This is a genomic window from Acinetobacter seifertii (genome assembly GCF_016064815.1).
Classification (GTDB): Bacteria; Pseudomonadota; Gammaproteobacteria; order Pseudomonadales; family Moraxellaceae; genus Acinetobacter; species Acinetobacter seifertii.
This window is the reverse complement of record NZ_CP065820.1, coordinates 3,056,585-3,171,927: the sequence shown is the minus strand read 5'-3', so window position 1 is coordinate 3,171,927 and position 115,343 is coordinate 3,056,585. Positions and strand designations below refer to the sequence as shown.

94 protein-coding genes and 1 other RNA gene (2 of these 95 running past the window's edge) are annotated in these 115,343 nt (G+C 39.2%); 58 read left to right on the top strand and 37 right to left on the bottom strand.

What is annotated here, in order from left to right; translation table 11 throughout:
- Positions 1-825, top strand: the 3' portion of a protein-coding gene (locus I8T81_RS14540) for an undecaprenyl-diphosphate phosphatase (RefSeq protein WP_068933939.1). Its footprint begins 18 nt before the window's first position; 825 of the gene's 843 nt are visible here — the last part of the coding sequence; its start codon lies beyond the left edge, outside the window; it ends in the stop codon at positions 823-825.
- 118 nt (positions 826-943) lie between these two features.
- On the opposite strand, the gene I8T81_RS14535 is transcribed toward I8T81_RS14540, so the two are convergent.
- Both I8T81_RS14535 and I8T81_RS14530 read right to left on the bottom strand, forming a co-directional pair.
- Positions 944-4,540, bottom strand: a complete 3,597-nt coding sequence (locus I8T81_RS14535) for an AAA family ATPase (protein ID WP_198071541.1) — start codon at positions 4,538-4,540, stop codon at positions 944-946.
- Positions 4,541-4,549: 9 nt separating this feature from the next.
- A complete protein-coding gene (locus I8T81_RS14530) occupies positions 4,550-5,818 on the bottom strand; it encodes an exonuclease SbcCD subunit D (RefSeq protein ID WP_198071540.1) in 1,269 nt (422 codons plus the stop codon).
- Positions 5,819-5,982: 164 nt separating this feature from the next.
- Here I8T81_RS14530 and I8T81_RS14525 point away from each other — a divergent pair, with 164 nt between their 5' ends.
- The gene (locus I8T81_RS14525; RefSeq protein ID WP_198071539.1) at positions 5,983-6,456 is read left to right on the top strand and encodes an OsmC family protein; all 474 of its coding nucleotides are present in this window, start codon (positions 5,983-5,985) and stop codon (positions 6,454-6,456) included.
- A gap of 74 nt (positions 6,457-6,530) precedes the next feature.
- On the opposite strand, the gene I8T81_RS14520 is transcribed toward I8T81_RS14525, so the two are convergent.
- Positions 6,531-6,908, bottom strand: coding sequence for a VOC family protein (locus I8T81_RS14520; RefSeq protein ID WP_198071538.1), 378 nt, complete (start codon positions 6,906-6,908; stop codon positions 6,531-6,533).
- 374 nt (positions 6,909-7,282) lie between these two features.
- On the opposite strand from I8T81_RS14520, the gene I8T81_RS14515 reads away from it, so the two are divergent.
- Both I8T81_RS14515 and I8T81_RS14510 read left to right on the top strand, forming a co-directional pair.
- Positions 7,283-7,735 (top strand): ABZJ_00895 family protein, encoded by a 453-nt coding sequence (locus tag I8T81_RS14515; protein WP_004703268.1) that lies wholly within the window; start codon positions 7,283-7,285, stop codon positions 7,733-7,735.
- Positions 7,736-7,818: 83 nt separating this feature from the next.
- A complete protein-coding gene (locus I8T81_RS14510) occupies positions 7,819-8,724 on the top strand; it encodes a TIGR01777 family oxidoreductase (protein ID WP_198071537.1) in 906 nt (301 codons plus the stop codon).
- Here I8T81_RS14510 and I8T81_RS14505 read toward each other — a convergent pair.
- Together I8T81_RS14505 and hemB are read right to left on the bottom strand one after the other, a co-directional pair.
- On the bottom strand, positions 8,716-9,831 hold the full coding sequence (locus I8T81_RS14505; protein ID WP_198071536.1) for an NAD(P)/FAD-dependent oxidoreductase: 1,116 nt from the start codon (positions 9,829-9,831) through the stop codon (positions 8,716-8,718). The two genes, I8T81_RS14510 and I8T81_RS14505, sit on opposite strands and share 9 nt — an antisense overlap.
- 25 nt (positions 9,832-9,856) lie before the next feature.
- Positions 9,857-10,870, bottom strand: coding sequence for a porphobilinogen synthase (hemB, locus tag I8T81_RS14500; protein ID WP_151792548.1), 1,014 nt, complete (start codon positions 10,868-10,870; stop codon positions 9,857-9,859).
- Between the two features lie 142 nt (positions 10,871-11,012).
- On the opposite strand from hemB, the gene I8T81_RS14495 reads away from it, so the two are divergent.
- The 7 genes from I8T81_RS14495 (at position 11,013) to I8T81_RS14465 (ending at position 20,555) form a co-directional block, all read left to right on the top strand.
- Positions 11,013-11,510 carry a thioesterase family protein gene (locus I8T81_RS14495; protein WP_004703260.1) on the top strand — a complete coding sequence of 166 codons (498 nt, stop codon included), beginning with the start codon at positions 11,013-11,015 and terminating at the stop codon, positions 11,508-11,510.
- Between the two features lie 267 nt (positions 11,511-11,777).
- Positions 11,778-12,929, top strand: a complete 1,152-nt coding sequence (locus tag I8T81_RS14490) for an EmrA/EmrK family multidrug efflux transporter periplasmic adaptor subunit (RefSeq protein WP_019456813.1) — start codon at positions 11,778-11,780, stop codon at positions 12,927-12,929.
- Between the two features lie 6 nt (positions 12,930-12,935).
- On the top strand, positions 12,936-14,459 hold the full coding sequence (locus I8T81_RS14485; protein ID WP_077163484.1) for a DHA2 family efflux MFS transporter permease subunit: 1,524 nt from the start codon (positions 12,936-12,938) through the stop codon (positions 14,457-14,459).
- 304 nt (positions 14,460-14,763) lie between these two features.
- Complete coding sequence (gene ggt / locus I8T81_RS14480) at positions 14,764-16,749, top strand: gamma-glutamyltransferase (protein WP_198071535.1); 1,986 nt, start codon at positions 14,764-14,766, stop codon at positions 16,747-16,749.
- A gap of 159 nt (positions 16,750-16,908) precedes the next feature.
- Positions 16,909-17,267, top strand: a transfer-messenger RNA (tmRNA) gene (ssrA, locus tag I8T81_RS14475).
- Between the two features lie 135 nt (positions 17,268-17,402).
- A complete protein-coding gene (locus I8T81_RS14470; RefSeq protein WP_198071534.1) occupies positions 17,403-20,240 on the top strand; it encodes an SNF2-related protein in 2,838 nt (945 codons plus the stop codon).
- Between the two features lie 42 nt (positions 20,241-20,282).
- Positions 20,283-20,555 (top strand): hypothetical protein, encoded by a 273-nt coding sequence (locus I8T81_RS14465; RefSeq protein ID WP_198071533.1) that lies wholly within the window; start codon positions 20,283-20,285, stop codon positions 20,553-20,555.
- Positions 20,556-20,614: 59 nt separating this feature from the next.
- Here the strand turns inward: I8T81_RS14465 and I8T81_RS14460 are convergent, their stop codons facing one another.
- Positions 20,615-22,114, bottom strand: coding sequence for an AAA family ATPase (locus I8T81_RS14460; protein ID WP_227602139.1), 1,500 nt, complete (start codon positions 22,112-22,114; stop codon positions 20,615-20,617).
- Between the two features lie 279 nt (positions 22,115-22,393).
- A complete protein-coding gene (locus tag I8T81_RS18965; RefSeq protein WP_227602138.1) occupies positions 22,394-22,732 on the bottom strand; it encodes a nuclease-related domain-containing protein in 339 nt (112 codons plus the stop codon).
- Between the two features lie 190 nt (positions 22,733-22,922).
- On the opposite strand from I8T81_RS18965, the gene I8T81_RS14455 reads away from it, so the two are divergent.
- Genes I8T81_RS14455 through I8T81_RS14445 form a run of 3 tightly spaced genes read left to right on the top strand, consistent with a single transcriptional unit; the run spans position 22,923 to position 31,256 of the window.
- Positions 22,923-25,880, top strand: a complete 2,958-nt coding sequence (locus tag I8T81_RS14455; protein ID WP_198071532.1) for a site-specific DNA-methyltransferase — start codon at positions 22,923-22,925, stop codon at positions 25,878-25,880.
- Between the two features lie 6 nt (positions 25,881-25,886).
- A complete protein-coding gene (locus I8T81_RS14450; RefSeq protein ID WP_198071531.1) occupies positions 25,887-29,312 on the top strand; it encodes a DEAD/DEAH box helicase family protein in 3,426 nt (1,141 codons plus the stop codon).
- Positions 29,313-29,366: 54 nt separating this feature from the next.
- Positions 29,367-31,256 (top strand): GmrSD restriction endonuclease domain-containing protein, encoded by a 1,890-nt coding sequence (locus tag I8T81_RS14445; RefSeq protein ID WP_198071530.1) that lies wholly within the window; start codon positions 29,367-29,369, stop codon positions 31,254-31,256.
- Positions 31,257-31,452: 196 nt separating this feature from the next.
- On the opposite strand, the gene I8T81_RS14440 is transcribed toward I8T81_RS14445, so the two are convergent.
- Positions 31,453-31,737 carry a hypothetical protein gene (locus I8T81_RS14440; protein WP_198071529.1) on the bottom strand — a complete coding sequence of 95 codons (285 nt, stop codon included), beginning with the start codon at positions 31,735-31,737 and terminating at the stop codon, positions 31,453-31,455.
- Between the two features lie 767 nt (positions 31,738-32,504).
- Between I8T81_RS14440 and I8T81_RS14435 the strand changes: the two genes are divergently transcribed.
- Positions 32,505-33,002 carry a regulator of G-protein signaling domain-containing protein gene (locus tag I8T81_RS14435; protein ID WP_198071528.1) on the top strand — a complete coding sequence of 166 codons (498 nt, stop codon included), beginning with the start codon at positions 32,505-32,507 and terminating at the stop codon, positions 33,000-33,002.
- A gap of 45 nt (positions 33,003-33,047) precedes the next feature.
- Here the strand turns inward: I8T81_RS14435 and I8T81_RS14430 are convergent, their stop codons facing one another.
- From I8T81_RS14430 to I8T81_RS14420, 3 genes are all read right to left on the bottom strand, one after another.
- A complete protein-coding gene (locus I8T81_RS14430) occupies positions 33,048-34,394 on the bottom strand; it encodes an OprD family outer membrane porin (RefSeq protein WP_198071527.1) in 1,347 nt (448 codons plus the stop codon).
- A 77-nt stretch (positions 34,395-34,471) separates the two neighbouring features.
- Complete coding sequence (locus I8T81_RS14425) at positions 34,472-35,857, bottom strand: MFS transporter (RefSeq protein WP_198071526.1); 1,386 nt, start codon at positions 35,855-35,857, stop codon at positions 34,472-34,474.
- Positions 35,858-36,029: 172 nt separating this feature from the next.
- On the bottom strand, positions 36,030-36,974 hold the full coding sequence (locus I8T81_RS14420) for a dihydrodipicolinate synthase family protein (protein ID WP_077170070.1): 945 nt from the start codon (positions 36,972-36,974) through the stop codon (positions 36,030-36,032).
- Between the two features lie 186 nt (positions 36,975-37,160).
- Between I8T81_RS14420 and I8T81_RS14415 the strand changes: the two genes are divergently transcribed.
- The 3 genes from I8T81_RS14415 to I8T81_RS14405 all read left to right on the top strand — a co-directional run bounded on the left by I8T81_RS14415 (position 37,161) and on the right by I8T81_RS14405 (position 41,024).
- Positions 37,161-38,051: a LysR family transcriptional regulator gene (locus I8T81_RS14415; RefSeq protein WP_130127857.1), complete on the top strand. Its 891-nt coding sequence runs from the start codon at positions 37,161-37,163 to the stop codon at positions 38,049-38,051.
- A 203-nt stretch (positions 38,052-38,254) separates the two neighbouring features.
- On the top strand, positions 38,255-38,962 hold the full coding sequence (locus I8T81_RS14410) for a YoaK family protein (RefSeq protein WP_198071525.1): 708 nt from the start codon (positions 38,255-38,257) through the stop codon (positions 38,960-38,962).
- Positions 38,963-39,110: 148 nt separating this feature from the next.
- Entirely contained in the window at positions 39,111-41,024 is a 1,914-nt protein-coding gene (locus tag I8T81_RS14405; RefSeq protein ID WP_198071524.1) for an alpha/beta fold hydrolase, read from the top strand.
- Between the two features lie 53 nt (positions 41,025-41,077).
- Here the strand turns inward: I8T81_RS14405 and I8T81_RS14400 are convergent, their stop codons facing one another.
- From I8T81_RS14400 to betI, 7 genes are all read right to left on the bottom strand, one after another.
- A complete protein-coding gene (locus I8T81_RS14400) occupies positions 41,078-42,412 on the bottom strand; it encodes a basic amino acid/polyamine antiporter (RefSeq protein WP_151792980.1) in 1,335 nt (444 codons plus the stop codon).
- A 5-nt stretch (positions 42,413-42,417) separates the two neighbouring features.
- Positions 42,418-43,296, bottom strand: a complete 879-nt coding sequence (locus I8T81_RS14395; protein WP_198071523.1) for a homocysteine S-methyltransferase family protein — start codon at positions 43,294-43,296, stop codon at positions 42,418-42,420.
- Between the two features lie 215 nt (positions 43,297-43,511).
- The gene (locus I8T81_RS14390) at positions 43,512-43,982 is read right to left on the bottom strand and encodes a hypothetical protein (RefSeq protein WP_198071522.1); all 471 of its coding nucleotides are present in this window, start codon (positions 43,980-43,982) and stop codon (positions 43,512-43,514) included.
- Between the two features lie 90 nt (positions 43,983-44,072).
- Positions 44,073-45,713 carry a malate dehydrogenase (quinone) gene (gene mqo, locus I8T81_RS14385; RefSeq protein WP_019456938.1) on the bottom strand — a complete coding sequence of 547 codons (1,641 nt, stop codon included), beginning with the start codon at positions 45,711-45,713 and terminating at the stop codon, positions 44,073-44,075.
- A 510-nt stretch (positions 45,714-46,223) separates the two neighbouring features.
- A complete protein-coding gene (gene betA, locus I8T81_RS14380) occupies positions 46,224-47,882 on the bottom strand; it encodes a choline dehydrogenase (protein ID WP_198071521.1) in 1,659 nt (552 codons plus the stop codon).
- Positions 47,883-47,977: 95 nt separating this feature from the next.
- On the bottom strand, positions 47,978-49,450 hold the full coding sequence (gene betB / locus I8T81_RS14375; RefSeq protein ID WP_198071520.1) for a betaine-aldehyde dehydrogenase: 1,473 nt from the start codon (positions 49,448-49,450) through the stop codon (positions 47,978-47,980).
- Positions 49,443-50,066 carry a transcriptional regulator BetI gene (gene betI / locus I8T81_RS14370; protein WP_000166965.1) on the bottom strand — a complete coding sequence of 208 codons (624 nt, stop codon included), beginning with the start codon at positions 50,064-50,066 and terminating at the stop codon, positions 49,443-49,445. Before betI ends, betB begins: the two co-directional genes overlap by 8 nt.
- A gap of 264 nt (positions 50,067-50,330) precedes the next feature.
- On the opposite strand from betI, the gene I8T81_RS14365 reads away from it, so the two are divergent.
- From I8T81_RS14365 to I8T81_RS14350, 4 genes are all read left to right on the top strand, one after another.
- Positions 50,331-51,953 (top strand): BCCT family transporter, encoded by a 1,623-nt coding sequence (locus I8T81_RS14365; RefSeq protein WP_198071519.1) that lies wholly within the window; start codon positions 50,331-50,333, stop codon positions 51,951-51,953.
- 117 nt (positions 51,954-52,070) lie between these two features.
- Positions 52,071-54,137: a choline transporter gene (locus tag I8T81_RS14360; RefSeq protein ID WP_191028575.1), complete on the top strand. Its 2,067-nt coding sequence runs from the start codon at positions 52,071-52,073 to the stop codon at positions 54,135-54,137.
- A gap of 11 nt (positions 54,138-54,148) precedes the next feature.
- The gene (locus I8T81_RS14355) at positions 54,149-54,763 is read left to right on the top strand and encodes a MarC family protein (RefSeq protein WP_004703201.1); all 615 of its coding nucleotides are present in this window, start codon (positions 54,149-54,151) and stop codon (positions 54,761-54,763) included.
- A gap of 259 nt (positions 54,764-55,022) precedes the next feature.
- A complete protein-coding gene (locus I8T81_RS14350) occupies positions 55,023-55,538 on the top strand; it encodes an acyl-CoA thioesterase (RefSeq protein ID WP_004703199.1) in 516 nt (171 codons plus the stop codon).
- Positions 55,539-55,667: 129 nt separating this feature from the next.
- Here I8T81_RS14350 and I8T81_RS14345 read toward each other — a convergent pair whose 3' ends face one another.
- Positions 55,668-55,862, bottom strand: a complete 195-nt coding sequence (locus I8T81_RS14345) for a hypothetical protein (protein WP_004703197.1) — start codon at positions 55,860-55,862, stop codon at positions 55,668-55,670.
- 500 nt (positions 55,863-56,362) lie between these two features.
- On the opposite strand from I8T81_RS14345, the gene I8T81_RS14340 reads away from it, so the two are divergent.
- Positions 56,363-57,361: a CobW family GTP-binding protein gene (locus I8T81_RS14340; protein ID WP_198071518.1), complete on the top strand. Its 999-nt coding sequence runs from the start codon at positions 56,363-56,365 to the stop codon at positions 57,359-57,361.
- A 42-nt stretch (positions 57,362-57,403) separates the two neighbouring features.
- On the opposite strand, the gene dctA is transcribed toward I8T81_RS14340, so the two are convergent.
- Positions 57,404-58,666, bottom strand: coding sequence for a C4-dicarboxylate transporter DctA (gene dctA, locus I8T81_RS14335; RefSeq protein WP_198071517.1), 1,263 nt, complete (start codon positions 58,664-58,666; stop codon positions 57,404-57,406).
- A gap of 190 nt (positions 58,667-58,856) precedes the next feature.
- Here dctA and I8T81_RS14330 point away from each other — a divergent pair, with 190 nt between their 5' ends.
- From I8T81_RS14330 to pgaD, 5 genes are all read left to right on the top strand, one after another.
- Entirely contained in the window at positions 58,857-59,387 is a 531-nt protein-coding gene (locus I8T81_RS14330; protein ID WP_004703190.1) for a YaeQ family protein, read from the top strand.
- Positions 59,388-59,474: 87 nt separating this feature from the next.
- A complete protein-coding gene (locus I8T81_RS14325; RefSeq protein ID WP_004703189.1) occupies positions 59,475-59,816 on the top strand; it encodes an FKBP-type peptidyl-prolyl cis-trans isomerase in 342 nt (113 codons plus the stop codon).
- A gap of 236 nt (positions 59,817-60,052) precedes the next feature.
- On the top strand, positions 60,053-62,047 hold the full coding sequence (gene pgaB, locus I8T81_RS14320; protein WP_198071516.1) for a poly-beta-1,6-N-acetyl-D-glucosamine N-deacetylase PgaB: 1,995 nt from the start codon (positions 60,053-60,055) through the stop codon (positions 62,045-62,047).
- Positions 62,048-62,060: 13 nt separating this feature from the next.
- Positions 62,061-63,317 (top strand): poly-beta-1,6-N-acetyl-D-glucosamine synthase, encoded by a 1,257-nt coding sequence (pgaC, locus tag I8T81_RS14315; RefSeq protein ID WP_004703185.1) that lies wholly within the window; start codon positions 62,061-62,063, stop codon positions 63,315-63,317.
- Between the two features lie 86 nt (positions 63,318-63,403).
- Positions 63,404-63,823 carry a poly-beta-1,6-N-acetyl-D-glucosamine biosynthesis protein PgaD gene (gene pgaD / locus I8T81_RS14310; protein ID WP_004703183.1) on the top strand — a complete coding sequence of 140 codons (420 nt, stop codon included), beginning with the start codon at positions 63,404-63,406 and terminating at the stop codon, positions 63,821-63,823.
- Positions 63,824-63,928: 105 nt separating this feature from the next.
- Here pgaD and I8T81_RS14305 read toward each other — a convergent pair whose 3' ends face one another.
- Together I8T81_RS14305 and I8T81_RS14300 are read right to left on the bottom strand one after the other, a co-directional pair.
- Positions 63,929-64,717, bottom strand: a complete 789-nt coding sequence (locus I8T81_RS14305; RefSeq protein WP_198071515.1) for a crotonase/enoyl-CoA hydratase family protein — start codon at positions 64,715-64,717, stop codon at positions 63,929-63,931.
- A gap of 158 nt (positions 64,718-64,875) precedes the next feature.
- Positions 64,876-65,820, bottom strand: a complete 945-nt coding sequence (locus I8T81_RS14300) for a DMT family transporter (RefSeq protein WP_198071514.1) — start codon at positions 65,818-65,820, stop codon at positions 64,876-64,878.
- Between the two features lie 407 nt (positions 65,821-66,227).
- On the opposite strand from I8T81_RS14300, the gene pnuC reads away from it, so the two are divergent.
- Genes pnuC through I8T81_RS14280 form a run of 4 tightly spaced genes read left to right on the top strand, consistent with a single transcriptional unit; the run spans position 66,228 to position 68,275 of the window.
- On the top strand, positions 66,228-66,818 hold the full coding sequence (gene pnuC / locus I8T81_RS14295) for a nicotinamide riboside transporter PnuC (RefSeq protein WP_077163511.1): 591 nt from the start codon (positions 66,228-66,230) through the stop codon (positions 66,816-66,818).
- A gap of 46 nt (positions 66,819-66,864) precedes the next feature.
- A complete protein-coding gene (locus tag I8T81_RS14290; RefSeq protein ID WP_198071513.1) occupies positions 66,865-67,464 on the top strand; it encodes a hypothetical protein in 600 nt (199 codons plus the stop codon).
- Positions 67,465-67,485: 21 nt separating this feature from the next.
- Entirely contained in the window at positions 67,486-67,953 is a 468-nt protein-coding gene (locus I8T81_RS14285; RefSeq protein WP_151740870.1) for a hypothetical protein, read from the top strand.
- Positions 67,954-67,975: 22 nt separating this feature from the next.
- Complete coding sequence (locus I8T81_RS14280) at positions 67,976-68,275, top strand: hypothetical protein (protein ID WP_198071512.1); 300 nt, start codon at positions 67,976-67,978, stop codon at positions 68,273-68,275.
- A 42-nt stretch (positions 68,276-68,317) separates the two neighbouring features.
- On the opposite strand, the gene I8T81_RS14275 is transcribed toward I8T81_RS14280, so the two are convergent.
- Entirely contained in the window at positions 68,318-69,130 is an 813-nt protein-coding gene (locus tag I8T81_RS14275) for an IclR family transcriptional regulator (RefSeq protein WP_198071511.1), read from the bottom strand.
- A 273-nt stretch (positions 69,131-69,403) separates the two neighbouring features.
- Between I8T81_RS14275 and I8T81_RS14270 the strand changes: the two genes are divergently transcribed.
- From I8T81_RS14270 to I8T81_RS14205, 14 genes are all read left to right on the top strand, one after another.
- Positions 69,404-69,709: a non-heme iron oxygenase ferredoxin subunit gene (locus I8T81_RS14270; RefSeq protein WP_000118513.1), complete on the top strand. Its 306-nt coding sequence runs from the start codon at positions 69,404-69,406 to the stop codon at positions 69,707-69,709.
- A 27-nt stretch (positions 69,710-69,736) separates the two neighbouring features.
- A complete protein-coding gene (locus I8T81_RS14265; RefSeq protein ID WP_019456951.1) occupies positions 69,737-70,036 on the top strand; it encodes a recombinase-like helix-turn-helix domain-containing protein in 300 nt (99 codons plus the stop codon).
- Positions 70,037-70,052: 16 nt separating this feature from the next.
- Complete coding sequence (locus I8T81_RS14260) at positions 70,053-71,120, top strand: aromatic ring-hydroxylating oxygenase subunit alpha (protein ID WP_004703167.1); 1,068 nt, start codon at positions 70,053-70,055, stop codon at positions 71,118-71,120.
- On the top strand, positions 71,113-71,877 hold the full coding sequence (locus tag I8T81_RS14255) for an SDR family oxidoreductase (protein ID WP_049065225.1): 765 nt from the start codon (positions 71,113-71,115) through the stop codon (positions 71,875-71,877). The genes I8T81_RS14260 and I8T81_RS14255 overlap by 8 nt, the downstream gene beginning before the upstream one ends.
- 11 nt (positions 71,878-71,888) lie before the next feature.
- Positions 71,889-72,818 (top strand): VOC family protein, encoded by a 930-nt coding sequence (locus I8T81_RS14250; RefSeq protein ID WP_198071510.1) that lies wholly within the window; start codon positions 71,889-71,891, stop codon positions 72,816-72,818.
- A gap of 28 nt (positions 72,819-72,846) precedes the next feature.
- Complete coding sequence (locus tag I8T81_RS14245; RefSeq protein ID WP_198071509.1) at positions 72,847-74,058, top strand: NAD(P)/FAD-dependent oxidoreductase; 1,212 nt, start codon at positions 72,847-72,849, stop codon at positions 74,056-74,058.
- A gap of 42 nt (positions 74,059-74,100) precedes the next feature.
- Positions 74,101-75,324 carry an MFS transporter gene (locus I8T81_RS14240; RefSeq protein ID WP_198071508.1) on the top strand — a complete coding sequence of 408 codons (1,224 nt, stop codon included), beginning with the start codon at positions 74,101-74,103 and terminating at the stop codon, positions 75,322-75,324.
- Between the two features lie 23 nt (positions 75,325-75,347).
- On the top strand, positions 75,348-75,869 hold the full coding sequence (locus I8T81_RS14235; protein WP_019456955.1) for a cupin domain-containing protein: 522 nt from the start codon (positions 75,348-75,350) through the stop codon (positions 75,867-75,869).
- Positions 75,870-75,905: 36 nt separating this feature from the next.
- Positions 75,906-76,730, top strand: coding sequence for an alpha/beta fold hydrolase (locus tag I8T81_RS14230; RefSeq protein WP_198071507.1), 825 nt, complete (start codon positions 75,906-75,908; stop codon positions 76,728-76,730).
- Between the two features lie 15 nt (positions 76,731-76,745).
- Positions 76,746-77,540 carry an SDR family oxidoreductase gene (locus I8T81_RS14225; RefSeq protein ID WP_005803011.1) on the top strand — a complete coding sequence of 265 codons (795 nt, stop codon included), beginning with the start codon at positions 76,746-76,748 and terminating at the stop codon, positions 77,538-77,540.
- Positions 77,541-77,555: 15 nt separating this feature from the next.
- On the top strand, positions 77,556-78,347 hold the full coding sequence (locus I8T81_RS14220; protein ID WP_077170094.1) for an aspartate dehydrogenase: 792 nt from the start codon (positions 77,556-77,558) through the stop codon (positions 78,345-78,347).
- 13 nt (positions 78,348-78,360) lie between these two features.
- Positions 78,361-79,827 carry an aldehyde dehydrogenase gene (locus I8T81_RS14215; protein ID WP_198071506.1) on the top strand — a complete coding sequence of 489 codons (1,467 nt, stop codon included), beginning with the start codon at positions 78,361-78,363 and terminating at the stop codon, positions 79,825-79,827.
- A gap of 38 nt (positions 79,828-79,865) precedes the next feature.
- Positions 79,866-81,506: a thiamine pyrophosphate-binding protein gene (locus I8T81_RS14210; protein WP_198071505.1), complete on the top strand. Its 1,641-nt coding sequence runs from the start codon at positions 79,866-79,868 to the stop codon at positions 81,504-81,506.
- Positions 81,507-81,661: 155 nt separating this feature from the next.
- A complete protein-coding gene (locus I8T81_RS14205; RefSeq protein ID WP_198071504.1) occupies positions 81,662-82,858 on the top strand; it encodes a hypothetical protein in 1,197 nt (398 codons plus the stop codon).
- 62 nt (positions 82,859-82,920) lie between these two features.
- Here I8T81_RS14205 and I8T81_RS14200 read toward each other — a convergent pair whose 3' ends face one another.
- Positions 82,921-84,219, bottom strand: a complete 1,299-nt coding sequence (locus tag I8T81_RS14200; RefSeq protein WP_198071503.1) for an MFS transporter — start codon at positions 84,217-84,219, stop codon at positions 82,921-82,923.
- 233 nt (positions 84,220-84,452) lie between these two features.
- Between I8T81_RS14200 and def the strand changes: the two genes are divergently transcribed.
- Both def and I8T81_RS14190 read left to right on the top strand, forming a co-directional pair.
- Positions 84,453-84,935 (top strand): peptide deformylase, encoded by a 483-nt coding sequence (gene def, locus I8T81_RS14195; protein WP_068936590.1) that lies wholly within the window; start codon positions 84,453-84,455, stop codon positions 84,933-84,935.
- A gap of 178 nt (positions 84,936-85,113) precedes the next feature.
- A complete protein-coding gene (locus tag I8T81_RS14190) occupies positions 85,114-86,436 on the top strand; it encodes a glutaminase (RefSeq protein WP_068936588.1) in 1,323 nt (440 codons plus the stop codon).
- Here the strand turns inward: I8T81_RS14190 and I8T81_RS14185 are convergent.
- Positions 86,403-87,191, bottom strand: coding sequence for an AraC family transcriptional regulator (locus I8T81_RS14185; RefSeq protein ID WP_198071502.1), 789 nt, complete (start codon positions 87,189-87,191; stop codon positions 86,403-86,405). The two genes, I8T81_RS14190 and I8T81_RS14185, sit on opposite strands and share 34 nt — an antisense overlap.
- Positions 87,192-87,297: 106 nt before the next feature.
- Between I8T81_RS14185 and I8T81_RS14180 the strand changes: the two genes are divergently transcribed.
- On the top strand, positions 87,298-88,518 hold the full coding sequence (locus I8T81_RS14180; RefSeq protein ID WP_198071501.1) for an MFS transporter: 1,221 nt from the start codon (positions 87,298-87,300) through the stop codon (positions 88,516-88,518).
- Between the two features lie 67 nt (positions 88,519-88,585).
- On the opposite strand, the gene I8T81_RS14175 is transcribed toward I8T81_RS14180, so the two are convergent.
- Positions 88,586-89,731, bottom strand: coding sequence for an aldose epimerase family protein (locus tag I8T81_RS14175; protein WP_198071500.1), 1,146 nt, complete (start codon positions 89,729-89,731; stop codon positions 88,586-88,588).
- Positions 89,732-89,903: 172 nt separating this feature from the next.
- On the opposite strand from I8T81_RS14175, the gene I8T81_RS14170 reads away from it, so the two are divergent.
- A complete protein-coding gene (locus tag I8T81_RS14170; RefSeq protein WP_198071499.1) occupies positions 89,904-90,350 on the top strand; it encodes a hypothetical protein in 447 nt (148 codons plus the stop codon).
- Positions 90,351-90,359: 9 nt separating this feature from the next.
- Here the strand turns inward: I8T81_RS14170 and I8T81_RS14165 are convergent, their stop codons facing one another.
- Both I8T81_RS14165 and metH read right to left on the bottom strand, forming a co-directional pair.
- Complete coding sequence (locus I8T81_RS14165; RefSeq protein ID WP_198071498.1) at positions 90,360-90,563, bottom strand: amino acid transport protein; 204 nt, start codon at positions 90,561-90,563, stop codon at positions 90,360-90,362.
- A 67-nt stretch (positions 90,564-90,630) separates the two neighbouring features.
- Positions 90,631-94,317, bottom strand: coding sequence for a methionine synthase (gene metH / locus I8T81_RS14160; protein WP_198071497.1), 3,687 nt, complete (start codon positions 94,315-94,317; stop codon positions 90,631-90,633).
- Between the two features lie 464 nt (positions 94,318-94,781).
- Here metH and I8T81_RS14155 point away from each other — a divergent pair, with 464 nt between their 5' ends.
- Complete coding sequence (locus I8T81_RS14155; RefSeq protein WP_198071496.1) at positions 94,782-96,413, top strand: inorganic phosphate transporter; 1,632 nt, start codon at positions 94,782-94,784, stop codon at positions 96,411-96,413.
- Positions 96,414-96,576: 163 nt separating this feature from the next.
- Positions 96,577-97,911 carry a D-serine ammonia-lyase gene (locus I8T81_RS14150; RefSeq protein ID WP_198071495.1) on the top strand — a complete coding sequence of 445 codons (1,335 nt, stop codon included), beginning with the start codon at positions 96,577-96,579 and terminating at the stop codon, positions 97,909-97,911.
- Between the two features lie 45 nt (positions 97,912-97,956).
- Here I8T81_RS14150 and I8T81_RS14145 read toward each other — a convergent pair whose 3' ends face one another.
- From I8T81_RS14145 to I8T81_RS14125, 5 genes are all read right to left on the bottom strand, one after another.
- A complete protein-coding gene (locus I8T81_RS14145; protein WP_198071494.1) occupies positions 97,957-99,504 on the bottom strand; it encodes a hypothetical protein in 1,548 nt (515 codons plus the stop codon).
- Between the two features lie 540 nt (positions 99,505-100,044).
- Positions 100,045-100,209 carry a hypothetical protein gene (locus I8T81_RS14140; RefSeq protein WP_004703129.1) on the bottom strand — a complete coding sequence of 55 codons (165 nt, stop codon included), beginning with the start codon at positions 100,207-100,209 and terminating at the stop codon, positions 100,045-100,047.
- Positions 100,210-100,324: 115 nt separating this feature from the next.
- The gene (locus I8T81_RS14135) at positions 100,325-101,332 is read right to left on the bottom strand and encodes a formylglycine-generating enzyme family protein (RefSeq protein ID WP_198071493.1); all 1,008 of its coding nucleotides are present in this window, start codon (positions 101,330-101,332) and stop codon (positions 100,325-100,327) included.
- Complete coding sequence (locus tag I8T81_RS14130; protein WP_198071492.1) at positions 101,329-103,005, bottom strand: arylsulfatase; 1,677 nt, start codon at positions 103,003-103,005, stop codon at positions 101,329-101,331. Before I8T81_RS14130 ends, I8T81_RS14135 begins: the two co-directional genes overlap by 4 nt.
- Before the next feature lie 169 nt (positions 103,006-103,174).
- Positions 103,175-103,792, bottom strand: a complete 618-nt coding sequence (locus tag I8T81_RS14125) for a rhomboid family intramembrane serine protease (RefSeq protein ID WP_019456839.1) — start codon at positions 103,790-103,792, stop codon at positions 103,175-103,177.
- 158 nt (positions 103,793-103,950) lie between these two features.
- Here I8T81_RS14125 and nfuA point away from each other — a divergent pair, with 158 nt between their 5' ends.
- On the top strand, positions 103,951-104,589 hold the full coding sequence (gene nfuA / locus I8T81_RS14120; RefSeq protein ID WP_004703125.1) for a Fe-S biogenesis protein NfuA: 639 nt from the start codon (positions 103,951-103,953) through the stop codon (positions 104,587-104,589).
- A 166-nt stretch (positions 104,590-104,755) separates the two neighbouring features.
- Positions 104,756-107,011 carry a TonB-dependent siderophore receptor gene (locus tag I8T81_RS14115; protein ID WP_198071491.1) on the top strand — a complete coding sequence of 752 codons (2,256 nt, stop codon included), beginning with the start codon at positions 104,756-104,758 and terminating at the stop codon, positions 107,009-107,011.
- Between the two features lie 23 nt (positions 107,012-107,034).
- On the opposite strand, the gene I8T81_RS14110 is transcribed toward I8T81_RS14115, so the two are convergent.
- The gene (locus I8T81_RS14110; protein ID WP_198071490.1) at positions 107,035-108,042 is read right to left on the bottom strand and encodes a hypothetical protein; all 1,008 of its coding nucleotides are present in this window, start codon (positions 108,040-108,042) and stop codon (positions 107,035-107,037) included.
- Positions 108,043-108,068: 26 nt separating this feature from the next.
- On the bottom strand, positions 108,069-109,094 hold the full coding sequence (locus tag I8T81_RS14105; protein WP_198071489.1) for an alpha/beta fold hydrolase: 1,026 nt from the start codon (positions 109,092-109,094) through the stop codon (positions 108,069-108,071).
- A gap of 285 nt (positions 109,095-109,379) precedes the next feature.
- Between I8T81_RS14105 and I8T81_RS14100 the strand changes: the two genes are divergently transcribed.
- The gene (locus I8T81_RS14100) at positions 109,380-109,994 is read left to right on the top strand and encodes a carbonic anhydrase (RefSeq protein ID WP_001141692.1); all 615 of its coding nucleotides are present in this window, start codon (positions 109,380-109,382) and stop codon (positions 109,992-109,994) included.
- A gap of 32 nt (positions 109,995-110,026) precedes the next feature.
- On the opposite strand, the gene I8T81_RS14095 is transcribed toward I8T81_RS14100, so the two are convergent.
- A complete protein-coding gene (locus I8T81_RS14095) occupies positions 110,027-110,650 on the bottom strand; it encodes an arylesterase (protein ID WP_002017670.1) in 624 nt (207 codons plus the stop codon).
- A gap of 44 nt (positions 110,651-110,694) precedes the next feature.
- On the opposite strand from I8T81_RS14095, the gene I8T81_RS14090 reads away from it, so the two are divergent.
- Entirely contained in the window at positions 110,695-111,387 is a 693-nt protein-coding gene (locus I8T81_RS14090) for an ABC transporter ATP-binding protein (RefSeq protein ID WP_198071488.1), read from the top strand.
- 3 nt (positions 111,388-111,390) lie between these two features.
- A complete protein-coding gene (locus I8T81_RS14085; RefSeq protein ID WP_198071487.1) occupies positions 111,391-113,850 on the top strand; it encodes an ABC transporter permease in 2,460 nt (819 codons plus the stop codon).
- A 1-nt stretch (position 113,851) separates the two neighbouring features.
- On the opposite strand, the gene I8T81_RS14080 is transcribed toward I8T81_RS14085, so the two are convergent.
- The gene (locus I8T81_RS14080) at positions 113,852-114,661 is read right to left on the bottom strand and encodes a rhomboid family intramembrane serine protease (protein WP_198071486.1); all 810 of its coding nucleotides are present in this window, start codon (positions 114,659-114,661) and stop codon (positions 113,852-113,854) included.
- A 76-nt stretch (positions 114,662-114,737) separates the two neighbouring features.
- Between I8T81_RS14080 and mtgA the strand changes: the two genes are divergently transcribed.
- Positions 114,738-115,343 carry the 5' portion of a monofunctional biosynthetic peptidoglycan transglycosylase gene (gene mtgA, locus I8T81_RS14075; protein WP_004703111.1) on the top strand. It continues 72 nt past the right edge of the window, so 606 of the gene's 678 nt are visible here — the first part of the coding sequence; the start codon lies at positions 114,738-114,740; its stop codon lies off the right edge, out of view.

Sequence of the window (115,343 nt, the reverse complement as noted above, 5' to 3'; positions counted from 1 at the left end):
TTCATTCTGGCAATTATTCAGGGCTTTGCTGAATTATTGCCAGTTTCTAGTTCCGCACACGTTATTTTAGCTGAAAAGCTCATGGGGTATGATCCATCTGCACCTGACATGACTTTCTTACTTGTAATGTTACATACAGGTACGATGTTTGCAGTGATCGTCTACTTTTGGAAATCTTGGAAAAAAACCTATTTTTCTTCTTGGGAAAGTTTTAAAAAACAAGCGTTCTATATTATTTTGGCAACGCTCATTACAGGCGTACTCGGTTTAGCGCTCCAATCTATGATTAAGCATGTGTTTTTCGGTGGCGCGAGCAGTTTCGAAATTGAGCATTTGTTTAGTAACTCAAAACTCATGGCAGCTGCGCTGATTTCGGCAGGTGTACTTATTATTTTATCTTCGCGTTTAGATCGCGGCCAGCAAGGTGAAATTAGTTTGCGTAGTGCTTCTATTATTGGGGCAGTGCAGGCGTTATGTTTACCTTTCCGTGGCTTTTCACGTTCTGGTGCAACCATCTCTACAGGTTTATTTTTAGGTGTATCTCGCCAAAAGGCTGAAGAGTTCAGTTTTGCGTTGGCTGTGGTATTAACACCAGCAGTGATTTTAAAAGAATTATATCGTTTAGTTCATGCCCAAGGCTTACAAACTGTAGCTCATGGACAAGTGTTCCATTCGATGGTTCCAAGCTTGTTGGGTATGTGCTTTAGCTTTGGTGCTGGTCTCTTGGCATTGAAATGGTTGTCTTCATGGTTAGAACATGGCCGTTGGCATTTATTTGGTTTGTACTGTATTGGTTTTGCAATTGTCGTACTCTGCGTGAATTAATTTTTTGATGTTTTAAAATAAAAAATTAGTAAAAGACCATACAAGAAAAAGGGGAGTAAATGAAACGCCCCTTTGTTCTATAAGATTCATTAAATTCCAGATAGGAAATCTTGGTAAGTTAACCCACGACTTCAATGGTGCTCGCACCAGCACCAAGTGGTTTCACTTGAATTTGTACAGGAATACGCTCATGCATTTCTTGAATGTGTGAAATAAGAATGACCTGACGACCCTGATTTTGCAATTGGTCTAAAGCATTCATAACCATGTGCAAAGATGATGCATCCAAAGTACCAAAACCTTCATCAATAAACAGCGATTCAATTTTCATTGAACCTGATGCCATGTTGGCGATTGCCAAAGACAAGGCCAGTGCAGTTAGGAACGACTCCCCACCAGATAAAGATGCAACTGAGCGGGTTTCTCCATCCATATCGTGGTCAATAATGGCAAGGCTTAAAGACTGATCTAGGCGTTTTAGCGTATAACGTTGTGACAGCATCGCCAATTGCTGGTTGGCATGTTCAACTAAAATATCTAGGTGATATTGCTGGGCATAGTCACGGAACTCTTTACCTTTAGCGTCGCCAATGAGACCTGAAATTTTGCTCCAGCGATGTTCTTCTTGCTGAATATTCTGAATTTGCTCGGCGTATTGTTGCTGTTTAGCAAGGTTTTGTTGGTGCACTTCAAATTTCAACTTTAGCCCGTCACGTGCTTCAAGCTGTGCTTTGAGCTTTGCAATATTGTCTTGAATGAGTATAACGAGTTTTTCATATTCAATATCTGGCTGAGTTTGTAAGTGCTCGCTTAATTGCTCTTGCATCGTTTTAAGGGCAGAAGAGGCTTCACTTAATAAACGTTCGGCATGATTAAGACGGTTACGAATGTCTTGCTCTTGTGCAGAATTAATCTGTATGAGCGCCGTAAGATCAGATGCCTGAAAATCAGTATGGGCTTTTAACCAGTTTTGAATTTGCTCATCAACCTGATATTGATGTTGTTCTGTGTGTTTATACTGATGTTTAAGTTGATCGAGCGATTGTTTTTGCTGTTCAAAGTGTTGTCTGGTTTGTTCGAAACGCTGTTTAGCCTCATGATACGCCGTTTGTTGTTGCTGACGTTTAGCGTCATGCTCAATTAACCATTCATGCGGCTTAATATCCGAACGGCCCGTCATTTGCTGAATGAGCGATACCGCTTTTTCGTTATTTTGTTGACCTTTAAGCGTAATCTCTTGGAGATTTTGATCGATCTCATCAATTTGCTTGGTCATTTGTTCAAGGCTAGCAGTCAACATTTTAAGTTCTTGCTGCTGTTGTTCAAAACGCTGTGAAAGCTGTTCTTGTTGTTCAAGTTGCTTAGCACGTACATCCAGAATAGCCCAAGTTTGCTTAGCTGTTTGGCTACTTGCTTGCTGCCATGCCTGCTGTTCGGTTTCCGATAAACACTCAACAATATGTTGAACTTGTTGTTGCCATTGCTGTGCTGTATTAAGCAAACTTTCATTACGCTGAATCGTTTGAACAAGCTGATTATGCTGTTTAATGGCTTGGGTTAAACGTACGTTTTCTGAGTCAAATGAACTTATGGTAGTTTGTGCTGCTTGTCTGAGTTCGTTAAGCGTTTGCAAGATTTTTTCAGGTGCTTGATTAAGCTCAATGTGTAATTGATTGAGGTTAAACCCTTGCTTAAGTTCTTGCTGTAAGTGCGTTTGTTTTACTTGCAGTTGAGCTAGGTATTTCTGAACTTGTTCAAGCTCGGCACGGCACTGAGTAAGTGCATGTTGCTGGGTTTGCCATGCATTAAACTTAGTTTGCTCGAGTGCAATAGCTTGTTGCTCTTGCTGTTGCTGCAAATCGAACAAGGCTTTGGAGACCGCACTGTCATCAACACGGTAGGGGTGATGGGTACTTCCACAGACTAAACACGCTTCACCTTCTTTAAGATTGGCCCGTAACTGCTCAATATTTTCGGTGTGTAGTAAACGCTGCTGTTGTAGGATGTGTTGTAGTTTTTCACGTTCAGTTTTTGCTGTTTGGTAGTCTTGTTCAGCTAACTGGCAAACGGTTTTAAGCTGCTGCTCTTGCGCGGAGGCTTGAGTATGTTTTTCAGTGAATTGCTGAAGCTCAGCATATATCTCATGATAAATTTTTATTTTCTGTTGAATCAGATCTAACTGCGTGACTTGAGCAAGTTTCTGATCTTTGTATTTACGCTGTTGTTCAAGCTTTAACTCAATCTGTTCAACGGTGCCTAGTGAAGCTGTGAGTTGTTCGAGTTCACTTTTAGCTTCCGATAGCTTTTGGCGAGCAAGGGTAGGGTTTCCAATCTGTTGTTCAATCGTTTTGTAATTTTGAATAAATTGCCCAAGCTGATGTAGATGCGCTGAGAGGCCTTTATCCAACACAGCATATTGCTGAGTCTGAATAAGCTGCTGTTGTAGATGAATTTTGTTCTGCTCAAGCTGTGTAACCTGCTGTTGTACAGCGTTTTGCTGTTGTTGCAGTGGGCTTAGTTTGTGCTCAAGTACCTGTTTTTTTTCTTTGCACTTTTTATATTCATCAGCAATAAAAGCACGTTCTTGAATGGACTGTCGAACTTGATTTAAAGCATGTTGATGCTGTTGCTCAAAATCGAGGGTTTGTTTGAGCTGTTGTTCTGCAAGTTGATATTGTTTTTGTTCCGTTTCAAAAACTTGTACCAACTCATTAAACTTGGTTTGTGCTTGCTGAATTTGCGGCTCAAGCTGTTGTAGGGTTTGTAAATTTTGAGCTTGCTGAAAAACTTGTGGGCGTATTTCAGAGAAAACTTCGAGCCGTTTTAATTGCTCACGTTCACCAGCCATTTGTTGATGATGATTTTGTTGAGTTTGAAACTGTTGCTGTTTAGCTTGAACTTCTTGCTCAAGTTTTGCTTTGCGTTCAAACCATTGTTGCTGTTTGTCTAAGACATGTTTTTGTTGTTCTAACTGTTGATAGTTTTGTTCAGCTTGCTGGTATTGTGCGGTAAATGCAGCAATTTCTTCATCAGACAAAATTTCAATGTGGCCTAAGAACTCTTCAAGCTGTTTACGCTGCTTTGCAATATCTGCTGTTTTACGAAAAGCCAGCTCACCAATTTTGGCGAAGATACTGGAGTTGGTTAGGTATTCAAGTAACTCACCGCGTTCGCTGTCTCGTGCTTTTAAAAATGCGGTCACTTCTGACTGCGCAAGTAATACGGCCCGCGTAAACTGTTCAAATGAAAGCTGGGTAATTTGTTTAACTTTTTCATCAACCGCTTTGGCTTTGTCGGCAAGCACCACACCATCGGTTAGGCATTTTAAGTGACGCTGTACACTTTGTAATTTACCATTTGGGTTTTCACGGGCACGTTTAATTTCCCAGCGCGCCAAATAGCGTTTTTGATCTTGTGCAATAAAGCAAAGTTCAGCAAAACCATGTCCTGTACCACGGCGTAAGACAGTTAAAGGAGAGTTAGTGAGTAACTCTGAACCATCAACATCTTTTAATTTGCCATCACTGTCTTTCAAGCGAGGTACCCGATTAAACAAGGCCAGACACATGGCATCTAAAATGGTCGACTTACCAGCCCCCGTTTTTCCCACAATCGCAATGAGACCTGCATGGGCGAGGGGTGCGCTTTCAAAATCAATAAAGTGTTCATCAGAAAGAGATGCCAGATTTTTTATTCGAATGGATAAAATTTTCATGACATATCCTTAAGGGTTTGCATCATTTACAAGATTTTTTTGTGCTTCTTGTACCAGACTCAGAAAATCTTTTAAGACCGCATCATCGGCGCTGTAACCTTGTTTTTCCCAAATACTCTGAAATAACTTTTCTGGTGTTGGTGGTTCAAGAACAATTTGCTGAGTGGCATTTGAATCAGTGGTGTCTTTGTTTATATATTGACGTGAAATACGTACTAAACGATAGCGATCAGGCGGTAGGGCCGCTTCAAACTGCTGACGTAAATTAGGCTGCGGCGGCGTTAAACTATAGTATTCAATATCGACATATTCACGGTGGTCAATATTTTCAATCACGCCGTGAGGTAAGGCTTTGAGTTGTTGCAGCACTTCGTTTAGTTCACCACGAATGCGGTGCAATTGTATGCAACGTGGAATTTCGACAGCTTCAAATTGCAAACGGCTGTCTGTGTCTTGAGTCGGGTCAATTTTGACTTCAACCACTTGGTGTTTATAGTTAATTTCACTAAAAGAAAGTGGAATGGGTGAGCCGCTATAACGAATGTGCGGCTGACCTACTTTTTGTGGTTTATGTAAGTGTCCTAAAGCGACATAATCGACAGCATCTTCAAATAATGTCGTTGAAAGCGCTTCTTCATTACCAATAATAATCGGGCGTTCAGAGTCGGATGTTTCCCCACCTTGCATATGGGCATGCGACATCAAAATCAGGGCTTGGTCTGGTGTCTTACGACGTTTGGCTTCGGCAATGAGTTGCTGATGCAAATAGGCAATCGCATTTTTGCTGTTGGTGGTATGTTCGTTAAAACCCGTAATTTCGGCCGAGCGTAAAAAAGGCAGGGCTAGGCACCATGCCACAATATCTTGATTTTGATTATAAATGGGTAAAAGTAGTCGATCGAGATCTAGGGTTTTATCTTCATTCCAGCGAACCACGCCCACGGTTTTTGCATTGTATTTTTCTAAAAGTGGTTCGACCTGTTCAATACGGTAGCCTGAGTCATGGTTACCCGCAATCATGAGCGTTTGCATGTGCGGTGCAATACGATGTGCATCTGCTAAAAATTGGTAGAGTTGTTTTTGTGCTTGTGAACCTGGGTTAATGACATCAAAAATATCACCAGCAATGAGCAGGGCATGCGGTTGTTTTTCTTGAATTTGAGTGAGTAACCAGCTTAAAAATTGTTGGTGTTCGTAGTGGCGTGAATGATTATAAAAAAACTGTCCCAAATGCCAGTCAGAAGTATGTAGAAAATGTACGGACATAGAAACAGACATCAAGCCAAAATAAACACAGATACGTTAGCATAAATTGGCAGGAGATTTTATCAAGACATTTTAAAGTGCTCGTTATTTAAGCCTGCCGTAAAACCCGAATTAAATTGTTCCTTTTAAACCCTGCTTTGTTACTATCAGGTCAAACCATGAACTTTGAGAACAAAATGACTATTCATGAATACGAAGTAAAAATACAGTGGGAAGGCAATACGGGCACAGGCACTTCATCTTATCGTTCATATAAACGAGACTTTAGTATTCAGCATCCGCAAAAGGTTACCATTCAAGGTTCATCAGACCCAGCCTATTTAGGTGATATGACCAGATGGAACCCAGAAGATTTGTTGGTTGCATCAGCTTCTGCTTGTCATAAGCTTTGGTATTTACACCTATGTGCAGTCAATCATATTCACGTTGTGAGTTATGTCGACAAAGCACTGGGGTTTATGGAGGATGCAGATCCAGTTAAACGTGGTCACTTTACCCAAATTATTTTAAGACCAGAGATTGTTTTGGAAAAAGGTGCTGACCAAGCGCTTGCAGCAAAATTGCATGAAGAAGCGCATCATGAATGCATGATTGCCAATTCGGTGAATTTCCCAATTACATGTGAAGCCAGTTTTAGCTTTGCTGAATAATCAATATGAAATAGCCACCGATAAAAAGGCGGTGGCTATAAATTAAAAATAAATAGAGTCGTTAAATAAGATCTTTAAGCTGCATTTTCATCGACTTGAAAAATACCAAAAACGTTGTGATCTAAATCGACAAAATAGCCATGCCAAGCGCGACCGGGAATAGCGAATTTATCCATCGCCACAATACCACCTTGCGCTAAAATTTTTGCAGCCACTTCATCGAAGTTTTCGACCTGAACCGAGCAGGTAAATGCATTGGTGCCATATTCCATTGGCGGCGTTTGTGCAGGGCGTTTTAATAGACCACCCATAATTGAAGGTGTCTCTATACGGTAATATTCAATCGGTAAGTTTTTATCGAGTTTAAATTGCCAGCCGAATACAGCTTGATAAAACTGCGCATCGCGGGCAGGGTTTGAGGACTGGATTTCAAAATAGGCAATATTGTTCATATTATTTAAAACATATTTTTATGGTGTAAAAAGTATACGCATGGCTTTCATGGCTATGAAATAACGATTGTGTACGTTGAGCGTAAAATGAACGTGCTAGAAAATAAAAACCGACGATTCGAGTGATGAGAGAATCGTCGGTCAAAGACTTCATCAAGGGTTTGGCTGCTAACAAAACCTAATCTGAAGGAAGAAAGAGTCGTAATGAAAGGTCACCGAAACAATTTTGCGGATGCCGTGCAAAGGAAGTATTCGGTTGCTGCGACCTTGTTACTCTATATAACGTCAAGAGATTCGGATTGGTTGACAGAAAAATGAAAAAAAAATGAAAAAAATTTATAATTATTTTTTGAACCCATAAATTAGGCAAAAATATGACCAAATTACGTTCTTACTTTCTCTGGTTTTTTGCTATATGCATCATACTTACCTTAATTGTAGGCGTTGTTGCAGCACTATTGCCAGCGAGTGTAGGTGGTATTTTAACAGCCGTTCCATATTTAGGTGCAATGATTTTTGTCTTATTCAGATTTTTAAAGAAAGAACGCCGTGCTCCGACTGTACCAGAAAAAAAGAAATTTACTTTAGGGTTTACCCTCATATTCTGGGGCTATAACTTATGCGGTGTTTTATTTGGTTTGTTTTTATTTTCAAGACAAGACCCTGAAATTTTGCAAAACTTTATGCTTTACCTCAAGCAGCCTCAGTTCTTAAGTATTATGGTCATTATGATTTTAATGCTGGCTATTCCGCTTTATTTAATTACCTACTGGTTTTATGGCAAACAGGCACAACGCATGGCTGACAAAATGTTGAATGTACAATAGATCACTACAAAAACAGCTACGATTAAATATAAATGAGTTTTATATAATGAAATAAAACAATTGTCCTCAGCTTAGGAGGAAATATGAATAAGAATGTATTAATCACGGGTGCTAGTGGTTTTATCGGAACGCACTTAATTAAGTTCCTATTACAAAAAAATTATAATGTGATTGCTGTTACACGGCAGGCTGGAAAGGAATCTGACCATCCTGCCTTGCAGTGGGTACAAAAGTTTGAAGATATTACGACCCGTCAAATTGACTATGTGGTGAATTTGGCTGGTGCAAATATTGGTGAGAAACGCTGGACCGAGTCACGTAAAAAACAACTCATCGAAAGCCGTGTAAATACGACCCGAAAATTGTATGCGTGGCTCAAACAATCTGAAATTTTTCCAGAAGTGATTGTTTCTGGCTCGGCCATTGGCTATTACGGGATTGATGTTCAAGAAAAGTGGGTAGAGGAGTGCACTGAACAAAGCTCGCCACAGCCTATTTTTATGTCTCGACTTTGCCAAGAGTGGGAACAAGCAGCGTTAGCAGACGCTCAGCAAAACACTAAAATTATTCGCTTAGGTGTAGTGTTTGGGCAGGGCGGTGGCATTTTGCCTAAAATGTTATTTCCTATTCGACTCAATTTAGTGGGTCAAATTGGTCATGGTCGTCAGCCTGTGGTGTGGATACACATTGAAGATGTGTTAAATGCGATCGAGTTTATATTTAAACATCCTCAATCTGCTCAAACTCATAATGTGGTGGCACCAGAAAACGTGACTCAAAAGGTATTTATTGAACAAGCAGCAGAGGTTTTAAATAAGAAACCAATATTATCAGCACCAAGCACGGTTTTTCGCTATTTGTTAGGAGAACAGTCGCAATTGATTTTGAATGGTCAATACGTTAAACCCACAGCCTTACAAGCAGAAGGATTTGAGTTTACTTATCCTCAATTGAAAATGGCTTTAGAAAATATACTCGCGTCAGGCTAAGATTTTATTTTGCAAACGCTCTGGCGAATATGCTTTGGCATCAACTAAAGTTGGTTGCCTTAGCATAAGCTGACGGAGCAATTGCGCAGAGCCTGCACCCATACAGAGACCGTTTCTAAAATGACCAAAGTTTGCCCAGAGGTTATCCATCTCAGGCATTTTGCCAATATAGGGAACGCCATTTGGTGAACTTGGTCTTAGGCCTGCCCAGCGCTGTACGATCGGGAAATTGGCCAGTTCAGGCACCATTTCTAAACACGCTTCTAAAATATTGTGCTGAGTCGTTTCGTCGGTAGAAGTGTCAAAGCCACGATGTGCCATGCTAGACCCACACACAATATGCCCGTCCATACGTGGAATCAAATACATGACTCGATTCATACACATGGTCGGTAGCCAGTGAGCAGGGGTTTTAAATAGCAGCATTTGACCTTGAACAGGTTCGACTGGAATGTCGAGTTGCAATTGAGAGTTCCAGTAATGGCTCCAAGCGCCCGAAGTTATTACAAAATGGTCTGCTGTATGTTTGCGACCATCTTCGGTTTGGAGCACCTGTATCACATCACCTTGTTGAATTAGTTTTTTAACAGCAGCGTGTTCAAAAAACTCAACATTTGGATGTTGTTTTAAATAACTAATGAGAGACTGTAATACGCGAGGGTTACGAATATTAGATAGTTCAGGGAAATAAATCGCTTCTTGAAACTGATCGGAAATATGCGGATTGACTTGTTCTAAGGCATCGCGCTGTAAATATTCACAGCGCTGCATCGGTTCTTGATGTTGCTCGGCGTAGGAAAGCCCGATGTCAAAATCTTCTTCATCAAAAATCAGCATGCCTGTGTCATGTATTTCAAAATCAATTCCTGTAACAGGGTAGAGCTTTTGGTTCCATGCTTGATAAGAGGCTTTGCCAAATTGAGCAAGTTGGTTCACTGCATGCACATAACGCCACGGGTACATCGGAGAAAGAATACCTCCGCCAGCCCAAGAGGCTGCTTGTCCCGCTTGTTGTTGATCAAAAATGCTGACTTTACAGCCTTGTTCAACCAACTCCAGCGCAGACATTAATCCACTTATGCCCGCGCCAATGATTGCAATATGCATGCAGTGTTATCCTTTCTCTGCGAACTTAGTTCATTTCCTTGAGTTTTTCAGCAGCGGTTTCTGCAAAGTAAGTCCAGATTCCGTCTGCACCAGCGCGGCGGCAGCACATGAGTGATTCTAAAATCACTGAATCTGATAACCAGCCATTTTGAATTGCACCAGCTAACATTGCGTATTCGCCACTCACTTGATAAATGAATGTCGGAACACCAAACGTATCTTTCACTTCACGTACCACATCCAGATATGGCATGCCCGGTTTTACAATCACCATGTCGGCGCCTTCTTGAATATCAAGCGCGATTTCATGTAATGCTTCGGCACGGTTGGCAAAGTCCATCTGGTAGTTATATTTATTACCACCTTTTAGGTTGGATGCAGAGCCAACAGCATCACGGAACGGACCATAGAAGCTAGATGCATATTTCGCAGAGTAGGCCATGATGTTGGTATAGATGTGACCATTGGCTTCTAAAGCTTGACGAATTGCGCCAATACGGCCATCCATCATGTCACTTGGTGCAACGACATCAGCACCTGCTTCTGCGTGACTCAATGCTTGTTTAATCAAGCATTCTACAGTCTCGTCATTGAGCACATAGCCAGTGTCATCAATAATGCCGTCTTGACCATGAGTCGTATATGGGTCGAGGGCACCATCAGTAATTAACACCATTTCTGGTAATTCTTTTTTAAGCAAACGGCAGGTGGTTTGTACTAGACCATCTTCACGCCATGCAGCTTCTGCGGTAAGGCTTTTATCTTCTTGCGGGGTAACTGGAAAAAGAGCCAGTTTTGATACGCCTAATTCCAGAAGTCTTTCAGCTTTTTTCAGTAATAAATCTGCCGACAAACGCTGAATGTTTGGCATACTTGGAATATCTTGGGTCTGATTTTGTCCCGGTAATACAAATACTGGATAAATCAAGTGATTGGTAGTGAGCTGTGTTTCGCTGACCATCGCACGCAACTGGTCATTTTTACGGATACGGCGCATGCGAGTGGCTGGAAATGCAGGACGATTGAACGTATAAGTCATAACAATCTCGATGTTCGGTATTACACTAGGATAGGTTGGCGGATATTCCATTACTGTCAACCGACTGCTGTATTGTAGCCCCATAATGCTGGATTTGTACAAAATTATGGGTGTTTATCATGCTTTTAAATTTAGGCAATGTATGAGTGATGAAAAGAAAAATTGGACTGGGAACATCCATTTAGGTGCAAAAACTGATCTGACTGTGGTGCTCAACCAATTATGTAAGGCGTTTAATAGCTCTCCTTTTTTTAAGCATAGTGGAATGATTATGCGTGTGGTAGATGGCCACATTGAAGGCTATATCGAGATGCAACCCAACCTGATTGGTAATCTGGCATTTCAGATTTTGCATGGCGGCGTTGCTGCAACTTTGCTTGATAGTATTGGTGGAATTGTGGCAATGGAACACCTCTATCGCCGTTCGACTCCTGAAACTTTAACCGAAACCATTAAGCAAGTATCACGCTTGGCAACTGTCGATATGCGGGTAGATTATTTGGCTCCGGGACGCGGTAAGTATTTTATTGCACGTGCGGAAGTGTTACGTTTAGGTCGTAAGGGCTGCACTATGCGCATGACGATGGTCAATGATGAAGATAAAGCCATCGCAGCAGGGATTGCTTCATATGCCTATTAGGCGATGAATTGAACCATTTTAAAGCGCCATGTGCGCTTTTTTTAGTGCTTAAAAAGCTGGAATTTTCATAAAAACTTTGAGATAAACATTAATTTAATTAGAACGAACGCATGAGTTATATTTTTTTATTCTCATATTGTGAGGTTTTAGCGTTAAAATTGACTGCTTTGACAATGCGATATGTCTTGTTTATAGAAAAATAAAAACTCTATAACAAGGTGTAGTGCGAGATTGATGGCAAAGCCAACTCATCTTTAGGAACATACCATGACTGATGCACAAAGCAATGTACAAGAAACAGTGCCAACAACATCTGCCTCGGATGACAACAACCAAAACAAGCGCAAAAAATTTCTTGGTTTTTTTGCGCTGATTTTATTGATCGCCGCTATTTTGTATGCAATTTGGGCATTATTTTTAAATCACTCTGTAAGTACAGATAATGCCTATGTCGGTGCAGAAACCGCGCAAATTACCTCAATGGTGAGCGGTCAGGTCGCTCAGGTTTTGGTAAATGATACTCAAACAGTACATCGGGGTGATGTGCTGGTTCGTATTGATGAACGTGATGCCAAAATTGCATTGGCTCAAGCTGAGGCAGAACTTGCTAAAGCAAAACGCCAATACAAACAGACTGCGGCAAACAGTAGCTCTTTAAACTCCCAAGTTGTGGTTCGTGCTGACGAAATTAACAGTGCCAAAGCACAAGTTGCACAGGCACAGGCCGACTACGATAAAGCCGCTTTAGAACTCAACCGTCGTACGCAGCTTGCTGCCTCTGGTGCGGTATCTAAAGAAGAACTCACCAAGGCACAAAGTGCAGTGGAAACAGCTAAAGCAGGGCTAGAGCTTGCTAAAGCTGGTTTAGCACAAGCGTCTTCAAGCCGTAAAGCTGCTGAAAGTACTTTAGCTGCTAACGAAGCCTTAATTCAGGGTGTAAGCGAAACATCGACTCCGGATGTACAAGTTGCGCAGGCCCATGTTGAACAAGCACAGCTTGATTTAGAGCGTACCGTGATTCGTGCGCCAGTTGATGGTGTTATTACGCGCCGCAATATTCAAGTTGGTCAACGCGTTGCACCGGGTACGAGCATGATGATGATTGTGCCGCTGAACGAGTTATATGTAGATGCGAACTTTAAAGAAAGTCAGTTGAAAAAAGTCCGTCCGGGTCAACCCGTGACACTGACTTCAGATTTATATGGTGATGACGTTGAATACCACGGCAAAGTGGTAGGCTTCTCTGGTGGTACAGGCTCTGCCTTTGCCTTAATTCCGGCTCAAAATGCAACAGGTAACTGGATTAAAGTGGTTCAACGCTTACCGGTTCGTATTGCACTTGACCCGAAAGAACTTGCTGAACACCCACTGCGTGTTGGCTTGTCGATGGAAGCAAAAGTCGACTTATCTGCGAAGTAAACGCTTATGAAAACGCAAACACCTTTTGCCGAGTTAAGCGGTGGCCGTTTACTACTGGCAGCGTTTGTTATTGCCTTGTCGAACTTTATGGTCGTACTTGATACAACCATTGCCAATGTCTCTGTACCGCATATTACCGGTAACCTTGCCGTCTCAAGTACACAAGGGACATGGGTTGTTACGTCCTATGCAGTTGCAGAAGCGATTTGTGTACCTTTAACAGGCTGGCTTGCGGGCCGCTTTGGAACGGTGCGGGTCTTTATCTTTGGTTTAATTGGCTTTACGGTCTTTTCTTTCCTATGCGGTTTGGCAACATCGTTAGAAATGTTGGTGTTTTTCCGTATTGGACAGGGGCTTTGTGGTGGTCCACTTATGCCACTCAGCCAAACTTTGCTTATGCGTATTTTCCCTCAGGAAAAACATGCACAGGCCATGGGGCTATGGGCAATGACTACCGTCGTGGGGCCAATTTTAGGACCAATTTTAGGCGGTCTGATTAGTGACAACTTGTCTTGGCACTGGATCTTCTTTATTAACTTACCTGTCGGTATTGTCTGTGTATTAGCAGCAATGCGCTTGTTAAGAGTGGCTGAAACAGAAACCATTTCTTTAAAAATTGATACGGTTGGTTTAGGACTGTTGGTACTTTGGATTGGTGCGCTACAACTCATGCTCGACTTAGGGCACGAACGCGACTGGTTTAATAGTACCAGCATTGTGGTGTTAGGCTTAACTGCCGCCATTGGCTTTGTGGTGTTCCTGATATGGGAACTCACCGACAAGCACCCCGTCGTGGATGTGAAAGTCTTTAGGCATAGGGGCTTTGCCATATCGGTACTGGCCTTGTCGCTTGGCTTTGGCGCGTTCTTCGGCAGTATTGTATTGATACCGCAGTGGCTGCAAATGAACCTTTCTTACACCGCCACGTGGGCCGGATATTTAACCGCCACCATGGGCTTTGGTAGTTTGACCATGTCACCGATTGTGGCAAAACTTTCGACCAAACATGACCCACGTGCACTGGCAAGTTTCGGTTTAATTTTGCTGGGTATAGTGACCTTAATGCGGGCATTCTGGACCACAGATGCTGACTTTATGGCTTTGGCTTGGCCACAAATCCTGCAAGGTTTTGCTGTACCGTTCTTCTTTATTCCACTGTCGAACATTGCACTGGGTTCAGTGTTGCAGCAAGAAATTGCATCTGCTGCGGGCCTCATGAACTTTTTAAGAACCATGGCAGGGGCGATTGGTGCTTCAATTGCAGTGACAGTCTGGGACGACCACGCTAAAGTTGCCCGTAGTGAAATGGTATCAAACCTGAACCCAACTGAAGTACAAAACAACCTTCTGCAAAATGGTTTTACGACTGATTCGACCTTAGGAATTATTTCTAACCTTGTCGATAAAGAAGCCATTACCATGTCGGCAAACCATGTATTTTTGCTGTTTGCGATCGTGTTTGTCTTTGCGGGATTAGTGATTTGGCTGTGTCCAAAACCCAAACAGGTCAGCGGTATGCCTTCTCACTAAACATAAAAAAGCATCTCTTCGGAGGTGCTTTTTTTAGGCTTACTAAAAAATGAGTGAATTTATAAATAGCAGATTTAGCCTGTATTTAAAGAAATAAAGCATGCCAGAATTTGGCAAATCAGTTATAAAAGAATGTGATATCAAGCAAGGAGGCACAACACAGGGCACAGCGTAAATAGCCTTAATCATTTAATATTATTAAAATCTTATTTTTATCAAAGATTAAAAAAACGTAATACCTTAAAACAAAGAAGCTTGCATGGCAATTGCATGGATAGGCAGGCGTATATATTGGAGTTATCACGTGAATAAAAGATATTCATTTTTGTTCAGTAGTTTATTAGCAGTCGGTTTATTACAAGGTTGTGGAGATGACTCCTCGTCAGATCAGCTCAAGGATGATTCAAATACAACCCCACCCAATTTAATTGTTGATAATGACCCGACCAGTTGTAGCAAACTGGCACAAGACGGTTCAAGCGTGGTGGTTGGTTCAAACCAAAATGGTGACCCAGCAGCGCCAGAGGGTGCATCGGGTTATAGACTCGGTAACACGATTAAATACGCAGATAAATATATGGTGGTGGCAAACACACCACTTGCGGTAAAAGCGGGCTGTGATGTTTTAAGAGCAGGCGGTAGCGCAGTCGATGCAGCCGTTGCAGTACAAGCGGTGCTAGGTTTAGTCGAGCCACAATCGAGCACGATTGCGGGTAGTGGTTTTATGATGTATTACGATGCCAAAACCAAAAAAGTCACTGCTTATGATGGCCGTGAAACCGCACCAGCCGCAGCCAATGAATATTATTTAATTCGCCAAGATATATATGACCCAAATTCACCAGCACCTGTGCCAAGTGCGCGCCGTAGCGGTCGCTCGATTGGTGTGCCGGGTGTGATGCGTTTGCTTGAACAAGCACAAAAAGAACATGGCAAACTCAAGTGGAACCAGCTTTTTGGTGAAGCGATTGGTTTGGCTGACAACGGATTCCGCATTCCGGAGCGTTTGGCAGATGCTATTGCAAGCAATGCGAGCAATTTAGCGCTTGATGCAAATGCAATGGCGACCTATTTCTACCCAGATGGTTCACCTCGTAAAGTGGGTGAGACCATGACCAATAAAGCCTATGCAAAAACGCTTGAAGTACTTGCCACGCAAGGCGCAAATGCACTGCACACTGGCCCGATTGCGCAAGCTATTGTGGCAAAAGCAGGGCAAACCGTAGGGGATGACCCAGCAAAAACTCCAATTACTCCAAGTTTGATGACCTTGCAGGATTTATCGAACTATCAGGTTAAAAAACGCGACCCGATTTGTACGACGTATCGTGACCGTTACTATGTTTGTACCATGCCGCCTCCATCTTCGGGAGGGATTGCGGTTGCGCAGACGCTGGGTATTTTAGAAAACTTTGATATGTCGCTTTATCCACCTAAAAACCCTGAAAATGAAGGTGGTGTGCCAGATGTGATGGGGGTGCATTTAGTGTCTGAGGCAGAACGTTTGGCCTATGCTGACCGTGATAAATATGTGGCAGACACTGACTTTGTCGCTTTACCAGCGCAGGGTATTGCAAGCTTTATTGATAAAAATTACTTAAAACAACGTGCTGCACTGATTAACCCGAACCAAAGTATGGGTGTTGCACCAGCGGGTAATTTCAATACAGCAGCAGGTGTCGACACCACTGTTGAACACGGTACAACTCAGTTCACGATTGTAGATGCCTATGGCAATGTGGTTTCAATGACATCGACTGTTGAATCGAGTATGGGTTCATTCCACATGGTGGATGGTTTCTTGCTATCGAATCAGTTAACTGACTTTAGCGCGAACCCTTATGACAGCACGGGAGCACTGGTTGCCAACCGTGTAGAAGGTGGCAAACGCCCACGCAGTACCATGGCGCCAACTTTAGTGTTTAAAGGCACCACGCCAGATGAATTTTATATGGCAACAGGTTCACCAGGTGGCGGCACGATCATTCAATATGTGGTTAAAACTTTGGTAGGTGCGCTGGACTGGAACTTAAACGCTCAGCAGGCGACTTCGCTTGTAAACTTTGGCGCAACCAATAGCAAAAACACCAATGTGGATAGTTCAAATGTACAGCTTTCTTTGCTTGATTTGATTGAAGGCTTAAAAGCAAAAGGGCATGGCATATCGAACTCTGCGCAAACCAGCGGTATTTCAACGATTATGAAAGTAAATATTAATAATCAAAGTAAATACGCAGGTGGGGTAGACCCACGCCGTGAAGGTATTGTGTTAGGCAATGGTGCTTTATAGACAAAATTTTAAAAAAGCTGTCATTTTTGCCAGCTTTTTTATGTGGCCCTTGAAAAAAACAAAAGGGACTCAATTATGTAAATATGTTCATCAGTAGCAGACTGTTGATAAATTGCACAGCATTTTATTTTAGTTATGCTATGATGTTCAGACATTCATGGGGATGTTATTGGCTTCGACGCTGGTGATGAAACTCATAGATGCATGCCGAGAGCGCATTTTCTCTCGTAAATCAAATTTGCATATTTTAGTCGCAAACGACGAAACTTACGCTCTAGCTGCCTAAGGGCAGTTTGTCCGCTTCCTAGAATACTTGTGGTTTAGGAACCCGACCGTAGCGCACGCACACAAGTCCGTATAGAGTCAAGCCTCGGGGCTTTATACCAAACTTAGAGGATCGCACCTTGTACCCTGTTCGTCGGGTCACTTGGTGTTAAAACAATAGACGATATCTAAGCATGTAGTATTCTCGAGCGTAGTGCTGGCGGACGCGGGTTCAACTCCCGCCATCTCCACCAAAATTCGTGAAAAGCCCTGAAACGTAAGTTTCGGGGTTTTTTATTGGAAATTAATAAGTAAAAATTAAAATCTAACTTTAAAATAAAATATATTCAGTTTATTTTAAAGTTAACTATATAAATCATTTAGATAAAATGAAATATTGCAATCATCAAATAAAATATTTTGCTTGGGAAATAACAAAGAAACGTTCAGCAGCTGATGTTGATCGTTTGTCACAGTCATTATTTGATGCTCAAGTAGATGTAAATCCTCATCAAATTGAGGCTGCACTTTTCGCTTTAAATAATCCTTTAAGTAAAGGTGTTATTCTTGCTGATGAAGTTGGTTTGGGAAAAACAATCGAAGCCGCTTTGGTACTTTGTCAATATTGGGCAGAAAGACGTCGAAATTTATTAATTATTTGTCCTGCATCTTTACGAAAACAATGGGCGCAAGAATTACAGGATAAGTTTAATTTACCTACCCAAGTTTTAGACTTAAAAACTTGGAACATGGCACGTAAAGATGGCATTTATGATCCATTTAAAAATGGAAAAATTTCAATTATTTCTTATCCTTTTGCAAATCGAATGGAACACGCTTTAGCACAAATTCCATGGGATCTAGTTGTGATTGATGAGGCGCATAAGTTACGTAATGCACATCGTTCAACTAATAAAATTGGAAATAGTTTAAAACGTTCTTTAAGGGGTAAGAAAAAACTATTACTTACAGCAACGCCATTACAAAATACGTTAATGGAATTGTACGGACTCAGCACAATTATTGATGAACATTTGTTCGGAGATGAGAAAGCATTCCGGAGTCGATATGTGGTTGATGGCGATATTCAATCACTGAAAAAAAGAATCCAGCAATTTATGCAAAGGACATTGCGAAAAGATGTTTTGGAATATGTACCTTATACCAATCGCCACGCTCTAACTGTTCCTTTTAAGCCTACTGATGATGAGCAAACCTTATATGATTCAATCAGTGAGTACTTACAAAGAGATGTAAGTTATGCATTCCCTCAGCAACAAAAGCATTTAATTTCAATTGTTTTAAGAAAGCTTTTAGCTTCATCAACTCCTGCTGTAATCGCAACATTAGAGGCAATTCAAGCACGTCTTCAAAAATTGTTGGAACAACAGACTTTAGATGACGATTGGTTAAGTAATTTTATTCTTGATGAGGATATGGATGAAGAGTTATTGGATGACATGGATGATGAAATAGGTCATGAACAAATAGATACCAAATTAATTAAATCTGAAATTGCAGAAATTGAACGTTATATACAGCAAGCTTATAAAATTAAAGATGACAGTAAAACTTTTGCTTTACTTTCAGCTATTGAGCAAGGTTTTGCTCGAATGTTTGAAATGGGGGCTAAACGAAAAGCTGTTATTTTTACTGAGTCTAAACGCACGCAAGAGTATTTAATCACATTTCTAGAAGCTCGTGGTTATAACGGGAAAGTTATAGGATTTAATGGCAGTAATACATCTGCAATAAACACAGGTATTTACCAAAAATGGCTAGGTAAATATATGGGAAGTCATCATGTTACAGGTTCTCCTGCAATTGATCGGCGCACGGCTTTAATCGATTTTTTTAAAAATGATGCAGAAATATTGATTGCAACTGAAGCAGCAGCTGAAGGTGTAAATTTACAGTTTTGTTCATTGGTTATTAACTATGATTTGCCTTGGAATCCACAACGTGTAGAGCAGCGAATTGGGCGGTGCCATCGTTATGGACAAGAGTTTGATGTTGTTGTTGTAAATTTTTTAAATGAAAGAAATGAAGCAGATCAACGAGTTCTAGAGTTGCTTAAGGATAAGTTTCAATTGTTTGATGGTGTATTTGGTGCATCAAATGATATCTTAGGAACGGTTGAAAGTGGTATTAATTTTGAAAAGCGGATTTCTGAGATTTATGATCAGTGTCGCAGTCCAGAAGAGATAGAACAAAGCTTTAAGCAATTAAGAGATGAACTTGAAGAACAAATCAATGAAAAAATGAAACGGACTCAAGCATTATTACTTGAGCATTTTGATGCAGATATTCATGATTTGTTAAAGATTCAAAAAGAACGAGCCGAACTTCAGCTAGATAAAATTAGTCGATTATTTTGGCAATCTACAAAGTATATTCTTGAAAGATTTGCTAAATTTCACGACCACAATTTAAGTTTTGATTTAACTAAATCTCCAGTTTTGAATGCACCTTCAGGGAAGTATCAACTTATACGTAAAGGTGAGCGGATTCCTGAAAATACCTTTATTTATCGTTTAACTCACCCTTTGGGTGAATTTGTACTTGATAATGCTAAAGGACTGTTAACACCTAAACAACTGATCCAATTTGATTATAGTCGGTATGGTCAAAAGGTAGCTTTACTGGAAGAGTTAAAAGGGCAAAAGGGCTGGTTATCTATTACGGTATTAAGCTTAGACTCCTTTCAGGAAGAAGAACATCTTGTGATTACTGCAATGACAGATGCTGGCAAAGTTTTAGACCACGATCTATGTGAGCGTTTACTTCAAGTTAATGCCACAGTTACTTGTGATATATCAGATAACGTCCCTGACATATTTCAAGCAAATATAGATAAACAATACCAAGTTGCTTTAAATCATGCTTTAGAACTCAATGATGATTTTTTCAAAAAAGAGCGAGATAAGTTGGAACAGTGGGCAGAAGATAGCTTACTTTCGGTAGAAAAAATGCTTGAAGATATAAAGTTAAAAATATCTAGTCTTAAACGCGAGTCTCGAAAAGCACCTGATATTGAAACTGAAAAACGACTACAGGAAGAAATACAAAAAGCTGAAAAAGAAAAACGACGGATGAGACAACAAGTTTTTGATGTTGAAGATGAAATAGCGGATAAGCGTGATGCAATGATTGATGCACTAGAACAAAGGTTACATCGTTCCAGCAAAGCTGAAAACTTATTTATAGTTCAATGGAAAGTTGTTTAAAATAAAAATGGATTATTAAAACTTTTGAGATTGAGAGTAAAAATGGGTATCTTAGATAAATTAAATAACTTCGCAACTAAGTGTGCTGAAGGTGCTTCTAAACTTGAAGAAAAAACAGCAAAGCTGGCTGAAAATGCTAAGAACTATGCTGAGGAAGAAAGAGTTAAGGATTTTTATAAAATTAAAGCTGAATTAATTGAGATAAATAAAAAGCAGAAAGATGCAGGTATTGAAGAAACAACAATTTTTGATTTCTTTAAAGACCGTTCTGAATATGCAGATTTATTAGAGTTGGAACGAAATAAACAGAATTAAAGTTTTAGTTCAACTAAGAATGAATAGAATTCAATGAATTTCTATTCGGTCTATGAGTTTTAAGAAAGTTGCTTCTCAAAGAAATTTTTATATACGTTGCTCGTATCTAAATTAATAATATATAAGTTATTTGCTGCTCTTGTCAGTCCAGCATAAACAATTTCTGGACTATCATTAGGTTGAATGATCAGAAAAGTGGTATCAGCTTCAAAACCTTTAAAGCTATGAGTCGTTGCAATCTTCATTAAACCTGAATTGGCGTTAAAATGTCTTTTTTTGAGTTTGCGAAACTCATCTAGTGCTTTTAATTTCTGTTTTGCTGCATTTTTCATATAGCTCGTTAATTTTTGGATTTCAGAGCGAATGTGATTAATATCAGATGGATGACAAGACTGTATTTTTTCTTCTAATTGAGCTTTCTTTTTTAGAAAAGTTTCAACTTTTCCATCAAAGTTTTTTTGAATCATTTCATATTCAGTAGGTGTTTCAAAAGTACTATCTGTTCTCTGAAACTTAAAATTATTTTGTAAATTTCTTAAAAATTCAATTTTTGAAGAAAGGATAGCAATATCGTTTGGACTAAGACTTAACATTTTTAATGTCTGAAAGATAAATTCATAGATTACTTGAATACTATTTGCCGGAGGGATTTGTAAATACTTTTTATCTGAAAATGAAAAAGCTAGGTTTTCGATAATGTCATGCTCTAATTGGTCTGGATATTCCTTTAGAAAAGTATCTTTATATGCATTACAGAGATCAGCAAAAGCTTTATCATCTTGCCTATGTGAGATTTTTAAATTTTTCCAATGACCAAATCCGCGTGTAACAGGATAGTCCTGCTTGTTAATTAATCTATTATAAATATTCTGATTTTGATCACCGAATAATACCATTTCGCCATCTTCTGCTAAGAAATTGGAAATTATGATTTCTAACCACTCTACTTCAAAATCTTGAACTTCATCAATAAAAATAGTTTGGTACTTTATTGGCTTTTCATTAGCTTCTTTACAAAGATAAGATTTAAATACTATTTCAAAAAAATTTTCTAAAACTAGTTTTTCATCTCGGACATTTTTTTCAATTTCATATAAGTCTTTACTTGATATGCCAATAATCTCAGTATTTGATTTTTCTTGAAAGTCTAAGTCAAGAATTTCATTATTTTCAAAGTTTTCTAGATCCTCATCTTGATCGCTTGATGTTGGAAAAGGAATGCCTAAATTATTGAGTTGGGATTTAAAAAAATAATGATAGTTGCTTATTTCAATTGATTTATTGTCAAACTCTAAATTATTAAAGCGAAATGCTTTTTTAATTTTATCACGTATTAGGTTTCGAAGAGCTAAGTTATATGTCAACACTAGCACAGTACTATTGTGTCGCTTAAATGCACGAGCAGTTTTTTCGGCTAGTAATGTTGTTTTTCCGCTACCAGCAACACCGCGAATTTTCATTTTTGTATTTGGAATACTATCAAGTAATTTATTTTGATATTTATCGAATGTGTAGTAATGGCCTTGTTCTTCAAAATACTTTGGTGGAATTAAAATCATCGTAAATATAATTTTGAAATATTGGATTTTTTTAAGGCTATTTATTTTTTTAATTAAACTAGAGATATTGTCTTGAGCAAATGTATTAAATCTGTCCCGTTCTAGTTGGTATTTTTTTGAACTGTATCTTTGCTCATTTGCTGAATTTATAAGTTGTTTTACTTCATTGATAGGACGGTTGTATAGTGCAGATAATCTATCTTTTGTTGTAGTATGTAAATATACAAGGCATTGAATTGTTTTATAAAAGTTAGAATTTAATATATTTGCAAAACCTAATTAGGGTATATGGAGTTCAAATAAATGTGACTTATATTTGAATGCTTGTTGCATTGGTGCGCTTGTTCTTATTTTTGGATTGTGAGTTGTGCGCCAATGATTATTTTTATCAATAAAATAATTTGACATATCCCAGTCTTTGACTTCAATAATAATTGCACCATGCCCTTTTTTTAAAATCAAGAATTCGGGACGATCTCCATCAAGATAAGGATTGAAATAAACATCAAATGTGTCATCTAATTCTTGTGCCAGTTTATTTAAAAGAAATGATTCACCTTCAGTTGGTTTGACTATGAGTTGATCAATAATTTCTAAACTTGGGAAAAAGTTAGCCATTCGAATATTTATTTGGTTTAAAATATTGATATATAAAATTTATTTATGTTTTTATCAATTGTTGAGCTAGTTTAAAAATGTGGTCGTGCATCTAAAAATACTATAAAATACTACCCAATTTGCTTTTGCAATTTTAATTCGTTTCACCAGAACCTATTTATCATAAGGTTTTGAAAAATAGGAAATATTCATGAGTACCCAGTTTTCTGCACTTGTTTCTAAACTCAAAGAAATTTTTCAGATCAATCGACCTGATTTGGATTTTGGTGTTTACCGTATATTAAATGCACGTAGTGATGAAATTGCTGAATTTCTGGATAAGCGTTTAAAAACTAAAGTAGAGCAATACCTTGGCGAAGCAAAGTCGAGTTTTGATGAAAATGCAATAAAAGAATTAGAAGCTGAGCTCAAAGCGGAATTTGGCAAACGTGCGTTTAACGATCAAGGACAACTCATTGATGCTGAAGCAATTGAAAGTGCCTTAGGACAAAAATATATTGCGTTAACCCAAGTTGATGCCGATGAAATGACAGATCAATCGCAAGTGTATAGCCATTTGCTGACTTTTTTTAGTCGTTATTATGATGATGGTGACTTTATTAGCCAACGTCGTTATAAGGGTGATACGTATGCTATTCCTTACTCAGGTGAGGAAGTTATGTTGCATTGGGCAAATAAAGACCAGTATTACACCAAGTCTGGTGAGATGTTTAGCAACTATCGTTTTAAGCTGAATGGTGAGCGTTCAGTTTTATTTCGTTTGGTGAGTGCAGACACAGCTCGTGAAAACCGTAAAGACAATGATAAAGTCCGTCGTTTTATTATTGTGACAGAACCAAAGACCTTTACTCGTGTAGACCAAGACGGTGAAGAGTTTGATGAAACTATTATTCCATTCTCTATTCAAAATAATGAACTGACCATCCTTTTTGAATATGCAACTTTGCCTAAAGGCTCAAAGCAAGAAGCGCTAAATACTGAATCATATAATAAAATTGTGAATGCGGAAGTTGTAACTGCTGATTGGCTAAATGATTTAGTACAACTTGCACCGACTGAAAAAGAACCAAAGCGTACAGTGTTGCAAAAGCATTTGAGTACTTATACGCAGAAGAACACAGCAGATTATTTTATTCATAAAGACTTGGGTAAATTCTTGTGTCATGAACTTGATTTTTATATTAAAAATGAAGTGATGCGCTTAGATGATGTGGTGAGTACTGATCAGTTTATTCAAATTGAACGTCAGCTCAGCATTATCAAGTGCTTACGTCAAATTGGTTTAGAAATCATTAGTTTCCTAGCATCACTTGAAGACTTTCAGAAAAAGTTGTGGCTAAAGAAAAAGTTTGTGGTGAGTGCTGAGTACTGTATTACTTTAGATCGAGTGGATGATTCTTTGTATGCAGACATTGCTATAAATACAGCGCAGTGGCAACAATGGGAAGATCTAGGCTTTAAAGGAACAGATGCAGGTTGGGGAACAGTTGATTATTTAAAACAACACCAAGCTTTGATGGTGGATACTTCATTATTTAGCTTAGAGTTTAAAGCAAAGCTTTTACAGAAAATTGATGATTTAGATACCCAGACAGATGGCTTGATTATTCATAGTGATAATTTCCAAGCATTAGATTTTTTAGATAAGAAATATAATCAATCTATAGACTGTATATATATTGATCCTCCTTACAATACAGGTTCAGATGATGATTTCTTTTATAAAGACTCATACCAACATTCATCTTGGTGTAGTTTGATTTATGATCGCTTAAATGCATCAAAGAATTTGCTTAAACAAACGGGGAGTCTATTCGCTCAAATCGATGATTATGAAGAGCAAAATATGCGTATTTTATTAGATATGATTTTTACTCCTAATAATCGCATTAATAAAATTAATTGGGTAAGAACTTTCAATTCAGGTTCATCAAAAGGATTATCTAACAAATTACCATCTAATTTGGATACTATTTTTTGGTATGTAAATAATACGAGTTCGTATGTTCATATTAAGCAAAAAAGACCATATTCTGAAGGGGCTTTAAAAAGATATGACAAAGTAGATGAGCAAGGTCGACGTTTTAAATGGAATCCGATGAAAACTTATTCACAGGAAAAACTAGAACGTTTAATGGCTATAGGAGAGGCTCAAATTACGGAAACATCTAAGTATCCTATATATAAAAAATACCTGGATGAGAATGCTGGATCACCTCTTGATAATAATTGGTATGACATATCTCCAATTGGAACATTGTCTTCCGAGCGAACTGGTTTTACGACACAAAAGCCAATTCAGCTAATTAATAGAATTTTGAAATTAACAGATAGTAAACTTTCTTTGGATTATTTTGCAGGTTCAGGGACAACAGCACATGCTACTATTGCATTAAATCGTGAAGATAGTGGAAAACGTAAATATATCCTTGTTGAACAAGGTGATTATTTTGATACTGTTATCAAACCGCGTATTCAAAAAGTAGTGTATTCAGCAGAATGGAAAGAGGGAAAACCAACCAATCCTGAGTCTGGTATCAGCCACTGTTTAAAGGTTGTTAAACTCGAAAGTTATGAAGATACTTTAAATAACCTAGAGTTAGTTCGTAAAGGTACACAGCAAAATCTGCTCGCAGAGCAACAAGCTTCAACCAAACCTGAAGATCTAAAGGCTTATAGTGATTATCTGATGCACTATATGCTTGAACTGGAAAGCAAGGATTCCTTACTCAATGTTAAAGACTTCCTAAAACCATTTAGCTATCAAATGAACATCACGATTGATAGCGCAGGAGCATTTGAGCTTAAAAATATTGATTTAGTTGAAACTTTTAACTATCTCATTGGACTGAATGTTCAAGAAGTAGATTACCAGTTAGACAAAGGCTATGTGCAAATTACAGGTAAATTGCGCACAGGGGAATATACAACTGTTCTCTGGCGTGACTGTGAAAAGATTGGCTATGCAGAACTTGATCAATTACTTGAAAAACTTAAAATTAATCCAAACGATGGCGAGTATCAATTGATTTATATCAATGGTGATCACAACGTAGCAAGCAAATACACCACTAAAGAAGGTGAAGAAAAACAGCTCAAAGTCCGTTCAATTGAACAAACCTTCTTAAAAAATATGTTTGAGGAGTAATGCACTGTGGCAAAAGCTCCTAAAGCAAAAACTAAAGCAGTTAAAGTCAATTTCCATGAGCAATTGATTTTAAGTAAATGGTTGTGGTCAAAGTTTAATCCAAATCGTTTGGAAGGCATGAAACAACAGCTGGATTATCCTCAGTTTGAGGGAATCGAGCATGAAGGTGATAATGCCGGTCAAACTAAATTCTTTGGTGTGATCTGCAATACCTTGTTTAACAAACAGGTTGTTGATATCAATGTTCTACGTCGTTATGACTTAAACATTGTGAAACATTGGCAAAAAATCACTGAAAAACGTAATGAAATAGAAGGGCATGTTTTAAATCTCAAATATTTCCAATACCTTTCATTGCTATTTACAGAACTGTATTTAGATCAATATTTTAATCATCAAGCAGACATGCTAAATGAGCTGAATATTGAACTTGAACAATATAATGATGATCAGAAAACTGATGCAGATAAATTTCAGCAGTATTTACCTGAAGATCTCAATAAAATCGGTTATTGGAATGCGACAGGTAGTGGTAAAACACTGCTTATGCATGTCAATATTTTGCAATATTTGGACTATTTCCAATATCAAAATGGTGATAGTACTTTTCCAGACCAAATCATTTTACTTACACCGAATGAAGGCTTGAGTGAACAGCATTTACAAGAGCTGACGGATTCTGGTTTTCAAGCAACTTTGTTTGATAAGCAAAAAAGTCGTAATAGCTTGTATCGAGATGAAATTCAAATCATCGATATGAATAAGCTGAGTGATAGTGATGGTGATAAAACTGTTGCGACGATGAGCTTGGAAGGTAAAAACCTTGTACTGATTGATGAAGGACACCGTGGTACAAGTAGTAGTGCTGGTGCTTGGATGGAACGACGTGATATTCTTACCAAAGATGGCTTTAGCTTTGAATATTCGGCTACCTTTGGTCAAGCTGTGAGTAAGGCAGACAACGTCTATAAACGCTTTGAAGATGCCAAAAAACAAAAAGCCAAAATGCTGTATGGATCGACAGCGATAGGTAAGCTAACTGAAGAACAGCAAAAAAATATTCAGTTGGATGATTTAGAGCAGCAGAAGTACCGTCGTGAAGCACTTAGAGAAGTGTACGCTAAAAGTATTTTGTTCGATTATTCGTACAAATATTTCTATGCGGATGGTTACGGTAAAGAAGTCAATATTCTGAACATGAAAGAATATCATGAAGATGATGAGCGTAATCTTTATCTTACGGCTTGCCTACTTTCTTTTTACCAACAACAGTATCTGTTTAAAAAGAATCAGGTAAAACTAGCGAAGTTTAATATTGAAAAACCACTGTGGGTCTTTGTTGGTAACAAAGTTAATGATGATGACTCTGACATTTTAGCCATTGTTAAATTCTTGGCAGACTTTTTGGATTCATCACGTAAACCTAAGGTAATCGGTTGGTTGAATGATTTGATTACCAATACTTCTCGTTTGGTTGATACAAATGGTATCAATATTTTTGCTAATCGATTTGTACCATTACATGGTCAAGATGCAACTGAGCTTTACCAAGCTATTTTAAAAAGCTTCTTTAACTCCACAACCAATCAACGATTGAATGTGGTACGTGTCACGGCAAACAAAGGTGAACTACGTTTACAGGTTGGTGAAAATACACCTTTTGCGGTGATTAATGTCGGTGATGAAAAGGGCTTATATGATAACTGTGAAGAATCAAGCCAGACACATTATCTAAATGCACGTACCGATGATTTTGCTGAGTCATTATTTCCTACATTAAATAATGATGATAGTGAAACACATCTTCTGATTGGTTCTCGTAAATTTACTGAAGGCTGGAGTAGTTGGCGCGTATCGACCATGGGCTTATTGAACATGGGTACAGGAGAAGGTGCGCAGATTATTCAGCTCTTTGGTCGTGGTGTACGTTTAAAAGGTGAGAATTTTTCTTTAAAAAGAACACCAAGAGAGATTTATAGTAAGGCTGAATATAAAGGTCTGCATTTAGATTTAATGCAAACGATTAATGTTTTTGGTTTACGTGCTGACTATATGGAGAAATTCCGTGATTATTTGAATGATGAAGGCATTATCCTGAATCAGGATTTGGTCACATTGGATTTTCCAACCAATAAAATTAAAACACCTCACTTAAAAACACTTACTTTAAAAGATGGTTATAAAGATAATCAGGCTAATGGGTTTAAGGCTCAGTCAAAACTTTCAATGTTTAAAATTCCAAAACACTATGAAGGTAAAATTAAAAAACCTTTTGTTGTGTTGGACTTGTACCCACGTTTGCAAGCCTTTCATACAGATAAATCTAAGCGTCAAACGGATGTAAAAGATAAGCGTCAAGAACATGAGATTTCGCCAAAAATCATGTGTATGTTTGATTTTGATGAAATTTACTTGCAACTTCAGCAATATAAGTTCCAGCGTGGATATAGCAATTTACAGTTGGATGTTGATGAGTTACAGGAGTTTTGCCTAAGAGATATCAAGTCCTCTATGGAAGATTGGTACAAGCTTTTGATTGATTCGTCAGAATTAACCAATGACGTGAGTGGAATCAAAAAACAGCAAGCGATACTAATTGAGCTGTTACAGTCCTATATGGATAAGTTCTATCATGCAATTAAAAATGCCTATGAAGGGCAGTTCTATGAAGTGACAGAATTTAGTCTCGATGATAAAGAGTTACCTATACAAATCTGTGAGCAATATACACTTACAGCAAAAGAAGGCAAAAATAACGAAGCACAAGAAGTATTTGACCGATTAGAAACTTTGAAAGAATTGGTTAGTAAAGGCGATGTTGAAAAGTTAGTGCCTTGGAAAGAAGATGGGAGCTTTAGGGCAATTACATTTGATCGTCATCTTTTCTACCCTTTACTGGATAAAAAGGATGAAAGTCTTCCATTTACATGGTCGCCAATGCTATTCGATTACACCAGTCATACGCAAAGTAGTGAAGTGAAGTTTGTTATAGATTTACAGGATTATATTAATACAGCTGCTGCTGCTGAATTGCTTAAGGATTATGAACTTTACTTATTACGAAATGCAGATAATAAATATCGTGGATTAGGTTTTGCTTTGGCAGGTAACTTTTATCCAGACTTTTTATTATGGTTAGTGAATAAGGAGACAGGACAACAATATTTAACTTTGGTGGATCCAAAAGGCATTCGAAACATGAATCATGACGATGCTAAAATTGAGTTCTACAAAGAGATTAAAAATATTGAGGCTAAGCTTGAGCATCCTGACTTAATATTAAACAGCTTTATTTTGTCTATTACACCAATGAAAGATATTTTGAATAACTCTCTTTCTGAAGAAGAGTTTGCTAAAAAGAATGTCTTATTTATGGTGGGTAATGGTACAGCTTATCTTGAAAAAATGATCAAGAAAATACTTCAATCATAGGTTGGAGTATTTTAACTTTTTAAAATTTCATAATATTAATTCTAAGGGAAAGTTATGTCTGGACAATATGAAAAACCATTAACGATAAAAGAAGCTATAAATGCTATTCAATCTAATGACTTCTTATTACCAGCGATTCAGAGAAAATTTGTTTGGACGAGTAATCAAATTTGTCAGCTATTTGACTCCATATTGAGAGGATATCCTATAAATTCATTCATGATGTGGGAGATTACTGACTCTGAAATTAAAAAGAATTATAAATTTTATGAATTTTTAACAAAATATTGTCAGAGATTTAATGAGGAGAATCCCCATATTGAAATTAATGCTAGTAGTAAAAATTTTAAGGCAATTATTGATGGTCAACAAAGATTAACATCGTTATATATCGGTTTATGTAGTACCTATGCTTATAAACAACCAAGAGTATGGTGGCCATCAGCTTATGATGAAAATATTCTACCACCGCGTAAATTGTATTTAGACTTATCTCAACCCTTAGATAATGATGAGTCAATGATGCATTATAACTTTAAATTTCTAACAGATTCTCAATTTAAGCAATTGAATAGCATGGATATTAAAAATTGGTTATGTCTACATGATGTACTAAATATGCCAAATGTAGATTTGGCGGATGCTATATTAAAAGTTGTTTTTCCAGAGTTGACACGCAGAAATTTATCTACAAATAGTTTTGCTTCAGAAACTCTTTTGAAATTATATATGGCTGTTCATAAAGAGCAATTGATTCATTATTTCAATGAAAAAAGTCAAGAGGTTGATCATGTCTTAGATGTATTTATTAGGACGAATAGTGGTGGTACAAAATTAGCTTTCTCAGATTTGCTTATGTCTATTGCAGTAGCAAATTGGAATGGTGACTTTAGAAAAGAGATTGAAAATTTAACAAATTGGATTTATCAGTCACAGGATTTGGGCTTTTATATTGAGAGAGATTGGGTTTTAAAAACAGCATTAATGCTAATAGATGAAGATGTCCGCTTTAAAGTAAAAAATTTTACTACTGAAAGAGTACAGCAAATTCAAAATCAATGGGATCAAATCAAAGAGTGTATAAAAGAAACTTTTAAATTGATTAGAAAGTTTGGTATTAATGCTCATTCCTTGACATCTAAAAATGCTGTAATACCAATCTGCTATTATTTGTATAAAAAATATGATGATTTTGGTAAACCATTGTATTTAACAATAAATGATTTATCTAAACAAAATAAGCAAAGAGATAAGATTAGCCAATGGTTCTATATGGTACTTTTAAAGGGGGTATTTGGTGGTCAGGCTGATTCAATTATTTCAAGTATGCGACGTGTTATAAAAGCTAACATATTAGAGCCGTTGTTTCCATTGGAAAAAATTATTAAAAATTATGAGGCTACAAATAAAGATTTACGTTTTGATGATGCATATATTGAAAATATGCTAAATATCCAATATGGTGAAGCTCGTTGTAGACCAGTTTTGCACCTACTATTTCCAGAATTAAAAGCAACAGAGACTTTTCATATAGATCATTTACATCCTCAAAAATTTTTTTCAAAGAAGAATATAATGAAGATAGAAAATTTCACTGATGAGCAAAAATTATTTTATATGAATGCTAATCATTGGAATTCTATTTCCAATTTACACTTATTAAATGATTCATTAAATCTTTCAAAAAGTGATCGATCTTTAGAGGATTGGGTTAAAAACAATAATTGTGGTTTTAAAAATAAAGATTTACTTATTGATGATTCTATTTCACTAAGTTTTACATATTTTGAAGACTTTTATAAAGCTAGAAGAAAGGCCCTAAAGCAAAGGTTTATTGAAAGAGTCTACTTCCAGGAAGATCAACTGGAAAATAAGTTAATTGATTTAAATTTGGATAGTTTTGATGATCAAGAAATAGATCAAGATGATTTATTAGTTAGTTAATTTTAGATTAAATTATTAATATATCTAGCTTTGCAGGAAAAAGTTTCTGGCTAATTTTATTTGATGGAGAATTAATTAAATCAAAAGCTTATATAGTACCCTAAGGCCCCCGTGCCACAACAGAACTTTAATTTTTTGCGCTGATTTAAAGTTATCCACCATTGCGACACAGAGATAAGGGGGCTAAGCCAAACGCTTAGCCCATGTCGTTTTTATCGCACCGCCGCATTACACTAAAAAAAGTAGGGGCAAAGTCCTGTGGGAGAGCAGGACTTTGCAAACTGACATGTTCTAGACGTTGCATAAGCTTAGGCGAATACACTTGTTCAAGCCGTTGATATATACAGTCGCAACTGGCTTGGGTGTGTCCACCCGACAGGCAAATTTTTTCAAACTCCTGCTGCGTGCGGAGGTCACAACCCGAAACGCTGTAATCGCCGATCATAAGGCCTAAAACCAAAATAGTTTTATAAAATTTCATATTATTCTCGTAATGATTGGGGATATATCAGTGAGAAAAAATAAATCGTTATATTTAAAGTTTTAAAATCATTTTTTTAGGATGTAATTAATCCGCCTATAAAATAAGGAAAATAAAATGATTTAAATTTTAAAATAAAAATAATTTATAAATTAAAAACTTTAGATAATAAAAATCCTAAGTTTTAAATAAATAAAAAGTTTATAAGGGAGAGGGGATAAGTTTATATAGTGGCATGGTCAACTCCTTAGAATGTATGGAGTCCTACCACCGAAAATCACCGTCAATTGATTAGGGTGGTAGAACGAAAGAGGGTTGACAGACCGGACATACAGAACCAGCACACCCGAAGGTGTCCCCCTTCCGCCCTACCGTAACATTAGAGGGACGGTGGTTTTCACACAGATTTCTCCCTCAGAAGGATAAATCTGATGTGCTGTATGTAAAAACGGTCTGTCAAAACCGACTGGCAATGTAGGCCAGCGAGACCATAATAATCATAAGTTTTTAATAGGTCAATTCAATTTAAATAAAATATTATAAAAATTTTAAATATAAATTTATATTTTAATTAAACTCAAAAGTTAGTCCTTTAAAATGGGTAAATTAATAGTGATAATAAAGTTAAACTAAACCATTATATAAAGTTTAAAATGCATGAAAGTAACTCATAAATATAAAGTTCAGGTCTTTTTCTTTATAAAGTTAATTATTTATTTTCTCTATAAAAATGAGTATCCTATTTCGAAATTAAAGAACTTGATGATATGAAAAAATTACTTTTATGTGGGGTTATTGCGGTTTGCAGTACATTACATGCTGAAAATTTAACTTCGGTTAATGATATCTATAAATTAAGTGATCCAAGTGATCCCGCTTATAGTCGTATTAACCAGAATTCTAATAGATCTGTTAGAGAACTTGGACAAAATACTGCAGCTCCAAATCAAGAAGCTTTGTTTCAACTGCAGCACAAGAAGCGCGAGATCGAAAGAAAAGATGCATTGTGTAAAGCTGCTTTCGAGATGGCTGCTAATATTATGAATGAGCGTCAAGCCGGAGTGAGTAAAGCAATCCAGCTACAATCAAATTTGCAGACTGCTTATAGATCTCCTGAGTACACAAAATATCAGGTGTATTTAATAAATAAAGCCTACAATGAGCCTGTTTATGCAAAAACAGTGGCAACATATTATGTGAGTCAGGAATTTGCCTATAAATCATTTTTTGAATGCAAAAAAAGTGTATATAGCTTAATTCCATAAGCTGAAGGCGGTTTTTAAAAGCTAAGCGTTGAGCTTAGCTTGAACTTAAAACGTATAACGATAATTAATTAATACACGGTGCTGGTCCCAATCTTTACGGGTCATGCCATTTATTTTTTCACCTAGGTTTGCATTTTCAAACTTTGACTCATAATGCAAAAATGAATAACGCACATCTAAGTTTTTCACCCACGGCAAGGCATAACTCACCGTAAAGTCAAAGTAACGCTCTTTACCTTCAATATCACTACTGATGTTACTTTGGTGCGCGCCAAAACCATAAATATACTTCGCTTCGGTTTTTAAACCTTTCACATAGTCTTTCCAGTTATATTTCAAGCGAAGGGCAACGGCGGTTTCATCGTTATTGGTAAAATCTGGGCCAATGGTCGCAGAGGTTGGAAACGGGTTGGTGCCGTGGTCTTGCGTTAAAACCGAGTTGCGGTCAGAGTGCACGGCAAAGTTATCTTCAATCCAAAAACCATCAAACTTTGAAACGGCAAGACCACCTTCTAGATTATTCTTGGCCACATTTACATCGACAAAATAACCATTCCCACGGTTGTTAATGTCTTGGCCTTTGACACAGTCCAGCTCGGTTTCGGCACCGCATTTAAACAGCTTGCCATCGTCACGCGAGAAAAAAGCCCCTGTGTTAAATGCCCACACCAAGCCATGAAAGGGCAGTTTATATTGAGCAATCGCCCCATACTTTTTCAAATAATCTTTGCTATTTAAATATTCGGCATTCACGCTCCAGTTTTTGTACTGATACTTGGCACCAAGCAAACCAACATAATCAATTCGCTCGTCATTCTCAGTGACAAACTTTTCAAAACTATCCGTGCTGCGCGGTTTCCAGCGGTCATAGTAAGCGATGTAAGTCTGTAGCTGATCATTCAGTTGAAACTGACCACTCGCACCCGAAAAAGTATCGGGTACTGCGCGGTTATTGGTGCTTTTAAGTAAAAGCGAGTCTTGCAATTGGCGGCCTAATTTAATTTCGCCTTTATCACCGAGTTTTGCTTTGATGTAGAGTTGCCCTAAAGTTGCAAAGTTCTGATCAAGCTTGCCGTTATTTTCGACTTCTAAAAGCTGAGCGCTCGGCTTGCCAGAATCAAATAACTTGGTGACTGCATAGAGTGAGCCATCTATCCCCAACCAGTCCCACAAGTAAGGTGACTGATAGTTTAACTCAAGCCCTAAAGCACTTTGTTCATATTCACTTGACGAAGGCGAAGGGTTGGCAAGTGTGGGGTGGGCAGTGCCTTCATCGTTCCAGTAACGGGTGTTAAGTTTTAATTCTAACTTGCCAAATTGTTGAGGAAGCTCTGCATACGCATTGCTCACACTGCCTAAACCAATACAGCCCCATAGCAAATATTTATTCATTTTAAATTCCTTTTTTAAGCATGAATAAGCCCTTTGCCTAACGCTGGGTTAGGCAAGCTTTTTATGAAATGGATGAATTAAGGAGAGAGTTTTTCGAGCACTTGGCCTTTGGTTTCAATGGCAAACAAGAAGGTCACTAAGCCACCAATGAGCGCCACAACGGCAAGCACACTAAACACATATTGAATGCCGTAACCACCAACCACTAGACCCACCATAACAGGCCCAATTGCAGAGCCAGCACGTAACCAAGCGGTACTAAAACCAATGCCCATCGCACGTAGGCGAGTAGGGTAAAGTTCGGCAGCGTAAAGGTATAAAGAGAATGAAATGGTCTGCAAAATCGCATAGCTAATCGTTGCTAAAATTACAACTTCCATCGCCGATTTTGCGCCTAAAACCGAGAGACTCATGAGTGGAATAATCGCCAAGAAAAACGCTGCACTGTACCAAGGACGGCGGCCGACTTTATCAATCATTAAGGCACAGATAATAGAGGCAATCACACCTACGCCCGAGGTAATCCAGCCATAACCTAAACTGGTTTGCAGCGACAAGCCAAAGTGTTGTTTGTAGAGAGATGGCAGCCAAGTCACCATGGCATTGTTCACCATATACACGCAAAACCACATGCCCCATAGGGTAAAGGTCCGTTTGCGGTAAATACCACGAAACAGCTCACGCCAGTCGGTTTTTGCCATGCCTTGCGGGTTAATTTCTTTAACTACAGGTTCAGCCAAAGTTTTACCGCTTTTGATGGCACCATCTTCAAAGCTTTTGACGACTTGATCGGCTTCTTTAAAACGGCCTTTTGAAGCTAACCAACGTGGTGACTCAGGCAAGAAAAACCGTAAAGGAATGACCAGTAAAGATGGAATTAGGCCCACAATAAACATGACTTTCCAGCCGTAAATTGGCATCAGGAAAAATGCTGCCATGCCTGCAAACATAAGACCGAGTGGGAATAAAACCTCATAGAGCAAGAAAAACTTACCACGCTTTTCTGCACCAATAAACTCATTAATATAGGCACTCGCAACAGGCACTTCGCCACCTGTTCCCACACCTTGTAAGAAACGCAAAATTAACAGCGACATTCCGCTCCACGCAAACAGACAGGAAATGTCCATTGCCACAAACAGTAAAATAGTAAAAGACAGCACTTTTAAACGACCGACTTTTTCGGCAAGAGAACCAAAAAAGATTGCACCGACCAGTTGCCCAACATAGCCCGCAGCAATGATCGCACCGACATATGCAGGCGTCAGGTGCCATTCGGTAATGAGTTGGGGTAAAGCAAAGGCAATTGCTAGAACAGTATAAGCGTCAAAAAAGGTCGCTATACCAATGGTAATACGCATAAATTGCAATCGACCAGTGACGGGTAGCCGTTCAAGTCGTGCAATAATTTCCGCATTTTTTTGATGATGACTAATTTGTTCTACATCCGCTAGATTTGTCATCTTCTATCTCCTTATTACTACATTCCTCGTAGTTTTGTTGTTCTATTTCGCACTACCTGTTCACCACAGTTTGCATGCTTTTTATTATTGTTTTTAAGAGACATGCCCGATGTTTGGCCTCAGGCAGCGTACAGGAAAAAAAGGCTAGCGTACATGCTAGCCCGAATAGAATTTAAGCAACGGCTTGGGTTAAATCGACCTTGCCAATTCCAGCTTGACGCATCGCATCATGAATTTCTTGCTCAGCACCATCTGCCAGTGGAAGCAGAGGCGAACGCACAGTGGCATGGTCCAAAATTCCGCGAGCAACCAATGCATGTTTAAGCGCGACTGTGCCTTCCATGTGTGAACCACGGTGATAAACATTGCGAGTCACTGGTAATAATTGGTCGTGAAGTGCACGAGCTTTAGCGTAATCTTTAGCTTTACCTGCCTTAATCATTTCAATTAACAGTTCAGGGGCAATGTTGCCATAGCCAACCAAAGCGCCGTCTACATCAAACATGGTGTGAAGCAAATATTCATCGTGGCAAGTCAACACCTGTAAGTCTGGGCGTTCACGGCGAATAATCGGAATTTCCACATCCCAGCGGCGCATATTACGGACACCATTTTTCATGGCAAACACGCCTGGCTGTGCAGAAATATCGAGTAGAGTTTCTAGGTCGTAAGTGGCCTTCGTTGCATCTGGATATTGGAATAGAATAGATGGCAAACCACTTTCTTCATAAATCGCTTTATAGCGGTCTTGTGGTGCACCTTTTTGATAGCCAAAACGCAGCCAGCCATGTGAAGGATAAATCAAACCTGCCGAAGCGCCTGCGCTGACTGCACGTTTTGCTTCTTCTGCTGCAACCGAAGTACCTTCGAGTGTAATCCCTGCGATTACCGGAATTTTGTCATCTACCGATTTAACAAAGCTTTCGATGACCTGCATTTGTTCTTTTTGCGACAAGAATGTTCCTTCACCTGCATGCCCAAGAACAACCAAGCCTTTCACACCATCAATACTGCCTAACCATGAACCTAAACGTTGAATTGCATTATGGTCTACTTGTCCGTCACGGGTAAAAGGAGTCACAGGTGCTGGGGTTAATCCACGTAAATCTAAACTCATAATCGTACTTCCTATACTGTGTAATTAAATATTCTCTGGTTCTTAATCTGACTTAAATCGTGTGGTAGAGAACATGATTGGAGTATAGAAATAGGTGAGCTATGTAGGAATTACCAATTCTTGAATTTCAGTTATACTGAAAATGTATGGCTCAAAATACTGCCTATGACGATTTAGGAAGAATCGATGAATTATGAATTATGGAAAATATTTTTAGATGCGGTGGAACTCGGTAGCTTAAGCAAAGTCGCCATGCTGCATAACACCAACCAACCGCAAATCAGTCGGCAAATGAACGAGCTTGAGGCCCAATGTGGTGGTCGTTTGTTTAACCGAACTGGACGTGGCGTCGAACTCACCGATTTAGGTCAGCATTTACTTCCTAAGATTCGTTCATGGCTAAACGTAACCGATCAACTGAATAATGAGATTTTGCATTCGACCGATACACCGATTGGTACGGTTCGTATAGCCAGTTTGCCGTCTACTGCACATCCGTTGTTGTCGACCCTCTATAAAGTGCTTCAAGAGAAATATCCCCTAATTAAACTGTCGGTGCGTGAAGGGCAAGGGGTGCATTTAGAAAAATGGCTGGAAGATGGCAGTGTTGATTTAGCCATACTTTATCGGTTCAACCCAACGCCTAAACAGGGCGATGTTTACCTTACCGAAGCAGATACTTACTTGGTGGGCTGTGAAGGAGACGCGCTCACTCAGGCAAATGAAGTCGACTTTAAAGAGGTAAGTCAGTTACCTCTGGTCACCTTTTGCAGGCCAAGTAACTGGCGCAATTTTTTAGACCACATGGCTTATGAAAATGGGGTAGAGCTAAATATTGTGTTTGAAGCTGACTCGATTAGTTTACAAACCCATTTGGTTTCCGAGTCTCGCATGTATACCATGCTGGGGCCGCAAGCGTTAAAGAAGGCCAGCCAATACACCTCAATTCAAGCCGCAAAAATTATTAACCCTGCGCTAAAGCGCTATATTTCTTTGTCTATTTCTAAGCACGGCTATTTAACGCCTGCGTGTAAGGCGGTGATGGAAGAAATTAGGAATTTAGCCGATTTGCTTTAATCAAACCGTAACTTTATGACTGATACTGTTGCATAGTGCGCATCATAATTGTTGCTATTTTGAAGACAGTGTTGCGACATTAAACAGTCTATGTTTTTACATGCTTTTTTGTTTTTATAAATGCTTTAGCTTTGATTTGTTTTTAAATATTTAAAACATCTTTGTAGTGAATTTAATGACTTTAAAAGAACAGGATGCTGTTTATGCCAGAGACCTCAATTCAACAAGAGACACAAAGTACATGGGCACTATGTCGCGATCCTGTTTTACTGACTATGGTTGGTGGAGCAATTGATACCATTGGTTTTATTGCGTTATTTGGTTTTTTTACCGCGCATGTGACGGGCAACTTGGTGCTTGCAGGAGCGGCTTTAGTGAAGGGTGGTACAGGTGTCTGGATTAAACTTGCGGCTATTCCATTGTTTATTTTGACGGTGGTGATTACCAAACTGTTAATTGACCGTAGTCAGGTTAAACACAAAACACTGTCTTATTTATTTTTATTTGAAGCTATTTTTCTCTTTGCTTTTATGGCTGCTGGGCTTTACTTTGAGCCATTTAAAAATGCCGATGCGATTACCGTTGCTATCACGGGTGGCCTAGGTTTAATTGCCTTAGCTATTCGTAATACTTCAAGTAAAACCCTCATTAAAAATATTAGCCCAAGTACCATGATGACAGGCAACACCACCCAGCTTGGTATTGATATTGCCAACTTGCTTAAAAACAATAACGCAGCCAATCGGGCAAGTCTGCTTAAAAGTGCCAGTATTGTCATTGGCTTTGTGATTGGTGCTTTTATGGGGGCTGTGCTTTATGTCTATTTTGACTTTTGGAGTGTAGCGCCGTTTATTTTACCTATCCTTTATTTTTCTTATTTGGCTTCACAGCAGAAGTTTAAACAAGCTTAAACAGAGCTGTTGAAAGAGCCTGAATTTAAAAAAAATCGGGCTTTTATTTTTTTAATAAAGCACCATTGAAGTTGAGCTGAAATTGTTCGTTCACAGCTTTACAGGCATAATGACGAATGGGGAAATACATTCGATAAAGGAATGCACAATGACAAAGTTTGGCCATTATTTAGTGCTTGCAATAATGGGACTGCTTAGCGGTTGTCAGGTCATTCATTTAAAAGAAAGTAACTTAAGCAGCGCTTTGAAAAGTAAAAATGAAAGCATTTTGACTGACAATACTTTAAGTCATCAAACCCAAAACTTACTGTATTTGGTCAAAGAAAATGAAAAGTCTTGTCTGCAAAATTTTGATGATTGTTTAAAGAAAATTCAGGGGCTGTCTGAAAATAGTAGCAGAGAAGAACGTTATGCTGCACTCAGTGAAATTTATTTGGCAAAAGCTTTAGATGTGGGACGTAGTAGTCAGTGTAATGTAGGTAGTAAAAATAATCGTTGTGTCGAGCAAGAGTTAGCACTGTTTGATAAAAGCTTGCGTTATAGCTATGTCTATTTGTTTGACTCTGAAGAGTCGCCGTTCGATCGAGTGTTTGACCATCGCCAAAATCAGGTGCGTATTTTTTATAACGTGGCTTTGTCAAAGCTTATGACCACGTATTTTAATCATTTAAATACGCTTCATTTCCCACCGTTACTAAAAGCAGATGGGCATGAGTACCACGTCAACTTTGATCATGCAGTAGATGTACAAAACATTGAAGTCGATACCTTTCGCTCTAGCTATAACATGAACTTTTCAGGGTTTAATACCGTAAACCGTAAGGATGGTTTAGGTGCCGAGTTTATCGTGGGGCGTAAGGAGCATGATGTAAATCATGGTTTCATTTTAGACCCCGATGCTTTTTACGCTCACCAGAGTAATCCGAACATACATTTACCACGCTTCTTTCCAGTGACTGCCATTGCCTACCCAAAAGAAAAGGCCACAGCCGATCAAGTCATTGCTGGGGCAGATTTGGAAATTTCCATGTTCGACCCATACCGACAGGACCGTGTAAAAGTTGAAGGTGTGGACTATCCACTCACGGCAAACTATTCGGCACCTTATGGGCTTTGGCTGTCAAAATATAATTTAGGTGCAGCAGGTTATTGGTCTTTAATTAATAAAGAAGCCAATTTGATTATGCCGCATTTATATATGCTGGAACCCTTTAACCCGAATAAGAAGATTATTGTGTTTGTGCATGGTTTGGCCAGTAGCCCAGAAGCATGGGTAAGTCTAACCAATGACATTATGGGCGATGCTGAATTAAGGAAAAACTACCAAGTTTGGCAGGTTTTTTATTCAACCAATATGCCGATTTTTGAAAGTCGATTTCAGATTTATTCATTGCTGAATCAGGCTTTTCAAAACGTCGCCAAAGACAGTTACGCTGCGCACGATGCAGTGTTGGTTGGGCATAGTATGGGCGGAGTGATTAGCCGCCTATTGGTAAGCGATGCTGATGTTTCAGAGCAAGCCATGCAAAAAATGAATGAAGCTCAGCTCAATCGTTTAAAAGAAAATCCTGTAATTCGAGAGCGCTTTCAGTTCAAAGATTTGCCCTATTTTAAGCGGGTTGTTTTTGTTTCGGCGCCGCATCATGGTACCGACTATGCTGATCGATGGTTTACTCAAATTGCTCGCCGTGTTATTCGTTTGCCTGCTGACTTTTTTATTGCGGTTGAAATGAGAGATGAGAAAAACACAAAACTCAAAAAAGGTTTAATTGAAAATGGAGCGAGTAATTTGAGTCGCTCTTCTAGCTTTATGCAACTTACGCAAGCCATTCAGCCATCGTCCAACGTGGTCTATCACTCGATTATGGGTAATATAAATGGCACCACAGATAAGTCAAAAATGAGTGATGGGATTGTACCGTATCAAAGTTCACATTTGGGTGGGGAGCAGTCGGAGCTGATTATTAAAGGTGGGCATTCAATACAAACCTCACCAGAGGCAATTTTAGAATTACGTCGTATTTTAAGGTTGCATTTAAAGCAGTCGCAGCTTTCAAAATAGAATTTTTGTTTTTAGAAAACCACTGCTGACAGGCTCAACAGTGGTTGAAGTGATTAATTAAGCTGGTTTTGTTTGAGCGATTTTTTATGCTCAAAGTAGCTGATTGAAAAAATAACCAAGCCAACCAAATACAACACGCCAGACAACAGCAGCAAGTCTAAGCCTGCCGCGTAGAGCAACCAAAGTGCATAGATTGAAGCAACACTTGCAATCGCAATATGCGGCGTGCGTTTATGGCGAATCGATTCTTTAAGATAAAAAGCCGACACCAGAAAATAAGGCAGCAAAATCATGACCGATGAAATCAGTAAAAGCTGAGTGTAGTTTTTATTGAAAAAATACACGGCAATCAGAGAGCCTTGTACCACAATAGTAGTGAGCCAAAGTGATGAAATCGGTACATTGTTCTGATTATTCTTTAAAAATAGTTTCGGGAATGCACCATTTTTTGCGGCTAGATATGGAATTTCGGTCGCAAATAACGTCCAGCTTAAATAAGAAGATGAAACTGAAATAATCAGCCCGATGGTAATAATGATGGTACCCGGTAAGCCGATCAATTGCTGTAAAATGGTCGCCATAGATGGGTTATGCATGCCTGCAAGGGCTTCACGACTTGCTACACCATAAGCCAGTACTGTCACCATGACGTAAAAACTTAACGCCAGTAACACACCTAAAATGGTCGCTTTACCAATGTCATGACGGTTCTTTGCACGCGATGATAAAACCACAGCACCTTCAATACCCGTAAATACCCAAAGGGTAATCAGCATCAGGTCTTTGACTTGCTGCCAAAGAGGAACTTTTAAAGAGAAGTCATTTAAGTTGAGTTTGAATAAATCAAACTTAAAGGCAATAAAAGTAAAGAAGATGAAAACCACCATTGGAATAATTTTGGCAATGGTCGCCAGCAAATTTACAACAGCGGCTTCTTTAATGCCTCGGCTCACTAACCAATGCACCAGCCATACAAAAATGCTTGAGCCAATCAGAGAGTAGAGCGTGTTACCTTCACCAAAAATAATATGGTCTTTGCTGTCGGTAAACATGCCAACGCCTGAAAAGGCAATGACCACATAGCCGACAATACCAATGGTGGTACATAACCAATAACCCCACGCCGAGCAAAACCCGATGAGATCTCCAAATCCTTCCCGTGCATAGTTATAAATACCGCCGTCTAGATCTGGTCGTTGACGGGTTAAATGCAACAATGACAGGGCTAAGAAAATAATGCCGACCCCAGTAATGAGCCATGCAACAAGAAGGGCAGAGCCGTTGGCAACTTGAGCCATATTTTGGGGAAGGCTAAATACACCAGACCCCACCATAGAGCTAAATACCAGCGCTGTAAGAGACAACAATCCGATTTTGGCAGCAGACATGGTATTTATTCTTTAAAAAATTGAGAAAGTTCAGCAATGTGTTCTGGTCCAATACCACAGCAACCACCAACCAGACTTGCACCTGCTTGCTGCCACTGTTTAGCAAAACCAAGATAAGCTGGAGCATCTAAGTCTTTACGAATTTCATCTAAGCCATCATTGGCTGTAGCGCTGTCATCTTGCGGTGGGAAAGCGTTGGCATAGGCGCCAATTTGTACAGACTCTGGAATAAGTCCTTTAATCTCATTAATCGCTTGCAAGATCACTTCAGGTTGGCAGCAGTTAAACAACACCGCTTTGGCATTAGATTGTTTGATGAAATCAGCCACTTGCTGCATGTTTTCACCTGAACGAAGTAACGCTTGCTCTTGTTTAATTTCATCTTGCAGCGTAAATGACACCCAATAGTCCTTACCATCTTGTGGCAATAATGCGTGTACTGTTTCAACTTCTTTTAAGCAAGACTGGGTTTCAGCGAGCCAGAAATCTACTTCTGGTGCCAATGTGTTGATGATAGGCTCAGCTAGGTTTTTAGCTTGTTCTGGTTGGAACAAATCTGCACGGTAAGAACCAAATAACGGTGGTAAGCAGCCTGCGATTTTGACATTTTTACCGCTTTCTTTAACTGCATTTTTCGCTTGTTCGATGGCAACTTTAATTAAATGTACGCCGTCAGTTTCAAAGCGTTCCTGACCAATGTGAAATGGTACAACAGCGTAGTTGTTAGTCGTAATGACTTCTGCACCAGCATTGATAAAGTCGAGGTGAACTTCTTTTACTGTTTCAGGTGCTTCAATAAGTGCTAAAGCAGACCATTCTGGTTGACGAAATGGAGCGCCACGACGGGCCAATTCACGGCCTAAACCGCCATCTAAAATTTTCATAAATTACAACATAAAGGGAGAAAAATAATTCAGGTAATCTAACGCGTAGGTGAATTCTATTCAATCACTAATATGCTCGATATATTTCAAAAAAAATGAGATGGTTATGAAAAATTTTTCTTAAAAGGAATTCTGTAAATGCTGTTCAGTTTTACTGATGAACTTCACGTGAAAATGAGCGTGTATTGGTTGGCAAACATAGAATGAAAACGATCTTACAAAGCGCCATATTGTTGCCAGCTTTCACCGGTATGCTGTGTTTTATAATAGGCTTGAAGTTGTTTAAGCTGTGTAAAATGTACACCCGACCAAATTAATAAACTAATGAATAATAAAACTTTAGATAAGCTACGAACTTTATTGAAGCGAGCAAAAGCTAACATAACAAAGAACAATGCAGGTAAAAATATAAAGAACTGGAGAGGTGAGAAAAATAAATGAGTACTACTGAAATATAACACGACTGCACTTAGCAGCACATTTAAAACTGAACAGATTTTCTGGTACTTGCCGAGCTTAAATGCATAGGCAGTTATAATAAATAATACGGCTGAGCTGACGTAAATAGCTGCACCACCAATCATCCACATATAAAACCCGCTTAACAAAAGATAAGCCAGTAGCAAAACAAGTACGAGCTTAAAACAAAATGACAAGAGGCGAGGTGATGCGTTTAAAGGCGTCATAGCGAATCTATATCTCAACTAAGGTCTTAAAAAAACAAAAGGACGAATCGAAATTCATCCTTTTGATATTTTACTTATACATCGTCAAACTTAGTTTGCTTTTGCAACAGGGGCAGCAGCAGATTCATCGTTTGCAGCTTTGAATGGAGATGTATAGTTCAAGCCAAGCGTAGAACTTGTGTACTGACGAACTTTGTCGAGTAACACAGGGTCTTTGCTCAAGTCTTGTTTATAAGAAACTACAATTTCATGAAGCTTCTGGTTCCACTTACCTTCAGTTTGCTGAGGGAAAGCTTTTTCAAGCAAGTTAAGCATGATGTATGGAGAAGTCGAAGCACCCGGAGACGCACCTAACAATGCAGTTACAGCGCCGTCTTTAGAAGCAAAGATTTCTGTACCGAATTGAAGTGTCGCAGGTTTACCCGGTTCTTTCTTGATGATCTGAACACGTTGACCACCTTGGCTTAAACGCCAGTCTTCAGCTTTCGCATCTGGGTAGTATTTACGAAGTTCATTTAGACGGTCTTGGTCTGACATCATCACTTGGCTCACCAAGTATTTAACAAGATCAAGGTTTTCTAAGCCAACAGTCGTCATTGGTAAAATGTTGTTTTTGTTGGTTGATGCAAGCAAATCAAGCTGTGAACCATTTTTCAGGAACTTGTTTGAATACGTTGCAAATGGTCCAAACAATACATATTTTTTACCGTCGATATAACGTGTATCAATATGCGGTACAGACATTGGAGGCGCACCAAGTTCAGCACGACCATATACTTTTGCAGTATGTTGAGCAGTAATTGCTGGGTTATCAGTAATTAAGAACTCACCACCTACAGGGAAGCCAGCATATTGTTTCGCTTCTGGTAAACCAGTAAGTTGCAATAATTTAACCGCTGCACCACCTGCACCGATAAACACAAAACGTGTTTTAACGTGATCTGTTTTACCAGTTTTCAAATCTTTGAAAGTTACAGTCCAAGTTTTGTCATCATTTTGGCTGATGCCAGAAACTTCAGTTGAAGTCTGTAATTTGAAATTTGGGTTTTGGCTTAAGTGTTTCACTAACTGATTCGTGATTGAACCGTAGTTAACGTCTGAACCAACTTCCATACGCGTCGCTGCAACTTTTTGAGTTGGGTCACGATCGTTCATCACTAAAGGTGCCCATTGCTTAATCACAGCTGGGTCTTCAGTAAATTTCATACCTTTGAACAACGGGCTTTGAATCATGGCAGCATAACGTTTTTCTAAGAACTGAACGTTATCACCCCAAACGAAAGCAATGTGCGGAACAGGGTTAATGAATGATTTTGGTTCAGCTAAAACGCCTTGTTTTACCTGATATGACCAGAACTGTTTTGCTACTTCAAACTGAGAAGCAACTTTTTCAGCTTTGGCAATTTCCATCTTACCGTTTTTCTCTTCGGTATAGTTCATTTCCATAAAGCCAGAGTGGCCTGTTCCGGCATTGTTAAAGCCGTTTGAACTTTCTTGAGCAACTTGGTCAAGACGCTCATACATACGAATTTGCCAATTCGGTTCAAGCTCAGTGAAGTAAGTACCGAGAGTGGCACTCATGATGCCGCCGCCAACAAGAACGGCATCAACAACTGGCTCATCTTTTGCAGTTTGCACTTGTTTTGACGCAATCGGTCTAAACAAGAAAACAATACCTGCAATTAAAATAATAATGATTAATACCAGAAGGTATTTCAAAAACTTTTTCATGCAAGGGGAACCTTAAAATAAGTTATTTGAGTCACTTAAGGTGTGAGGAAACCTAGACAGCGTATCCAGACAAAACGGATATAAATGCGAAAGTAAAATTCTCCAAAACAGAGAACTTTAAAAAAAGAAAAATTACTTGGGATTATCGCAAACACTCTATATTTTAGACTAATTTTGCATTGACAAGACAATTTTTATAATAAATGGGTTCTATCAAAATCATAAATATGATTTATATTTAATCAAATTAAGCTTTTATAAGATTATTTTTTGCTGATATTTTTGTATAAGAATTTGAAAATTATTAATTAAAATAATTATGGTTAAAACTAAACCACTTGATGGTAATTTGCCTATAAAAATAGATTAATTTTTATTTCATGCCATATTTGTGTAAATGTTTAGCTTATAGCCGCTTATTTTTTGTCATACATAGTTCTTATTAATGTTTATGCAGTACCTATTAAATTCAGGGCATATTTCTGTATAAGAAATATGCCCTTAACGGTTTTATGACGCGACATAGAACGGTGCAGTTGAACGTGGTAATGCTTCACGTCCACGAATTTGGTCTGCAATTTTCTCGGCAATCATAATAGTGGTTGCATTTAAGTTACCCGTAATAATGAGCGGCATAATTGAGGCATCAACTACACGTAAACCATTCATACCGTGTACACGGCCTTGACCATCTACAACAGCCATCTCATCTTCGCCCATCTTACAGCTACAAGAAGGATGGTAAGCTGTTTCCGCATGGTTACGAACAAAGTCATCAAGCTCTGCATCACTTTGCAAATGTTTACCCGGACTAATTTCTTCACCACGATATGGATCAAGCGCAGGTTGCTGCATGATTTCACGTGTAATACGAATTGCATCACGGAACTCACGCCAGTCTTGTTCAGTCGACATGTAGTTAAACAAGATACTTGGGTGCGCAAACGGATCTTTCGATTTAAGTTTGATACGACCGCGTGAAGGCGAGCGCATTGAACCGACGTGTGCTTGGAAGCCATGTTCTTTTACTGCATTACTACCGTTGTAGTTAATGGCAACTGGCAAGAAATGATACTGGATGTTTGGCCATTTGAACTCGTCCGAACTACGGATAAATCCGCCTGCTTCAAACTGGTTACTTGCGCCAATACCTGTACCATTGAATAACCACTCGGCACCAATCGCAGGTTGGTTATACCATTTTAAAGCAGGGTATAAAGAAACGGGTTGCTTACATTTATACTGTAAGTACATTTCCAAGTGGTCCTGCAAGTTTTCACCTACGCCCGGCAAATCATGAACCACATCAATGTCCATTGATTTTAAGAAGGTACTTTGACCTACGCCTGAGCGCTGTAAAATTTGCGGTGACGCAATTGCACCTGCACATAGTAATACTTCGCGTTTAACCAAGGCACGTTGTAAGTTGTTTTGGTCAGCGCCAATAATGTATTCAACACCAATTGCTTGCTTTTGGTTAAACAAGATTTTATTGGTTGTCGCGTGAGTCAAAATAGTCAGGTTTGGACGACCTTTTGCCATATCCAAATAACCACGAGCGGTACTTGAACGACGACCTTTAGGCGTAACTGTACGGTCCATTGGACCAAAACCTTCTTGCTGGTAACCATTTAAGTCATCAGTACGTGGGTAACCTGCTTGTACACCAGCTTCAACCATGGCATGGAACAATACATTGTTGCCATTTTTAGGCGTAGCAACGGATACAGGGCCGCTATCACCATGATAGTCATTGCCACCAATGTCACGAGTTTCGGCTTTTTTGTAGTAAGGCAAACAGTCGGCATAAGACCAGTTTTCAAGGCCTTTATGAGTTGCCCATTGTTCTAAATCCATCGCGTTACCGCGGATATAGCACATACCATTAATTAAAGATGAGCCACCTAAACCTTTACCACGACCACATTCCATACGGCGGTTGTTCATGTGTGGTTCAGGGTCAGTTAAATAAGCCCAGTTATAGCGACGGCCTTGAAGAGGGTAGGCCAAAGCTGCCGGCATTTGTGTACGGAAATCCAAGCGATAATCTGGTCCACCTGCTTCTAGCAGTAAAACGGTGGTATCTTTGTCTTCGGTAAGACGCGCAGCGAGTACATTTCCGGCAGATCCTGCGCCAATAATAATGTAATCATATTCTTTAATATTCATAACTATCCTTTTTTTACTAACAGTTTGCCTGAGCAATCTATAAAGACTGCTCGGCATATGTGATTTAGGTTGAAGGTTTTAGTGCGATTGAGGCATTAAAAAATGCTTTGATAATCGCCAAGTTCAACTTGAATAGATTTGATACGGGTATAGTGCCCAAGCGTGGTTAAGCCATTTTCGCGGCCCACACCAGATTGCTTGTAGCCACCGACTGGCATTTCGGCAGGTGATTCGCCCCAGGTGTTAATCCAGCAAATACCAGCTTCAATTTGGTGAATAATGCGATGAGCACGGCTAATATCTTGAGTAACCACACCAGCAGCTAAACCAAAGGTCGTGTCGTTGGCACGTTGAATCACTTCTTCTTCGCTTTCATAGCTTAAGATGCTCATAACCGGTCCAAAAATTTCTTCTTGAACAATCGCCATCTGGTTAGTGCAGTCGCTAAATACCGTTGGTAGTACATAAGCGCCTTTGGCAAGTTCGCCTTCTGTCGCACGACCACCACCGATTAATACTTTAGCGCCTTGTTGTTTGCCTGACTCAATGAAAGACAACACTTTTTCCATATGAGGGAAGCTAGTGAGCGGACCGAAGTTTGTGTCTTCAGCCATTGGGTCACCTATGCGAATACGTTTTACACGCTCTACAACGGCTTTTTCAAAATCGGCTAAACGTGATTTTGGAACAAATACACGGGTACCGTTGGTACATACTTGACCTGAGCTAAAGAAGTTCGCCATAACCGCAATATCTGCTGCACGGTTAAGGTCAGCATCTTCACAAATAATGAGTGGTGACTTACCACCAAGCTCCATAGTCACTTCTTTAAGGGTAGAGCCAGCAGCGCTTGCCATCACTTTTTTGCCAGTTTCTACGCCACCCGTGAATGAGATTTTTTCAATCACAGGATGTTCAGTGAGCCATTGACCAATTTCACGACCAGCACCTTGTACTACGTTAAATACGCCGTCTGGTAAGCCAGCTTCTGTATAGATTTCTGCAAGTTTTAATGCAGTAAGTGGCGTTGTTTCGCTTGGCTTGAAAATCATGGCATTGCCAGCAGCAAGGGCAGGGGCAGATTTCCATAAAGCGATTTGGATTGGATAGTTCCACGCACCAATACCTGCAACCACGCCTAAAGGTTCACGGCGTGTATAAAAGAAACTTGATTCGCGAAGTGGAACTTGTTCGCCCTGAATAGCTGTTGCAAGTCCTGCGTAGTATTCGAGTACATCTGCACCAGTCACAATATCGACGGTAGATGTTTCGCTATAGGCTTTACCGGTGTCGAGTGTTTCAAGACGGGCAAGCTCATCATTACGTTCACGGAGAATATCGACAGCACGACGTAAAATACGTGAACGCTCCATAGCGGTCATGGCTGCCCAGATTTTTTGTCCTTGTTGGGCACTTTTTACAGCAGCTTCAATGTCTTGTTCAGATGCCTGTTGAAGAGTCGCGATTGTCTCGCCGTTGGCAGGGTTAATACTATTAAATGTTTTACCACTGGTTGCTTCAACGTAGCGTCCATGGATATACAATTGATGAACTTGTACATCACTCATTTTGTCTCTCCTGCAAAGGCTTGTTCGCAAATTGCAATTGCGTTTTTACATAATCGTAAGCAATGGAACGGGCCAGTTCGCTGTCAAATTCGTTGTGACGGCTTAAACTGCCACGTAGCCATAATCCATCAATCAATGCTGCCAGACCTCTTGCGGCAACACTGGCCTGTTGTTCATCCATTAACTTGAGAAAATAAAACTTCAAGTTGGAATACAGGCGTTGATCATTAATCTTTTGCAAACGGCTCAGGTCCGGTACATGCATACTTGCAGACCAAAAGTCTAACCAGACCCGCATTGCTTTTTCATTTACCTGACTAATGTCAAAGTTAGAGTCAATAATTGCCTTAATTTGGCTTTCCGGATGCGAATCTGCTTCTGCTCTGTATTGTTCGGTTTTCCGACGCAAAACATTTAGCATTTCTTGCATACACGTATTTATTAACCCTTGTTTGTCGCCAAAATAGTGGCTAACAATGCCGGTCGACAGCTCGGCTTTTTTTGCAATTTGTGCAATGGTGGTATTGGATAACCCCACTTCATAAATTACGTCGAGTGCAGCGTTCATAATCTCTTCACGGCGCACATGCTCTGGTTTTACTCTGCGTTTTGTCATGATTTTCCACATCAGCACTTTTATGGGTGCTTTAAATTCAGCATGTTAACTTGCAGAGCATCATAGCACTTTTTTTATCATACTTGTTATTGATTGAACGTTCAATCAATAACAAGTATGATGTGTAAAAATCAATGAATTTTTGAATCTGACTTCGGGGAAGAAGAGATAGAATCGAAAGTTCTTAGGGATAGGATGATGCGCATAAGTCCAGTACTTATCACGTTATTTTAGAAAAATACACCGATTGCAAGGAGCAATAAGATGGTGTTGAAAAGTGATAAATATTCTTCAGACCATATTCGGTTAAATCGTTTCGTATTTTGGAGTTCGGCAGTCAGTATCGGTATTTTTGGCCTGTTATTTGTGCTGTTTCCGCAAAAAAGTCAGTTTTGGCTGACGTATGTACAAGAGCAAGTAAACCACTTTTTCGGGTGGTATTACATGTTGGTGATTGTGCTGTGTTTAGGCTTTGTGGCTTGGCTTGCCTTTTCAAAAGTAGGGCAGATTCCTTTAGGAAAAGACCACGACAAACCTGAGTTCGGCTATTTGGCTTGGACCTCAATGCTGTTTTCGGCAGGTATTGGTATCGCGCTACTTTATTATGGTGTTGCTGAACCTGTTGACCATTTTCTAAGACCACCGGAAGGTGAGGCAGGAACAATTCAAGCTGCTCGAAACGCCATGACCTATAGCTTTTTGCACTGGGGTATTCATGGTTGGGTGCTTTATGCTCTGCTCGGCGTGACCTTAGGTTACTTTGCTTTTAGACAAAATTTACCCCTAGCTTTGCGTTCAGCGCTTTACCCAATTTTTGGCGAGCGAGTCCATGGCTTGGTGGGTGATTTTGTCGATGGCTTTGGTATTTTAGCAACCGTCATTTCGCTCGTGACTAATTTAGGTATAGGCGCTTTAGTATTAGTTTCAGGCATTTGTTATTTAATTCCTGAAATACCGCATAGCTCTGCAACCTTAATTACAGCTGTTCTCGTCATGATGAGTGTTGCGACCATTACAACAGTGGTCGGCATTGAAAAAGGCTTGGCATGGTTATCGCGTATTAATTTGCGTTTGCTCTATGCTTTACTTTTATTTGTATTTTTAACAGGGCCAACTAACCATTTGTTAAATGGCCTTGTGCAAAATGTCGGTGATTATCTCAACAATTTTATGGGTAAAAGTTTTGATATGTATTTATACAATCAAAAAGCCAGTAGATGGTTGGGTTCATGGACTGTGTTTTATTGGGCATGGTGGATTGCTTGGGCACCTTTTGTAGGAATGTTTATTGCCCGAATCTCCAAAGGTCGAACCATTCGTGAAGTGGTGTTGGGTGTATGTCTCATTCCACTCAGCTTTACACTGGCTTGGATTTCAGTTTTTGGAAACACTGCAATTTACTTAATTCTCAATCAAAAACATAAAGTTTTAGGAGATATGGTTTTAAGTGATCCAGCGTTGTCATTATTTAAATTACTCGAATATCTCCCGTTTAATCCGTACATTGCGGGGATTGTTGTTGTAATTTGTTTCGTTTTATTTTTGACCCCTGTTGGCTCTGGTACACTAATGATCGCCAATTTGTCCTCGAAAGGGGGCACCAGTGATAGTGATTCACCGATCTGGTTACGCATCTTTTGGTCTGTGGTCATCACCATTGTCAGTATCGGTTTACTCTTAGCCGGTAGTTTCAACTCCATGCAAAGTGCAGTGGTGTTATGTGGTTTACCATTTTCTGTAATTATTTTGCTTTATATGTTTGGTTTAGCCAAAGCCTTAAAGCAAGATGAGTTTGACCCGAATGTTGCGAAAAAGCAGTTAGCTATTTCAAAAGACATTTCTATTCCATCGAATTGTGACCAGAACAAAGTAACCGAGGTTTCATAATCTTGGTTCATCACATTTATTTATATTTTTTTGCGTTCAAAGCAGTCTTTTCATTATGGTTAAATAGTGAAAAGACTAAATTGAATATTTTATTTTCTTCTATTCCTTGAGGATTGTATGGCAACAGATAATCCAAGAGCAGTTGATGATTTAACATTATCTAAATCTAAAAAAGACCCGCTTAATCGTGTGGTTTTTTATATTTCAGCTCTAATTATTTTAATCTTTTCTCTCGTTACTTTTTTGTTTAACGATTTTGCAAATCGAACAATTAACACCGTACTTGCGTGGGTAACGTCAACTTTCGGCTGGTATTACTTACTGGCTGCAACACTGTATATGGTGTTTGTTATTTTCATTGCCTGTTCCAGATATGGTGAAATTAAACTTGGGCCTAAACACTCAAAGCCTGAGTTTAGTCTACTGAGTTGGTCTGCCATGCTGTTTTCAGCAGGTATTGGTATCGATTTAATGTTCTTCTCGGTGGCCGAGCCATTATCTCATTATATGCAGCCGCCTGTTGGCGTAGGCCAGACCTATGAAGCTGCACGCCAAAGTATGGTGTGGACGCTATTTCACTATGGTTTGACCGGATGGTGTATGTATGCCTTGATTGGTATGGCACTTGGCTATTTCAGTTATCGCTATAACTTACCGCTGACCATTCGTTCTGCGCTTTACCCAATTTTCGGGAACAGAATTAATGGGGCAATTGGCCATAGTGTGGATACTGCCGCAGTCATCGGGACAATTTTTGGTATTGCGACCACCTGTGGGATTGGCGTGGTACAGCTGAACTATGGTTTACATGTTTTATTAGGACTGCCAGAGAATATCTGGATGCAGTTTGCGCTGATTGCCATTGCAGTCGGTATTAGTATTATTTCAGTGACATCTGGGGTGAATAAAGGCCTTCGGATTTTGTCTGAAATCAATATTTATGTATCAATTGGTCTTTTGCTATTTATTTTGTTCTTAGGTAATACCGAGTTTTTACTTAATGCTTTGGTACAAAATATTGGCGACTATTTAACTCGATTCCCGACCTTAGCACTTCAAAGTTTTGCTTTTGAGCAACCTAAAGATTGGATGAGCAGTTGGACCTTGTTCTTCTGGGCATGGTGGATTGCTTGGTCTCCATTTGTAGGACTCTTTTTGGCACGTATCTCAAGAGGACGTACTATCCGTGAGTTCGTGTGCGGGACTTTAATTATTCCTTTGTTATTTACCTTAACGTGGTTATCCATTTTTGGTAATAGCGCATTGCACAGCGTGATTTTTGAAGGTAACCAGACTTTAGCTGCAACGGTACTATCAAATCCTGCACATGGTTTCTATGATCTGTTAGCACAGTATCCGGGTTTTACCTTTATTGCTTCAATCGCAACGGTGACGGGGCTTTTATTCTATGTGACTTCTGCTGACTCGGGTGCATTGGTTTTAGGTAACTTCACGACCAAGCTCACCCATATTGATAATGATGCACCACGTTGGTTAAGCGTGTTCTGGGCAATTGCCATTGGCTTATTAACTCTTGCTATGTTGATGACCAACGGGATTACCGCTTTGCAGAATGCAACCATCATTATGGGACTGCCGTTTAGTTTCGTGATGTTCCTAGTCATGGCGGGGCTTTATAAGTCGCTCAGACTTGAAGACTATAGGCATGCCAGCCGAAGTATGAACGCGGCACCTGTGGTGGGTAACGTAGACATTTTGAATTGGAAGCAGCGTTTGACTCGGGTTATGCATCATCCGGGAACGACTGAAACCAGACGAATGCTCGATACCGTTTGCAAACCTGCCGTTCAAGCTGTTGCCGATGAACTCATTAAGCAAGGTATGAACGTAGACGTGCAACAAACACCACTTGAAGATGAAGAGGCGCTATATCACCTCGATATCACTATTCATTTGGAAGAAGAGCAAAACTTTGTTTATCAGATTTGGCCTGTCCGTTATAGCGCGCCAAACTTTAGTCAGCGCGTAAAACGAGGCAAACAGTTCTATTACCGTCTCGAAACTTATCTTTATGAAGGTTCTCAAGACAACGACCTTGTTGGTTACAGTAAAGAACAGGTCATTAATGACATTTTAGATAAATATGAAAGACATATGACCTTCTTACATATCAATCGTATTAGCCCTGGAAACCGACCATTGTTCCCAGATCCACAAGCTTAAGAGGAAAATGTATGGCTTCTCCTTATCTACATTCTTTTGCTTTATTTTTCTCATTGCTCAATCCATTTTTAATGAGCATTTATATGATTGGCCTAATCCGCCATTCAGAAGCTAAGGTGTTTAATAAAGCACTGATTCAGGGAAGTTTGATTGCTTTTATTGTATTCATGCTGTTTGCATGGGGCGGTGAAACAATTTTTAGTAAATATCTGAATGTACGTTTTGAAGCCTTTCAGATTTTTGGCGGCCTGATCTTTTTGGTGATTGGCTATCGTTATGTGTTTCAGGGTGCCGATACCATTGGTGAAATGCGCGGTGCTCCTGAGCATTTAGCTGGAACCATCGCTATGCCATTTATGATTGGGCCAGGTACTATTAGTGCCGCTGTAGTCACAGGCATAGAAATGTCAATTGGTGAAGCAGCCCTAGTGATTGCCTTTACGTTATTTTTAACCTGTAGTATTTTGATTTTGATGAAATTTTCACATGATCATTTACGCTATAAACATGCCAAACATATCGACCGCTATTTTGATATTGTCGGGCGTTTATCAGCGTTACTAATCGGTACGATCGCTATTGATATGATTATCAATGGTGTGACAGGTGTGATTAATAAAGTTTAGCAAGTATCGATCAACATCTTGCTATGTCATTTAATATCGAAAAATGGCATAGCACTTTTTTTATTATTTTTAATTTCTCAATCAATTTTTATTTAAGAAAAACTAAAAAATAATTAAAAATAATAGATTAAAAAAGCTTCGTTCAAAAAAAGAATAAACAATATTAAAAAATACGATGCTATGTTATGGATTTAAGCATGTTTTTTTTGTGAATTATCAACCATAATGTTTCTGAGCTTGTTTGAGACAGAGTTGAGTCATGCCTACATTAGATGAAATGACAACCGTAACTGATGATCAGTCAGAATTAACCATGTCAGTTTTAATGACCCCTGATATGGCAAATTTTTCAGGTAATGTTCATGGTGGAACAATTCTTAAGCTGTTAGACCAAGTCGCCTATGCTTGTGCAAGCCGTTATTCGGGCAGCTATGTGGTCACTTTGTCTGTAGATAAAGTGAATTTTAAAGAACCGATTTATGTAGGTGAGTTAGTTACCTTCTTGGCAAGTGTGAACCATGTAGGCCGTACTTCAATGGAAGTTGGTATTCGTGTTGAAGCACAAAATATTCAAAAGCGCACCGTTCGCCATACCAATAGCTGTTATTTCACAATGGTTTCTGTTGATGAGCATGGTAAACCACGCGAAGTTCCTCAATTGAAGCTAGATACAGAGTGGAAACGCTGTCGATTTGAAGCGGCAGAGCATCGTAAGGTGTTGCGCCTACAAGAAAATCATAATCCTTCTTGTAGCATGTATAAGAAAACGTCTTAATCAGATCGAATTAAAAAAAGATCGAACCGCAGCATGGTTCGATCTTTTTTTTTCATCACTGAAATTTAACGTCCTGTTTCATTTCAGCAAAATTATCTCTGAGCTTGGAGGAGAGTACAGAGATAATAATTATTGAGCAGCAGGAGCGGCTTCAGAAGCTGAACCTACAGCGTCAGATGCAGCATTTGCAGTGTTGGCTTGTTCTTGAGTTGAAACTACAACTTTGTCTTCTGGAGCATGAACCTTATCATGTTTAGAAGCAGCGAAAGTTGAAGCAGCAGTTAAAGCTAGAGTAGTAGCAAGTAAAGTTTTAGCTAATTTCATTTTATGGCATCCTTAAAATTCATTAAACAATAAATTAAACCTAATCGTTCTTACCAACATGAAACCTGTATGGCTGAATGATTAAGCTAGGACACATGCTAAGCTGAGCTTTGGATTGCATCAATTAACTTAACAATCTATTACGCCTATCTTAACAATATGAAATATACGGGCCGTTTATGTGCGTCTACTGTAAAATTACCACGCTGGTTGAACGTTTAAAATGTGAAAAAATATTTCATGTTGAATAAAAAAAAGTCAGGTTGGTTACGTAAACAAAACACTCTGGTATGAATTGTGAATGCCTTAAAATAGAATATTCCGTTTGACAATAAATTGTTTAAAGTAAATTTAGATAAGTAATGAGACTTTATTCTCATATTTAATATTTTTACCCACTTTTTAAAAATATGACGTCAAAAAGAAAAATCATTTTCATGCCACTTAAACAGTGATATATCTTTCCTAGTTTTTTTGAACCTTGTTGATTTGAGTTGCTTGTGAAACTGATTCCCCAAAAAACTGTTCCTACCCATATTATTTCAGGATTTTTAGGGGCAGGGAAAACCACATTATTACAGCATTTATTAAGTCAGAAACCCAAAGATGAAGTGTGGGCGGTCTTAATGAATGAGTTTGGTCAAATTGGGGTAGATCAACAACTTTTACCACAAGAACAAGGCTATGCCGTAAAAGAATTATTAGGTGGGTGTTTATGTTGTAGTAGCCAACTCCCCATGCATATTGCTTTGGCTCGTTTGCTAAGTGAACAAAAAACAGACCGACTCTTTATTGAACCTACAGGGCTTGGGCATCCTTCACAACTGTTTGATCAGTTAACTGAACCTCATTGGCAAAACAGCTTGGCTATGCGTGCATTAGTCACGGTTGTCGATGGTAGCCGTTTGCATGATACCAATTGGGTTAAGCAAAATCTTTATGAGGATCAGTTGAAAGCTGCCCAGATTGTTGTGGTTTCTCATGCTGATACGATGTCTTTTGAAGATGAACAAGCATTAGACCAATTGAAACAAGAGTATCAACCTTATCAACAACAATGGTTAACGACAGAGCATGGTCAACTCGAACTAGCACAAATTGATGTGGCTGCTCGTTTAACCGCACGCTCTATACAACCTTTACTTAAGCTTCAAAAGCAGATGAGTGAAGCTGAAGTAGCAAAAGAAATTCGTCAATTGCCTTATCACTATGTTGAGTCAGCGCAGGGATATACTGTTGCAGGCTGGAAATTACCTAAGCGTTGGAAATTCGAATTTTATGCTTTGCTCGATTTACTCTGCGCACAGCAAGACTGGCTGCGTATTAAGGGAATTTTTCATACAGATCAGGGGTGGAAGACCTTTAACTTTAATCCTGAACAGTTTAGTTATAAGTCTGGTGAAGAAGGTATTGATAACCGTATTGAAATCATTAGCCAACATGAACATGACTGGCTGGCATTTGAAACTGAGTTATTAACTTGTAGAATTGATGAATAGAGAACATTGAAAAGATAGCTCAATGTTCTCAAAAATCTTCATTTATTTTTTAATGTCGAGTACAGCTTTAGCTTGGGCATGATCAATATCTTTTTCCCAATGGGCAATGACTACGGTCGCAACACAGTTACCAATTAAGTTGGTACAGGCACGAATAATCCCAATAAACCAATCTACAGACAGTAAAAGTACTAGGCCAATTGCAGGTAAGCTTGGAATAACTGAAAGTGTAGCCGCAAGAATAACTAAAGCTGACCCTGGAATACCATGCGCACCTTTAGAGGTAATCAGTGAAACCAGTAAAATAGCTAACAAGTCATGCATGGAGAGATCGATATTGCAGGCCTGCGCAATAAAAATCACTCCTAATGTTAAATAAATGGAAAAACCATCTAAGTTAAAAGAATAACCGGTTGGAATGACTAGACCGACTGTTGAGTCTTTTATGCCTAGGTTCTTAAGCTTCTTCATGACTTGAGGAAGAACTGAGTCGGAAGAGGCAGTACCTAAAACAATGGCAAGTTCATCTTTAAAATAGCCTACAAATTTGAAAATGTTCAGGCCAGCAAGCTTTAGAATTAAACCTAGAACAATGACAACAAATAAAATGCAGGTTGCATAAAAGAGTAAAACTAAATAACCGAGTTGCAGGAGTGAGTCTGATCCAAATTTTGCAGTGGTATAGGCAACTGAACCGAATACCCCAATTGGAGCTAAGCAAATGATTAGCCCCATAATTTTAAAGAATACTTCAGAGAAAGCTTCAAGTGCCTGACGTACTAGCTCTGCTAAATGTTTAGGAATTAAAAGTAGCGATACGCCAAATAAAATCGCGATGAGTAAAACTTGTAAAATATCGCCGTTGGCAAAAGCGCTAGTAAATGTTTTTGGAATAATATTAAGAAGAAAATCTGAACCTGTATGCATGTCGTGAGCACGTTCGGTATAAGTACTTAAATCTTTAGCATCTAAATGGCTAATATCAATATTCATACCGACGCCCGGTTTAAAGACATAAGCAACAATAATTCCCAAAATTAAAGCAATACTTGTGACTACTTCAAAATAGAGAATCGTTTTTGCACCGACTTTGCCCATTTTTTTAATATCGTTTGCACCATAAATTCCCAGTACTACGACACAAAATACAATTGGTGCAATCAACATTTTAATCAGTGAAATAAAACCATCACCAAGGGGTTTTAAAGCTAGAGAGAAGTCATGAAAAGCAAGTCCTACTGCAATACCGAGGAAGAGAGCGCAGAGAACTTGTAGGAATAAACTACGTTTAAGTTTTTGCCACATAAGTCATCAAATCAAAAGAGAGGAATACAAACCCTTCAAAGCAAAAAGCCCGCCAACTTGGAAAGCGCTTGGATGTTTTGGAAGAAGATGCAAATTTAGAGTGAAAGAAGTTTTGTGTTACTGCGTTTTTTCTATAATTTTTTAATTGAAATCGAGTATTCTTAGCGCCAAATTTTTGGACATATTAACCATGGCGCTTAAAGCAACAATTTATAAGGCAGACTTGAATATTGCCAATATGGATGACCATATCTATGGCGATTATCAATTGACGCTTGCATTGCATCCTTCAGAAACTTTAGAACGGTTAATGGTTCGTGTTATGGCATTTGCACGTTTTGCAAGTGACAGTCTTGAATTTACTAAAGACCTTTTTGAAACTGATGAGCCTGCACTTTGGCAAAAAGACTTAACAGGTCAGTTAGAAAATTGGATTGAAGTCGGTTTACCTTCTGAAGATAAAGTGAAAAAAGCCAGTGCTCGTTGTAAAGCTGTAGCAATTGTTGCGTATGGTTCACAGGTCGAAGACTGGTGGAAGAGAAACAGTAAAATTAAAACATTAAGTAATGTCCAAGTTTGGCAAATTGCACCTGAAAGTACAGCAGAGTTAGAACAGCTTTGTGAACGTACGATGCAGTTACAGTTAAACGTTATGGACAATGAGTGGACTTTACTGGGTGAGAATGGCCAAGCAAATGTAGTGTGGACTCAATTACAGTAAAATTGGAAAGCGCAACAAAATTTACAAAACTAGTTGCTAGACTAAAGATTGAGTCTGGGCTGTGAATTTAAATGAAACGGAAATGTTATGATCACTGAATTAGAAATTATCGATTTAAAAGTAGGCGAAGGTAAGGAAGCGGTTAAAGGTGCCTTAATTACCACTCACTATACAGGTTGGTTAGAGGACGGTACCAAATTCGACTCTTCAATTGACCGCGGAAATTATTTCGAATGTGTCATTGGTACAGGCCGTGTGATTAAAGGTTGGGACCAAGGCATCATGGGAATGAAAGTTGGCGGAAAACGTAAACTTATTGTTCCTGCGCATTTAGCTTATGGGGAACGCAAAATGGGCAAAGTTATTCCGGCGAACTCAAATTTGATTTTTGAAATTGAGTTATTTGACGTAAAAACTCGCGATGAATGAAATCAAAATTTTACCGTTTGATTTTTTTATATAAGCTTTAAATATGAATATATTCGTTATTTATATTTTAGCTTTTTGAATATTTAAGATTATTTTCAGTTTATTTGATTATAAAGGTGAACTGAAAAACTGTTCATTTTGGGCAGTTTAAACTTAAGGGCTAAATAGACGTCGGTTTTAGTTCTTAAGTTTAAATTTCACATAAATAATCTATATTGCTATTGAGACGCTATTTCATGATTACCCGCTTTGCATCTCCTTTGTTGAATCTAACGCTTGGCTTGGCTTTAGCAGGCTTGTCAGGTATGGCATTAGCTGCTCCTCCTAAAATAGATGCTTCAGAACTTACTGTTATTGGCTATCATGAAATTACCGATACTAAGAATGCCTTAATTCCTCAATATGCGGTGACTACGAAACAATTTAGTGAGCATATCGATTGGCTGCAAAAAAACGGTTTCCATTTTATTACTGTAGATCAGTTAATTCGCGCTCATCAGGGTAAAGTTGCACTGCCAAGCAAACCAGTTTTATTAACTGTAGATGATGGTTATCAGACTTTTTATCAAAATGCTTATCCAGTGATTAAGGCTAAGAAAATACCAGTAGTACTTGCTGTTGTTGGTTCATGGTTAGAGCCAAAAGAAAATCAGAAAGTCGATTTTTCTGGTGAAGAAATTTCACGTGATAAAATCTTAAGCTGGCCTGAACTTAAAGAGATGCAAGATAGCGGTTTTGTTGAAATTGCAAGCCATAGCTATCACTTACACCGTGGTATTAATGGTAATCCACAAGGAAACTCTGAACCTGCGGCAACTACACGTTTTTATGATGATAAAACTAAAACATATGAAAACGACAGCCAGTATCAGGCTCGAATCTATAATGATTTGAAAAAGAATAATCAGTTGCTCAAACAACATGGTATACGTTCGCCACGTATTATGGTTTGGCCATACGGTCGCTACAATATGCAAACGGTCCAGATTGCTAAAAAGCTTGGTATGCCAATTACCATCACACTTGATGATGGAGCAGATCATGCTAAACAATCTCTACAGAATATGAGCCGTATTTTGGTAGAAGGCGGAATGAGTACCAATGATTTGGCTCAAGAGATTAAAAACCGTGAATTAAACTTAACGGATAACAATCGCCCGCAAAAAATTATGCATGTTGATCTGGACTATATTTATGATCCAGATCCGAAACAACAAGAGCGTAATTTAGGTAATCTACTCGACCGTATTAATGCGATGGGCGTAAACACGGTTTATTTACAAGCTTTCTCTGATGCAGACGCTAATGGTTCTGCCGATATGGTATACTTCCCAAATCGACATATTCCTATGCGTGCTGATTTATTCAACCGTGTTGCATGGCAAATTCAAACACGTACGCCTGTAAGCCGTATTTATGCGTGGATGCCTTTATTGGCATGGGAACTACCAAAAACTGATCCTGTATCAAAAGATTTGGTTGTAACCCAGCAGGATAAAACGAGTGAGCATCTCAATATGGGATACATTCGTTTAAGCCCTTTTTCACCTGAAGCGCGTCAAACTATCCGTGAAATATATGAAGATTTAGCGAAGTCATCGTCTTTCAATGGAATTTTATTCCATGACGATGTGACTCTGTCTGATTATGAAGATGCAAGCCCAGATGCCTTAAAAGCTTATGCGAAACAAGGTTTATCAACAGACTTGGCAAAAATTCGTGCAAATGACGAAGATTTGCAGAAGTGGACTGCATATAAAACAAGATATTTAGATGATTTTGCGATGGAGCTTGTTGGTGAGGTTCGTCAGTATGAGCCATTCCTGCTTACAGCACGTAATTTATATGCACAAGTGGCTTTAAAACCATATGCGGAAAATTGGTACTCTCAGTCACTTGAAGAGTCATTAAACCGTTATGATTTTACTGCTATTATGGCGATGCCTTATATGGAGCAAGTGAAGAACCAAGATCAATTCTATAAAGATATGGTTGATCGTGTGAAACAGTATCCAAATGGCATTAAGAAAACAGTTTTTGAGCTACAAGCAACGAACTGGCGTAATAACGAAAAGGTACCTTCAACTGAAATGGCTGCGACAATTCACTCTCTCTATGAACAAGGTGCAATGCATGTTGCATATTACCCAGATGACCCAATTAAAGATCATCCGGACGTGAACGTGATGCATAAAGCATTTGCTGAAAAGTCATCTCGTCTTGTGCCGTAGACGAGGCTGAAACATGACAATCTTTGCTGCAATATGGTCGCAGGCTCTAAAGTTCGTTTTTTATTATCCATTGTTTATGTCATATCTATGGATGATTGGTGCGATCATTTTCTATTGGAAAGAACGTAAGGCTCCACCTTACGATCAACCGGCTCCATTAGAAAGCTATCCGAAAGTTGCTGTACTTATTCCTTGCTTTAACGAAGGCGATAATGCAGAGGAAACCATTAGTCACGCTTTAAAATTGGATTACCCTAATTTTGAAGTCATTGCGATTAACGATGGTAGTTCGGATAATACGGGTGAAGTCCTAGATCGTTTAGCTGAACAATACGAAAAACTTCGTGTTGTTCACCTTGCACAAAACCAAGGTAAAGCAATGGGCCTACAGGCTGGTAGCCTCATGACCGATGCCGAGTTTTTAATTGGTATCGATGGGGATGCTTTGCTTGATCCGCATGCAGCAAAATGGATGATTCGTCATTTTCTTCAGAATCCAACAGTTGCAGCCGTAACTGGTAACCCACGTATTCGTACGCGTTCAACTTTGTTAGGACGTATTCAAGTCGGTGAGTTTTCTTCGATTGTGGGAATGATTAAACGTGCGCAGCGTACATTTGGTCGTTTGTTCACGGTGTCTGGTGTAATTACGGCTTTCCGTAAAAGTGCTGTTCACCAAGTCGATTATTGGTCACCAAATATGTTGACCGAAGACATCGATATTACTTGGAAATTGCAACGTGCAGGCTGGGACATTCGTTTTGAACCGAATGCCTTGGTCTGGATTTTAATGCCTGAAACATTAAACGGATTGTGGAAACAGCGTTTACGTTGGGCAATGGGTGGGGCACAGGTATTAATTAAAAATATTGATGTGTTCACCAAACCAAAATTGAATTTTTTATGGCCTTTAATGTTTGAGCTTTGCTTAACTTTAGTCTGGTCATATTTAATGCTGGCAATGGCTTTATTGTGGTTGGTACATTTTATTTTCCCAGTCCCTGCATTAGCCGTTGTGAGTTCCCCATTTTTACCGTATGGTACAGGTATTTTATTGGGGGCAACCTGTCTAATTCAGTTTGCTTTAAGCAAATGGATGGATAGTCGTTATGAACCGAATCTAGGAAAAAACTATTTCTGGATGATTTGGTATCCATTGGTCTTTTGGCTAATCACCATTTCGGCAACCATTGTGGCATTTCCAAAAGTCTTACGACGTGGAGATGAGAAACGAGCACGTTGGGTGAGCCCGGATCGGGGCATTCGTTAGATGAAATGCAAGAGTCATGAGATTTTAAAGATCGTGCTGTATTGATGTCTGGGGAAAACCGCAGCACTTCGTTAGGTAAAAGAGAAATGAAGACAAATTCGTTGATTATTGATTTACGTCGTCAATTACCGTGGCACAAGCGCTATGTTTCTACAACAAGCACAGCCATGATGTGGGGCGGTTGGTTGTTGTTGTGGCGTCCGTTCGTGTTTGTATGGCTATTGGTTGAACTACAAAAAACACATTTGGTACACCGTTTATTTAGTGCCTTTGGTGTGGGAATTGAGCATGGCTTTACAGCACTCATTGCTTGTGCAATTGGTTTGTTGCTATGGAGTCATATTTTGCCTGAACGCCGTGTGGGTGGTGATGAACTTGACATGAAGCAGACAGATGATTATGCACGCTACTTTGATTTACCTGAGCAAGAAATTGAGCAGGGACGTAGCCAAAAAATTACGATAGTTCACCACGATGAATTTGGTAAAATTGTTAGAGTTGAATAAGCCAAATTAATTCAAGAAAGCCCACATCATGTGGGCTTTCTTTTTACATATATGTTTTTAGAGAGTAATAAGTTTTAAATCTTGAAGGGTGTGTCTGAGTAGTCTTTATTTACCTTTGAAAACAGGTGGACGCTTTTGTAACATGGCAAAAACACCTTCTTGAACATCTTCTGTGGTCAGCAAAGGCTGTAAATGAGTTTGCAATTGATCAAAAGCAACCTCATAGCCTTCATTAATAGCTTCGCGTGCAGAGGCAAGAGTGGCTTTTACAGCAAGTGGCGCAGCTTGGGAAATATGTTCCGCAAGTTCTATAGCACGATTAAGCTCCGTCCCTTCATGGCATATTTCTGTAATCAGATTCATATCAAATGCTGCTTTTGCATCAAAAGGGTCACCTGTAAGCAAATAGCGCATCGCTTTGGCCCAGCCAGCAGCTTGAGTAAAGCGAGCAGTCGCGCCGCCAAAAGGTAAGATGCCACGTTGGACTTCCATTTGCGCAAATTGAGTATTTTCACTTGCAATTGTAAGATCTGCATTAAGAAATAGTTCGATACCCGCGGTATAACAGTAGCCCTGTACAGCTACAATTAATGGTTTACTCAGTTTTCGGCCAACTGTACCCCATGGGTTAATTTCTTCATCATTAAAATCGAACACGCCTGTAGCAAGCTTAGGTTGTAACTCAACCAAATCTAAACCCGCCGTAAAATGGTCACCATGAGCAAAAATAATCGCACAGCGCAGAGCATCATTATTTTCATATTCTGTAAGCGCTAGAGATAAATCTTTAATGAGGTGGCTATCAAAGGCATTGCGTTTTGCTGCCCGATCTAAACCAATTAAAAAAATATGTCCTCGAGTTTCACGGCTGACTTTTCCTTCTTGATTTGACATATTGTCGCGCTCTTTATTTGTGTTTCATTATCTTTTAAACAATCATTTAAAAACGATCAAATACAATTTGTTGATGACTTGGTAAGTGAAAACAAAAGCATGCTGTCAATACTCGTCAAAAGTCAACCTGACGCATAGATGTATCAGGTTGGGCAAGTTTATGCAGAGCGCCGTGAATACATTAATAGCCCTAGACATAACAGGGTTAAACCTAAAACAAGATGTGAGCTAAGTTGTTCATGGTTGAACCATGTTCCCCAAAAGGTGGCTAAAACAGGGGTGATAATTGTAATAAGTAGTACCGTCGTCGGTTGGAGTACCTTAATGAGTTGATAATAAAAAATCATGGCAAGTACAGAAGAAAAGACAGCACTATAGAAGACCGCGAGTGAAATTTTCAGACTTGGAAGTTCAGTTGGAAGATGTGACCAAAAGAAAGGCAATAAGCATACATAACCCACCCACGAGACAAGGCTAGAACCCGTCATTTGTATAATGGGATGAATATGCGCTCCGACAGATTTTACGGCAAAAGTCGACAATACATAAAACAGCATAGCGATTAGCTCTAGCATAATACCAATACTGTTGAGCTGAAAACCTGATGAAGATAGTCCTAATGTAAAACTCATCCCGACAAGCGCAATACCGAGACCAAGCCACTGCCATGATGAAAAACGCTCGTGCCCCAATACAAAGGAGCTAATGAGCCCAGATACTAAAGGAGAGGCGCCGTAAATAATTGAAATAATGGCCGAAGGAACTTTATCTGCACCCATATAGCAAAAAGCCATGGAACCAAATAAACCAATGGCTCCTGCACAGTAGCTTAAAATTGCTTTTTTACTAAAGATCAGTTTTAAACGGAAAAATTTTAGACACAGTAAAGCAATTGGAATAGCGATACTAAAGCGAAGGAATAATCCCCATGCCCAGTGAAGTTCTTGTACTGTCCAGACGGCGGCGAGTGGTGTAAGCGACCAAATAACAATGACCGCAATAAATTGGCCGGCTGTAGCGAGTCGAGTCGGAGATGAAGGTAATGCTACAGCCGGCTGAATCTGCGGGCTGGACGTACTCTGTTGTTCAAATAAAGGCTTCATATAAAGCTCCATAAATTGATGTTTTGTAGGATGAACGGACATAAAAAAAGCCGCTTTTTATGGCGGCTTTTTAAGAAAAATCAGAGAAAATATTATGTAAGTAACTTCTTGATTTTTTTATTCAAAGCGCCAAATTGTCCTAAACAAGGACGTCGCCAAATGACCACACAGAACTTAATCTCTGGGTCGTGGAATTGACGCGCTAGACAATAATGGGCTTTAGATAAAAACATGATAAATATATTAAAAATATAGATGATATTTTTATAACATATAAATAGAAAAGTACAAATGAGATTCAAGCGTGGAATATAGATTTTGTTGAATACGTTAAATTAGTTGTTTGCTTAGGCCCATATTTTTCTCATAATACCTCGTCAAATTGATCTCAATAAGTAGTTGTTCTTATGTCACCTTTAGAAATCTTTGCGGTCTTCATTAGTCTCATTGGAGTCGGATTAACTGTAATTCGCAATATGTGGTGCTGGCTGTTTAATTTCTTTGCCTTTGTTCTATACGCCTATTTGTTTTATGAATTTAAGCTTTATGGTGAAACGATTTTGCAGTTCTTTTTTATGGCTGTAAATTTTTATGGTTTTTACTATTGGCTCAAAGGAAAGCAGCAAGATCACGACATTCGAATTGAACCTATCGCAGTTCAAACCGCGATTATCCAAATGATCATTGCTGCGATAGGCGGCTTACTGTTTGGTTTGATACTTAAAAACTTTACTGATGCAGCAGTGCCTATGCTCGACTCGCAGCTTGCCGCATTTAGTTTGCTTGCAACTTATTGGACGAGTCGAAAACATATTGCGACTTGGATACTTTGGGTATTTGTCGACATTATTTATGTGGGTATGTTTATTTATAAAGATCTATTTTTAACTTCAGCCTTATATGCGGCTTTTGTATTAATGGCAGCTTATGGTTGGTATCAATGGGAAAAGGTTAAAAGAAAGCAGGTTGATCATATAGATCTTAAAAAAACTATTTAATCTATGAGAAAATATTAAAACAATAATCCTGTTTGGAAACTATTTGATGACTCATACTTTAAAAAAACTTTTATTTTGTTTATTTCTTTGTTCTGGTTATGCAAATGCTCAGATTAACGCTGTTCCTTTAAAGCAGCTTAGTAAATTACCGGATTCATGTCAGAAAGATGAAGCTACTGAAAATAATAAATTAGCTATACAGACGGCACAGATAAAAATACAAAGCTATTCTTGCTTTAACCCTGATATAGCTGATGCGCTAGGCTATAATGTATTTGCTATTCATTTAGATAAAAATAAAACCTATTATTTTAAATCGCAAACTCAGGATATATCCTCAATAGCTGGTCAGAACATACATAAAATTGATTCTGAAACCTTTGCAATAGACAACTATCAAGAGCGTGGCGGAAATTTCATTATTTTTTGGGTAGCGGATTGGTCAAATATTTATACACAAGATATTTCTTATTATATGGATGATGAAACTTCCATAGATAGCTTTATTAAAGACAGACAGATTTATTTACAGAAGAAAAAATATTTGAATAATACCAAAACTGCAAAAGTTGGATCTCCCTTAATCATTATGAAAGACAAACAAAAAGGTTTGATTATTAATAAGACTAAGGCACAAAACTTTTAAATCATTAATTTCTGGACTTTTATGAAAAATTTAACTCATATATTTTTATTTTGTATTGGCTTTTTAGTAGCAACGACCTCTTATGCACAAGTAAATATTAAACCTTTATGGCATGGTAAAGTATTAAACAGTTTTAATATTCCATTAAATAACCTGAAAAAGCCAAAGCAAGTTATTAAAGGTGGAGCTGATGAATGCAATGGTGGTTATTTCCCAGATCAATGGGTATATGAAGATGGAGTGGTACTCTCTACGGGTTCTTTAGATAAGGTATATGTAAGTCAGCAGAACGGTCTAAAGTATGGTTCTCGATTATTTAATCATTTAACTACCGAGAATGAGTTCAAAAAATTTTTTGGTGAACAGATCTATATGACTAAAAAACATGTTTATTCTTTACAACCTTGGGAAGGTAGTAATGATAGTCTAGACTTTCACTTCCGTAATGGAAAATTGCACTACTATACGCACTCTATTGATGACTGCTAATAATTAACTTTTAAGAATAACCATGATCCTGAATTTAGTCATATATAAGCAGCAACAGTTTGATGCAGTGACCCAAAAAATTATGGCTGAGCCTGCAAAATATATAGATTTTAATTCAGTGTCAGATTTCTATAAGGCTGCATGGCTCAAAGATTTTCCACAAGGCACTCAGGTCTCTGCGACAGGTTTAGATGATGGAGCCCAAGAGTTTTATGCAGTAGTACAGTTTAAACAGCAGTATTTAAAATTTGATATTAAAGAAAATCATTCAACACTGTGTTTTCAGGATATGAATGGTGAGATTTTTAAGCGTAATTTTTAATTGAAGAAATAAGAGTAAAAAAGCGACTTAACGTCGCTTTTTTTAATAAATAAATTTTGAAATTTTATCTGCCGTTGCGATGACTAAGCTTGCGATATCTTCTTTAAAGGTTTTTTCATCATAAGTGGTAATTGGACAGCTCACCGAAAGGACAGCCACCATTTTTCCATTAGATTGTTTGAAAATAGGAGCACCACAAGCAGCCATATCATGATTGTAATGACCCCAGCTCACCATCGATTTTTGGGTTTTTACATAATTTAGTTTTTGTAAGAGTGCTTTCAAGTTAGTTGGGGTAAGTTCTGAGAAACTATCCCACTCATTGAAGTTACGATAGCGTTGTCGTACTTCTGCCTCTGGTAAATCCGACAATAACATTTGACCAATAACGGTAGCATGGGCCGGCCAGCGAGTACCCAAACTAATATTGCTGGTAAAAGTACCCATTGATTGAACATTATTTACAAAAACAATATGTGTACCTTCCAAAACAGTCAGATGTACTGCCAGTTTGGTCTGATCACGTAGTTCTTTCATTAAAGGAGTGGATAAATCGAGTAATGAAAGCTTCGATAAACTGTTAAAACCAAGCTCCATAACTTTTGAGTCAAGCGCATAAGTTTTTTGGGATGCTTTCCTTAAATAGCCACAAGCTTCGAGTGTATAAATAAGACGAAATGCACTAGAACGGTTCACTTCCAAAATTTCGGCAATTTCTGTAATCGTCATTTCTTGTGCTTGTTGATTAAATGCTTGCAAGATGGCTAAACCACGCACAAGCCCTGGTACTAAATATCGATCATCATTTTTTGTCGTTTCTGATTCTTGCAAATCTTCTTCAATCTCTAGGCTCATTTGTGTTGTTTTCCTATAAATAAAAAAGGGTTCGAATTGGGGCATTATGCTTTATTTTAGAACTATTGTAATTATAAAGATCGCATAAAACATTTTTTATATTTAAAACAAAGTTTTCTTTTTGAAACGTAACAAATTATTTAAAATAAATTAATACAATGATTTTTATAATTATTTTTACTTTGACAAAAATTAACCAAGAGTATTATTCTTTGCTTGTGTTTTGAAAATGAAATTAAGTTTTGTATATAAAACAAAATGAGGACGCAAAGTATGAGTTGGATCTCAGTTTGTCAGCAGGGTGACGTTAGCGAAGATGAGCCGAAGGCTATCGAAGTTGAAGGAAAAAAAATTGGCGTATTTTTTGTCGATGAAAATTACTTCGCTATCGAAAATGTTTGCCCTCATGCGTATGCCTTATTAACCGAAGGATTTATCGAAGATCAAACTGTTGAATGTCCATTGCACGAAGCAATTTTTGACATTCAGACAGGTGAGCTAAAAAGTGGGCCCGGGTGTAGAAACCTATGTACGTACCCAGTTCGTGTTGAAGGACAGGATATTCAAATTCAACTCTAGTCCTCACATGTACAAGGAAGCAGAACAATGAAGACATTTAATGAAAAGTTAGCAAGCTGGATTCATGCAACGCCAGCAACCGAAGCAGGTATCAACAATATTCAAATTCCTGGTCAATCTGAATTGTTGGTTTGGCAGACACGTTATAAAGAACCGACTCTCTACGAGCAAGATTTTGTAAAGAACTTGATTCAAGCATTCTCTGCGGGTGCAACAGCGCTAGATGATGTTGTTTCTGCACTTAATCAACAGGGTTTCCGCTGTGAATCTGGTGATGAATGGACTTCTGCAAGCTTTACAGAAGAAATGCAACGTTTAGGTTATTGATTCAGGGAAGAATAAAATGAACGCAATCGTATCAACTTCACAAAGTGCTGAAGAATATTTAGAACTTGGTTTACGTGACCAATGGCATCCGGTTTTGGCAAGTTGGGAAGTCGCTGCTAATCCGGTCGGAATTACCCGTTTAGGCGAAAACATTGTGGTTTGGCGTGATGCTGAAGGGCAGGTTCATGCACTTGAAGATCGCTGTCCACATCGCGGCGCTCGTCTTTCCCTCGGTTGGAACTTGGGTGACCGAGTTGCTTGTTGGTATCACGGTGTTGAAGTTCGTGCTGATGGTGTGGTTGCCGATGTGCCAGCAGTTCATGAATGTCCAATGACTGGAACTAAATGCTTAAAGAACTATCCAGTAATTGAGCAGCATGGTGCAATCTTCATCTGGTTTGGTATTGATGCAAATGAACAACCAGCACCGCTTGAGTTCCCAGAGCAACTTGCAAGTGAAGAGTGGAGTGCCTTCCTTTGCCAAGCAGACTGGAAAGTAAACCATCAATACGCGATTGATAACGTGATGGACCCAATGCATGGTAGTTATTTACATGCGACATCGCACTCGATGGCAGATGGTGATCGTACCGCAGAGATGAAACATCGCACGACCGATAATGGTTTTATTTTTGAAAAAGAAGGTCAATTAGGTGTGAACTTCGATTGGGTTGAATATGGTTCAACAGGTGCGAGCTGGTTACGTCTGTCAATTCCATACCGCAAACAATTTGGCCCAGGTGGTGAGTTCTGGATCGTGGGCTATGCAACGCCAATTGATGCTAACAATACCCGCGTATTTTTCTGGCGCTGTCGTAAGGTGAGTGGCTGGCAACGTAATGTATGGCGCTTCTTGTATCGCAATCATTTAGAGCAGTTGCATTGGGATGTATTGGAACAAGACCGAATTATTTTAGAAAATCTTGCGCCAAATGCACGTGAACAAGAATTCCTCTATCAACACGATGTTGGCCTTGCTCGTTTACGTCGTTTAATGAAAAAAGAAGCTGAAAAGCAATTAAAGAAAATTGCTGCGCTAAATGCATCAAACCGTATTGAGATGCAGGAAGAAGCTCATGGCTAATGTAGCGTTGTTGCAAGGCAAAAAAGTTTTAGTGACTGGTGCTGCACGTGGTTTAGGCCGAGATTTTGCTCAAGCTATTGCCGAGGCTGGTGCTGAGGTTGTAATGGCAGATATTTTATCTGACTTGGTGCAACAAGAAGCACAAGCTTTGCAAAAACAAGGACTGAATGTTCATGCTGTTACCGTTGACCTTGCCAATGCAGACTCTATTGAAAATGCGGTTGCAAAAAGTGTTGACGTACTCCAAGGACTAGATGGCCTTGTGAACTGCGCGGCACTGGCAACCAATGTTGGTGGAAAAAATATGATTGATTACGATCCTGAACTTTGGGATCGGGTCATGAATATTAATGTGAAAGGCACATGGCTCATTAGTAAGGCATGTGTTCCCCATTTAAAGCAATCGGCTGCAGGCAAGATCATTAATGTTGCTTCTGATACAGCACTTTGGGGCGCACCGAACCTAATGGCTTATGTTGCGAGTAAAGGTGCAATTGTTGCCATGACGCGTTCAATGGCAAGAGAGTTGGGACAATCTAATATCTGTGTCAACACATTGTCACCGGGACTTACTCTGGTTGAAGCAACCGAGTATGTGCCTCAAGAACGTCACGATTTATATGTCAATGGAAGAGCGATTCAACGTCAGCAACTTCCACAAGATTTAAATGGAACAGCATTGTATCTACTGTCGGATTTGTCCTCTTTTGTGACAGGTCAAAATATTCCGGTCAATGGCGGTTTTGTCTTTAACTAAGGAGTAGTCAAATGATTACAGGGATCGAGATTTTAAAGTTTGGAGTTGAGGATAGAGCCGCTTCAAACAAGTTTCTAGCAGATTTTGGTTTAAGCCAAAGTACTTCGGATATTGAAGGTACAGATTTATACCAAACTCAAAATGGCAGCAAGATTTATCTATTTAATTGTGATGATGATCGTTTGCCACCTGCGATTGAACAAGGCTCAACTTTACGTGAAGTCACTTGGGGTGTTGATAATTCTCAAGACCTTGAAGACTTGGCAGCTCGTTTGGCTGATGTAGAAGGTTTTAAACGTTCTGAACATACAGTTCAGTGTCTTGACCCAAATGGCATGACGATTCGTTTTGAACAAAGTTTTGTTAAAGATGTCTCTGAACTCAAAACGGAAGGTATTAACCAATACGGCAACATTCAACGTGTTAATGCAGCAAGTCCTGTCTATGAAAAAGGTCAGCCTGTTGCGATTGGACACGTGGTGTTCTTTACACCAGATTTGGCAACAACCGAAAATTTCTATATTGAAAAAGTAGGCTTTCATTTATCGGATGCCTATAAAAATCGCGGTGCATTCTTACGTTGCCGCGGTGAAGGTTATCACCATGATTTATTCTTGCTGAGTGTTCCAAATAAACCTGCTGGCTTAAATCATGTTGCGTTTGTAGTACGTGATATCCATGAGGTGATTGGGGGCGGTTTAAATATGAATCGTTCAGAGTGGTCAACCTTTATTGGACCGGGACGTCACCCAATTTCTTCTGCTTATTTCTGGTACGTCAACTCACCATTGGGTGGTGCATTTGAATATTACACCAACGATGATTATTTGACAGAAGAATGGCAGCCACGTGTAGAAGAGCATCGTCTAGAGCTTTTCACCGAATGGGCGATTGAAGGTGGTCTTGATGACACAACCCGCCGTCAGGTGAAGCCTGTTTAACAGGTATGGCTGAACAAGGAAGATGGCTATGGAAAAGATCGTAATTGTAGGTGCCGGACAGGCAGCGGGTTGGGCAGTAAGTACCTTACGCCAAAATGGTTATGTGGGCGAAATTCACGTGGTTTCAAATGAAGACCAAGTGTTTTACGAGCGTCCACCACTGTCTAAGCAAGTACTTTCAAAAGAAGCTACTTATGAAAGTTTGAATCTGTTCTCACCTGAACAGGTTCAAGAGTTCAACGTTCAATGGCATAAACCAGAAATTGCGACAAAAGTCGATCGTGAGCAAAAACAGGTTCATTTAGAAAGTGGCCAAGTTTTACCGTATGACAAATTGCTGATTGCAACTGGAAGCCGTGCACGTGTACCCGTCAATACATGGCAGTTTATTCCAAATGTTGTGACCCTACGTAATGTGCATGACTGTGAACGTTTGGCTGAAATTTTAAAGAACGCAAAAAATGTCGCTGTGATTGGCGGCGGCTGGATTGGTTTAGAAATTGCTGCAACTGCACGTAAGCAAGGTAAAGAGGTACATGTTTTTGAATATGGCGACCGTTTATGTGCAAGAAGTGTGAGTCCGGAAGTTTCTGCATTTTTAAAAAATATGCATGAAACACAAGGCACAAAAATTCATTTAGACAGCAAAAGCCTTCATTTGGTTGAAGCACCGAATCAGAAAGTTGAAGTGGTAAATCATCCTCAACATAGCCAGTTATTTGACTGTGTTGTGGTAGGTGCTGGTGCTGAAATTGCCAAAGAGTTAGGTGTGCACGCTGGTCTCGATGTGAAAGATGGCATTGTGGTGAATTGTTTTGGGCAAACCTCAGATCAAAACATTTATGCCGCAGGTGATGTCGCAATTCATCCGAGCTTGGGATATTGCATTCAGTCTTGGGCAAATGCACAAAATCAGGCGATTGCAGCAGCAAAATCAATGCTCGGAATTGATACTGAATATACAGATATTCCATGGCTCTGGTCTGATCAGTACCACTTCAATATTCAGATTTTAGGTACGTATCAACCAGATAGAACCAAAGAAGTAGTGATTCGCCAAGGTGGTGAGGATCAGGTGAGTTATTTATATCTCGACCATGAAAATCGTTTGCTGAATATGATTGCCATTAATGATTCAAAGCTGATCAAACTGGCAAAACGTTGGATGCAAGCCAACACCGTTTTAGATCCAAAATTATTAGCAGATGCCGAATTTAATGTCATGAAGTTAAAACCGTAAGCATTAAATCTGGTTCTCATTACCAAATCGAAGGAATGACGCATGAGTAATGAAGAAAAAAGTGGATTGAAGCATTGGGTGCCTGCTTTTGTCCTTATGGTGTGTGTGGTACTGGCATTTTTCGACAAGATTAGTATTGCGGTTTTATTTTCAGATCCTCATTTTCAAACTGCAATGGGAATTGCTGAAGATAAGGCCAAGCTTGGATGGCTCATGACAAGTTTCTTGCTTGCTTATGGCTTTTCATCGGTTTTTCTAAGCTTCTTGGGTGACATTTTTAACCCAAAGAAAATGCTGTTCTGGAGCGTAACATCATGGGGTTTACTCATGTTCTGTATGGGCTTCACCACCAGTTATTCAGGCATGTTGATTTTACGTGTACTACTTGGTTTGGCAGAAGGACCACTGTTTGCTTTGGCATACACCATTGTTAAGCAGACTTATACAGACCGTCAGCAGGCACGTGCTTCTACTATGTTTTTGCTTGGAACCCCGATAGGTGCATTCCTTGGATTCCCAATCACGGCAAATGTTTTAGCTCACCACGACTGGCACACCACTTTTTTTGTGATGGCTGCGCTAACCCTAATTGCCATTTTCAGTATTGTTTTTGGTTTGCGTAACTTACATCTCAAGAAAACTGTCGAAATTGAGGGCGAGAGTAAACGTACCAATTTCAAAGGCCACATTGCCAATACTAAATTGCTGCTCAGCAACAGCGCGTTCTGGCTGGTTTGCCTTTTTAACATTGCATTAATGACTTATTTGTGGGGCTTAAACAGCTGGGTTCCTTCTTATCTTATGCAAGACAAAGGATTCAATCTCAAAGAGTTTGGGATGTATTCAAGCTTTCCATTTATTGCCATGTTAATTGGCGAAATCATCGGTGCGTTTTTATCTGACAAGTTAGGCCGCCGAGCAATTCAAGTCTTTAGCGGTTTATTACTCGCGGGCATCTTCATGTATGTGATGGTCATTATGACTCAACCATTATTGATTATTGCTGCCATGTCTTTAAGTGCGATGGCGTGGGGTTTTGGAGTAGCAGCTGTATTTGCTTTGCTTGCCCGAGTAACCACCTCAAATGTAGGGGCGACTGCGGGTGGAATATTTAACGGTTTAGGTAATTTTGCAAGTGCAATTGCGCCTGTTCTTATCGGTTACATCGTGATGCAAACACATAGTTTTAATTTAGGAATTAGCTTCTTGGCTGCTGTTGCTGTCATTGGGTCGTTGTTCTTGGTTCCTCTTTTAAAACGTTATTAATTCACTGTATAGGAGTTTAAAAAATGACTACACAACAATTCGAATCGTGGGCACAACCAGAGGGTGCTTCTTTAGAAGATTGGTTAAACACACGTATTGCTCGCTTTGAGACACGTAAATACGACTTTGATGCTTTGAAGTTCCAAGCAGATTACGACCCGAAGTATCGCCGTGCACAAATGCGTTACATGGGTACGGGTGCAACAGGTGTTGCAAATGACGGTAACACTGTTCCAGCAGAAAACTTCACATTTTCAACCATGGTTTTGCCTGCACAGTGTGAAGGTCCTTTGCACATTCACCACGATGTTGAAGAAGTGTTCTTTATGCTTCGCGGCGAAATTGATTTGTTCATTGAGCACAACGGCGAAAAATTTGAGACCCGTTTAAAAGAGCGTGACCTGATTTCAATTCCACCGGGTATTTACCGTGGTTTGTTTAACCCAGGACAAGAAGATGCCTTGATGTGTGTGATGTTAGGAACAGGTAAACCAACCATTCCGAACTATCCACCAGAGCATCCATTGTCTCAAATCAAACGTTAATTGTTTGATGAAGTGAATGAAAGGAAAGAGTTAAAAATGATGACACTCATTGAAAAGTTAGCAGAATTTCCGGTGAAAACCGTTGCTGTTCAAGGCCAGCAGCAAGCCTATCGGGAAGCCGGTCAAGGTGAGTACCTTGTGCTGTTGCATGGCATTAGTTCAGGTTCTGCTTCATGGGTAAACCAACTTGAAATGTTGTCTCATCATTTTCATGTCATTGCCTGGGATGCACCGGGCTATGGCAAATCAGATGAACTTTTAACTGATCAACCCAATGCAACCGACTACGCAAAGCGTTTGGCAGCGTTATTCGATGTTTTAAAAATTGAAAAAGCGATTGTGGTCGGACACTCATTAGGCGCCTTACAGGCGAGTGCATTTGCTGCACTTTACCCAGAGCGAGTGGAACACTTAGTTGTTGCTAACTTAGCTCAAGGCTACCAACGTCACGATGAACAAACACAAATTCAGGTTTTTGAAAAAAGACCAAAAATGTTGAAAGAACTAGGCGCTAAAGGAATGGCCGAAAACCGTGGACCTCATTTGATTTATAAACAAGAGCCACAAGCCTTAGCTTTAGTTTCAGAGGTGATGCAGCAATTGACCCTACAAGGTTTCACACATGCATCGTATTTACTGGCATATGACGAAATACGTAATTACCTAACCGATTTAAAAGTCCCATGCACAGTCATTGCAGGGCAGCAAGATCAAATCACTCCTGCGTTAGGTATACAAGAGCTTGCTCAGGAATTGCAGTTGGAACAGCGCTTCGTCATAGAAGATGCAGGACATTTAAGTTATGTCGACCAACCGCAAGCATTTAACCAAATTATGTTGACGATTCAGGAACAATCGTAAGAGAGATTAAGGATTATGAGCTTCCAAGTTGAAGGAAAAGTTGCAGTTGTTACCGGTGGCTCATCTGGGATTGGGTTGGCTGCTGTTGAAATACTGGTTGCAGAGGGTGCAAAAGTTGCTTGGTGTGGTCGCGATGAAGAGCGTTTAAATGCTTCTAAGCACTATATTCTAGAAAAATATCCGCATGCCAATATTTTTACCAAAGCATGTAATGTGTTGAAAAAAGAAGAAGTTCAGCAATTTGCTAAAGACGTCAAACTCAATTTGGGCAATGTAGACATGCTCATTAACAATGCTGGACAAGGCCGTGTTTCAAATTTTGAAAATACGCAAGATGAAGACTGGATGAAAGAAATTGAGCTGAAATATTTCAGTGTTTTACATCCGGTACGGGCTTTTCTCGACGACTTAAAACAGTCGGCAAATGCCTCAATTACCAATGTGAACTCGTTACTGGCATTGCAACCGGAACCGCACATGATTGCGACTTCATCTGCACGCGCTGCGCTGTTGAATTTAACCCATTCATTAGCGCATGAGTTTACTCAATATGGCGTTCGTGTGAACTCGATTTTACTTGGAATGGTCGAATCTGCGCAGTGGAAACGCCGTTATGAAACCCGTTCAGATTTAAATCTGTCATGGGAAGAGTGGACTGGCAATATCGCAAAAAATCGTGGCATTCCTATGCAGCGCTTAGGCCGTCCAGAAGAGCCTGCACGTGCTTTAGTTTTCTTGGCATCACCATTGGCATCTTACACTACAGGTTCAGCAATAGATGTCTCAGGTGGTTTTAACAAACATTTATAAATATCAGGTGCTGTCATGAAAAAGTTGATGATGATTGGTTTTGGCGCAATGGCAGCAGAAGTCTATGCCCATTTGCCTCAAGATCTGCAACTCAAATGGATTGTCGTGCCATCTCGCAGTATTGAAAAAGTGCAGTCACAAGTCTCTTCCGAGATTCAGGTGATTTCCGATATTGAGCAATGTGATGGTGAGCCTGACTATGTCATTGAGGTGGCAGGTCAAGCAGCAGTGAAAGAGCATGCTCAAAAAGTTTTAGCGAAAGGCTGGACCATTGGCCTGATTTCGGTGGGTACTTTAGCTGATAGCGAATTTCTAATTCAGCTTAAACAAACTGCTGAAAAAAATGATGCCCATCTGCATTTACTGGCAGGGGCTATCGCAGGTATTGACGGTATTTCTGCGGCCAAAGAAGGTGGTTTGCAAAAGGTCACTTACAAAGGCTGTAAAAGTCCAAAAAGCTGGAAGGGCAGTTATGCAGAGCAATTGGTCGATTTAGACCATGTTGCTGAACCTACGGTCTTCTTCACAGGAACTGCGCGTGAAGCTGCCATGAAATTTCCAGCTAATGCCAACGTTGCAGCAACCATTGCACTTGCAGGACTTGGTATGGATGAAACCATGGTTGAGTTAACTGTTGATCCAACCATCAACAAAAACAAACACACCATTGTGGCAGAAGGTGGCTTTGGGCAAATGACCATTGAACTGGTGGGCGTGCCGTTACCAAGTAACCCGAAAACATCAACGTTGGCTGCGCTTAGCGTGATTCGTGCTTGTCGCAATAGTGTAGAAGCAATACAGATTTAAGAAGGATTTGATCATGGCAAAGGAAATTTATATTGCAGGTGAATGGCGATTAGGCCGTGGTGCAGTCATTCAGAGCCTGTTTCCGGCAGATCAGTCGGTTAACGCTGAGCTTTCAACAGCAACGCTTGAAGATGTAAATGAAGCAATTGAAAAAGCAGATCAGGCGTGGCGTGAACCGAGCTGGAGAAACAGTTTGCCGCATGAGCGCGCACGTATTCTCTATAAAGTTGCAGACATTATTGAGGCACGTGTAGATGAGTTAGCAAAATTACAAACACGCGATAATGGTAAACCTTTAACCGAAACTCGTGGTTTGGTGATGAGCGCTGCGGCGACTGCACGCTATGTTGCGGCGGCTTGTGAAACGCTGAACGATGAGCTCACCACTCAACGTGCTCCAGACTTTATGACCATGAGCGTGCATGAACCTGTGGGCGTTGTGGCAGCTATTACCCCTTGGAACTCTCCAATTGCGAGTGAAGTTCAAAAGCTTGCTCCAGCTTTGGCAGCAGGAAATGCCGTGGTGTTAAAACCAGCAGAAGCAACTTCACTCATTGCTTTAGAGCTTGCCAAAATTTTTGAAGAAGCAGGTTTACCAAAAGGCTTACTTAGTGTGCTAGTTGGTCGTGGTTCTATCATTGGTGATGCGATTGCTCAGCATCCGTTGGTTCGTAAAATTTCTTTTACGGGTGGAACAACCACGGGTCGTCATTTGGCACATATTGCCGCAGATAAACTGATTACTACTTCGCTTGAGTTAGGTGGTAAGTCACCAACCATCGTTTTGCCGGATGCAGACGTTGAATTGGCTGCTAAAGGTGTTGCGTACGGTATTTTTAGCTCGGCAGGCCAAGCGTGTATCGCAGGTTCTCGCTTGTTTATTCATAGCAGTCTTTACGATCAGTTTTTAACGCGGTTGGTTGAAATTACCAAAGGCTTACGTGTGGGTCATCCGGAACAAGCTGGTGTACATTTAGGGCCACTAGTGAATGACAAACATTTGCAGTCAGTTGATCGCTATGTGCAACTTGCTAAAAGCGAAGGTGGTCAAGTTCTGATTGGTGGTGAAGCACTTACAACTGGTGACTATGCCAAAGGAAGCTATTACTTACCTACCATTATCACGGGCTTAAATAACAGTGCTCAAACCTGTCAGGAAGAAATTTTTGGCCCTGTTTTAGTGGTTATGAAATATGACAACGAGCAAGATTTAATTGCTCAAGCAAATGACAGTTGTTTTGGCCTTGCCGCAGGCATCTGGACTGAAAGCTATCGCAAAGCTTGGCGGATTGCACGTGCATTAGAAGTGGGAACGGTATGGATTAATACCTACAAAAAGTTCTCGATTAGTGCGCCGTTTGGTGGCTTTAAAGATAGTGGAATCGGGCGCGAAAAAGGCCGTTTGGGTATTTTATCGTACATGCAACAAAAGAGTATTTATATAGGACTGAATGAACAGCCTAATCCTTGGTGCGATTAATAAATTCAAGGACTGAAAACAAATTTTGAGGAACAGACATGACTGAACGTGTAAATGTAGGCGAAGCAATCGCAAGAGTTTTAGAAGCGCACCAAGTTGATAGTATTTATGGTGTTATTTCCATCCACAATTTACCTATTGCAGATGCAGTAGGGCGCCGTGAAAAAATGCGCTTTGTCGCAGCCCGTGGCGAAGCGGGTGCGGTCACCATGGCAGATGCACACTCACGCTTTAAAGGCCTAGGTGTAGCGTTAACCAGTACGGGTGCTGGTGCAGGTAATGCGGTAGGTTCACTGATTGAAGCAATGAATGCAGGTAGCCCTGTATTGCATTTAACAGGTCAAGTTGAGCGTGAATATCTCGACCGTGATGCAAGTTTCATTCATGAAACCAAAGACCAACTTACATTCTTGCGTGCATCAAGCAAAGCAGCTTTCCGTATTACCAGTCCAGACAATGCAGTTGGCGTGATTCGCGAAGCCATCCGTGTAGCGACCACAGTTCCAATGGGACCGGTAAGTGTTGAGCTGCCGATTGATGTGCAGGCAGCAGAAATTGATTTACCACTTAACTTAGGGCCAGTCAAAGCACTTGAGTTACCACAGGCAGAGCAAGCAGAAATTGATCTTCTTGTCAGTGAAATCAAAAAAGCAAAACGTCCAATTTTCTGGATTGGCGGTGGAACTTTAAATAGCATTGCAGAAGTGAAAGCAATTGCAGATTTAGGTATTCCGGTTGTTTCATCGACTCATGCTCGTGGGGTGTTGGCAGATGATCATCCACGTAGCTTAGGTGCTTTCCATAACTCGGCAGGTGTTGAGCAGTTATTAAAAGATGCTGACTTAATGGTAGTCGTAGGTTCTCGTTTACGTAGTAATGAAACTAAAACCTATTCGGTTGAATTCCCTGAAAATATTATTCAGGTAGATGCCAACCCAGTGGCTCAGCAACGTAATTACAAAATTCGCAACTTCATTTGTGGCGATGCCAAAGATGTCTTAACACGTGTGTTAGAACAGCTTCAAGGCATTTCAAAAGTTGATGCTGACTACGATGCTGCTGTAGTAGCTGCTAAACAAGCTGCAATTGATGCACTGCGTAAGCAAATCGATCAGTACGCTTTAATTTGTGATCACTTACGTGCAGCTTTACCTCAAGACGGTATTTTTGTACGTGACATCACCATGTCGGGTAGTACATGGGGTAGTCGTTTATTCCCTGTACAAGCACCAAACCAAAACATCCACTCACTTGCGGGTGCAATTGGGTTAGGCCTTGCAACAGCAATCGGCGCTTCAATTGCTAACCCTGACAAAAAAGTGATTGGTTTAGTCGGCGATGGCGGCTTAATGCTTGGTATTGGTGAGATTGCAACCATGGTGCAAGAAAACACCAATATGGTCCTAATGATTATGAATGATGGTGGTTATGGCGTAATGCGTGGCATTCAAAATAATTACTTCGGTGGTCGCCAGTATTTCAATGAACTGCATACGCCTGACTACAAACTTCTTGGCGAATCAATGGGTGTGAAAAGCTGGAAAGTAGGTAGTGCAGATGAGTTTAAAACGGTTATTCAAGAGGCTGTCGCTTTTGAAGGGCCAACCGTGATTGAGCTTGATATGAACTCGATTGGACCATTAAACTTCGCGGGTCCACCGCAAAAGAAACTGTATTAACCAGTTTGGATGGTTTAGTACATATGCGATGGGAGCTGCTAAGCCATCCTTTTTTTAGATAAATTTTTTTGTCTAAAAAACAATAAAAACTAAGTTTTACAGGTAAAACAAATAAAGTTCCAGCAGGACGCTGGAACTCAATAAAGGATGTAGAGATGAAAAAGACTTCATTGATCATGGCATTCATTGCACCGGTTACGCTGGGGGTAAGCGTCAATGCTTTTGCAAAAGATTCATTACTTGAGTGGAAAAGTGATGATGGAACTGAGTCATTAAAGTTGGGTGGGGTGGTTCGGTTAAATCAACGTTATGAAGATTGGGAAGGACCAAACCGTGGTTTTGGTAAGCTCTATTTCGACGTGTTCAGGGTTGATCTGAAAGGTAAGTTTGATGATGCTTACATCAATGCCAGCTATCTGTTTCAAGATCAACAGAAAACTGCCATTGAAAAAGCCTATGTGGGTTATAACTTAAATGCCAATAACAGCATTGAAGCAGGTTTGGTTTATAAACCTTTCACGATTTATCCCTATCCGCAAAATGGTTGGACTTACCATATTCCATTCTTTTTAGGTTATGGCAATAATATTGCACCAGGACTTAACTGGAATTATCACGACAAAGACTGGGATGTAAAACTCGGTTATTACCCACAAATGTTAGAGACCAACTTACGTTATTCACCTGATAGTGCAACTTATGATGACTTGGCAGGAAATGCATTTCCATCTCAAAAAGCCTATCAAAATGAAAAACGCAATCAGGTGAATACCCGTATTGTACGTAAGTTAGAGACCGATTTTGGTAAGCAAGAGTTTGGTGTTTCTGGTGCAATTGCACAACTACATAACAAAGTGACTGATAAAGACGGCAAATATTATGCAGTCGGTTTGCATACTGAAAATAATTACAATCGCTTTAATTTACAAAGTTCGGTTATTCACTATCAATACGATGCGAAAAATCCGGATGGTGTAAATAGTGACATGACCTTAATGGGCAATAATGGCTTTACACCTGCTTATTTCATTGCTTCGGAAGGGACGATTGCCAGTTTAAACCTTGCCTATACCTTGCCTGTGACCAATATGGGCAAGCTAAAAGCCATCAAGTTTTATAATGACTATAGTTACCTTGATAAAAAACGTGATGATTGGTCAGATTCGCAAATGAATACCACAGGTATGATGTTTATTGCTTCACCCTTTATGGTTTGGGCAGATTATACGTGGGGTAAAAACTCCAATATTATTGGTGGTTCGACTAACTCAACAGGTTATACCTCTGCAACCTCGCCAAATAGCGATAAATGGCTATACCGTATTAACTTTAATATCGGCTTTACTTTCTAAAGTAAGCAGCATTAAAAAACCACGCAATCGGCGTGGTTTTTTTATTTAATAAGTTAAAGCGTTTAATACCTGTTTTTTTCAAACTTATTCCAAAATACAAAAGCAGTCACAAAGGCCAAAATAGTCAGCGCGAAAATATAATACATCGCACCAATATCACTATATTGACTGAGCCAATGAACGAGAGGCAGTGTCATACCGCCAACAATCGCATATGACAAATTATAAGAAAATGAAATGCCCGAGAAACGCACAGGCGCGGGGAACATTTTGACCATACTGCTCGATACCATGCCGACAGTACCTGAGCATAGACCCAACAACATATATAAACCAAAAATGGTTGAATGTGCGGCATGTCCTAAACTGTTATAAAAAACTGCTGCTGTGAGTGCTACGGCAAGTGTACCGACCATCATGACTTTGCCACAGCCAAAACGGTCAGCAAAATAGCCCGCCAAAATACAACCGGCCATTTGCATGACAATAGCCGCGCTTTGCATTTCAAAAGTCTGTGCGCGCTCAAAACCAAATGAGCCAATCAACAAATTTGGCATGGCTAAAATCACCACCACCACACAGCCAGTTAAAAACCATGTAAATAACATGCCAATCGCAACGGCTGTTTTATGCGTTTTTAACACTTGCTTGACTGGCATTTCTTTTGAAATTTCTTTACGGGCCTGCATGGCTTTAAACACAGGTGTTTCTTTTAAATACGTTCTTAGATAAAGTGCAACTAGACCAAAAATACCACCTGCAATAAAGGGTATACGCCAAGCCCAGTCATGGATTTGTCCTTCACTAAAATTCAGTGAAATCCATAAAGACATGAGCGCACCTAGTAAAATTCCTAAAGACAGTCCAGCGGTGAGTAAACCATTTGCCATACCAATTTTTCTTTCAGGTACATGTTCAGACACAAATGTCCATGCGGCTGGAATTTCACCTCCAATTGCAATCCCTTGTACCACTCGCATAAGCAATAAAAGTAGCGGTGCCAAATATCCAATATTTTCAAAGGTGGGCAATATCCCGATAAACAGGGTAGGCAGCGCCATCAGCAAAATAGAAAGCGAAAATAGTTTTTTGCGCCCAACCAAATCACCAAAATGGGCCATAACCACCCCGCCTAAGGGCCTAAAAAAGTAACCTGCTGCAAAAATGCCGTAAGTGTTAAGCATGGCCCAAAATGGGCTGAGTGTGCTGGGGAAAAACAAGTCAGAAATGATTTTGGCGTAAAACACATAAATCACGAAATCGTAAAACTCTAAAGCACCACCCAATGAAGAAAGGGCAAGGGTTCGTTTATCTTCTTTATTAAGATAGTTCGCATCCTGCAAAGTTAAGTCCTGATCCATTTTTTACTTAATTGTTGTAGTTGAAGTTTGGATATTAATGGAAAAGTGAAGTAAAAGTAAATGGAGGAAATTTGTTCTATTATTCAAGTACGGGCTAGGCTAAGTAATATAAAAGCTTTAAAACAAAAAATGCATTAGATGAAACAAAAACAGATGTAGGAATAACTTTTCTTTTGAGTCGTTCAGCGACACAATAAAACTTGTCATAGCCAGTTTAATGAGAGATTCAAAGGATGAGTGTAGTTTTACCAGTCGCAAAGCGTGGTGAAGATATTTTGAAACTGATTGCTGCTCCAGTCTCGGCAAATGAGTTAAACAGTGATTGGCTTTATCAGTTGGCAGCCGCTATGCAAGCAACGATGCTTGAGCGTAATGGAGTAGGGATTGCCGCACCGCAAGTTTATATCTCTAAACGCGTCATTATTGTGGCATCTCGACCAAACCCACGCTATCCCGATGCACCTGAAATGGATGCTGTGGTGATGGTAAATCCTGAAATTTTAGAATTTTCGAGTGAAACACTTTTGGGTGAAGAAGGTTGTTTAAGTGTGCCGGATGAGCGTGGACAAGTTGAACGTGCAGAAATGGTAAAGGTTAAATATCTGACACTTAAAGGGGAGATGGTTGAAACAATTTTTCATGGTTTTCCAGCTCGCATTGTTCAACATGAAGTCGATCATTTAAATGGAATCTTGTTTGTAGAAAGAATAAGCTAATCTTCAGTTTAAAGTTTTGAAAAAGCTATAATGAGCTTGAAATGAATAAGACATAGCAATTACAATACTTATAGCGTGATATTTAAATCATTACAAAAGATATAATTTTAATATTATCAGCAGGTTGTGCTGAAATTTTGCGCGATGTTGTGAATCTCCTCATTTAAGGTTACTGACCATGAAAACCCCTCTCCCAGAATATTTGGCAAATGTTATAGAAGCCTGTGACATCGATAACAGCGGTCATCTTGCCGATTATATTCCTGAGTTGGCAAATGCAAACCCAGATCGATTAGCTTTAGCAATGTCTACGGTAGATGGCGAAATTTATTCGGTTGGTGATGATGATGTCGAATTCACCATACAGTCGATTTCTAAACCTTTTGTATATGCCTATGTTTTACAACAACTTGGCATTGATGCAGTACTTGCGAAAGTAGGGGTAGAGCCTTCGGGGGAAGCCTTCAATGAAATTTCATTGGGTAAAGACGGACGTCCGAAAAACCCGATGATTAACTCTGGCGCAATTACTGTACATTCCTTGATTCAGGTCAAGCATGGTTTACATAGCGCAGAAATTCTACGCCGCTTTATGAGCGAGCTTGCAGGCCGCGAATTAAGTTTTGATGAGTCTGTTTATGATTCGGAAGTCAAAACAGCCTACCGTAATCTTTCGATCGGTTATATGTTGCGAACTGTCGGAATTTTGGAAACTGACCCTGTCGATATTGTGAATGGTTACATTCGCCAATGTGCGATCATGGTTACAGTTAAAGACTTGGTACGTATGGGCAGTGTACTTGCCAATGGTGGGGTCGACCCTAAAACTGGAAAGCGTTTGTTAAACCGATCTGTGGTTAGACAAGTACTCAGTGTCATGATGAGCTGTGGTATGTATGATGCCGCAGGTGACTGGCTGTCGACTGTAGGTATTCCTGCTAAGAGTGGTGTAGCAGGCGGTATTTTAGGTGTGCTGCCAGGTCAGGTCAGTATTGCTGCTTTTTCTCCTCGTTTAGATGAGCATGGTCATAGTATTCGAGGTATCGATATTTTAGAGCGATTATCTCGTGACATGGGATTACATCTCATGGAAGGTACACCTTCTGCACAAACCATTGTACAAAGTCATTATCGTACAGGAAAAGATGCTTCATTAAGTGTGTATGTGCTTCGTGGTGTATTGAAATTTACTGAAGCTGAAATGTTGTTGCGTATTTTGCAAGATGAGACCATTGACCAAAGCACAATTGTTATTGATTTAACTCAGATTTCACTTATCCACGATGTGGGTAAACGTATGTTCTTAGAAGGTGTTGATCGTCTGATTGATGATGGACATACGCTTGTTCTAGTCGACCCTGAACAAAGATTAGATCATGCCAGAACAGCGAAAGATCGTGAGCTTCATGTCTACCACGATTTTGATGATTTGCTCGAAAAGCATGAGATCCGCACTAAAAAAAAGACTTATAGCGACATCGCGGCACTTCTAAACTGCTGAGGTGTTTTTCCTAGGTGTCGCCTAAACATCGCACTGAACGCGCTGGGGTTTGTATACCCCAGTGATTCTGAAATTTGAGCAATAGATTCACCATTCGCAATTTTACTTAACGCAAGTGCAATATGCATTTGTTGCAACCATGCCCGATACGACAGCCCTGTTTCTTTTTGGAACATGCGCATTAGAGTTCTAGAACTCGTACCAATTTCATCAGCCCAATCTGTCAAATCTTTTGAATGGTCAGGAGTATGTAATAACTCTTGGCAAATTTTTAATAACCGTTTGTCTTTCGGCCACGGAATCTGAATAGGCAACAAATTGGCACGATGAATTTCTTCAAAAATCAAAATTTGTAAAGAACGGGAAAGTTCTTGAGATGTCGCTGTATTTGGCGTGTCTTCTCGCTCAATTTCATTTAAACGAATCAAAAGCTCATGCAACAAGTTGCTTACTCGAATAATAAAGCAATGCTGACCCATTAGAGCGGCTGCATTTACTTCAACCAACGCCGTATTTAACTTTACGTGACTCAGTGAAATCACGCTGTGCTCTACATGGGCAGGAATCCATAATGCACACATGGGCGGCACAATCCAGACATGATTAGGCGTAAACACCTGAATGTTGCCTGTGGATGCATACAGAAACTGCGCACGTGTATGTGTATGGGTAGGCGTGATTTCTCGGTAAGCATGCTCAGAAGATAGCCCAATCACAAGTTCAGACAAATCAGACTGAATAAGAGAATCGGACATAAACTATCCTAAAAAATTGTCACTTATACGATGATTATTGGAAGATAACTTTATAAGCGACAATTTACAATAAACATCTTACTTAAAATATTGGAGTTTTTCAGGTATGACGTCTTCAATACAATTGAAAGATGGTATTGCCAATACCGTTGCAAATGATCAGCCTCAAGGAATGATTATTAAAATTGTAGGCGCTGTGGCAGTCGCACATTTACTGAATGATTTAATTCAAGCAGTGCTACCCGCTATTTATCCAATGCTAAAAGCAAACTTTTCGCTGAGTTTTGCGGAGGTTGGCCTGATTTCATTTGTATATCAAATCACAGGTTCGCTGCTACAGCCTTGGATTGGACTTTATACCGATAAACATCCAAAACCGTATCTTCTCCCTCTCGGCATGATGGTCACATTCTGCGGCATTATCTTGTTGGCATTTTCACCAAGTTTTGCTGTGTTGTTATGTGCATCTGCACTGATTGGGGTAGGGTCTGCCACCTTTCACCCAGAAGCTTCGCGTGTGGCGCGTATGGCATCGGGTGGGCGCTTTGGTACGGCACAGTCGACTTTCCAAGTGGGCGGAAACACAGGTACTGCCATTGGCCCATTATTAGCAGCATTATTGATTGTTCCATTTGGGCAGCATGCAGTTGCGGGCTTGGTTATCATTGCACTTTTAGCAATTTGGGTTTTATTTGGTGTAAGCCGTTGGACTATAAGTCATGCCAAAAGTCAGGTGGTTGCACGTGCAACTCAAGCACATACTAAATTGCATGGCCGTAAGCTTATTATTGCTTTGAGCACAATTAGTTTATTAATGTTTGCCAAATTTACTTACATTGCCAGCATTAGTAACTACTTTACTTTTTATCTTATTCAAAAGTTCCATATCAGCATCCAGACTGCTCAGTTGCATTTATTTGCCTTTTTGGCAGCTGTTGCTTTAGGTACATTTGCAGGTGGCCCAATTGGTGACAAAATTGGTCGTAAAGCGGTTATCTGGGTTTCATTTATTGGTATGGCGCCGTTTGCATTAATGATGCCGTATGCAAACTTATTCTGGACAACAGTTTTCTCAATTATTGCAGGTTTAGTGTTGTCATCAGCTTTTGCCGCAATGGTGGTTTACGCACAAGAAGCTGTTCCGGGCCGTGTGGGTATGATCGCAGGTTTAATGTTTGGACTTATGTTTGGGGTAAGTGGTATTGCCGCAGCAGGGTTGGGACATTTAGCTGATATTAACGGCATTGAATGGGTATTTGGTTTATGTTCATTCTTGCCATTACTTGGATTTGCCACCGCATTTTTACCAAACACAAAAGTTAAATAAATGAAAAGACTCTCAGTCATATTCGGCTGAGAGTCTTTTTAGATAAATATAGTTCCAATTAAAAAGACTATTTCTGAATACCAAATTTAAATACGGTGACACTGTTATAAGTTTGATTTGGGTTCAAACGTGTAGAAGGGAAAGATGGTTGATTCGGGCTATCTGGAAAATGCTGTGTTTCTAATGCTAGCGCATCTGCTTGTCGATAGAGTACGCCATTTGCACCAGCAACATTTCCTAGTAAATGATTAGCTGTATACATTTGAACACTTGGTTCAGTAGTTAAGACTTGCAGTGTCCGTTTAGATTTTGGATCAAAAACATGAGCTGCAAGATTTAACTTTCCTTGAGACTTTTGGTTAAGTACCCAAGTTTGGTCATAGCCATATCCATAGGCCAATTGCTGATGATTCGCTCGAATATCTTTCACAATTGCTTTAGGAGTTCGAAAATCAAAAGGTGTACCTGCAACCGACGCTATTTCACCTGTGGGTAAAGAGTTTTGATCGGTTACCAATACACGGTCTGCATTTAGCTGGACAACATGATCGAGTACACCATAAGGGTTATTGCCAGCTCCTGATAAGTTGAAATAACTGTGGTTAGTGAGATTAACGACTGTAGGTTGATCAGTTTTGGCTTTATATTCAATCTGGAATTCATTTTGATCTGAAAGGCTATAGATCACTTCTACATCTAACTTTCCGGGAAAACCTTGATCACCATTTGGACTGGTTAACTTAAGCGAAGCTTTAACGGTTTCACCTTTGGAAACGAGGGGTTTAACTTGCCAAACACGTTTATCAAAACCCGGATTACCACTATGTAATGAATTCGGACCATTATTTTTTTCAAGATTATACGTTTTTCCATCTAAGCTAAATTGAGCATTGCCAATACGGTTTGCATAACGACCAATCAATCCACCAAAATGAATGCCTTCCTTGGTATCAGTGACTTCATAACCTTTTAGGTCATCAAAGCCTAAAACGATATTATTTTGTTTACCTTGTGCATCGGGAGTCAAAATCTGTGTAATTACACCACCATAACTAATAAAAGATACAGAGACTCCTTTGTTATTGCTCATAGTGTATAAATCAACTTTTTGACCGTCTTGAGTTGTACCATATGGTTTTACATTTAATGTGGCTGCATTGGTAAGTTGGGCAAAGCTATAAATCGTAATACCTAAAATTACTAATTTTTTCATGTTTATACTCTATTTTTTAATTATGGAATTGCATGAATATAAGATTGAATTCTCGTCTTTTTAAAGAGTTTTTTATTATATATAGTGTTAATGATGATTAGCGCTGTTAACGCTAAGTATTGAATAAGCTGGCACTAATCCTATTAGTAAAATTCAACGGTAAGCTATTTTTATGACTCATCTCGACTCGGTTTTAAAATTTTCGCTTGGTCTTAATGGCATGTCATTTGCCTTAGACAACCAGCACATTCAAATTGAGCAGGGCTTGGGTTTTGTTAATGCAAAAAGCATTCGCTATGGTGTGATTGATGAGCTTGCTATCGAAAAGATGATTTATTTTATTGAAGAAATCATCGAGTCAAAACCTCTCAGAAATTTAAAGATAAGTGGTGTAGCTGTTACGTCTGATGCAGCTATGATACAACTCAGTGAGTTATTTTTTAGTGCAAAAAAGAAAATCAGTCGTATTGAGCTTGAGCATGGATTCAATGATTTTATTGAGCGTTTGAGCTACTACACAAGCCAAGTGGCTCCAGATCAGCTTTATATTTTTACCTACTTTGTATTTATTCGAGAAATGATGCATCACTTAAGAGTTGAGGAAGTTCAAATCGTTTAAGAAATGACACTAAAAACGTAAAAAATAGGGAATAACAGATAGTAGAGTACCAATGCTACTAAGCAAGATATTACTCTCAATAAAATAAGGGAAAATCATTAAAACTAAACCCACAGTAAAAGGCACAGTCATTTCTTGCTTTTTTCCATAAAGAAAATAGCCTAGCCCAATGGAGCTAAAGATTACGCCGAGAAAAAGTTGAGTTGTGTTCATAAAGAATTTCTAAATGTTTGAATAAAAAAGAGCTACACATGTAGCTCTTCTCAAAAATTACATAAGCTTAAACAATCGAATCATCTAAATTCGGCGCTAACCAACGCTTCGCTTCATCTAGTGTCCAACCTTTACGTTTTGCATAATCTTCAAGTTGGTCTTGAGAGATTTTGCCCACGTTAAAGTATTCGCTTTGTGGATGTGAATAATAGAAACCACTTACCGAAGATGGCGGCATCATTGCAAAGTGTTCAGTCAGTTTAGTACCGATTTTTTCGGTAGAACCTAACCAATCAAATAACACTGCCTTTTCAGAGTGCTCAGGGCAAGCAGGGTAGCCCGGTGCAGGGCGAATACCGACGTATTTCTCTTTAATCAGTTCTTCATTACTAAGCTGTTCATCAGCTTTATAACCCCAGAACTCTTTACGAATACGTTCATGTAAGTGTTCAGCAAAAGCTTCAGCAAAACGGTCGGCTAATGACTGCACTAAAATTGCAGAGTAGTCATCACCTTTTGCTTTGTATTCATTTGCCAATTCTTCTGCACCAAAAATCGATACAGTGAATCCGCCTAAGTAGTCCTGCTGCTCACGGTCAGTACGAATGTAATCTGCTAAAGACAAGTTTGGTTTACCTGTCACTTTGTCAGATTGCTGACGCAAGTGCTCAAAAGTATGTGTAACATTTTGACCAGCTTCATCAAATACGCTGACGGTGTCTGCGTCAGTGCGCTGTGCTGGGAACATACCAAATACAGCACGAGCATCAAAACGGTTGTTGTCGATAATATCTTTCAACATTGCTTGAGCTTGGTTGTAAAGGTCAGTTGCCGCTTCACCCACCACTTCATCTTCTAAAATTTTCGGGAATTTACCTGCCAAGCTCCAAGAAATGAAGAATGGTGTCCAGTCAAAATACTCTACAAGGGTTGCAAGAGGGTAGTTGGTGAGGACTTGTGTTCCTAAAAGATTTGGTTTTGGTGGTACATAGCTTTCGTCAATTTTAAAACCATTCTCAACCGACTCTTTATAAGTCAATTTTGCAGCTTTTGGCTGTTTGTTGGCTAAGCGCTCGCGAATCTTGGCATATTCAGCACGATGCTCTGCAATAAAGTTTCCACGCATTTCTTTTGAAAGGAGAGTGGTTGCAACACCTACAGCACGTGAAGCATCGGCAACATAAATCACTGCATCGTTTTGATACTGAGGGTCAATTTTTACTGCTGTGTGTGCTTTAGAAGTAGTCGCGCCACCAATCAATAAAGGAATGTTAAAACCCTTACGCTGCATTTCTTTCGCAACAAATACCATCTCATCCAAAGATGGAGTAATCAGACCAGACAAACCAATGATGTCACATTTTTCATCAATTGCAGTTTGCAAGATTTTCTCGCAAGGTACCATCACGCCAAGGTCAACAATGTCGTAACCATTACAGCCAAGTACTACGCCAACAATATTCTTACCAATATCGTGTACGTCGCCCTTAACAGTTGCCATGAGGACTTTACCTTTAGATTGGCTGCCTGTTTTTTCAGCTTCAATGTACGGGTTGAGCCAAGCCACAGCTTGCTTCATAACACGTGCAGATTTCACAACCTGAGGTAAGAACATTTTGCCTGAACCGAACAAGTCACCAACCACGTTCATACCATCCATCAAAGCGCCTTCGATTACATCTAAAGGACGTTTTGCTTTGAGGCGAGCTTCTTCTGTATCTTGGTCAATATAAGTGGTAATACCTTTAACCAATGCATATTCAAGACGTTTTTCAACCGACTCATTACGCCATTCAAGGTTCTCAGCTTCTTTAGCTGCGCCGCCTTGTCCACGGTATTTTTCTGCTACTTCAAGCAGTTTCTCAGTCGCAGCTTGACCTGATTCACCTTGGTTTTGGTTTAAGATAACATCTTCAACTGCTTCTTTTAGCTCGGCTGGAATATCATCATAAATTGCCATTTGACCAGCATTCACAATACCCATGGTCATGCCTTGCTTAATGGCATGGTACAAGAACACAGAGTGAATCGCTTCACGAACAGGCTCGTTACCGCGGAACGAGAATGAAACGTTCGACACGCCACCAGAAATCATGGCATGCGGTAAGTTCTGTTTAATCCAACCTGTGGCCTCAATGAAATCGACGCCATAGTTGTTGTGTTCTTCAATCCCTGTTGCTACAGCAAACACGTTCGGGTCAAAAATAATATCTTCAGCAGGGAAGCCGACATCATTAACCAAAACATCATAAGAACGTTTACAGATTTCACGTTTACGTTCAGCAGTGTCGGCCTGACCTGTTTCATCAAAGGCCATCACAATAATGGCAGCACCATATTGACGGCACAGGCGAGCTTTTTCGACAAACTCGTCATAACCTTCTTTTAATGAAATCGAGTTAACAACGGGTTTACCTTGTACGCATTTTAAGCCAGCTTCAATGATTTCCCATTTTGATGAGTCAATCATTATTGGCACACGTGAAATATCTGGTTCAGAAGCTACAAGGTTTAAGAAATGTACCATCGCATTTTGCGAATCGAGCATCCCTTCATCCATGTTAATGTCAATAATTTGTGCGCCAGCTTCAACTTGCTGCTGTGCAACTTCTAAAGCTTCGGCAAAGTTTTCTTCACGAATGAGACGTAAGAATTTTTTCGAACCTGTAACGTTAGTACGTTCACCCACGTTCACGAAAAGTGAGTCATCATAAATATTAAATGGCTCTAAACCACTTAAACGGCAAGCAGGGACTGTTTCAGGAACTTGGCGAGGTGCAATGTCTTTTACTGCATTAGCAATAGCGCGAATATGATCAGGTGTGGTACCACAGCAACCACCAGTAATATTAATTAAGCCGCTTTCTGCAAATTCTTTTAAGAATGCAGCAGTTTGTTCTGGTGTTTCATCATATTCACCAAAAGCGTTTGGTAAGCCTGCATTTGGGTGTGCTGAAACAAACGTATCTGCGACATCGGAAATAGTTTTTACATGAGGACGCATTGCATCTGCACCAAGCGCACAGTTAAAACCAATCGATAGTAAGTCACCATGACGTACAGAGTTCCAGAACGCTTCGGCAGTTTGACCTGTTAAGGTACGACCCGATGCATCGGTAATGGTCCCTGAAATCATGATTGGTAATTCATGACCAATTTGTTTAAAGACTTCTTTTACCGCAAAAATCGCAGCTTTACAGTTTAAGGTATCAAATACGGTTTCAATCAGAATGATATCTGCACCGCCTTCAATCAGCGCATGAGTCGCTTCAATATAGTTTTCTTTTAGTTCATCAAAGGTAATGTTACGAAAAGCAGGGTCATTTACATTTGGTGAAATTGAACAAGTACGCGAAGTTGGCCCAAGTACACCTGCTACAAAACGCGGCTTGTCTGGAGTTGAATACTTTTCACAAGCTGCTTTGGCTAAACGTGCTGCTTCACGGTTAATCTCTGGAACAAGATCTTCCATGTGGTAGTCAGACATTGAAACACGCGTACCGTTAAAGCTATTGGTTTCAATAATATCTGCACCAGCATCAAGATAAGCTTCATGAATGCCTTGAATGATTTGAGGTTGTGTCAAAACTAAAAGGTCGTTGTTGCCTTTTAAGTCATGTGCCCAATCGGCAAAACGCTCACCACGGTAGTCGGCTTCTTCTAACTTATGGCGCTGGATCATCGTTCCCATGGCACCATCAATAATCAGAATGCGTTTAGCAAGAAGCGCTTTTAGGGTGGCAAGCGTAGACATAGAAAACCCCGATCTTTTATATGAATTTAAAAATGCGGCGCTATTGTAACAGAATAGCAGCACAAATGATGACCTACGAAGGTCACGAGTCGATGAGTAAAAATTAGAAAAAAGAGCCGGTTTTATGACAAAAACAAAAGAATTTTCATGAAATATTCATCAAATGATCATGATATTGAAATATTTCATGCCCAATATGCCGAAATATTACAGTTGCTTTGTATGAAAAATAAACATATGGGTCATTTTATTTATTTTTTTGCTGTAAAAATAAGCACAAAAGGAGCTCGTAAATAATGATTTAAGTTATTGTATTTTAATAAAAAAATAAAAAATAGCGAGGAAAGGTGCATCAAATGAGGTCAAAATATAAAAAATTGACTTCATCAGGCGGCTCTTTGTCATATAATTGTCATAATTTAATTTAAGAATACAGAGGATTTTATTATCCTCTTACCGTCTGCATGAATTCTAATCTACCCCCTGTTTCGGATTCAAAACTTGCGGCAAACCTGCAAGCAAAATCGACGAATGTACACGTCCCAACACCGAAATTTTTTATGCCGGTGTTTCTGACGATTATTGTTGCAACACTTATTTATATTGGGTTTCAGGTTAGTGCTGATTTAGCGCATGTTCCACCTTTGAGCCTTTATTCGGTTATTCTTTTATCTACTGCGCTTTTTATTGCATTGGGCTTTGAATTTGTAAATGGTTTCCACGACACTGCCAATGCAGTTGCAACGGTCATTTATACAAATGCATTGCCGGCACCAGTTGCAGTCATGTGGGCTGGTTTTTGTAATTTCCTTGGGGTAATGGTCGCAAGTGGTGCTGTTGCTTATGGCATCATTGCATTGCTTCCTGTTGAACTTATCATGAATATGGGTAGCGGTGCTGGCTTTGCAATGGTATTTGCATTGTTAATCGCTGCAATTCTTTGGAACCTTGGTACTTGGTTCTTAGGAATCCCAGCTTCTAGCTCTCACACCTTGATTGGTTCAATCTTGGGCGTGGGTATTATGAACCATCTATTGAGTGCATCGACTGGCGTAACGACTAGTGGTGTAGATATGGATCAGGTGATTAAAGTAGGTAAGGCATTATTATTTTCACCTTTAATTGGTTTTGCTTTTGCAGCAATCTTATTCTTGTTGGTTAAAACTATTTTTAAACGCCAATTAGAATTATTTCAGCCACCTGAAGGTAATAAGCCACCACCAGCAATTATTCGTGCAATTTTAATCTTTACCTGTACAGGTGTAAGTTTTGCACACGGTTCAAATGACGGCCAAAAAGGTATGGGACTCATCATGCTCATTTTGGTTGGTTTAGTACCATTAGCTTATTCAATCAATAAAAACCTCGATACACAACAGGTTCAATCATTCCACCAGCTTTCTTCTCAAACTGCTGTTTTGTTAAACCATAATCAGCAAGAATTGAATGATGAAAAAGCGCGTGAAGTTTTAACTAAATATATTCAAACCAAGCAACAAACACCTGAAGTTGTACCTGCATTGGCAAGTATGACTGACCACTTAGGTGCTCGTGTTTCTAGCTATCGCGACTTAAAAGATATTCCAGAAGCTGCGATTAGTGAAATTCGTAATGACATGTATTTAAGCACAACCACGTTTAAACGTTTGGATAAAGCAGATGCTTTACCAAAAATGGATGATTCACAGAAAAAGCTTGTGAAAGATTATCGTGGTAGCTTGGATTCATTCTTACAGTACATTCCAAACTGGGTGAAAGTTGCAGTTGCATTAGCGCTTGGTCTTGGCACTATGGTCGGTTGGAAACGCATTGTGGTAACTGTAGGTGAGCGTATTGGTAAGAACCATATGACTTATGGTCAAGGTATGTCTGCTGAGCTTATTGCAATGAGTACAATTGCAGCAGCAGATGGTTTAGGTATGCCAGTTTCAACTACACATGTTTTAAACAGTGCTGTTGCAGGTACCATGGTTGCAAATAAATCTGGTCTAAACTTTAATACTGTTAAAACAATCTTATCAGCTTGGATATTTACTTTACCTGCGACCATCTGTTTGTCTGGTGGTTTATATTGGTTGTTCTTAAAGTTCATTTAAGTTGTCTGTTTAAATCTAAAAAGCCACTATGATTAGTGGCTTTTTTATTGGCATCTTTAAAAAAAAGATCGCTTTTTTCAGATAAATTCAGTAAAGAATGAATGATTATTGCAAATACTTATTGCTGTGTGACTAGCTCAAAAAATTGATGAAAGGATATAGGATGAAAACGGTTCAACTTGATCAGCTAAAACAACAATTCCCACTCATTCAAACATTACAAGATTACCAAGAAACATTTTGGTTTAACCCGAATCGTTATCCTTTAAAAGATGCACTCGCGAAAGTTGGTCTTAGCGAGCAAGATGTAAAAGACGCCGAGGCTAGGCTAGACCGTTTTGCTCCTTACTTGGCAAAAGTCTTTCCTGAAACTCAAACGCAACACGGAAAAATTGAATCCGAGTTAGTTGAAATTGCAAATATGCAACACGCCCTATCTGTAAAAGAGCAAAAGGAACTTACAGGCAGCCTTTGGCTTAAAAAAGATAGTCATTTACCGATTTCAGGTTCAATTAAAGCACGTGGTGGTATTTATGAAGTCTTGGCTCATGCTGAAAAACTAGCAATTGAGGCAGGGCTTCTTAAGTTAGAAGACGATTACAGTAAACTCGACCAAGATGCATTTCGGACATTTTTTTCCAAATATCAAATTGCAGTAGGCTCTACAGGTAATCTTGGTTTATCTATTGGTATTATGAGTGCGAAGCTCGGCTTTAGAGTGACAGTGCATATGTCTGCCGACGCAAGGCAATGGAAAAAGGATAAATTGCGTTCATTGGGCGTTAACGTGGTTGAATATGACAGTGATTATGGGGTTGCTGTAGAGCAGGGACGTAAAGCTGCAGAACAAGATCCAAATTGCTTTTTTATTGACGATGAAAATTCAACAACATTATTTTTAGGTTATGCCGTTGCGGGGTTACGTTTAAAACAGCAGTGTGAGCAAAAGCAGATTAAAATCGATGCTGAACATCCATTATTTGTTTATTTACCTTGTGGTGTAGGTGGTGGCCCCGGTGGCGTGAGTTTTGGGCTTAAACTTGCTTTTGGTGAGCATGTACATTGTATCTTTGCAGAACCCACGCATTCACCTTGTATGTTATTGGGTGTGCATACAGGACTGCATGATGAGATTTCAGTAAATGATATTGGTTTAGATAACATTACTGCTGCAGATGGGTTAGCTGTTGGTCGTGCTTCTGGATTCGTAGGGCGAGCTATGGAGCAGTTAATTGATGGTTACTACACGATTCATGATGAACGTTTATATGAGCTGATTGCACTTTTAAATCAAACTGAAAATATTCAAGTTGAACCCTCAGCAGCGGCTGGCATGATGGGGGCATATTATGTGCAAACTACTCCTGATTATTTAGCTTTGCATCAATTGTCTGCAGAGAAGTTAAAGCAGGCAACACATGTGGTCTGGGCGACTGGTGGTGGTATGGTGCCACCGGATGAAATGCAAAAGTATTTAACTTATAGTCAAAACAAATAATTAGATTAAAAAAAGCCCAATTCGAAAATTGGGCTTTTAATTTCATTATTTTTTCGAGAATTTCTTAAAAGGAAGTTTCTCTGCTGCAAAACCGTAAATAGCAGCAAAAGGGAGAGCTGTACGGGCTAAATAAGCCACACGCCATAGACCACCGTGATTGGCACCTTCCATCATTAATTCTAGAGGATGATCAAGTACAGTTTCTGGGTTTGCTACTGAGGACTCACTTCTTAAGTCATGAATCCATAGCGCTGCCATAATCGCATTGGTCGTTTCAGGGCTGAATGCTTCGACATCAAAAAGTTCAGCACCATTAAATGCTGCTTTAAGTAATGGGTTTTTGGTCACCGAGTGAGTTGTAGTAGATGGAGCAATATTAATACTTACACGTTGGCCTTGATGACGAGCAAGTGTTGCACGCCATTGTTGAATGCGTTTTGCCAAAGCATAGTTTGGTCCTTGTTCAACTACTAAGCAGTCTGCAATACCATAAGTTTTACCATTCTCACTGGTAATTAAATCTTGATAAGGCGCTTGGAAAAAACGTTTAAGTGAAAGAGCAGAAACTCCTTTCGCAGCCATTTTCTGTAGTTGTGAACGCGATTTAAATTTCTCTTGAGCTGCTTCTGCAACTTCTTGAGGTACTGCGTAAACATCGGTTGGAGTACACATGAACATTAAGCTGGTATCTGATTTATGTTCACTCACATATTGCATAATGCTATCCATTGCCATTGAAACACGGACATGTTTTTCACCGTCTAAATACGCAATAGCAGCTAAATCTAACTTTTGTGGAAATTGAACTAACCACTGTGCAATTTCTGGAAGTTGAGTCAGTAAATTGGCACCTAATTTATCTCTTAACTCTGAGGCTTTTGCTGATGAGTCAACTGATTCAATCGTAGGTGCAATAAGCGTTGCATTTCCATTTTTAATCGTATTTAAGATTTTGCCCCACACTCGTGAATTTGGTAAGTCTATTGCAATAATATTAGCTTTCCATTTTGCCAGCCAAGGTAAGGGACCCGCTTCCGATGCTGCACCAAACAACACCATAGTACGGTCTGATAAATCAAACCATTCAGGATGTGCGATAGCTTCACGTAATGCGTTTGCATGGCTTGGTTCAATAATTCCTGCATTTTCCCATTTTTGAATTTGGTCAAGAAGACTTTGTCCACTGAGTTTCTGACCTTTATATGGAACATACCATTCCGGTGCCGATTCACTTTCGCCTTTAAACTTTACTGTATTTAAAGGTGCAGACGAAGGAATGCGAAGAGCATCTTTTAAAAGGTAATGTTTGCCATCTCTAAAAAAATCAAAAAGATGATGTGCCTTATGTAACCCTTGTTTTGCAATGGTGATTGGATTGTTGTTATTAGAAAGTCCATGCTGAACAAGCGATTTAAAGTATGTTGGATAATTTTTTCGCCAGTTTTTTTCAGTCAAAATCTGTTGAGCAGTTTTATTATCTACAATAGATAAAGCTTCTGACAAAATCTCTTGGCCTGTGCGAGAAGTACTTTGCTTTTTTGTTGAAGCGTGTATTGGAAATTGTAGACCTTCTACTTGACTCTGACTGGACATAAAATATCTCACTTGTACGGTATCATTAATATACAGGTGTATACATTATCTATGCCAACGTAAAGAAACGAGTGGCAATAACTGACAAAATCAAAATTAAATTATTTATGTGATAGAGGTAGTTTGAGTGAATTTTTATGATAATTCGATCTCATTTTTACATCATTTTTTTTCACATTTTTAGAACATTTTTATGGACTTACGTTACATAAATGATTATTTTGTATAGAGCGAATTCATCAGGTCTAAACTGAAGATAAAATGTTCAAAATGTATCAATAAAAAAGATACGATGATGATTAAAAAACTAGACTTTTTTATTAAACGATAAGACTAGTGAAACGGAATAAGAAAGAATTGGGGTGAAACTAGATGGAAGACAACGTAAGATTGTCTTTTAAAAATCTTGGGGATATGGTGATTTTTTTGCACCATAATTTTCTAGTTTCGCCCCATCTAATTTTGGGTGAAACCCTTCACGTGAGCTGTAAGTCATCTTGCTAAAGGGCAAGGTCAATTCGTTACAGTCTATCTAAACCTTTAGCAACGGCCTTTTTTAGCTTGTCCTGGTGGACAAAAATCACCTGGATGATTGTGATAAGGCGAATCCGGATCGACCACCACACTGCCAGCTGGGGTATAAACTGCACAAGCAGATAGTGATAGTGTGAAAATTGCTGCTGCACAAACTAGTAATACTTTCATATTGTTCTCACTTTTTATCATTCTCCCTTTTACTATTTACTATAAAAATTATTAGATCGTTTTTCGATCTACTTTTGGTTAAGAAATATCAATACTACAAAATAGTTTTAACTTGTTAAGGTGTACGTAAAATTGTTCTAAAACCAACATGTGTAGCAGCTAAATCAAAATCTTGAGGGTAACGGCTACTGTTTCGATAACGTGAACAATAATTTTCAGCACACAAAAATGAGCCTCCTTTAATGACATATTGGGTACTGCTCATTTCTTTTTGTCTTAAATCAGAATAATTACCCATATGCTGATCATGTGCGCCTTGGTAGGGAGAGGATGTCCATTCCCAAACATTTCCAATCATATCGAATAGTTTAAAGCCATTAGGTTTAAAGCAGCCGACAGGAGCAACACTCGTAAAATTATCTTGATTCAAATTTTCAAAAGGAAATGCACCTTGCCAGTAATTTGCTTGGGGATGCTGATGTTCATCAGTAGGTGCTTGGTGTAAAGGCGTGTCGGTCTGTGAGTTTGCTTTAGCGGCGTACTCCCATTCAAGTTCTGTGGGTAAATCGCGTCCTAGCCAAACTGCATAATGCTCAGCATCATTTTTTGTCACGTAGCGTACAGGTTCATGAGGGTTGGGAAGTGCGCCATTTTGGCCATTTGGCATTTTCCAGGTATATCCAGATTTGAGTTGCCACCATTGCTGTGGGTGATGAGGGTCTGGTGAAAAAACAGCTGCCTGTTTTTGTTTTTCAGCATCGGTAATATAACCAGTTGCTTTTATGAAACTTGCAAATTGAGCGACCGTAACTTCAGTCTGATCAATCCAGAAACCTTTAACTTCGCGCTGTTTTTTCCCGAAATTAAGTTCATCAGGATAAGCTTTTTCAGAACCAAAATTAAAATGTCCATCTGGAATGAACACCATTCCAGCCGTTGTATTTTTAAGCCAACCTGCTGGAAGGCCTGTATAGCTTTTACATTGTTCAATAGAACCCAAAGCAGCCGATGGGGTGGCTTGCTTTGGTACAACTTTTTTCGTGTCATAGCTATGTTCAGACTTACTACAGCCTGCAATGAATAACAGGCTGATTGCAGTGCTTAAAAGCAGTTTCAATTTCATTTGACGTTATATTCCTGTACGCCATTTTGCTCAGTGTATTTTTGATAAACCGAGAGCAACTCTTGTACTTTTGCTGGGTAAAGCTGCGCAACATTGTGATTTTCACCACGATCAGTGGCAATGTTATAGAGCTCCCAAGTACTCGTGCCTAATTCAGGGCGACCTTGAAGCGCAATTTTCCATTCGCCTTGTTTGGCATATTTACTACCATGGAGTTCATCGGCAAAGCTGAAATTTGCTGGACGGATGGTTTGTGATTTATTTTCAAGTACAGATTTCCAAGAATAACCGCTCGGTGTATTAATGGTTCGACCTTTATATTGGCCCTGAGGGACTTGAATATGGGCATAATCTAATAAGGTTGGAAAAACGTCGAGTACAGATGCAAAGCTATGATTGGTTGCTTCTGCTTTTTTCTGATTTGGTAATTTCACAATAGCAGGTGCAGTCGTTGCACCTTCGCCAGCCGTATCTTTCCATAAGTGGAAAGGTGCCGCACTGACCTCGGCCCAACGTGGTCCAATATAGTGGTATGAAGTAGGCGTACCTACGTTTGTTACAGAGTTATCAAAACCAGATTCACTACCATATCCACCACGAATAAAACCTTCTGCGCCATTGTCAGAAACAAAGAAAATTAAAGTATTTTCATAAAGATTATTTTGTTTTAGATATTGGATAATTCGGCCCACGTTGGCATCAAGATTTTCTACCATACCTGCGTAGATTTCCATTTTACGTGCTTCAAGTGCTTTCTGTTCAGCCGTTAACTCATCCCATTTTCCATATTTCTGTGGTGCATTTTGTGTTGCAATTGGTTCTGCTGCTTCAAAGTTTGTCGGAATAATTCCAAGCTGTTTTTGGCGAGCTATACGTGCTTTACGAATAGCATCGTAGCCAACATCATAAACGCCACGATATTTGTCACGGTATTCTGCTGGAGCTTGTATAGGCCAGTGAGGTGCAGTATAGGCAGCATAAGCAAAGAACGGTTTGCCACTATTTTTGCCTGATTCTAAGTAGCTCAGCAATTTGTCGGTAAAGTAGTTGGTCGAGAAGAAGTCATCAGGTAATGCTGAAACAGGAATAATTTGACCATCTTCGGTATAAGTCGAGTTGCGTTTAAAGGCACTTGGAGCTTGTTTAAAGTGATGATCTAGACCTTGTAATAAGGTAAATGAATGATCAAAACCTTTGGCATGTGCATTGGTTTCAGGGGTTAACCCTAAATGCCACTTACCACTAATATACGTCCGATAACCATTGTCTTTGAGCACCTGAGCAATCGATAAAGAGCGTTCATTTAAATAGCCTTCATAGCCTGGCTGCCCTTTTAAATGGTCTGGTGTAAGCTCTGCCATAGCGCCTATACCTGCTAGATGATGGTCAGTACCAGAAATGAGTTGCGAGCGAGTAGGGGAGCAAGTTGGTGCAGTATGATAGTCCGTTAAAAGTCGTCCTTCTTGCGCCAGACTATCAATATTAGGCGTATGTATTTCACCACCAAAGGCTCCTAAATCTGAATAGCCTAAGTCATCGGCCATAATGAACAGAATATTGGGTTGCTTTGATGTAGTTGTTGCAGTTTCTTGTGAATTATTATCGTTACAGCCAGCTAAAGATAAGCTAAATAAAGCAATGGAAAGACTAGATAAAAGAGCTTTGTACTTCATTGTATCATCTGAATTATTAAAAGAATTGTGCACGAGTTTAATCAGATGGTTTTTGCAATCAAAACAAGGAATTGATCAAAGAAAATCAGAAAAATGTCTGAGCATTTATATTCATAAATAAATGAGAAAAAAAGAAAAGCCCTTAATGGGCTTTTCAAAAATATTCAGTTTAAAATGGCAAACGGGTAAGTTGATCTAGGAAATGCGGAATCACTCTTGGTTCAATCAAGATTGTTACAATCACGCCGTAAGCCGCACCCCATAAATGGGCACTATGGTTAATATGAGTATTGCCACGTTTGCCTGCCCAAATGCTATAAGCGACATATAAAACCGCAAAAATAATCGCTGGTACAGGAATAAAAAATACAAAAATCAGCTTCCATGGCTGAAACAGAATATAAGCAAATAGAACAGCAGACACCGCTCCTGAAGCCCCAAGACTTGCCCAGTTTGCATCATTTTTATGTTGTAGATAGCTTGGTAAAATCGCAAAAATTAAACCGCCTAAATAGAACAACACAAAGCCCATGTCATAAAAATATTGGCGATAAAAACTCTCGATAATACTGCCAAAGAAAAACAGGGTAATCATGTTGAACAGTAAATGTGTCCCATCTGCATGAATAAAGCCATGTGTGATGAAACGATCAAATTGTCCACGTTGCATTGCAGGAGGCCAGAAGATCAGACGATTCATAACATTTTGATTGCTAAAAGCAAGTAAAGACACGACGACCGTAATAATAATAAGGGTAATGGTATGGTTAAACGGCAAATTCAACATAAGAAATATTTAAAAAATGATCAATACTGGGGTCAATAATGCCATTAAAAATACAACTTGAAACCCTGTTGTGTATAAATCCGACAAATTTAGTTGATTTTTTTTAAATCCACCTCATCTTCGGTTAATATAAAGGCATCAGCTTGAGGAATATTGTTATGTCGACTGAGAACACCAACACTGCTGTTGCAGAAGAAATTCCGAACCTTTTGATTACACCATCTGCACAAGAGTATTTGCACGAATTATTGGCGAAGCAAAATACTCCGGGAATTGGCGTTCGAATTTTTGTTGAACATCCGGGTACACCACGTGCAGAGTGCTGTATGGCATATAGCGCACCAGAAGAAGTTGTACCAACGGACTATAAACAGGACTATCCTGATTTTCCTGCATACATTGATGCACCGTCTATTCCATATCTTTTAGACGCTGTAATTGATTACAACAAAGACCGTTTCGGTGGTCAGTTAACTTTCCGTGCACCAAATTCAAAAGTGCCACGTGTAGGACCAGATGCTTCAATTGAAGAACGTATTACTTATATTCTTCAAGCAGAAATTAACCCAGGTCTTGCAGGGCATGGCGGTAACTGTAGTTTGGTAGAAGTACAAGACGACCCAGAACATGGTTTAACTGCTGTATTAAAATTTGGTGGTGGTTGCCAAGGTTGTTCTGCAATTGATGTGACTTTAAAACAAGGTGTAGAAACAACTTTGAAAGAAAACATTCCTGAGCTTCAACGTGTGGTTGACCAAACAGACCATACACAAGCTGAAGGTGCTTACTTCAAATAAAATTATTTGAAAAATGAAATAAAAAAGCCTCTATATGAGGTTTTTTTATTATTCAATATAAATAATGATAATTATTATCAATATCATTTGTAATTTTATTTATCTTTGTTACAATGCGAAACTGAAAATGAGAGATGTTTAATAAATCAATATATTGGGAATACTTATGTCGAAGCGTATTATCCAGTCAGTGCTTTCTGTTTCAGTACTGGCAAGTATGATGTCTATGACTTATGCTGCACAAAGCGAGCAAGAACAAACATTAGAAAAGCCTGCTGAACCTGTGAAATTGGAAACAATTTTTGTAACAGCTGAAGAGCAGGTGAAGCAATCGCTCGGTGTGTCGGTGATTACCAAAGAAGATTTAGAAAAGCTACCTGTTCGTAATGATATTTCTGACTATGTACGTCGTATGCCGGGTGTCAATTTAACTGGTAATAGCGCAACAGGGCAGCGTGGTAATAATAGACAAATTGATATTCGTGGAATGGGACCAGAAAATACACTTATTTTAGTGGATGGAAAACCGATTAATTCTCGTAATTCAGTTCGTTATGGTTGGAAAGGAGAGCGTGATACACGCGGTGACTCAAACTGGGTACCAGCAGAAGCAATCGAGTCGATCGAAGTTTTACGTGGACCAGCAGCAGCTCGTTATGGCTCTGGTGCTGCGGGTGGTGTAGTCAATATTATTACTAAAAAAGTGACGAATGAAACCCATGGTTCGGTAGAGTTTTATACTTCACAACCTGAAGACTCTAAAGAAGGTGCATCAAATCGTGTTGGTTTTAACGTAAGTGGGCCATTGATTAAAGACGTTTTGTCTTATCGTTTATATGGTAATTACAATAAAACAGAAGCTGACGACGTCGATATTAATAAATCAATAGGTAGTACAGCAGCTGGCCGTGAAGGCGTTAAAAATAAAGATATTTCAGGCCGTTTAGCTTGGCAGGCAACAGACCAGCAAACTGTCTTACTCGATGTTTCTTCTAGCAAACAAGGCAATATTTATTCTGGTGATTCTCAGTTAAATGCAAATGCCCAAACGGATACGATTCTTTCGCAGCTCATCGGTAAAGAAACCAATACTATGTACCGTGATAGCTATGCATTAACGCATGAAGGGGATTGGTCTTGGGGTAAAAGTAAGCTCGTTGCTCAATATGATAAAACTCACAATAAGCGTCTTCCTGAAGGTTTGGGCGGTAGCACAGAAGGAAAAATTAATAATCTGGATGACAAAGCCACTTCACGCTTAGAAACGCTTCGATTAAATGGTGAAGCCAATATTCCTTTTGAATATTATGTACCGCATGTATTAACAGTAGGTACTGAATGGGTTGAAGACAGATTTAAAGATAATATTTCGACAAATCAGGGTACAGACAGTAGTGGTTCGGGTTATGGCGATCAATTAGCTAAAGGCAATCGCAGTAAAATGGAATCACGTATTGCTTCTGCATATATCGAAGATAACCTAAAATTTACAGACAGCACTGATGTGGTATTAGGTTTACGTTTCGATGATCACAGCAAATCAGGTTCTAATTGGAGTCCAAGCTTAAACGTTACTCAAAGACTCAATGATTATTTCACTTTAAAAGGTGGGGTAGCAAAAGCCTATAAAGCACCGAATATGTATCAAAATGCCGAAGGGTATTTGTTAAGTACAAATGGTAATGGTTGCCCGGCTAATATTGATTCACGTTGTTTATTACAGGGTAATGGTGATCTAAAACCCGAGACTTCGGTAAACAAAGAGCTTGGTATTCAGTTCCAAAAGGATATCGTGAATGCGAGCTTAACTTGGTTCCGCAATGACTATAAAGATAAAATTGTAGCTGGTACAAATGTTGTTGGAACAGTAGATGGTTCAAGCACCAATGTAAATACTGGCGCTGTGACCAATACCAAGTGGAATATCTTACGTTGGGAAAATACGCCTAAAGCATTAATTCAAGGTTTTGAGGGAAGCTTGGGATTAGACTTCGGTGATATCCGCTGGACTAACAACTTTACTTATATGATGGACTCGAAAGATAAACAGACAGGGAACCCATTATCTTTAGTGCCAAACTATACGATTAACTCAATTTTTGATTATGACATTACAGATCAGTTAGATGTGAATTTTGTGTTCACGCAATATGGCCGTCAAAAATCACGCCAGTTTGCCGAGAATAGACTCGAATCGGGGATTGGCTCAGGTGGAGCAAATTCTGCACTTAAGCCAAGTACTGTAAAAAGCTATAGTATTGCTGGAATTAACGTCGGTTATAAATTTTCAGATAATATAAGTACACGCGTTGGTGTAAGTAATCTATTTGATAAACAAATTTTAAGAGATAGTAACTCAATTAGCCAAACTTACAACGAGCCAGGTCGAGCTTATTATGCATCTTTAAAATATTCTTTCTAAACAAGACTTATGACAAAGGCGCTTCAAGCGCCTTTGTTATTTAAAATATCTAATGCTTTTTCAGAGTAATAAAACTTTTCTAAGTACACACGGGCACGGCGTCTTAAATGTCCTGTTGTAACGAGTTGTTGTAATACGGGTACAAGTAACTGAGTAAGTTCTTGTTGTACTAGGCTTTCTTCAATATTTAGGTCTCGCAGTAACAAGTCAAAATTACGTTCTTGGTTACGCGCGTACCACGTATAAATACCATCATGGACTTGTTGTTTTAGATAATCAGTTTGACGAATATGGTCCCAAATTTCATGCCCTAAACCAACCGTTTTGGTTAAATCTTCAGTTTCTATATAATTTTTTAAAACAGAAAGTGGCATCGTTTTAACTTTATGCCAAATATTAGCTTGAAAGTGATAAAGCTTATCATTGTCAAAATGTTGGTTTAAAACACGTTCACTCATTTGGCTGAGTTTTAAAATATTCTTTTGCAAATAATGGTTAATCGTGTCATCGAGATTAGAATCGGTCACGGTTTCTAATACCGATTTGCCCATTTTCATAAAACGACCTACACCTGGTACGCGTTTTGACATAGATTCATCTAAATAATCATGCATTGTTTGCTGAATCAGTTGCGTGAGCAGTGCAGAAAAGGCTGGATTATTTACAATTGTTTTAATGAGTTTTTTACGATGCTGTTCTTTACTTGCAACATACTGCGCAATGCTGTCAATGGTTAAAACAGGAATAACATCTTCAACCGTTGCTGTGTCATTTGCAGGATGAATGAGTGCAAAGCGAATATGCTCAACAATTTGTTCAATCAAAAAATCAGAAGCAGGTGTATCTAAAATCTGCTTTTGAATGAGCTGTTGAATTTGTTCAAAAGTCCACAATTGTTGTAACTGCTGGCTACCCAACCAATGATAAAACTGCTCAAACTCTTGTTGGATGACTTGAGTCTGAGCAAATTGCTCATCTAGAAAATCTAGATGAGCTTCAATAAGTTTTTCAATGATTGGTTGGGTAGACATAAGGTCTCACAAGTCCGAAGTTTTATTTAATGAGAAGTCGTTTTTGACGCTTGATTTGTTTCTACTTTAAGTAAAAACGGTACATATTGTTGAATAACCAACTGCTCAGCCTCCAAAATTGGCATATGGCCTACGTTTTCTAAAATGATAGGAGGTTGTGCATTTTTTAAGAGACTTTTGAGCTCACTCGCCACTTCTACATTAATAATTTTATCTTGTTTGCCCCATAAAATGAGTGTGGGTGCATCAATGGTTTTGGTAAGCACTGCAAATGAGTCTGGAGTGTAGACTTTATTAAGTGCGATCAGTTGATCAACTAGTTTTTGTGTTTGCGGTGCCTGATTAATCATCAGTTTTTCCTGAGCCTGTAAGAACTCTTTAGGAATAAACGGAGGATTAAACATGGTTTGTTTTAACAAATAGTTAAAGTCACCTTTTTTAGAGACTAAAAGTTGTTTTAGATAGGTAGGATCTTTGAGATAAATTGTGTTGGCAGAACGGAAAATACCGCCGCTATCAACTAAGAATAGACTCTTAGTTTCAAATGGATATTGTCCAGCATAGAGTAGGGCAATTGAGCCACCAAGCGAGTGCCCCGCAATATGAATAGGTCCCTTCAAATTTTCAGCTTCAACAAATCGACGTAATTTTTCAGCTAAGTTGGGAACAGAATAATCGAAATCTTGAGCAACAATTGTTTCGCCACTCCCTGGTAAATCAGGAATAATGACATGATAATTTGTAGTTAAGTAATGTGCTACTCGGTTCCAGTTATCTCGACTACCACCTAAACCATGAATAAGTAACAAGGTCGGTTTTGTGGTTGAACCACCTTCACTATATGACCAAGTAATATCACCTACTTTTAATTTTTTACTTTGCAGTCCGGCCCAGCTACGTTCTTGCTGTAATATTGTTTGAAAACTGACATCAATATTATCGGCTGCCTGCGTTTGAGAAATACTAGTTACTGACAACAAACTACAAGCTAGAGTCAATGCAGTAGCAGTTTTTTTCATAGAGGCTTTAATTGGAGCGGACAGCCTTATCATATATTTCATCCTTGAAGCTTAAACGAGTTTGAAAAATTATTGAAAAACTTTGCCAATGAGTCATTTGCCAAACGTTTGGAATGAAGAAAATTATAGTCAATCTATAAACTAAAGTATGTCTATTTTTTCACTAAACAGTAGGGAATTGTGCGGTTATCCTTCTTATAAAACTCATTAAAGCTTTAAAAATATTTTCTTAGAAAAGGATTCATTTTTTGTCAGTGACATTCAAATTTTGACACATTAAAATGATTTCTAACCTTGAAAAAACAATGGAAATATAAAATGCCTACTGCGCAAGAAGTTTTAGATCGTTTGAAAGCAGGTAATCAACGATTTGTAAATGGAAATACTTCCCTTGCAAAAACCTTATCGCATCATGAACGCGCTGAAATGGCAAAGGATCAAAATCCGTTTGCAATTGTATTAGGCTGTTCAGATTCTCGTGTACCAGCAGAAATGGTATTTGATCAAGGTCTTGGTGACTTATTCGTAATCCGTGTTGCTGGTAATGTTGTTGCGCCTTCACAAGTTGGTAGTGTTGAGTTTGCGGCAGAACGTTATGATTGTCCGGTTGTAGTTGTATTAGGACATAGTCATTGCGGTGCGATTCAAGCGACTATTGATACGTTGATGAACCCTGATCATCCGCCATCATCTAACTTAATGTCGATTGTGAACCGTGTTCGTCCATCAGTTGAAATTTTAATGCAAACTGATCTGAAAAATGATTTGAAAAAACTTTCATGTCATGCAGTACGTTCAAACGTTTTTGCTTCGGTCAATCAATTACGTCATGGTTCGGCTGTATTAGAGAACCTGATTGCAAAAGGCGAGTTGATTGTTGTTGGTGCTGAGTATTCATTAGAAACTGGTGAAGTTACTTTTTTTGACTTCTAATCAGTCTATAAAGATTTAAAACTAAAAGGTGCCTATAGGGCACCTTTTATGTATGGATAAGCTAAATTAAGTAATTTTGACTGCGCTTGGGCATTTGGATGAATCAAGTCATTTTGCATTAGTTGTTTTTGTCCAGCGACGCCATCAAGGAAAAACGGTAGCAGTTTCACCTGATATTTTTGGCTTACAGTTTTATAATTGGTTTCAAATGCTTTGCTATAAGCTGTGCCATAATTAGGCGGAATCTTCATACCAAAAAGAATAACCTGCGCCTTTTGTTGTTGGCTTAAATGGACGAGCTGCGACAGATTTTGTTGAATCATTTGTGGGGGTTGACCTCGTAAACCATCATTCCCACCTAATTCAATAACTACGACTTCGGGTTTATACGTTTGTAAAAGCTTAGGTAATCTGGCCAAAGCGCCACTTGTGGTTTCACCACTCATACTTGCATTGACCACTTTATGTTGTTTGGGATACTGTTGGTCTAGACGTTTTTGTAGTAATTGTACCCAACCTTGTTTAGGGTCTATTCCGTAACCGGCACTAATACTATCTCCTAAAATTAAAATAGTTTTGGCCGAGACCAACATAGGCAACATGCTCAATGCGATGAGCAAGAGACTTTTAGAACCAGACAAATAAGATTTATACATTTGTGTTTCGACCCGAATACTAAATATATAGGACTGTCCCCATCATGCCACAACCTATCATTGCTGCCCATCAAGTTACACAAACTATTCAGATTAACCAAAATCAATTTATGATTTTAAAAAATATCGATTTAGATATTTATGAAGGGGAGCAGGTAGCCATTACGGGACGTTCTGGTTCAGGAAAATCGACTTTACTTGGTATCTTAGCGACTTTAGACCAGCCGTCTGAAGGCGAAGTATGGTTATGTGGTCAGCCTGTTCATGAGTTGACGGAGGAACAGCGCGCCCAGATCAGAATGCAGCATGTTGGCTTTGTATTTCAGTCTTTCCAACTTTTACCGCAGTTAAGTGCGCTTGAAAATGTGATGTTGCCGCTTCGGTTACGTAAAGATTTTGATTATAAAATTGCTGAGCAGAAGGCCTTAGACTGGTTGCATCGGGTAGGTTTAAGTCGTCAAGCGGAACAAACGCCTAAAGTCTTATCTGGTGGTGAGCAGCAACGTGTGGCAATTGCACGGGCACTTATTGCAGAACCACAAATTATTTTTGCAGATGAACCTACTGGAAACCTAGATGGTCAAACAGCCCAAGAAATTGAACGGCTACTTTTTGATTTAAATAAAGAGCTCGGTACGACGCTTATTTTGGTCACACATGATCGCAATTTGGCTGGACTTTGCCAGCGTCATGTTGAATTAAATGATGGTTGTTTAAAGACAGTACAGGGTGGTTAGACTATGCGTAATCTACTTAAGCCACTTTTGCTACAAAGCTTTCGCACTGGAGGGTTATATTTACTCATTATTGCGCTTTCACTTGCGATTAGTGCGACCACGGCTCTTAAGTTTAGTAATGGCCAAGTTAAAAATGCGATTAGCCTACAAGCCTCGCAAATGTTAGCAGCTGATTTGGTTCTATCAAATAACGAACCTCTAGACACTAAATGGCAAAAAAAGGCGGAACAGATTGGATTAAAGCAGACTCATGTGACTATGTTTAGTTCAATGGCACATACTCAAGATCAGTTTGTCATGGTCAATGTGAAAGCTATAGAACCTGCGTTCCCATTAAGAGGAAAACTTGAGATTGAGCCTAGTGCACAGAGTATTCAACCTGGTCAAGTGTGGCTAAGTCAAAGAGCAGCTGATTTACTTAAAGTTAAACTTGGCGATACGGTATCTATTGCAGATGCCCAATTTCATTTTAGCGGCGTAATTATTCGGGATTCAAATCAAGAACTCGGTTTTTCAGGTTTTTCGCCCACAGTTATTATTCATCAAGCCGATATTGCTAAAACCCATGCAATTCAAACAGGCAGTAGAATCGATTATAGACTGTTAATGTCTGGTCAACCTAATCAAGTACAAAACTTTAGCAAGCAATTTAAACAACAACATAAAACTGTAAATGATCAGGAAGAAACCGCAGGTTTACGTTTACGCGATGCCAGTGAGTCAAATAGTAGATTATTACGCCCACTAGAAAACCTTGATACTTTCTTACAACTTGCCAATATTTTAACAATTTTATTGTGTGGTATTGCTATTGCTTTAACAAGCCAACGTTATGTTCAGCAAAACCAAGATCATATTGCTGTAATACGTTGCTTTGGTGCTAGCAAGTTTCAAATTTTATGGGCCTATATTGGGCTACTTTGCGTAGTCAGCGTAATTTCAATTGTGATTGGCAGTCTATTAGGAATAATGATGGGCTATGGTTTACTTGAGCTCATGTTACAACTAATTCCACAACTGGAATTAAGTTTTTCTGTGGTTGGATTTTTACTTGGTCCCTTACCAATTGCCATTTTTACCAGTGTAATTGTGCTACTTGGGTTTATTTTGCCAAGCATTTGGGAGTTGTTAAATACGCCACCTATTCGAGTTATTCGGGAACAGGCAAAATCCCGAAAATCATTATTCTTTATGTTTTTTGCAGGCATCACCAGTCTTGTTATTTTTAGCTTAGTTTTAAGTGAAAACTTAATGCTCAGCATTATAGTTTTGGCTGCCATTATCGTTCTTTGTATTTTGCTGTACACCGTTGTTTGGGGTTTGCTTCGTAGTTTAAAAAAGATGAAAACTCGTTTGACTTTTTATATTCGTTCACCATCGCAAAGTGCCTTACAAATTACAGCTTTGGCTTTGGGATTAAGCCTCATTACGGTATTAAGCGTACTAAGAACAGATTTATTAGAGCGTTGGCAACAGCAGTTACCAGAAGGCACACCAAACCAGTTTGTTTATGGTCTACCACCATTTGATTTAAAAGCTTTTGAGCAACAATTAAAACAAAATGGTTGGCAAAGTACGCCTCTGTATCCAAATATTCGTGGACGATTACTTGCAAAGAATGATGTTCCTTTTTCTGAAGATGCAATCAAGCAAAATAATTCTTTACGCCGTGAATTAAATTTAACTCAGTCAAACATTTTGCCAAATGATAATGTCATTACAAAAGGACAAGCCACTTTTAATGGCATAGGACAAGTTTCAGTCGAGGCAAAAACTGCCGAAAGTTTAGGTATTCAGATTGGGGATAAGCTGACTTTTAGCATGCCAGACGGTACTTTGCAGGCTAAAGTTGTGAATTTTAGAAGTGTTGAATGGGAAAGTTTTAGTCCAAATTTCTTCTTTATTTTTTCGCCCAAAACTTTAGATGAAAATGCGGGTAGCTACTTGGGTAGCTTTTATGTGCCTAAACAAGATCAGCCTAAAATGATTAATATTATTCAGCAATTTTCAAATACAGTCTTTATTGATGTTGACCGTATTTTGGATGAAGTAAAGCGTTTAATGAATGTATTAGTCAAAATCGTGACTGTACTTGCGGCTTTAGTTGGCTTTTCTGGAATACTCGTTTTAATTGCTTGTCTAAACCTGTTAATGGACGAGCGCCGTCGAGAGGTCGCTTTATTACGTTCATTTGGTTTGTCTAAAAATAAAATGAAGCAAATGCTGAGTTTAGAAATTGGATTTTTAGGGCTATTAGCAGGCATTGTTGCCTGCTGTTTTGCTGAGGTAATTAGTGCAATAGCAAGTTATAAAATGAATATGGTTATACAGTGGCATATTGAAATATGGTTGATTTTACCACTGGCTATGATGTTGCTTTGTGCTCTCATTGGTCGATATAGACTTGGTTATCTTTGTAATTTACCGCCACTACAAAGTTTGCGAGAGCTGAACCAGATTTAAGTTAAGGCAGTATTTCTGGGTTCTGAATTAAAATTTCATGCCAAAGTGGAAGTAATGGTGAGTTCAGTTGATTACAGTAAATATAGAAGCCGACTGTTAATAAGAGTCCTCCCATTAAACCCAAAAATTTTAAGGTCGTACTAAGTTTAGTACGGTAACTTAAATACCAAATCAGCGCGAGTAATGCACCCATAATCATACCGCCGACATGTGCAGCATTATTGATACCTGTGGCAACCAGACCGAATATAAGGTTAATCGCCATAATCATTAATAATGCTTTTTTATCGAGTATATAGGCTTGATGAGGTAGAGGAGGAAATAATGAAAGGACAGTTAAAGCCGCACCTAATCCCATCACAGCACCAGAGGCTCCGGCACTTACATGAGGGAGCAAGCTTTGGTCAAAATGTTGTAGCAATTCATGTCCATTTTGAATATTGATATAGCTACTTAAAAGGCTACCAAACAGGCCAGCAAGCAAATATAGGCCGATAAAATATAAACGACCAAATAAAGCTTCAGCGACATTACCGAAAATATATAGGGCCCACATGTTAAGCATAAGGTGAATGATACCAAAGTGAAAAAACATGCTGGTAAATAAACGTTCGGGCTGTCCAGAAAAAGTAAGTGGTGTAAAATCTGCACCCCAGTGAAGAGCATCTTTTATGGCTGGGTCGCTAATGTTGACTCCAGATATAATTTGCCAGATGAACAAACCTACATTGATTGAGATCAGTAGGGCCGTCAGCCACCATGCTTGTACATTGAGTTTACGATTAATGTGCGGAGGCTGAGATTGAGTCATGCTATGCTTTTGTTATATATGAACATGCTTTACAGCTTAACATGAAAAAAGTTGAATACAGGAGATTGGGACGAACATGAAAGCTTTTATTGTTCGCGTGTTGTTAATTTTTATTGGTGCAATTCTCCTAATTCAGCTTTGGATTTTCTCAAGTTTAGTTTGGTGGCGTACTCATGAAGTTGATACTACCATGTTTATGCGAATTGATTATTGGTCAGATACATCTCGGCCGATCATTCATGAATGGCTCGACTATGATGATATAAGCGATAATTTCAAACATGCAATTTTAGCCGGTGAAGATGCAAAGTTTATCCACCATCATGGCTTTGATTGGGATGGCATTCGTTTTGCGCTAGAGCGTAATAACGAAGAGGGCGAAGTGGTTGCTGGTGGTTCCACTGTGTCTCAACAACTTGCAAAGAACTTGTTCTTATACAATAAGCGATCATTTATTCGCAAAGGCCAAGAAACAGTGGCGACATGGATGATGGAGCGTATGTGGTCAAAACGTCGAATTCTTGAGGTCTATATGAACTCTGTTGAATTTGGCAAACATTTATATGGTGTTGAAGCTGCTGCCCAATATTATTATGGTAAAAGTGCTAAAAACCTAACACGCGAACAAGCTGCTTTTTTAGCCGCATTATTACCAGATCCAAAATATTATCAAGATCATCGT

Coding starts and splice junctions, on each gene's coding strand:
- I8T81_RS14150 (WP_198071495.1), top strand. CDS start 96,577: ATGAAAACGGTTCAACTTGATCAGCTAAAACAACAATTCCCACTCATT.
- I8T81_RS14525 (WP_198071539.1), top strand. CDS start 5,983: ATGACTATTCATGAATACGAAGTAAAAATACAGTGGGAAGGCAATACG.
- I8T81_RS14400 (WP_151792980.1), bottom strand. CDS start 42,412: ATGTCTGCTGCCAAAATCGGATTGTTGTCTCTTACAGCGCTGGTATTT.
- I8T81_RS14530 (WP_198071540.1), bottom strand. CDS start 5,818: ATGTCTGTTTCTATGTCCGTACATTTTCTACATACTTCTGACTGGCAT.
- def (WP_068936590.1), top strand. CDS start 84,453: ATGAGTGTAGTTTTACCAGTCGCAAAGCGTGGTGAAGATATTTTGAAA.
- I8T81_RS14410 (WP_198071525.1), top strand. CDS start 38,255: ATGCCAGAGACCTCAATTCAACAAGAGACACAAAGTACATGGGCACTA.
- I8T81_RS14145 (WP_198071494.1), bottom strand. CDS start 99,504: ATGTCCAGTCAGAGTCAAGTAGAAGGTCTACAATTTCCAATACACGCT.
- I8T81_RS14275 (WP_198071511.1), bottom strand. CDS start 69,130: ATGAGCCTAGAGATTGAAGAAGATTTGCAAGAATCAGAAACGACAAAA.
- I8T81_RS14465 (WP_198071533.1), top strand. CDS start 20,283: ATGGGTATCTTAGATAAATTAAATAACTTCGCAACTAAGTGTGCTGAA.
- I8T81_RS14325 (WP_004703189.1), top strand. CDS start 59,475: ATGATCACTGAATTAGAAATTATCGATTTAAAAGTAGGCGAAGGTAAG.
- I8T81_RS14490 (WP_019456813.1), top strand. CDS start 11,778: ATGACTGATGCACAAAGCAATGTACAAGAAACAGTGCCAACAACATCT.
- I8T81_RS14110 (WP_198071490.1), bottom strand. CDS start 108,042: ATGTCTACCCAACCAATCATTGAAAAACTTATTGAAGCTCATCTAGAT.
- I8T81_RS14220 (WP_077170094.1), top strand. CDS start 77,556: ATGAAAAAGTTGATGATGATTGGTTTTGGCGCAATGGCAGCAGAAGTC.
- I8T81_RS14215 (WP_198071506.1), top strand. CDS start 78,361: ATGGCAAAGGAAATTTATATTGCAGGTGAATGGCGATTAGGCCGTGGT.
- I8T81_RS14185 (WP_198071502.1), bottom strand. CDS start 87,191: ATGTCCGATTCTCTTATTCAGTCTGATTTGTCTGAACTTGTGATTGGG.
- I8T81_RS14175 (WP_198071500.1), bottom strand. CDS start 89,731: ATGAAAAAATTAGTAATTTTAGGTATTACGATTTATAGCTTTGCCCAA.
- betA (WP_198071521.1), bottom strand. CDS start 47,882: ATGAATATTAAAGAATATGATTACATTATTATTGGCGCAGGATCTGCC.
- I8T81_RS14265 (WP_019456951.1), top strand. CDS start 69,737: ATGAAGACATTTAATGAAAAGTTAGCAAGCTGGATTCATGCAACGCCA.
- I8T81_RS14100 (WP_001141692.1), top strand. CDS start 109,380: ATGCCTACTGCGCAAGAAGTTTTAGATCGTTTGAAAGCAGGTAATCAA.
- I8T81_RS14360 (WP_191028575.1), top strand. CDS start 52,071: ATGGCAACAGATAATCCAAGAGCAGTTGATGATTTAACATTATCTAAA.
- I8T81_RS14090 (WP_198071488.1), top strand. CDS start 110,695: ATGCCACAACCTATCATTGCTGCCCATCAAGTTACACAAACTATTCAG.
- I8T81_RS14445 (WP_198071530.1), top strand. CDS start 29,367: ATGTCTGGACAATATGAAAAACCATTAACGATAAAAGAAGCTATAAAT.
- I8T81_RS14230 (WP_198071507.1), top strand. CDS start 75,906: ATGATGACACTCATTGAAAAGTTAGCAGAATTTCCGGTGAAAACCGTT.
- I8T81_RS14395 (WP_198071523.1), bottom strand. CDS start 43,296: ATGAAAATTTTAGATGGCGGTTTAGGCCGTGAATTGGCCCGTCGTGGC.
- I8T81_RS14140 (WP_004703129.1), bottom strand. CDS start 100,209: ATGAAAGTATTACTAGTTTGTGCAGCAGCAATTTTCACACTATCACTA.
- dctA (WP_198071517.1), bottom strand. CDS start 58,666: ATGTGGCAAAAACTTAAACGTAGTTTATTCCTACAAGTTCTCTGCGCT.
- I8T81_RS14155 (WP_198071496.1), top strand. CDS start 94,782: ATGAATTCTAATCTACCCCCTGTTTCGGATTCAAAACTTGCGGCAAAC.
- I8T81_RS14300 (WP_198071514.1), bottom strand. CDS start 65,820: ATGAAGCCTTTATTTGAACAACAGAGTACGTCCAGCCCGCAGATTCAG.
- I8T81_RS14495 (WP_004703260.1), top strand. CDS start 11,013: ATGAGTGATGAAAAGAAAAATTGGACTGGGAACATCCATTTAGGTGCA.
- I8T81_RS14345 (WP_004703197.1), bottom strand. CDS start 55,862: ATGAAATTAGCTAAAACTTTACTTGCTACTACTCTAGCTTTAACTGCT.
- I8T81_RS14085 (WP_198071487.1), top strand. CDS start 111,391: ATGCGTAATCTACTTAAGCCACTTTTGCTACAAAGCTTTCGCACTGGA.
- I8T81_RS14290 (WP_198071513.1), top strand. CDS start 66,865: ATGACTCATACTTTAAAAAAACTTTTATTTTGTTTATTTCTTTGTTCT.
- pgaD (WP_004703183.1), top strand. CDS start 63,404: ATGAAGACAAATTCGTTGATTATTGATTTACGTCGTCAATTACCGTGG.
- pnuC (WP_077163511.1), top strand. CDS start 66,228: ATGTCACCTTTAGAAATCTTTGCGGTCTTCATTAGTCTCATTGGAGTC.
- I8T81_RS14435 (WP_198071528.1), top strand. CDS start 32,505: ATGAAAAAATTACTTTTATGTGGGGTTATTGCGGTTTGCAGTACATTA.
- I8T81_RS14205 (WP_198071504.1), top strand. CDS start 81,662: ATGAAAAAGACTTCATTGATCATGGCATTCATTGCACCGGTTACGCTG.
- I8T81_RS14190 (WP_068936588.1), top strand. CDS start 85,114: ATGAAAACCCCTCTCCCAGAATATTTGGCAAATGTTATAGAAGCCTGT.
- I8T81_RS14510 (WP_198071537.1), top strand. CDS start 7,819: ATGAATAAGAATGTATTAATCACGGGTGCTAGTGGTTTTATCGGAACG.
- I8T81_RS14270 (WP_000118513.1), top strand. CDS start 69,404: ATGAGTTGGATCTCAGTTTGTCAGCAGGGTGACGTTAGCGAAGATGAG.
- I8T81_RS14350 (WP_004703199.1), top strand. CDS start 55,023: ATGCCTACATTAGATGAAATGACAACCGTAACTGATGATCAGTCAGAA.
- I8T81_RS14365 (WP_198071519.1), top strand. CDS start 50,331: ATGGTGTTGAAAAGTGATAAATATTCTTCAGACCATATTCGGTTAAAT.
- I8T81_RS14330 (WP_004703190.1), top strand. CDS start 58,857: ATGGCGCTTAAAGCAACAATTTATAAGGCAGACTTGAATATTGCCAAT.
- I8T81_RS14250 (WP_198071510.1), top strand. CDS start 71,889: ATGATTACAGGGATCGAGATTTTAAAGTTTGGAGTTGAGGATAGAGCC.
- I8T81_RS14460 (WP_227602139.1), bottom strand. CDS start 22,114: ATGATTTTAATTCCACCAAAGTATTTTGAAGAACAAGGCCATTACTAC.
- I8T81_RS14245 (WP_198071509.1), top strand. CDS start 72,847: ATGGAAAAGATCGTAATTGTAGGTGCCGGACAGGCAGCGGGTTGGGCA.
- I8T81_RS18965 (WP_227602138.1), bottom strand. CDS start 22,732: ATGGCTAACTTTTTCCCAAGTTTAGAAATTATTGATCAACTCATAGTC.
- nfuA (WP_004703125.1), top strand. CDS start 103,951: ATGTCGACTGAGAACACCAACACTGCTGTTGCAGAAGAAATTCCGAAC.
- I8T81_RS14390 (WP_198071522.1), bottom strand. CDS start 43,982: ATGACGCCTTTAAACGCATCACCTCGCCTCTTGTCATTTTGTTTTAAG.
- I8T81_RS14505 (WP_198071536.1), bottom strand. CDS start 9,831: ATGCATATTGCAATCATTGGCGCGGGCATAAGTGGATTAATGTCTGCG.
- I8T81_RS14170 (WP_198071499.1), top strand. CDS start 89,904: ATGACTCATCTCGACTCGGTTTTAAAATTTTCGCTTGGTCTTAATGGC.
- I8T81_RS14135 (WP_198071493.1), bottom strand. CDS start 101,332: ATGAAATTGAAACTGCTTTTAAGCACTGCAATCAGCCTGTTATTCATT.
- I8T81_RS14210 (WP_198071505.1), top strand. CDS start 79,866: ATGACTGAACGTGTAAATGTAGGCGAAGCAATCGCAAGAGTTTTAGAA.
- I8T81_RS14225 (WP_005803011.1), top strand. CDS start 76,746: ATGAGCTTCCAAGTTGAAGGAAAAGTTGCAGTTGTTACCGGTGGCTCA.
- I8T81_RS14125 (WP_019456839.1), bottom strand. CDS start 103,792: ATGTTGAATTTGCCGTTTAACCATACCATTACCCTTATTATTATTACG.
- I8T81_RS14520 (WP_198071538.1), bottom strand. CDS start 6,908: ATGAACAATATTGCCTATTTTGAAATCCAGTCCTCAAACCCTGCCCGC.
- I8T81_RS14305 (WP_198071515.1), bottom strand. CDS start 64,717: ATGTCAAATCAAGAAGGAAAAGTCAGCCGTGAAACTCGAGGACATATT.
- I8T81_RS14415 (WP_130127857.1), top strand. CDS start 37,161: ATGAATTATGAATTATGGAAAATATTTTTAGATGCGGTGGAACTCGGT.
- I8T81_RS14280 (WP_198071512.1), top strand. CDS start 67,976: ATGATCCTGAATTTAGTCATATATAAGCAGCAACAGTTTGATGCAGTG.
- pgaC (WP_004703185.1), top strand. CDS start 62,061: ATGACAATCTTTGCTGCAATATGGTCGCAGGCTCTAAAGTTCGTTTTT.
- pgaB (WP_198071516.1), top strand. CDS start 60,053: ATGATTACCCGCTTTGCATCTCCTTTGTTGAATCTAACGCTTGGCTTG.
- I8T81_RS14430 (WP_198071527.1), bottom strand. CDS start 34,394: ATGAATAAATATTTGCTATGGGGCTGTATTGGTTTAGGCAGTGTGAGC.
- betB (WP_198071520.1), bottom strand. CDS start 49,450: ATGAGTGATGTACAAGTTCATCAATTGTATATCCATGGACGCTACGTT.
- hemB (WP_151792548.1), bottom strand. CDS start 10,870: ATGACTTATACGTTCAATCGTCCTGCATTTCCAGCCACTCGCATGCGC.
- I8T81_RS14440 (WP_198071529.1), bottom strand. CDS start 31,737: ATGAAATTTTATAAAACTATTTTGGTTTTAGGCCTTATGATCGGCGAT.
- mqo (WP_019456938.1), bottom strand. CDS start 45,713: ATGAAAAAGTTTTTGAAATACCTTCTGGTATTAATCATTATTATTTTA.
- I8T81_RS14095 (WP_002017670.1), bottom strand. CDS start 110,650: ATGTATAAATCTTATTTGTCTGGTTCTAAAAGTCTCTTGCTCATCGCA.
- I8T81_RS14240 (WP_198071508.1), top strand. CDS start 74,101: ATGAGTAATGAAGAAAAAAGTGGATTGAAGCATTGGGTGCCTGCTTTT.
- I8T81_RS14420 (WP_077170070.1), bottom strand. CDS start 36,974: ATGAGTTTAGATTTACGTGGATTAACCCCAGCACCTGTGACTCCTTTT.
- I8T81_RS14255 (WP_049065225.1), top strand. CDS start 71,113: ATGGCTAATGTAGCGTTGTTGCAAGGCAAAAAAGTTTTAGTGACTGGT.
- I8T81_RS14080 (WP_198071486.1), bottom strand. CDS start 114,661: ATGACTCAATCTCAGCCTCCGCACATTAATCGTAAACTCAATGTACAA.
- I8T81_RS14260 (WP_004703167.1), top strand. CDS start 70,053: ATGAACGCAATCGTATCAACTTCACAAAGTGCTGAAGAATATTTAGAA.
- metH (WP_198071497.1), bottom strand. CDS start 94,317: ATGTCTACGCTTGCCACCCTAAAAGCGCTTCTTGCTAAACGCATTCTG.
- I8T81_RS14470 (WP_198071534.1), top strand. CDS start 17,403: ATGAAATATTGCAATCATCAAATAAAATATTTTGCTTGGGAAATAACA.
- I8T81_RS14200 (WP_198071503.1), bottom strand. CDS start 84,219: ATGGATCAGGACTTAACTTTGCAGGATGCGAACTATCTTAATAAAGAA.
- I8T81_RS14285 (WP_151740870.1), top strand. CDS start 67,486: ATGAAAAATTTAACTCATATATTTTTATTTTGTATTGGCTTTTTAGTA.
- I8T81_RS14165 (WP_198071498.1), bottom strand. CDS start 90,563: ATGAACACAACTCAACTTTTTCTCGGCGTAATCTTTAGCTCCATTGGG.
- I8T81_RS14105 (WP_198071489.1), bottom strand. CDS start 109,094: ATGATAAGGCTGTCCGCTCCAATTAAAGCCTCTATGAAAAAAACTGCT.
- I8T81_RS14515 (WP_004703268.1), top strand. CDS start 7,283: ATGACCAAATTACGTTCTTACTTTCTCTGGTTTTTTGCTATATGCATC.
- betI (WP_000166965.1), bottom strand. CDS start 50,066: ATGACAAAACGCAGAGTAAAACCAGAGCATGTGCGCCGTGAAGAGATT.
- I8T81_RS14405 (WP_198071524.1), top strand. CDS start 39,111: ATGACAAAGTTTGGCCATTATTTAGTGCTTGCAATAATGGGACTGCTT.
- I8T81_RS14235 (WP_019456955.1), top strand. CDS start 75,348: ATGACTACACAACAATTCGAATCGTGGGCACAACCAGAGGGTGCTTCT.
- I8T81_RS14455 (WP_198071532.1), top strand. CDS start 22,923: ATGAGTACCCAGTTTTCTGCACTTGTTTCTAAACTCAAAGAAATTTTT.
- I8T81_RS14425 (WP_198071526.1), bottom strand. CDS start 35,857: ATGACAAATCTAGCGGATGTAGAACAAATTAGTCATCATCAAAAAAAT.
- I8T81_RS14115 (WP_198071491.1), top strand. CDS start 104,756: ATGTCGAAGCGTATTATCCAGTCAGTGCTTTCTGTTTCAGTACTGGCA.
- I8T81_RS14485 (WP_077163484.1), top strand. CDS start 12,936: ATGAAAACGCAAACACCTTTTGCCGAGTTAAGCGGTGGCCGTTTACTA.
- I8T81_RS14355 (WP_004703201.1), top strand. CDS start 54,149: ATGGCTTCTCCTTATCTACATTCTTTTGCTTTATTTTTCTCATTGCTC.
- I8T81_RS14130 (WP_198071492.1), bottom strand. CDS start 103,005: ATGAAGTACAAAGCTCTTTTATCTAGTCTTTCCATTGCTTTATTTAGC.
- I8T81_RS14535 (WP_198071541.1), bottom strand. CDS start 4,540: ATGAAAATTTTATCCATTCGAATAAAAAATCTGGCATCTCTTTCTGAT.
- I8T81_RS14180 (WP_198071501.1), top strand. CDS start 87,298: ATGACGTCTTCAATACAATTGAAAGATGGTATTGCCAATACCGTTGCA.